The sequence below is a fragment of the Flavobacterium sp. 22659 genome, assembly GCF_052044235.1.
In the GTDB taxonomy this organism is placed as follows: domain Bacteria; phylum Bacteroidota; class Bacteroidia; order Flavobacteriales; family Flavobacteriaceae; genus Flavobacterium; species Flavobacterium johnsoniae.
In genome coordinates this window covers 193,383-308,725 of sequence record NZ_JBQEMU010000002.1, presented here as the reverse complement: position 1 = coordinate 308,725, position 115,343 = coordinate 193,383, and the positions used below count along the sequence as shown (strand labels likewise).

Genomic DNA, 115,343 nt, shown 5'->3' with positions numbered 1-115,343 from the left:
TAGACGAAAGAATCGTTAGAACTGTAAAAACTGGAGTTCCGGAATACGCAAAAGGATTAGAGAAAAAAGAATTCTACCAATTCGAACACAGACGTTTACCGATGGATTCTTATAAAAAAGGTATCATCACTGATATTTCTCAAGTTGGAGGATATCCGGAATACAAAGGGAAACCTTATTTAGATACAGACAAAGACGGAATGCCAGATGCATGGGAGAAAAAATACGGTTTAAACCCGAACGATCCATCTGATGCACAAGGAGATTTAAACGGAGACGGATACACTAATATTGAAGATTACATCAACGGTGTAAATCCTGCAATAAAAGTAGACTGGAAAGATTTGGCTAATAACAAAGAAACATTAGTTAGACCTTTATTAGATTTAAAATAAGAAAGACAGAAAAAATTATTTAACACATAGAAACATAGGTTTTTGTATGTGCAAAAGAATATAAAAAAGAAACATGTTTCTAACACATAGCTATGTTTGTTAATACAAGTGAAACGCCTTTAAACGTTACGAAAAACTATGTTTCTATGTGTTTAAAATAATTATACTAAAAAGGAAAAAATCATGGCACTAAATAAAATAAATGCTGGTTTATTATCGCTGGTTTTTGCATTTTCAACTTTAAATGCGCAGCAGCATTTAGATCCTGAATATGTAAAGGTTACCAACGAAAGAGCTGCGAAAATCGTTACCAAATTAGATTTGAAAAACGAAGCAAAAGAAAAAGCAGTTTCAAATATAATAGCGCAGCAATTCAGAGATTTAACTGAAATCCAAGATGGAAGAGATGCTGAAATCAAAAAAGTAAAAGAAGATACTTCTTTAGCTAAAGAAAAGCAAAACGAGAAAATTGATAAACTGAAAGCAAAAGCAGACGAATCAATTGCAAAACTGCATAAATCTTACATCAAAAAATTAGGTAAAGAATTATCAGAAGATAAAATCACTGAAGTGAAAGACGGAATGACTTATGGCGTGCTTCCAATTACAGTTGCTGGTTACAACGACATGCTTCCAAACTTAACAGCAGAACAAAAAGATTATATCTACAAAGCTTTAGTTGAAGCGAGAGAACATGCAATGGACGCAGGTTCTTCTAAAGAAAAACACGGCTGGTTTGGTAAATACAAAGGAAGAATCAACAACTATTTATCAAAACAAGGTTACGATTTAAACAAAGAAAGTGCAGACTGGCATAAACGTATTGAAGAGAGAGAAAAAGCTAAGAATTAGTACTTAGTGCCTAGTAATTAGTGATTAGTCCTTAGTAGCTAGTGCCTAGAGATTTAGTTATTTAAGAATTAAAATAATATGAGAACGCTAATTGCTAAGAACTAATGGATTAACAATCAATACAAAAGCTAATCACTAATTACTAAGAGCTAATCTCTAAAGAAAACTAAGGACTAGTCACTAATCACTAAGAACTAAAAAATGCAAAAGATTTTTCCAAACCATACTTTAAAAAGAACATTTATGGCGTTGTCATTTTGTTCTCTTGTATCATCAGCATATGCTCAATATCCTGTAATTCCAAAACCTGTTCAGGAAAAAGCTGATGCTATTTTGGCTGATGAAGAAAAAAGGCTGAGCGAAATTTGGAATGCTAATATTCAGATTATCAAAGAAGAAGCAAAACAAGGAAAACCTTATTTACCTTGGGCTTCGTATCCAAAAGATTTTGTGCAGGCAGATATTCCTGCTTTTCCAGGTGCTGAAGGTGGAGGCGCATACACACAAGGCGGACGTGGCGGAAAAATATTTGTAGTTACGAGTTTAGAAGATAGCGGAAAAGGAACTTTTCGTGAAGCCTGCGAAGCTGTTGGGGCAAGAACTATTGTGTTTAATGTTTCAGGAATCATTCAATTGAAAAAAAGAATCAGCATGCGTGCGCCTTATGTAACTATTGCTGGACAAACCGCTCCGGGTGACGGAATCTGTATTGCAGGAGAAACTTTAGAAATAGATACACACGATGTTATTATTCGCCATATGCGTTTCCGTCGTGGAGCAACCGAAGTTACTAGAAGAGACGATGCGCTTGGAGGAAATCCGATGGGAAATATCATTGTAGATCACTGCTCTGTAAGTTGGGGATTAGACGAAAATATTTCTTTGTACAGACATCAGTTTGCAGCTAATGCAAAATCAAAATTGGAGAAATTGCCTGCTTGTAATATCACAATTCAGAACACTATTTCATCAGAGGGTTTAGATACTTACAATCATGCTTTCGGAAGTACAATCGGCGGATTAAATAGTACTTTTATGCGCAACTTATGGGCAGACAACATTTCTAGAAATGCTTCTATCGGAATGTATGGCGACTTTAATTTTGTGAATAACGTAGTATTCAATTGGTGGAATCGTACACTTGACGGAGGTGATTATCGTTCAATGTTGAATATTATCAACAATTATTTCAAACCAGGACCAATAACGCCACAAAACGAACCTATTGCACACAGAATCGTAAAACCTGAATCTGGATATATTGAACCAAAACAATACGGAAGAGCGTATGTTTCAGGAAATTTTATTGTTGGTTCTCCTGAAGTTACGGCAGACAACTGGAATGGCGGTGTGCAATTGGAAAACCTTCCAGAAGCAGAAACGGCAGCATTTTTAGCAGCAATTAAACAGCCAAAACCTTTTTCAATGCCAAAATTCAATATCATGTCGGCAGAAGAAGCTTATGATTTTGTTTTGACGAATGTTGGGGCAACAATTCCGAAAAGAGATGCTGTTGACGAAAGAGTGATTAAACAAGTTCGCACAGGAAAAATTGAAGTAAAAGACGGTTTAGAAAATTCAATCGGAAAAGAATATATCAAAAGAAGATTACCAGGTGATTCTTATAAAAAAGGAATCATTACACACCCAGATCAAGTTGGCGGATATCCAACTTATAAAGGAAAAGCTTATAAAGATTCAGATAATGATGGAATTCCAGATGCTTGGGAGAAAAAATATGGTTTAAATCCAAATGATGCTTCAGACGCTAATAAAGATGCAAACGGAGACGGTTATACCAATATCGAAAAATATTTTAACGGAATCGATCCAAACAGTAAAGTTGATTGGACGAAAACGGAAAATAATACGGATACTTTAGCGAAGCTAAAATCATTGTTGCAATAATTAAAGTTAAAGTATTTTCAACGCAAACCTGACAGGTTTTTAAAACCTGTCAGGTTTATGTACACAAAGAATATCCAGCTAGTTTGTCATTTCGACGAAGGAGGCTCGAGCGATAGCGAATATTCGAAGCAAATGACAATTGAAATTTTTATAGTTAAGTAAGTATACGCAAAGTTTGTCATTTCGACGAAGGAGAAATCTTCGCAAGAAACTCCGCAAAGTATATCAATTTTTGTCGATTTAGCAACGAAGATTTCTCCTTCGTCGAAATGACAAGATTGTGGAAAAAGACAAACCTAAAAATTATATGAGTTATATTACTTATATGGTTTAATTTTAAAGTCTAAAAAAATAATAAGGTGAATTTTATCCAGTTAAAAAATACAATCTCTCTTCAAAAAGATAAAATAGTTTTATCTGGTTTGGCGATGCTTTTCAGTATAAACATCACAGCCCAAAACAATTTCCCAGATATCGTTAAAACCAAAGAAGGAAAACTTTCTTTCACAAGAGATAATCAAGGAAATCAAATTCCAGATTTTTCTTTTGCAGGATATAGAAACTCAGAAGTTGCCATTCCGAATTTGGATAACAAAATTTTTGTTTCCCAGCAAGAAGAAGATGCAACACAGAAAATCCAAAATGCAATTGATTATGTAAGTTCTCTTAAACCAGATAAATTAGGTTTTCGTGGAGCAGTTTTGTTAGACAAAGGAACTTTCAAAATCAGTGGAACATTATATATCAGAAAATCGGGAGTTGTTTTAAGAGGAAGCGACAATACCGAAAACGGAACTGTACTTTTAGGAACCGGATTAGAAAGAGAAGCTCTAATTAGAATTTTGGGTGAAAATGATAAAGTGTACAAAGATTCATTTGAATTCACAAACGCTTACACGCCACTTGGAACGCCAAAAATCCAATTAAAAAATACATCAAAATTAAAAGTTGGCGACGAAATCGAAATCAGCAAACCTTTAACGGATAATTTCATTAAAGAAGTAAACATGCAGGATTTCGGCGGAGAAACTTCTTGGATTGGCTGGAAAAAAGGAGATTGGACTACAACTTGGAATCGTGTTGTAATCAAAATCAACGGAAACGAAGTAACGGTAAATGCTCCAATCACAATGTCTTTAGATGATGTTTTCGGAACTTCAAAAGTAACTGTTTATTCTTGGCAGGGAAGAATTGAAAATAACGGAATTGAAAACATATTAATAAAGTCAACCTACAATCCTTCAAACTTAAAAGACGAAGAACACAGATGGCAGGCAATCAGCATTGAAAACGCTAGAAATGCGTGGGTAAAACAAGTTAATTTTAAACACTTTGCAGGCGGAGCTGTTACGATTTTAAAAACAAGTCAGCAAATTACAGTTGAAGATTGTATTGCTACAGAACCAATTTCAGAAATCGCTTCATTCAGAAGGCATACTTTTTATACCGAAGGTCAGCAGACTTTATTTCAGCGTTGTTACTCCGAATTTGGATATCATGATTTCGCTGTGGGCGGATTTGGAACAACTGGACCAAATGTCTTTGTACAATGCGAATCACATTTACCATTTGAAAATAGCGGTGCAATAGGAAGCTGGGCGACAGGAGTTTTATTTGATATCGCTAATATCGACGGAAAAGCTTTAAGCTATAATAACAGAGAACAAGGCGGAAGAGGCGCTGGATGGACAGCAGCTAATTCTGTAATTTGGGAATCATCAGCATCAAAAGTAGAATGTTATAGTCCGCCAATAGCACAAAACTGGGCTTTTGGAGTATGGGGACAATTTGCAGGAAACGGACATTGGAAAAACGTAAACGAACATATCAGTCCAAGAAGTTTATTCTACACACAACTAGAATCCAGATTAGGAAAACTTCCAGTTCAGCCTTTTATCTATGACTTAGGTTCAGAAGCTTCTTCAAGCCCGAGTGTAGAAGTTGCTGCAGAATTGACTAAAAACTCTGCTACAACGGCAAAAAGTTTACAAGAATTGATTGCAGAAGCTTCAAAAGCAAATCCGATTAATACAGACAGTAAAGGTTTAAAAAATGCAAACGATTTAAAAGTTGCATCAAATAAAACAGAAAAATCAACTTCTAAAGTAACTACAGAAAATGGCTGGTTAACTTTTGAAGGAAAAGTAATTGCAGGAAAACAAACCAATGTAGCTTGGTGGAGAGGTGATTTAAGCGATGATTTCGTTAATAAATCAACACCGCACATCACTCGTTTTGTACCTGGAAGAACAGGAAACGGATTGACGGATAAAGTGCAAGAAACGGTAGATTATTTAACAAAAAACAATATCGTTGCTTTAGAACACAATTACGGTTTATGGTACGACAGAAGGATGGACGATCACGAACGCGTACGCCGAATTGATGATGATGTTTGGCCCCCGTTTTATGAACAGCCTTTCGCAAGAAGCGGGCAAGATCTAGCTTGGGATCATTTAAGTAAATATGATTTGACAAAGTTCAACGATTGGTACTGGAGCCGTTTAGCGCAGTTTGCAACGCTTGCAGAACCAAACGGACAATTGTTAATCAATCAGCAATATTTTCAGCACAATATTTTAGAGGCAGGAGCGCATTGGGCAAGTTCACCTTGGCGTTCAGCAAACAATATCAACAGCACTGGATTTCCTGAACCACCGCCTTACGCAGGAGACAAACGTATTTTCATGGCAGAGCAGTTTTATGATATTACAAATGCACAAAGAAGAAAATTACACGAAGGTTTCATCAGAAAATCATTTGAGAACTTTCAGGAAAACAGCAACGTAATTCAGTTAACAAGTGCAGAATATACTGGCCCGCTTCATTTTATGGAGTTTTGGTTAGACCAAGCTCAAAAATGGAAAGACGAAACAGGCAAAAAAGGTTTAATTGGATTAAGTGCTACAAAAGACGTTCAGGATGCTATTTTAAATGATGCTAAAAGAGTAAAAACCGTTGATGTAATCGATATTCGCTATTGGTATTACAAAGAAGACGGTTCAGCTTATGCACCGCAGGGAGGCGTAAATTTAGCACCAAGACAGCACGCCAGAAAACTAAAAACAGGAAAAGAAACCGACAATCAGGTATATCGCGCCGTTCGTGAATACAGAGAAAAATATCCTGAAAAAGTCATTTTATATTCAACAGATGGTTCGTCAAGATTCGGATGGCCAGCATTAATGGCTGGAGCTTCATTGCCAAATATTCCGAAAATCGAATTGCCTCAGTTTTATGCCGCTTTAAGCGAAATGAAATTAGTTGACGGAAATACGTTTTCAGACAATCTTTGGAAATTGGAAAACAAAGGAAAAAGCTATCTTTTTTATTTGAAAAACAACCAAGATATTACAATCGATTTATCAAACGAAAAAGGAACATTTGAAGTATTTGCAATTAATGCAACAACAGGAAATATAACGAAAAAAGCAAATGTCAGCGGAGGAAAACAAGTGACAATTCCACAAGCTGAAATAAAAGAAAAAGTGCTTTTTGTAGTGAAAAAGTAAAAGAAGGATTTGCCACGAATTACACGAATTAGCACGAATTTAATTTTGAATTAAATCTGCTCAATCTGAAAGATCTGCGAGAGTAAATTTTTCACGCTCCCGATAGTTATCGGGATAAAAAGATAAAAGCAGATTCAACAGATTTTTAAATTTTGATCTGCGAAAATCTGCGAAATCTGCGTGAAACAATAAACACAAGCAGAATAAAAATTAGTGAAAATTCGTGTAATTCGTGGCAAACAAACCAAGAAACATAAATTCAAAAATAAACCAAAATGAATCTGAAAATTAAATCTTTATACGCTCTTTGTATAAGCTTTATGTTGACAGCACAAAGCGGATTTTCGCAATCTGCCAAAACAAAAGCATCTCTACCTGAAATCAAAGTATCTAAAAATCAGCATTATTTTGTTACCGAAAACGAAAAACCATTTTTCTGGTTAGGCGACACGGGCTGGCTGGCATTCGGGAAACTGGATAGAGCAGGAATTGAGAAATATTTTAAAGACAGAAAAGAGAAAGGATTTAATGTCGTTCAGGTAATGGTTTTGCACAACATCAATGCCGTTAACGTTTATGGCGATCCGGCTTTGATAAACGAAGACGTTTCAAAGCCTTTAATCACGGCAGGAAATGATTTCAAAGATGCAAAGCAATACGATTACTGGGATCATGTAGATTACACTTTAGACGTGGCTCAGAAAAACGGAATTTACGTTGCAATGGTTCCGGTTTGGGGAACAAATGTTTCAAAAGGAAATAAAGTAAGCAAAGAGCAAGCAATTGAATATGCTAAGTTCTTGGCTAAGCGATATAAAAACAGAACTAATGTAATTTGGTTAAACGGTGGAGACACACACGGAAATGAATTCCAAGATATCTGGAATGCCATCGGAAATACTTTAAAAACCAATAATCCAAACCAGTTAGTGACTTTCCACCCGTTTGGAAGAACTGATTCTTCAGAGAATTTTCACAATGAAAAATGGCTGGATTTCAATATGTTCCAATCAGGACACAGAAGATACGATCAGGATTCATCAAAAACGAATTTCAAAGAAGACAATTACAAATTTGTGCTTAGAGATTTCGAATTAAAACCAACAAAACCGACACTTGACGGAGAACCATCTTACGAAGGAATTCCACACGGTTTGCATGACACTTTACAACCAAAATGGACGGCAAACGATGTTCGCCGTTACGGATATTGGTCAGTTTTATCGGGCGGAGCAGGATACACATACGGACACAATGCTGTAATGCAAATGTTCAGAAAAGGTGACAAACCAGCGTACGGAAACAAAGAATTATGGACATCAGCCATTAATGCGCCTGGTGCAAAACAAATGGTTTATATTAAGAAATTAATGGAAGAAGTACCATTTTTAGAAGGAGTTCCAGATGTTTCATTAGTAGTTAACCAAGGCGAGAAATACAATTATATTCCAGCTATAAGAGGAGAAAAATACGCTTTATTATACACGTACAACGGGAGAATAATAGAAGTAAAACTAGGAAAAATCGCTGGTGATAAATTTGAAGCGACTTGGTATAATCCAAGAAATGGGAAGAAAACTAAAATCGGAACATTTGATAATAAAGGAACTCAAAATTTTCAGCCAGAAGGTAAAAAAGAAGATGGTAATGACTGGGTTTTGATTTTAAAGTCAAAGTAACCATATAGTTTGTCATTCCGAGGAACGAGGAATCACACTCGGGAATCGTCAAAGATTGGAGAATTACTTTACGGAATTTCTAGTGTGATTCCTCGTTCCTCGGAATGACAACAATACGATTATCAAAAAAACACAACTATGAAAAATATACTAATAATACTCTGCTTCATAACCGGATTAAACACCACTTTCGCAAACGATGGCTGGCTAAACATCTTAAACGAAGGCGGAAACAATAAAGGAATAAAATGCACCCAAGCCATTCAGAATGCTATCGAAAAAGCATCTAAAAACGGCGGAGGAACCATTTTTTTTCCAGCAGGAGAATATTTAACGGGAGCCTTAACATTAAGAAGCAACATTACGATTCATTTAGATTCTGGAGCGCTTTTAAAGTTCTCAGAGAACTTTGATGATTTTCTTCCTTATGTAGAAATGCGTTACGAAGGAATTGTTATGAAAAGCTTCCAACCATTATTTTATGCGAAAGATGTAGAAAATATCACAATCACAGGAAGAGGAGTAATCGACGGACAAGGAAAAGCATGGTGGAATGAGGTATACAGAATTGAAACTGCCAAAGAACCGCTTCCTCCAACCAAGTATCAAACTATGTGGGAAGAACAAAACAAAGGCCTTTACACAGAACCATATTATAAAAGAACAGTTGATAAAAAGTTTTTCAGACCATCTTTCTTTCAGGCTTACAATTGCAAAAATATTTTAATTGAAGGTGTAACTTTTAAAAACTCGCCTTTTTGGACAATCAACCCAGAATTTTGTGATAATGTAACCGTTACCGGAATTTCGATTTTCAATCCACATTCGCCAAATACAGACGGAATCAATCCTTCTTCTTGTACCAATGTTCACATTTCAAACTGCCATATCAGCGTTGGCGACGATTGTATCACAATCAAATCAGGAAGAGACGGAGACGGACGTAAATATGGGAAAGCGACAGAAAACGTTACCATCACAAACTGCACCATGTTAAGTGGTCACGGTGGAGTGGTTATTGGAAGTGAAATGTCAGGAGGAATAAAAAAAATCACAATATCCAACTGTGTTTTCGACGGAACAGATCGCGGAATCCGTATCAAATCGGCTCGCGGAAGAGGCGGAGTTGTAGAAGATATTCGCGTCGATAATATCGTCATGAAAAACATAAAAGAAGAAGCGATCGTTTTGAGCCTTTTCTACGATAAAGGAACTACAGTTGAACCTGTCACAGAGAAAACACCAATTTTCAGAAACATTCACATAAGTAATATCACGGCTTCAAACGTAAACAAAGCTGGGCAAATTCTTGGAATTACTGAAATGCCAATTCAAAACATCACTTTTTCTAACATCAATATGGACGGAAAAGAAGGTTTTACAGTAAGTACAGCCACAGATGTTGAATTTCATGATGTAAAAGTAAACGCAACTATAGGTTCGTCTTTCAAAATTTCAGATTCAAAAAATATTATTTTAGACAATGTTGGATCATCAACAGCAATAAAAGGAGTTCCGGTTATCAAATTAGATAATGTTTCGAATGCGTTGATCAACAATAATTTTCCATTCAATCCAACCGATATTTTTATCGAGGCCGATGGAAAAGACACTAAAAACATTTTCTTGAAAAACAATGTTTTAAATAACGTAACAACGAAAATCAAAAAAGGAGCTTCTTTAGATAAAAAAGCAATTACAGAATAAAAACTGGTGAGCCAACTTTGTCAAAGTTTGAAACTTTGACAAAGTTTAAACACAATGAAACATGAAAAAAATATTCATCATAGTAACCCTTTCACTTTTTGCGATTAGTTATTCGCAGAAAAAGAAAGATTTATATCTTTTTACGTCGTTTAGAGAACCTGCAACAGAAGGTTTATATTTGGCCTATAGCGAAGTCGGTTACAACTGGAAAGGACTAGAAGGATCGTTTTTAAAACCAGAAATCGGAGCTAGTAAAATAATGCGTGATCCGTCAATCACAAAAGGAGCAGACGGAACCTATCACATGGTTTGGACAACCGATTGGAAAGGAGGAAACGGTTTTGGGTACGCAAGTTCAAAAGATTTGATTCATTGGTCAGAACAGCAGTATATTCCCGTAATGAAAAACGAACCAGAAGTGGTAAACGTTTGGGCGCCCGAAATTTTTTATGATGATGTAAAAAAAGAATACATTATTATTTGGGCATCAACAATTCCATTTAGATACCCAAAAGGAGTGGAAGAAGAGAAAAACAACCACAGAATGTATTATGTAACAACTAAGGATTTCAAAACGTTTTCAGATACAAAATTATATTATGATCCAGGTTTCAGTGTAATTGATTGTGTGATTGTCAAAAAAAGTAAAAAGGATTATGTTTTAGTTTTAAAAGACAATACAAGACCAATGCGAAATATAAAAGTAGCTTTCGGAAAATCGCCTTTGGGACCATTTCAAAAAAGTTCAGAGCCTTTAACTGAATATTTATCAGAAGGTCCGGCAGTTGTGAAAGTCGGTAAAAACTGGCTGTTGTATTATGATAATTACGGTTCAAAAAATTATAAAGCGTTAAGCACAACAGATTTTGTTCATTTTGAAGATGTATCTTCCAAAATAAGTCTTCCCGAAGGACACAAACATGGAACGATTACAACAATCTCCGAAGATGTTTTAAAAGGATTAATTGAAAAGAAATAGATAGAAAAATTTCACGCAGATTTAAAATGATTTAAGCAGATCAAGCAGATTTTTTAATCTGTATAAAATCAGAAAGATTAAAATTAAATCAGCTAAAATCTGCCTAATCTGCGTGAAACAAAAAAAATATAAAATGATTACTTTCCAAAATATAAAAACCAACATCATCACAACAGCTACAATCCTTTTGGGTTGCACCGTTGTAAATGCACAAAACGACACTGTGCGTTATGTTGGCAAAACACTTTCAAATATCGATTACCATCACGGACAGTTAAGTCCAGCAGTTGGAGTTCACGCTACACAAATTATGCGTGCAAGCCGTGAACATCCTGAAAAAGCGGATGGTTTTGGATGGACATACAATCACCAGCCGATGATGGCATATTGGAATAATACCTTTTATCTTCATTACTTAAGCGATCCATCAGGCGAACATATTCCGCCAAGCCAGACTTTATTAATGACTTCTAAAGACGGCGTAACGTGGACAAAACCAGAAGTGATTTTTCCAATTTATAGAATTCCTGACGGATGGAAAAAAGAAGGCGTTGAAGGTGTTGCCAAAAATCTCGATGCCATTATGCACCAAAGAATGGGCTTTTATACATCAAAGGACAACCGACTTTTTGCTTTAGCGTATTACGGAATCGCAATGGATGAAAAAGACGACCCAAATGACGGAAAAGGAATTGGACGTGTTATTCGTGAAATCAAGAAAGACGGAAGTTTTGGCGAAATCTATTTCATTAGATACAACAAAACTTGGGATAAATCGAAATCGAAATTTCCATTTTATACCGCATCAAAAGATAAAGGTTTGAAAAAAGCCTGCGAAGAAATCTTATCAGAACCATTGGTTTTACAGCAATGGGTAGAAGAAGCCGATCGTGACGATGAATTAATTCCGTTACAGAAACCTTATAAAGCCTTCAGTTATTACCATTTGCCAAACGGAAATGTTGTCGGTTTATGGAAACATGCTTTAACTTCTATTAGTAAGGACGGAGGAAAATCTTGGGATTATATGCCATTGCGTGCTCCTGGATTTGTGAACAGCAATGCTAAAATCTGGGGACAAAAAACGTCAGACAATCGTTATGCAACGCTTTATAATCCGTCGGAATATCGCTGGCCTTTGGCAATTTCAACAAGCGATGACGGATTAAATTTTAAAGATTTATTATTGGTTCACGGAGAAGTAAGTCCGATGCGTTATGGCGGAAACTACAAATCGGCAGGTCCTCAATATGTTCGCGGAATTACAGAGAAAAATGGAACTCCGCCAGACGGAAAAATCTGGGTAGGATACAGCATGAATAAAGAAGATATTTGGGTGGCTTCGATTCCTGTTCCTGTAACTTCGGTGGTTACCGAAAATGTAAATGACGTTTTCAATAATCTTCCAGACGGACAAGAATTAAAATTGTGGAACACATATGATCTTTCTTGGGCATCAACAAAAATCGAAAAGAAAACCGATGGTAAAAAATGGCTGACTTTAAGAGATCAGGATTATTTTGACTATTCTCGTGCTGAAAGAGTTATTCCTTTTGCATCAAAAATGGAAGTCATTTTCACAGTTAAACCAGAGCAAAATAATCATGGTTTATTGCAGGTTGAATTCCAAAATAAACAAGGTTTACCATCGGTAAGATTGATTTTTGATTCGGATGGAGAATTAAAAGTAAAAAATGGTGCACGTTTGAGTTCGGTTACAAAGTACGAAGCAAACAAAGCATATACAATCACAGTTAAATTAGATGCTAAAAACCGTCAGTACACTATAAAAGTAAACGATGGAAAAGAATCAACAAAGATATTTTATGCGCCAACAGACGGTTTCGAGCGAATCATGTTCCGAACAGGAGAACAGAGACATTCGCCAGATCCAGACACAGCGCCAGACACAGACGATTACGATGACCTGCCTCAAACCGGAAAATTAATCCCAGAAGCAGTATTTAATATCGAATCGTTGATTACTAAAAAGTTATAATTATTTTACCATTAAGAGATTAAGTAAATTAAGCTGAATGTTTTAGTTTAGTTATTACCATAAAGATATTAAGAGAATTAAGCGGAGTGCTTAATGAAACTTATTTTTAAGATTATAAAGTAGCCAAAGCTTAATTTACTTAATCTCTTAATGGTTTAAAAAAAATAACTTAATGGTTCAATTAAAAATTTATAAAGTGAATATTTCAAAATCCATATTAACTTTCATTTTTGTTTTTTTCTTTTTCATTTCAAATGGACAAATTCTGCCTGTACATTTAACAACAGAAATGGCTGAAAACCCATTAGCAGTTGTCGAGAATCAGCCGAAATTAAGCTGGCAATTGATTTCAAAAGAATCCGATGCATCGCAAGTCGCTTATTTGATTTTGGTAGCTTCTTCTGAAGAAAAACTAAACAATGACGATGGAGATATCTGGAATACTGGAAGAGTAAATACAGACAAAAACCTGCATATTGTTTATAGCGGAAAACCATTAAAAAGTGAAACCAAATATTTCTGGAAAGTTAAGGTTTGGAATCAATCAGGGAAAGTTTCAAAATGGAGTAGAAATGCTTCCTTCAGAACGGCGCCGATAGAATCAGATTTAAACGCAACTTGGATTGGTGCAATTACCAAAGCCGACAGTCATTTGCCGGAAGGTAGAAACTACCACACAGCCACTTTCAACAGAGAAAAAAAGATGTCCTTTATCAATGCTTCCGATTCGTTGGCGCGCAGAAGTGTCATGTTACGTAAACCTTTTGAAATAGAAAAAGCAGTCAAAGAAGCTGTAGTTTATATTTCAGGTCTAGGACATTATGAATTGACTATCAACGGGAAAAAAGTGGGTAACAGTCAATTTGCGCCTTTGTGGACCGATTATGACAAAACAGTCAATTACAATGTTTATGAGGTAAGCGCAAAAGAATTTCAAAAAGGTGATAACGTAATTGGTGTTTTGTTAGGAAACGGAATGTACAATACGCTTGCCGAAAGATATACCAAATTCTTTGTGAGTTTTGGTCCGCCGACTTTATTCTTTAAAATGAAAATTAAGTATAATGATGGTTCAGAAGAAATTATAAAGTCAGACAGAACTTGGAAATACAGCAAAAGTCCGATTACGTATAATAGTATTTTTGGAGGAGAAGATTACAATGCTAATTTAGAACAAAAAGGTTGGAATCGTAAAGGTTTAAAAGATAGAGATTGGAAAAAAGTCGTGATTCAAGAAGCGCCAAAAGGAGTTCTTAGACCACAGACTGCTCCGCCAGTTACCATTCAGAAACAATACGAAGTGAAAACCGTAAAAGAGCTGAAACCGAATTTCTATGTTTTTGATATGGGACAGAATCTTTCAGGATTTCCAACTATCAAAGTAAAAGGAAAAAGAGGACAAACGATTCGTGTTTGGGTGGCTGAAGGTTTAAATGAAGATGGCACAATAGCGCAGGGAAGATCTGGAAAGCCATACTATTACGATTACACTTTAAAAGGAGACGGAACAGAAGAATGGACGCCAAAATTTAGTTTCTACGGTTATCAATATGTTCAGATTGAAAACATTAACTATAAAGAAGATAAAAATAAAGAGCTTCCAACTTTAGTTGATTTAAAATCGAATTTCATTTACAATTCGGCTGGGGAAGCAGGAAGTTTTGCTTGCTCGAATGAGATTTTCAATAAAACACACGAACTGATAAACAACTCTATAAAAAGTAATTTCCAAAGTGTTTTTACCGATTGTCCGCAACGTGAAAAGTTAGGCTGGCTAGAAGAAATTCAGTTAAATGGCCCAGGTTTAATGTTCAATTATAATCTTCAGACTTTCCTTCCTGCAACGATGCAGAATATTTCTGATTCGCAACGTGATAACGGTTTAATTCCGACAATTGTTCCTGAATATGTAATCTTTGGAGGCGATTTTACCGATTCGCCAGAATGGGGTGTTACGGGCGTAATTCTGCCTTGGATGTATTATGAATATTACGGAGATGCTTCATTATTAGAGAAATATTTTCCTGTAATGAAAAACTATGTGGATTATTTGGGAACGAAAGCAACAAATCATATCGTTTCACACGGATTAGGCGATTGGTACGATTACGGAACGCATCCAGCAGGATATTCTAAAAATAGTCCGATTGCACTTTCTGCTACTTCTCATTACTATTATGGCGCTTATTTAGTGGCAAAAGCATCAAAATTATTAGGAAAAACGGAAGATTTCGAGAAATATAATACGTTGGCTTCTGAGATTAAAACGGCTTTCAATGCGGCATTTTTTAACGAAGAAACCAAACAGTACGGAACAAACAGTCAGTTTAGCAATGCTGTTCCGATTTTTATGGATATTGTGGAGCCTCAGTATAAAGAAGCTGTAATGCAGAATTTATTAGCAGATATCAAAGAAAAAGGAGATCGCTTGACAACAGGAGATGTTGGAAATCGCTATTTATTCCAGACTTTGGCAAGAAATGGCGAAAACGAAACCATGTACAGAATGCACAATCATTACGATGCGCCAGGTTATGGTTTTCAGATTAAATTTGGCTTGACCACTTTAACGGAACAATGGGATCCAAGAAAAGGAAATTCGTGGAATCATTTTATGTTAGGACAAATCGAAGAATGGTTTTATCAAAGTTTAGCCGGAATTATGTCCGATCCTGAAAAACCGGGATTCAAACATTTCTTTATTCAGCCAGAAGTAGTTGGCGATATGACTTTCGCGAAAGCGGATTATCAATCAGTTTATGGAAAAATTGCTTCTTCTTGGGAAAAGAAAGAGGGCAAATTTATTTTGACAGTTCAGATTCCGGTGAATACAACAGCGACAGTAAAATTGCCGGTTGCTAAAAATTCAGAAATAAAAATTGACAATAAAAAGGTTAGGGTAAGTTTTGATGAAAAAGCTCAAAAGCCTGTTTTGGAATTAGGATCTGGAATTTATACAATAGAATGTCAATTGTAGTTATGAGTTATGAATTGTAATTAAACTCGAAAAAACAGAAAAAATTAATTGCCTCCTGCTTTAGCTGGAGGTTCAAAATAAGACAAGTCACAGGGCTTTAGCCAAATAATTAAGTTCGGCTAAAGCCAATTAAAAAAACAATTTGTTTTCCTCCAGCTAAAGCAGGAGGCAATTCAAAAAAATGTAATAATGAAAAAAATAAAATACATCTTCTTAGTTTCCATTTTTGCTTTGACATTTGCCAATGCGCAAAGTACTTCTGACACTAATTTTAGAAAGCCAGTATCAGAAACTTTAAAGAAAATAGAAACTCTTTTTAACGTCACAATCAACGACGACAGAGGTTTATTAAAAGGAAAAGAACTGGATTATGCCGATTGGAGAATTGAACCTGGAAATCTGCCACTTTCGCTGACTAATATTCTAGCGCCGTTTGAATTGATGTATTTTAAACAACCCGATGGAACCTACATCATACGCAAGTATGAAAACCATAAAGTTTCAGTAGATAAAGGAAAGGAACGCTTGTTTTACTTAGAAAGCCTTTATTCGACAAAAGAACAATGGGAGAAACGCAAAACGGAGTTAAAAGCTTGTATGATTGCATCATTTGGTTTGGATAAGGCGCCCCCTACACCGAAGTCTAAACCACTTTTAACTCCAAAGAGAATTTACAAAGATTACAGTGTCGAAAATATTGCATTAGAAATTTTGCCTGGTGTTTATGCGACAGGATCGATTTACAAACCATATCCGTTAAATAAAAAAGCAGCAGTTATTTTAACTCCTGACGGACATTTTGGTGATGGAAGATACAGAAAAGACGAGCAGTACAGATGTGCCATGATGGCAAAAATGGGAGCAATTGTGGTAGGTTACGATTTATTTGCTTGGGGAGAATCGTTACTACAATTTCCAGAAGAAACACACAGAAACAGTATTGCATCGACGGTTCAGGTTTTAACTGGAATTCGTTTCTTGGATTATTTAGCAACGGTTAAGAATGCTGATATGACAAGAGTTGGAGTTACAGGTGGTTCTGGAGGAGGATCTCACACGATGTTTTTAGCCGCAATTGATGATAGAGTTAAAGTTTCAGCTCCAGTCGTAATGGTTTCTTCTCATTTCTCAGGCGGTTGTCCATGCGAAAGTGGTCGTGGAATTCACCTTTGTGGAAATGGAACCAATAACGCTGAAATCTCTGCAATGATGGCGCCAAAACCACAATTGATTGTTTCTGATGGAAAAGACTGGACTTTAGCAGTTCCAGAATTGGAATTTCCTTTTATCCAAAGAACGTACGAATTGTATGGAAAGAAAGATTTAGTCGAAAATGCTCATTTTGCAAAAGAGGGACACGATTTCGGAATCTCGAAACGTATGGCTTTGTATCCGTTTATGGCGAAATATTTAAATCTTGATTTGAATAAAGTAAAGAACGAAAAAGGCGAAATCGACGAATCGACTTGTGTAATTGAGCCGAAAGAGAAGTTGTTTGTTTTTGGAGATAAAGGAGAAAAACTGCCGAAAAATGCATTGAAAGACATCAACAAATTATATGAAATGTTCGGAGAAAAAAATCTGAAAGTTTACGAGGTTAAGAAGTAATAGAGTTTGCCACTAATTTCACGAATTGGCACGAATTATTTTTTTTGCCACAGATTAAAAAGATTAAAAGGATTTTTTTATCTCCTTAATCTGCAAAATCTGCGAGTAAAATTTTTTCACGAAGATTTGCTTCGCCAGTTCGCTATCGCTCGAGTTGCAGATCTAGCAGATTTTTAATCAGTGGAAATCCTTTTAATCTGTGGCAAAATAAATTAGAGAAAAAGAAATAAAAATTAAAAAAGAAATTAGTGCAATTCGTGTAATTCGTGGCTGAAAAAAAATATACTATGAAGTTAAAATTTAAAATAACGGCAATCTGTTTTGGAATTTTTTCTTTGACAGCAACAGCACAAAGTGACCTAAAATTATGGTACGATAAACCCGCATCCATCTGGAATGAAGCTCTACCTTTAGGTAACGGACGTTTAGGCGCAATGGTTTTTGGCGATCCAGCTGTAGAACGTTTACAATTGAACGAAGAAACGATTTGGGCAGGTTCTCCAAACAGCAATGCGCATAATAAGTCTATTAAAGCATTACCAATTGTTCGTCAGTTAATTTTTGACGGAAAATTTGATGAAGCGCAGGATTTGGCGACGCAGGATATTATGTCGCAGACGAATGACGGAATGCCGTATCAGACTTTTGGAAGCGTTTATATTTCATTTGCAGGACATCAAAAATATACGGATTATTATCGTGATTTAGACATCAGCAATGCTACGGCGAAAGTAAAATACAAAGTAAATGGTGTTGAATTTACAAGAGAAATTCTAACCGCATTTTCAGATCAGGTCATTGTGGTGAAACTTACTGCGAGTCAGCCGGGACAGATTACTTGTAATGTTTTCATGAACAGTCCGATTGATAAAACGGTAGCTTCGACAGAAGGAAACCAGATTATACTTTCAGGAGTTGGAACTAACTTTGAAGGCGTAAAAGGGAAAGTAAAATTTCAAGGCCGATTAACGGCTAAAAACAAAGGCGGTGAAATCGATGCCAGCAACGGCGTTTTAAGTATCAACAAAGCCGATGAAGTGACTTTGTACATTTCGATTGCAACCAATTTCAAAAATTATCAGGATATTTCAGGAGATGAAATTGCGAAAAGCAAAGATTATTTAGCTAAAGCCGAAGTAAAAGATTTTGAAACGATTAAAAAAGCGCATGTTGATTATTACCAAAAATTATTCAACAGAGTTGCTTTAGATTTAGGTTCAAACGAATTGACAAAGAAACCAACAAATGAAAGAATCAGGGATTTCTCAAAACAATTTGATCCGCAATTAGCTTCGTTATATTTCCAATTCGGACGTTATCTTTTAATTTCAAGTTCACAGCCAGGTGGACAGCCTGCCAATTTACAAGGAATTTGGAACGATATGGTCACTCCGCCTTGGGACAGTAAATACACCACAAACATAAATGCCGAAATGAATTATTGGCCGGCACAAGTAACCAATTTGCAAGAAATGCATGAACCTTTTGTGCAAATGGCAAAAGAGTTGGCTGTAACAGGCGCAGAAACGGCAAAAACAATGTACAATGCCAGCGGTTGGGTTTTACATCATAATACTGATATTTGGCGTGTAACTGCTCCGGTAGATTCAGCTGCGTCGGGAATGTGGCCGACTGGTGGGGCTTGGGTTAGTCAGGATTTATGGGAAAGATATTTATATACAGGAGATAAAAAATATTTAGCAGAAATTTATCCAATCATTAAAGGTGCTGCTGATTTCTTTTTGGATTTTATGGTGATAGATCCAAATACAAAATATTTAGTTGTTGTTCCTTCAAGTTCGCCTGAAAACACACACGCAGGCGGAACAGGAAAAGCAACAATTGCTTCTGGAACTACGATGGACAATCAGTTGGTTTTTGATTTGTTTACGCACGTAATCGAAGCTTCGGCTTTGGTTGCTCCAGATGCTGTTTATGTGAAAAAGGTAAGCGATGCTTTGGCAAAAATGTCTCCAATGAAAGTGGGAAAACACAATCAGTTGCAGGAATGGCAGGACGATTGGGATAATCCGAAAGACAATCACAGACACGTTTCACATTTGTACGGATTGTATCCGAGTAATCAGATCTCGGCAATTAAAACGCCTGAATTATTTGAAGCCGCTAAACAATCTTTAATTTACAGAACAGACGAATCTACAGGCTGGTCGATGGGATGGAAAGTGAATTTATGGGCGAGATTATTAGACGGAAATCATGCTTATAAATTAATTCAGGATCAATTGCATTTGGTAACGGCAGATCAAAGAAAAGGAGGCGGAACGTATCCGAATATGTTAGACGCGCATCAGCCTTTTCAAATCGATGGAAATTTTGGATGCACAGCCGGTTTTGCCGAAATGTTAATGCAGAGTCAGGAAAATGCGATTCATTTACTGCCTGCTTTACCAACGGTTTGGAAAGACGGAAGCATCAAAGGTCTGGTTGCCAGAGGCGGATTTGTAATTGATATGACTTGGAAAAATAATAAAGTTTCGGAGCTGAAAATCTATTCGAAAATTGGAGGAAACTGTAGATTAAAAGTAGAAAATACGTTGAAAGGTTCTTCGCTTAAAAAAGCAAAAGGAAAGAATCTGAATCCGTTGTTTTACGATGTGGAAGTCAAGAAACCGATTATTTCTAATGAAGCAAAATTGCCTAAAGTACAATTGCCAAATTACAATATTTACGATGTGAATATGAAAGCAGGGCAGACTTATACTTTTTCGGGGAATTAAAATAATGAATTAAACCCGACAGGTTTGTAAAACCTGTTAGGTATTTACAGTTTTACGCACAGTTTGTCATTTCGACGAAGGAGAAATCTTCGTTAGAAGCTCGACAAAGATTGGTGACTTGCTTTGCGGAGTTACTTGCGAAGATTTCTCCTTCGTCGAAATGGCAAGATTGAGTAAAAAGAATAAAATAAAAACAGAATATGTTACAACATTTCAAACATAAAATAATTACGCTTTCAGTTGTCGTTGCTTGTATAAACAGCAGTTGCAAATCGACTGCGGAACATTCACAAAAAGGAAAATCGGTTATTTTAAAAGAAAAAAACTTCAAACATTATGTTGATTATTTCAACACGATGGAAGATGAGAATTTAAAATTTGCGATTCCGAATGACAGTGCTTGGGCTTGGATGGAAAAGAATATTCCGTTGTTTGAATGTCCACAGCAGAATTTTGAGGAAATCTATTATTTCCGTTGGTGGAGTGTTCGAAAACATATTAAAAATACACCACAAGGGTTTGCAATTACAGAGTTTTTGGTAGATCGTTCGTATGCCGACAAATACAATATGATCAGTTGTGCTTTGGGACATCATATCAATGAATTCAGATGGGTTCATGACACAAAATACATCGAGCAGGATGTCAAACTTTGGTATAGAGGAAATGATGGAAAACCAATGAACAAATTGTATAAATTCAGCAGTTGGACAGCCGATGCTTTATATAATCGTTATTTGGTGAATAAAGATGAAAAATTCTTGTTAGATTTATATCCAGACATGGTTACTGATTATGCTGTTTGGGAAAAAGACCGTCAGCGTAAAGATGGTTTGTTTTGGCAACATGATGTGAAAGATGGAATGGAAGAATCTTTAAGCGGAGGACGAAAAGTACAAAATGCTAGACCCACGATTAACAGTTATATGTACGGGAATGCTGTAGCAATTTCTAAAATGGCTGAATTGAAAGGTGATAAAGAAACAGAAACCAAATTCAAAGCGAAAGCTGATGTTCTGCAAAAATTAGTAGAAACAAAATTATGGAATCAGAAAAGCGATTTTTTTGAAACTTTAACAGAAAAAGATACTTTAGCAAAAGTTCGAGAAGCAATCGGATTTATTCCGTGGTATTTTAATCTTCCAGAGCAAAACAAAGGATTTGAAAAAGCCTGGGAACAGATTAAGGATGAAAAAGGATTTTCGGCGCCGTTTGGTTTGACAACGGCTGAAAGAAGAAGTCCAAGATTTAGAACACACGGAACAGGAACCTGCGAATGGGACGGCGCGATTTGGCCATTTGCAAGTTCGCAGACGTTAACGGCTTTAGGTAATGTTTTGAATAATTACAATCAGAACTTTGTAGCCAAACCCGATTATTTCAAACAAATGGAATTATATGTTCAGTCGCAATATTACAGAGGGAAACCTTATCTTGGCGAGTATTTGGATGAAACAACAGGCTATTGGTTAATGGGCGACAGAGAAAGAAGCCGTTATTATAATCATTCGACTTTTAATGATTTGGTGATTACAGGATTGATTGGTTTACGTCCAAGAGCTGATGAAAAGATTGAAGTAAATCCGTTGATTCCACAAGAAAAATGGGATTGGTTTTGTTTAGATAATGTTCTGTATCACGGCAATATTATTACCATTCTTTGGGATAAAACAGGAGAAAAATATAAAAAAGGAAAAGGTTTTAGAATCTTTAAAAACGGAAAAGAAATTGCTTTTTCTGAGAAATTGGAGCGTGTGATTTCAAATTAGTTATAAACCCGACAGGTTTTAAAACCTGTCGGGTTTGATACGCTAATAAGTTGATTTAGTTAAGAATAAAATTTGGAGAAAACAGTATTAAATTATTCAATCAAAGGAGGTTTATTTCATATTGCATGGAATATGGTATTTGTGGTTTTAGGGATTTACTTTTTATCACTTATAAATGTTGAAAAATTTACATTTAAATTTAGCAATTTAATATTACCAATTGTTGCTGTTTTGTTTATCATCGTTTATGGGAAAAAAGCGGTAATGACGCTCTTTAATTTTCATAAAAAAATAATATTCTCAAAAGAAGGATTAGAACTTAATGAGATTTTTTATGAATGGAAAGATATTATATTTCCGAGAGTTATTGTCAAAACAGAACACACGGCAAAGTACAATTTGTCATACAAGGAGTTTTATCTCACTTTTGTTTATAAACAGAAAACGATCGAAATAAAAATAGATGATTACGATGTATCTGAAAATGAAATTAAGGAACTTCTAAAAAAATATACTCCAAAGTTTACACCAAGCACTATGAGCGAAAATAAAGTAGTTTACCAACCTATACATGATTTTGACCAGATCATCACTTTAGATGAATATTATGATCTTGAATATGAGGATTCAGAAGAAGCCATTAAAGACATTCAGAAATTGGCGGTAAAAGATCTAGAGTCAGTAAAGCGCTTTTGTGAAAACAATATTTATGCACAGCCTGATAAAGTTAGGTTTGTCTATTATGCATTAAGTGAGGATGAGGATCTTGATAAATGGGCAGATTTTCTTTCAGATGAATTCAGAAGGGTTTACCAAATAGGATTAGAGCAAAATAAAGTTAAGGAACTTTCTTCTGTTATTAATGAGATTATAGTCGAGACAATAGATTCCTATCCTGCAGAAAGGGTTAGAGAAATACTGTTAAAGGGTTTAGATCATAAAGAATTTGAAACTCGTTTGAATGCTTTGGAATTTCTTCCTGATTGGATTGATGAACAGGTTTTAAAGGCTAATCCATCTATAGTGTCGAAGCTGAGACAAAAGCTGAAAGACCCAGAGTGGAAAATACGCTGGGAAACAAGTAAGTTATTAGAACGGAATAAAATAGCTTTTGAGAGTTTAAGTACATTGGATAAACTAAGACGATTTATAAATCCTTAACAATCTAGTTGCGAGCTTCGGAGAAGCTTAATATTTACAGCAAGATAAACATCCAAATGATGAAAAGCTCCAGCGGAGCGATATCTATAAAAAATTATGTCACCCCGTTGGGGCTTATCGAACTAACTATTATAAAATCTATAAATATATCGTCCCTCTGGGACTGAAAATAAAATCATGAAAAAGTTTTTTTTACATCTTACCTTAATCATTTCACTTTTCACAATTTCGGCGAAAGCCCAAACCAAAATAATTGTGACTGATTTAAAATGCGAAATGCTAACGAATCCAGAAGGAATTGATGTTTTACAGCCAAGATTAAGCTGGAAAATTAAAGCAGATATTAATGATGTAAAACAAACTCATTATCAAGTTTTAGCATCATCATCTTTAGAAAAATTAAATGCAGGAAACGCAGATTTATGGGACAGCGGAAAGCTACAAAGCGAGGAATCTGTAAATGTAATTTATAATGGAAAAAAGCTAAAAGACCGACAAGATGTTTATTGGAAAGTAACGGTTTTTACCAATAAAGGAGAAGTTCAATCAAAAGAAACAGCACATTTCAGCATCGGAATTTTGACTTATGCTGATTGGAAATCAACACGATGGATTGGTTATGAAAAAACTTCTCCAGGAGATAGTATTTCGCAGTATTCACGATTATCAGCGAGATATTTAAGAAAAGAAATTGACTTGAAAAAGAAAGTCAAAAGTGCCAAGGTTTATATCATGGGAATGGGCTTGTACGAGTTATACATTAACGGAAATAAAATTGGAGATCAGGTTTTAGCACCAGTTCCTACGGATTATACTAAGAACGTGAAATACAATGTTTTTGATGTGACTTCGCAATTGCAGGAAGGTAAAAATGCGTTGGGAACGATTCTAGGGAACGGACGTTTTTTTACGATGCGTCAAGATTACAAACCTTATAAAATCAAAACTTTTGGATATCCTAAAATGGCTTTGCAGTTGTTTGTAGAATATACAGATGGAAGTAAAGATGTGATCAGAACCGACGATACTTGGAAAATCACAACTGACGGTCCGATTTTATCGAACAACGAATACGATGGTGAAGAATATGATGCCCGTAAAGAAATGAAAGGCTGGAATACCATTAATTTCAATGATAAAAAATGGCTTTCGGCAGAATATGTTCAGGAACCAGGCGGATTCTATGAAGGACAGATGTCGGCGAATATGAAGGTAAAACGTGAAGTAAAACCTATTTCGATCAAACAGACACCAAAAGGAACTTATATCTTAGATATGGGGCAAAATATGGTGGGCTGGTTACAATTGAAAGTAAAAGGAAATGCGGGCGATAAAATTACTATGAAATTTGCTGAATCTTTACAGCCAGATGGTTCGTTATACATTGCGAACCTTCGTGATGCGAAAACGACCGATATTTATACGTTAAAAGGTGAAGGCGAAGAAGTTTGGGAACCGCGTTTTATTTTTCACGGATTTCGATTTGTGGAAATTTCGGGTTTCAAAACCAAACCGACATTAGACAATTTCGTTGGAAAAGTCGTTTATGATGACATTGCCACAACAGGAACTTTCGATTCTTCAAACCCAATTATGAATCAGATTTTTAAGAATGCTTGGTGGGGAATTAGTGGAAATTATAAAGGAATGCCAATTGATTGTCCTCAAAGAAACGAGCGTCAGCCTTGGTTGGGAGACAGAACAACGGGAGCTTACGGAGAAAGTTTCTTATTCGACAATCAGACTTTGTACGCAAAATGGTTAGATGATATTAAATATTCGCAAACTCAGGACGGAGGATTGCCTGATGTAGCACCTGCTTTCTGGCGTTATTATGGCGATAATGTGACTTGGCCGGGAACTTATATTACAGTTGCCGATATGCTGTATCAACAGTTTGGAGATAAAAAAGTGGTTGAAAAACAATATCCGTCTATGAAAAAATGGATGGATTATATGGAAGAAAACTATTTGGTTGATGATATTATGACCAAAGACAAATATGGCGATTGGTGTGTTCCGCCTGAATCTTTGGAATTAATCCGTTCGAAAGATCCTGCGCGTTTAACGGACGGCGAATTGATTTCGAGTGCGTTTTATTATCAGCTTTTAAATATCATGAAGAAATTTGCTGTAATCGCCAATGCTGAAAATGATATTAAACATTATGATGAATTAGCTTCGAAAATCAAAAAAGCATTCAACGCTAAATATTTTAATGCAGCCAAAAACAATTACGCCAACAATACCGTAACAGCCAATTTACTGCCTTTGACTTTCGGAATAGTTCCGAAGGAATTAGAGCAAAAAGTTTTCGAAAATCTGGTACACGAAGTGGAAGTGACTAAAAACGGTCATGTAAGCACTGGGGTTATTGGAACCCAGTTTTTAATGCGAACATTAACCAATTTTGGTCGTGGCGATTTGGCTTTCAAATTGGCCTCAAACAAAACCTATCCAAGCTGGGGTTATATGGTCGAAAATGGCGCAACAACTATTTGGGAACTTTGGAACGGAAATACTGCCGATCCGGCAATGAATTCACAAAACCATGTGATGCTTTTAGGCGATTTACTGATTTGGTATTACGAAAATATGGCAGGAATAAAGAGCAATCCTGAAACTCCAGGCTTCAAACAAATTATTATGAAACCAGATTTTAATGCCGGATTAACTTATGTAAATGCTTCATACGAATCGATTTACGGGACAATCAAAAGTGACTGGAAAAAAGATAAAAAAGCTTTAGTTTGGAATATTACTATTCCTGCAAATACTTCTGCGGTTGTTTATTTACCAACTCATAATGCTTCATCAGTTACTGTAAACAAACAAAAGTTAGCTCAATTTTCAGGAACTTATAAAATAGAAGATAATAGCACAGTTTTAACTTTACCTTCTGGTACTTACGTTTTGAATATGAAATGAAGTAATGTAACGAATTGATCTTAAAATCAATTAGTTACAGGTGTACAGTCAAAATTTATTCCTCCTCTTTCTGTTTGGGTTAATACTTGCCTATTCATATAAGAAGGTATACGTTTTATGATTTGTTTATATCCAGTGCTGTCAAAGCTTATAAAATTATCTCCAACAAGTTCTATTTGCCAGTGCCAGCTTTTATACCCATTTTCATAGATTTTTTCTTTGCGTGAAATATTACTTATTTCAAGTTCAGGTAAAAAACTAGTTCCAGAAGCATACTGAAATTTTAAATCGGTAACTTCTGTAAAAATCAGGGTACTTGGTGCGACCCAAAAGCAGTAACGAGACTTGTCTTCAGTTAAGACCCATTTAAAAATATAGTCGATATCAAATAGTAAATCACATTTTACAAAGTCATCATATGCATCTGAATCAATAGCAAATGCATGTATTGAACAATCATGCCACCCCATTTGTTCAAAGTCATTCTCTGTCCAGATATTTTTTTCTAATTCAAATTGTTCCATTTTTATTTGACTAATTATAAAATATATAATGTTTGTTTTTAATACAAATTTAAAAGAATAATACTCAAAACTGTAATTATATGTAAGAAATTACATTAATATTATGTATTGGTTATTTCAATCAACAACAAAGGGGCATAAGACTTCTTATACTCATTCAACAGAGAAAAATCAAATAGTTGTGACACTTTCGTCAGGAAATTTTGCTATTAACGTTAAATAATCTACATTTTTAATATTTCGGGACAGTACAGGATGCATTGTTAATTTTTTCGTGTTATTTTTACACTTATTAAATATTTTTACCTAAAAAAATGTTAGGTATGTATTTATAGTCAGAAAAAATAATTCATAATTTAATTAAGAATGAAGTTAGCAAAATTAGCATTTGTCTTGTTTGGACTTTTCCTTTTAGGAAGTTGTAAATCGGCTTTAGAGAAAAAGACTTGGAAAGAAGGAATTTTAGTAGATGAATTTATTTATGATAAAGCGCCTTATCCGTCTTGCCACGCCGTTACAATTGTCGAAGCTACAAATGGTGATTTAGTTGCCTCATGGTTTGGTGGAACTCACGAAAGACATCCAGATGTTTGCATTTATGTGGCCATTAAACCAAAAGGAAGTGATAAATGGGGAGAAGGTGTAAAAGTTGCTGATGGTGTGATGAAAGAAGGGCCGAGATTACCAACTTGGAATCCGGTTTTATATCAAATTCCAGGAGGCGATTTAATGTTATTCTACAAAATAGGACCAAAACCATCGGAATGGTGGGGCGTAATCAGAACTTCATCTGATGGTGGAAAAACGTGGTCTGAGGCTCAAAAAATGCCAGACGGTTTCTTAGGGCCAATCAAAAATAAACCAGTTTTATTAAGCAACGGAACTTTATTATGTCCGTCAAGCATTGAAGGCGATGGATGGAGACTTCGTATGGAATCTACTCCAGATTTCGGAAAAACTTGGGTAATGGGCGATACGCTTCCAAGAGGAAAACAAAAAATAAATGCTATTCAGCCAAGTATTTTGTTTCATAAAGATGGAAGTATTCAAGCCATTGGAAGAACCAGAAATAGAGCTATTTTCAGCACATTCTCAAAAGACAACGGAAAAACTTGGTCGGACGTAGAGTTAATCGGACTTCCAAACAATAACTCAGGAACAGATGCTGTAACTTTAAAAGACGGTAGACATTTGTTAGTTTATAATCATGTTTTACCTCCAGGAAAAGAAGCGAAAGGACCAAGAACGCCTTTGAATGTTTCGGTTTCTAAAGATGGAATCAATTGGAACGCTGCTTTGGTTTTAGAAGATTCAAAAATCAGCCAATATTCTTATCCTTCAATGATTCAAAGTTCAGATGGAATGGTGCATATCGTTTATACTTGGAGAAGAGAAAAACTGAAATACGTAAAAGTGGACCCAAGTAAACTGGTTGCACTTCCAATCAAAAACGGAATCTGGCCAGGCGAAGAAGGGAAAGTGGTAACAGCAGTAAAAGCCGAAGAAGAGTAAAATAAATTAAACCATTAAGAGATTAAGAAAGCTAAGTTGCTGTATCTATTTATTCTTTTAAAAAGAACATTAAGCTTAATTCTCTTCATCTTCTAATGATAATTATAAAAAGTATTGAAGCTTAATTTTCTTAATGCCTTAATGGTAAAACCAATTAACATGAAGCTAAATAAAAATTTAATTGTTGCGCTACTTGTTGTTTTATCAACAACATTCAACAGCTGTGCAACGGCTCAGTCTTCCAAAAAACAAAAATATAAAGTTGCAGTTTGCGACTGGATGATTTTAAAAAGACAAAAATTAGGCGCTTTTGGTTTGGCTTCTGAAATAAAAGCTGACGGAATCGAACTAGATATGGGAGGTTTAGGAAACCGACCAACTTTTGACAGCAAATTAGGCGACCCAGTAGAAAGACAAAAATTCTTAGATAAATCGAAAGAAACCGGAGTTGGAATCAGCTCGATTGCAATGTCTGGATTTTATGCACAGCCTTTTGCTACAAGAGAAATCACGCCAATGATTGCGGATTGTATCAAGGCGATGAAAGACATGAAAGTAAAAGTAGCCTATCTTCCGTTAGGAACGCAGACAGATTTGGTTAAAAATCCAGAATTACGTCCAGAAGTAATCAAAAGACTGCAATGGGCAGGAAAAGAAGTGGGTAAAATTGGTGGCGTTATCGCAATTGAAACTTCTTTAAGTGCTACTGAAGAGAAAAAACTTTTAGACGAAGTAGGTTCAAAATATATCAAGAGCTCATTCAATTTTGCGAATGCTTTAGATAATAAAAGAGATATTTCATCAGAATTGAAAATATTAGGAAAGAAATATTTAGCTCAGATTCACGCTTCAAATACAGATCAGTTTTGGTTAGAAAATGATCCAGCGATCGACATGCCAAAAATCAAACAAACTTTGGACGAAATGAAATGGAGCGGATGGCTTATTGTCGAGCGTTCTCGTGATGTAACACAAGTGCATAATGTAAAAGCCAATTACGGCGCTAATGTGGCGTATTTAAAACGAATCTTTCAAAATTAATTTATAACCACAGATTAAAGGATTAAAATGATTTTTTAAATCTGTGGAAATCTTTTAATCTGTGGCAAAAAATATCAAAGAAAATCTGCTTAAACCTGCCTAATCTGCGTGCAAAAAATTTCACGCAGATTTTATAGATATTAGTAGATCGAGCAGATTATTTTTAAAAGAATACCAAAAAAATAGCATACCATGAAATATTTACAATTACTTTTTTTATGTCTTTACGTCTCTTTCGCGACAGCGCAGAACATCACAGTTGTGAGTGATCCGAGTTCGCCGAGAGCAAAATTTGGAGCAGAGAAATTATCAGAAACCCTTTCAGTAAAAGGATTCAGCGTAACGTCTTCTGATAAATTCAAAAAATCAAAAGATAAAGTAATTGTAATTGGAGAAAAAGGAACCGATTTCTGGAAGAAAAATGCTAAAAGCGCTAAAATCGACGATAGCAAATTAACCAAGAAAGAAGGTTTTCAGATTCGCACTCAAAATAACGTAATTTATATCGAAGGAACAGATGCTTCAGGAGCTTTGTATGGCGCTTTAGAATTAACAGATAAAATTAGAGCTTCAGGAAAACTTCCTTCAGAAATTAATATTGACGACAGTCCGGAAATGGTTTTGCGTGGAGCTTGTATCGGAATGCAGAAACCAGTTTACCTTCCAGGACGTGATGTTTACGAATATCCGTACACGCCAGAAACTTTCCCGTGGTTTTATGATAAAGCTTTATGGATAAGGTATTTAGATATGCTGGTAGAAAACCGAATGAACTCGTTGTATTTATGGAACGGTCATCCTTTTGCATCTTTGGTGAAATTAAAAGAATATCCATTTGCTGTAGAAGTTAGCGACGAAGATTTCAAAAAAAATGAAGAAATCTATAAATTCTTAACCGTTGAAGCCAACAAAAGAGGAATCTGGGTAATTCAGATGTTCTATAATATTATTGTTTCTAAGCCTTTTGCAGAGCATTACAACATTAAAACTCAGGATCGTTCAAGACCGATAACGCCGTTATTGTCTGATTACACCAGAAAATCTATTGCAGCTTTTATCGAAAAATATCCAAATGTTGGATTAATGGTTTGTTTGGGAGAAGCCATCAATACAGTTGATGATGATGTAGAATGGTTTACCAAAACGATTATTCCGGGTGTTCGCGATGGTTTACAAGCATTAGGAAAAACAGAAGAACCGCCGATTATACTTCGTTCGCATGATACAGATGGGCCTTTGGTAATGGAAAAATCACTGCCATTATACAAAAACCTTTACACAGAAAGTAAATATACAGGAGAATCTTTAACGACTTATACGCCGGGCGGACCTTGGGGAGAAACGCACAAACAATTGAGTTCTCTTAAATCAATTCATATTGAGAACGTTCATATTTTGGCCAATTTAGAACCTTTTAGATATGGTTCGCCAGATTTTATCCAAAAAACAGTAAAAGCGATGCACAGCGTTCACGGAGCAAATGCATTGCACTTATATCCGCAAGCATCGTATTGGGATTGGCCGTATTCGGCAGATAAAACGAAATCAGGTGAACGTTTATTAGAAATGGATCGTGACTGGATTTGGTACAAAGCATGGGCAAGATATGCTTGGGACAGTAAAAGAGATCGAAACGAAGAAGTTAAATTTTGGGATAATGATTTAGCTGCGAAATTCGGAACGACTCAGGAAGCAGCAAATAATATTTTAAAAGCTTACGAAGAAACGGGAGAAATTGCTCCAAAAACATTGAGACGTTTTGGAATTACCGAAGGAAACCGTCAAACCTTATTGCTAGGAATGTTCGAAAGTCAATTGGTTAATCCGTCAAAATGGAGAGTTTATCCTGGTTTCCACGAATCTTGTGGGCCTCCGGGAGAATTGCTTTTAGAATATGCTAAAAAAGAATGGAACAAAGAACCGCATTCGGGTGAACTTCCAACACAGATTATTACTGAAATTACAGAACACGGAAGATTGGCCGTTGAAGCAATCGACAAAGCCGAGGCCAGCGTAACCAAAGAGAAAGAAGAGTTTAAACGTCTTAAAAATGATATTCATGCGTATAAAGCGTTCGCCGATTTCTTCTCAGAAAAAGTAAAAGCCGCGTTATTGGTTTTAAGATACAGTTATTCAAACGATATTGCCGATTTAGACAAAGCAATGCCTCATTTAGAAAAAAGCATTGAGCATTATGAATTATTGGTAAAACTGACAAAAGATACCTACTACTACGCTAACAGCATGCAGACCGCTCAACGTAGAATTCCGATTGGAGGAGACGACGGGAACAACAAAACTTGGGCAGAATTGTTACCGCATTATGAACGTGAATTGGCTAATTTCAAAAGAAATCTGGAGAAATTAAAATCTTCAAAAGATGGTAAGATCGAAACTAAAGAAGGAAAACCTTGGAAAACAGCCGTAGTAACTTTTATCGATGAAAAACCGGGAACATATCTAGTTAAACCAGGAACAAAAGTCTACGGAACAGATATTTCTGAATTAACTAAAATTGCTCCGGAACTTCAAAACTTAAGAGGATATTCATTCGTAGAAAACGATCAAAACGAAAAAGGAACACATTTGAAGTTTAGAAACACAAAAGCGGTTAAATTAGTGGTTGGTTATTTCAATTCAGATCAAAAGAGATTTTTATTACCGCCAAGTTTGGAAACCGATGCTGCAGGAAATGCGCATGGTCAAGCCGAAGTAATTCTGGCAAGTGCAATGAATTTAAAAGATTTACCTCGTGTAAACATTCATACGTATACGTTCCAGCCGGGTGAGAATAAATTAGATTTAGGTAAAGGAAAAGTATTGATTTTAGGTTTTATCGACGCAGATCAAAACATAACGCCACGAGATGTTGGATATATCGATGCAGGAGAAAAAGCAGCTATTGACTGGTTGTTTTATTAATAATTTGGACGTGTCCCTCCGGGTCGGGCTTTCGGCTATATCTTTTGTTCCGTTTCACTTCACAAAAGGATACCGCCTCAATCCCTCACGCGAGTCAACGTTGAGTTAAACCTGACGGGTTTTTAAAACCCGTCAGGTTTGCTCGAAGTAAACGTGATTAGACCTAACAGGTTTTAAAAACCTGTTAGGTCTGTTATCAAGATAACTTAAAACAACCTTATAATCACTTATATGGTTTAGAAAATATGAATAGAATAGTTTTTTTTATTTTTTGTTTTTTTTCAAGTACATGCTTTGTTTGGAGTCAAAGCACAAAAGGTTCAGCGAAATTCCGAAAGGAAGTTTCGCTGAACTCGTCTTGGGAAACCATTATTTTGGATAATCCGCAAGAGGAAAAATCTTTTGTTGACAATCCAAAATCAGATCAATGGCTGAATGTGAATGTGCCTCACAATTGGGATCAGTATTATGGTTTTAGAAGAACAAAACATGGAAATTTACATGGTACTGCCTGGTACAAAAAAACGCTGAAACTTGATAAAAAAGAGAGTTTAAAACAACATTTTCTCTATTTCGAAGGCGTTAGTTCATACGCAACAGTTTGGGTAAACGGTAAAAAAGTGGGCGAACACAAAGGCGGGAGAACTACTTTTACTTTAGACATAACGAAATCCATTTTTTTCGACAAAGAAAATATCATTTTAGTAAAAGCTTCACATCCCTCTTTTATAGCAGATCTTCCTTGGGTTTGCGGTGGCTGTTCAGGAGAATGGGGATTTTCTGAAGGTTCTCAGCCAATGGGAATTTTTAGGCCAGTTTCTTTGGTAATTACAAACGATGTGAGAATTCAGCCGTTTGGGGTTCATATCTGGAACGATAAATCGGTTTCTAAACAAAAAGCAATTCTGCATACCACTACAGAAATCAAGAATTACAGCACTTCACAACGAAACTTAACTGTCGAAAATATCCTTTTGGATGCTTCAGGAAAGAAAGTTGCTATCAATAAAAGCGATAACAAAATCAATTCGGGAGAAACAAAGGAAATAGCACTGACACTTCCTGAGATTCAGAATCCGAAATTATGGTCGCCATCCAATCCGTACTTGTATAAATTGGTGACTTCGGTTTATGAAAATGGAAAAATAATCGATCAGTTAACAACGTCTTACGGAATCCGCTGGGTGAGCTGGCCGGTAAGCCGTGACGGAAAAGACAATCGTTTTTTCATTAATGACGAACCTGTTTTTATAAATGGCGTTTGCGAATACGAACATTTAATTGGAAAAAGTCATTCGTTTTCAGACGAAATGATTCATTCCAGAATCGAACAAATCAAAGCAGGCGGATTTAATGCTTTTAGAGAAGCACATCAGCCTCATAATTTATTATATCAAAAAGAATTAGACGAAAACGGAATCCTGTTTTGGAGTCAGTTTTCAGCACATATTTGGTACGATACGCCTGAATTTAAAGAAAACTTCAAAACCTTATTGCGAGAATGGATAAAGGAACGCAGAAACAGTCCGTCTGTCGTAATGTGGGGATTGCAGAATGAAAGCACAATTCCGAAGGAATTTGCCGAAGAATGCACGCAGATTATCCGCGAAATGGATCCGTTATCAGCTTCTCAAAGAATCGTAACAACTTGTAACGGTGGAGAAGGAACAGATTGGAATGTAGTTCAGAACTGGTCAGGAACGTATGGCGGAGATCCGTTAAAATACCATTTGGAAATGAGCACTCAGCTTTTAAACGGAGAATATGGCGCTTGGCGTTCTGCCGATTTACATACAGAAGGTGAATTTGACCAAAAAGGAATTTTAAGCGAAAATCGTTTTTCTCAATTAATGGAAATTAAAGCCCGTGAAGCCGAATCGGTAAAAGATAAAATCGCGGGACAATTCAACTGGCTTTTCGCTTCGCATGAAAATCCAGGAAGAGTACAGAACGGAGAAGGTTTTAGAGATATTGATAAAGTTGGGCCAGTCAATTATAAAGGACTTTTTACGATTTGGGGCGAACCTCTGGATGCTTTTTATATGTACCGCGCAAACTATGTTTCAAACAAAACCAATCCGATGGTGTATATCGTTTCGCATACTTGGCCAAGTCGTTGGGAAACAACTGGAATTAAAAACGGAATCGATATTTACTCCAATTGCGATGAAGTAGAATTGTTCAACGATGTGAATAAATCTTCTTTAGGAAAATTAAAAAATCCGGGAATAGGACAGCATTTTCAGTTTAATAATGTAAATATTCAATACAATGTTTTATATGCTGTTGGATATGTAAACGGAAAAGCTGTCGCAATAGATTATATCGTTTTAAATGCACTTCCGAAAGCGCCAAATTTTGATACTTTAATAACGGATAAAGCCGATATTACAAGAGCCAAAAGTGGTTACAATTACATCTACAGAGTAAATTGCGGCGGTTCTGAACTGACAGATTCTGCTGGAAATACCTGGTTTACGGATACACATAAAAACGGACAAAATACTTGGGGATCGTTATCTTGGACGGATAATTTTGAGAAACTGCCTGATTTTTTTGCCAGTCAAAGAACGACTTTCGACCCCATAAACGGAACAAAAGATCCTGAATTATTTCAGAGTTTTAGATACGGCGTTGATAAACTGCGTTATGAATTTCCTGCACCTGACGGGGAATATTTAATAGAATTATATTTCACCGAACCATGGTACGGAACAGGAAGCGGATTGGACTGCAAAGGCTGGCGTTTGTTTGATGTTGCCATTAACGATAATATTGTTTTAAAAGATTTTGATATCTGGGCAGAAGCCGGACATGATAATGCGCTGAAGAAAACATTCAAAGTAAAAAGTACAAACGGAAAAATTGTGATTTCGTTTCCAAATGTAAAGGCTTCTCAGGCGATTATTTCGGCAATTGCTATTGCGACAAAAGACATTTACGCAAGACCAGCGACCGAATCTTCAAAAAACATTCAGAATTTGGTTTTAGATTCTTATGATAAAACTAACAGAGTAGTTTCATGGCTGGATATTAATTCAAAACAATATTCAGATTCTGATATTGTTTTTACTGAATTGCCTTCGGAAATTTTTGGAGCAGATTATTTGCAGTTTTCAATTAATTCTAAAAATAAAGGATCATTTACAGATAAAGAAGAATCGACTGTTTATATTTTAGTTGATGATAAAATAAAGACATTAAAAAGGCTTTCAGATTATAAAAAAATAGAAGAAAAAGCGAAAAACAGCAACGGAATTTCGTTTGATGTTTTCACTAAAAAAGTGAAGAAAGGCGAGAAAATTCTGTTTGATAATTCTGAAACCATTTCTACAATTGCAGTCGTTCCAACTTACGATATGGGCGAAAAAGATGATTCAAGACCTGTTGTAATTATAGAAGCCGAAAAGACAAAAATAACAGGAACTGGAATCGAAAAAGGAAATTTCAAAAAAGCCGATTATATTGAATTCACTAAAAAGACCAATAATAGTATTGAGTTTGAAGTGAAACCCGGAGTTGCAGGAATTTATTTAATGCGTTTCCGTTTTATGAATAGGAATGAAACGCCTTTAAAAGTGAAATTTAAAATGGAAGATGCGTACGGAATTTTAATGCGAAATGATACGATTGAATTTTTCCCATCGCCTGAAAAATGGAAGATTTTGAATACAACTTCTGGTGGTTATATTAATGCTGGAACGTATAAAATAACATTGGAAGGAGATGATTTGAAGGGATTGATGTTGGATAATTTTGAATTTCAATAGTTTTTTTTGAGGTTCAAAGGTTCAGAGGAATAAAGGTGCATAGGTGAAAAAAGGACAAAGGGACAAAGGTTTATCTGGTTTGTCAGGCTGAGCGAAGTCGAAGCCCGCGCAAAGTATTTGACCCAACGTTTATCACATTCAGTTTGTCATCCTGAGGAACGAAGGATCGCACTAGTTGCTCTACAAAGATTGATGACTTAGTTTGCGTGGGCTTCGACTCCGCTCAGCCTGACAAAACCGAAGTAGAATTTAAGAGTAGAATAAAAAAACTATTTATGATAAAACATAAAAACATATTTCAAAAAATTACAATTGCCTTATTGTTTTCGGTATCAATTTTTGCACAAAAACAAGCCAGAATTGTCGAAGACTTTAACAAAAACTGGAACTTCAAATTAGGAGATTATCCAGAAGCAATTCAATCTAATTTCAATGTGTCAGATTGGAGAACGCTTCAATTACCGCATGACTGGAGTATTGAAGGCACTTTTGACAAAGACAGTAAAACTAAACAAGCACAAGGATTTTTACCTGCTGGAAAAGGCTGGTATCGCAAAGTTTTTACTGTTCCTGCGAACTGGAAAAACAAAACAGTTTCAATTGAATTTGACGGTGTTTTTAAGAACAGTGAAGTTTTCATAAATGGAAAATCTTTAGGAATTCGTCCAAACGGATATATTTCTTTTGGTTATGATTTAACGCAGTATTTAAACTTTGGAAAACAGAATTTGGTTGCTGTAAAAGTAGATAACGACTCACAACCCAATTCGAGATGGTATACAGGTTCTGGAATTTATCGAAATGTACGTTTGGTTGCAAGCGAAAAACTGCATGTGGGGAAGTGGGGAACTTATATAACGACTCCAGAAGTTTCCGCAGAAAAATCAAAAATACATTTAGAAGTTACCATTGATAATGATAATGCTACTGCTAAAGAATTTAAACTGGTTACTTCGATTGTAAATGCAGAAAATAAAGAAGTTGCCAATTATACTTCAACAGAAAAAATTGGTGCTAAAACATCAGAAAAAAAGATTCATGATTTGGTTTTAAATCAACCGAAATTGTGGAGTACAGAGAATCCGTATTTGTATAAAGTTATTACAAAAGTGTATGAGAAATCGAAATTGGTAGACAATTATGAAACGCGACTTGGATTTAGATATTTTAATTTTGATTCGGAGAAAGGTTTTTCATTAAATGGCGTTCCAACGAAAATTTACGGAGTTTGTCTGCATCATGATAATGGTGCTTTGGGTGCGGTAGAAAACATTCATGCCGTTAGAAGAAAGCTGGTTTTAATGAAAGAAATGGGAGCAAACGCTATTAGAATGTCTCATAACCCGCATTCGTTGGAAATGATGCAATTGTGCGACGAAATGGGATTCATCGTTCAGGACGAAGCCTTTGATGTTTGGAAAAAGAAAAAAGTAACCAATGATTACCATAAAGATTGGGATGCCTGGCACAAACAGGATTTGGAAGATTTTATCAAAAGAGACCGTAATCATCCATCGGTAATGATGTGGAGTATTGGTAACGAAATCAGAGAACAATTTGATTCGACTGGAATTGCAATTACGAGAGAATTAGCTAAAATTGTAAAATCCTTAGACACAACACGTCCTGTAACTTCGGCTTTGACCGAAAATGTAATTGAGAAAAACTTCATTTACCAATCCGGAGCCTTGGATCTTTTGGGATTCAATTACAAACATGAAGATTATAAAGATTTTCCAACGAAATTTAAAGGACAAAAAATATTGGCTTCAGAAAGTGTTTCGGCTTTAGAAACACGTGGTCATTATGATTTTCCTGACGGAATTAAAGCGTGGCCAACCAAACATGGAGCTCCGTTTGACGGAAATGCCGATTGGACGGTTTCGGCTTACGATCAGGTAAAGTCGTATTGGGGAGCAACGCATGAAGAAAACTGGAAAACGATTAAAAGTCAGGATTTTATGGCAGGAACTTTTATCTGGACAGGATTCGATTATATCGGAGAACCAGATCCGTATCCATTTCCTGCAAGAAGTTCGTATTTCGGGATTGTTGATTTAGCTGGTCTTCCAAAAGATGTGTATTATATGTACCAAAGCGAATGGTCAAACAAAACCGTTCTGCATATTTTACCGCATTGGAACTGGAAAAAAGATCAAGAAGTAGAAGTTTGGGCTTATTACAATAATGCAGATGAAGTGGAATTGTTCTTAAACGGAAAATCTTTAGGAAAAAAAGCAAAACAAAATGATGATTTACATATCTCTTGGCGTGTAAAATTTGAACCTGGAACATTAAAAGCGGTTTCTAGAAAGAACGGAAAAGTAGTTTTAGAGAGGGAAATCCGCACAGCAGGAGAAGCTTCAAAACTAGACTTGCAAGCCGATAAAACTTCAATCAAAAACGATACTTATGAGTTGGTTTACGTAACAGTTTCTATGACTGATAAAGATGGAAATTTAGTGCCAAACGCAATGGATTTAGTCAATTTTGAAGTTTCTGGCGGTGGAAAATTAGTTGGAGTTGATAATGGTTATCAGGCTAATTTAGATTCTTTTAAAGCCAATTCTTGTAAGTTGTTTAATGGAAAATGTGTTGCGATTATTCAGTCGAATGGGAAGAAAGAAAATATTCAGGTGAAAGCGATGGCTGGAAATGGAATTCCGGTTTCAGCGATTCAGATAAATGTTAATTAATTTTATATGTCGCCCCGCTGGGGCTTTGATTCTCTAATCTATTATTTTTCTTCTTCTTCTATAAATATTAAGCTCCGCTGGAGCTTTCAAATTACAATTTAGAAAATCTTTCCAGCTCTGGAAGAGCGAAACATAAAAAAAATCCGCTTCAAAATTTGAAAGCGGATTTTTTTTATCTTAGTAATCAGACTTTGAGTAAAATATGGAAATAGAAAATACCACAAATACAAAAGGAAAAGTTTTTCCTGCTATTATTTTTGCTTTAGAATTGTATGCCCTGCCCATACAGTTTTATTTATTATTAGAAGGATCTGAATTTACATTCTTTAGTGCCGCGGTGCGTTTTTTTAGCTTTTTTACAATTCTGACCAATACTATAGTTTTTCTTTGCTGTACAACACTTTTGTTTTTTGGAAAATCTAAAATTCATTCTTTTTTTTCAAAGTACTCAACTATTACTGCTGTAACCGTATATATTTTGATTGTAGGGATTGTTTTTAATTTACTTCTTCGTTCTATAGTTAATTTAGAAGGGCAGCATTGTATTGTAAGCGAAATTTTTCATACTGTTGTACCGGTTCTATTTTTCGTTTACTGGCTGTTTTTTATCAGTACGGAGAAAATCTCTTATAAAGCTATTTTGTTTTGGCTGCTTTATCCGGTTATTTATATGATCTATACGCTTTTTCATGGCGTTATGACCAGTTTTTATCCATATCCTTTTATTGATGTCACAAAATTAGGTTTCAAAACAGCTATTAGAAACGGACTGTTTGTACTCGTATCATTTATAATTTTATCTATTATTCTGATTTTTATTTATAAAATAAGAAGTAAAAAAACGAATTAAACATTCTTAAGATAATTCAGTTTTAAATAAAAACTATTCATAAAAAAACATTCCGCTCCAAAAACTGAAGCGGAATGTCACCATTAAAAAAAAATCAAGAATTATCGCTATAACTCAAGTTATCGTTTTTAGAAAACACCAATGTAGTGGTTTCCTGGTTTGTTAACCAATTTTGCACCTTTTGTAACAGCACCTGTTACAGCATCAATAATATAGATATTTCCATCTTTACCTACTGGAGTTACTGCAATGTAAATTTCGTTTCCATCAACTACAAAACCTTGGTATTGACCAAAATCTAAATCTGCATCGTAAGGAATTCCATCTACTAATTTTGCTGTTTTTGCGTTTAGGTCAAGTCTTGCAACATATCCCTGGTCATTTGCATTATGGTGGTAAACTGCATATGCAATTCCGTTTCCTACATATCTCCAGGCATCGATATAAGAACCTGTAACTCCAAGAGCAGCATCTAAACTAAAAGAATACGAGTTATCATATTCATTACTTTGGTTAATTTTCAGGATATAAGAACCTTTTTTAGTATCTCTTTGAGTTGCCTGATAGATATTTCCATCATTTGCTACAAAGCTGTTAAAACTTCTGTATCCGCTTGTATCACCAAAACCAACTGTAGAAGTAATTACTTTAGGATTTTTTAATGAAGGATAATCTACTACAACTGATTTAGATCCTAAACGATCAAATGTGCTTTCGTTTGTTCCTGTAGCCGGATTTGTTTTACGCATCCATGTTCCAATAATCAATTTGTCTCCTGCTTTGTTTAAGGTTGGAGCATCTAAACGGAAAATATGGTGTCCTAAAGCTTCTTCTGCAGCAGATAAAGCAATTTCATACTGCTCGTAAGTAGAAATATTAATTTTTTGGAAGTCTAAACTTAATACCGTTGCAGAACCTCTTGTGTATTTATATGTTGTTCCGTCCTCTTCTGTTTTTACAACAGGAGCGGTTACGTTTACAGCTACACCAGTTTTATCACCGTCAAAAAGTTTTACCCATCTTGGTGATGCTCCTGCATATTGTGCAATGCTTACCGTTTGTCCAGACTGTACGAAGTTTTTACCTCCATTTACATTATAAGTCATAAACTGACCTCCGTTTGCACCTGTGTAAGTAATATTAAAAAGTGTTTTTCCATCTACAGATGATTGTAAACGTGCTGTTCTGCTTGACTGAACAGGTTCTCCGTTTTCGTAAACATCAATAGATACATTTGGATTTTTTGCATCTGTTTTGCTGACAGAAAATACTTTAGTTCCGCCGTCTCCGTCTCCGGGATTAGTCTGCATTAAAGCACCTGCAACAGTTATCCATCTTTCTTCGGTTGGAGTAGGATCTACAGGAGTTTCTTCATTTTTATTATCGTCACTGCTGCAGCTTGTCAGCGCAAATGTGGTAAAAAACAATCCACATGCCAGTAGTTTAAATGTACTTTTTTTCATATTTATTACATTAAAAGTTATTAATTAGTTACTAAAATTTATTGAGTATGTAGTTTACTTTTAAATAAAAAGCTCTTCCGGGTTTTTGAACCGCAAAATTGTCATAAACCTCTTCGTTGGTTATGTTTTTAGCATCAAAGCTTACAATATATCTTTTGCCTCGAAATATGTAACTTAAACCCAGATCATGAGGAAACTGCGATGGAGTTTTGTCCATTTCTGTTTGAAGCCATGTTGTATAAAATTCACCTACATAACTAAAATTGTAATACAGATTCAATTCTGATTTTTCCTGTAATACATTTTTAAAGTTGTATTGTGCATTAGTATTTATAATGAAGTAAGGTTCATTTGGATACTGCTTATTATAATTGTCATAAATTTTGCCGTTTGGATCGTATTTAAGTTTGAACAATGAATTAAATCGTGACATATTCATTGATACAAACAATTTGTTTTTATTCGAATATTCTAATGAAGCTTCATAGCCAAGAGATTGTGCAGTTCCCATATTTACAGATGGGGTTGCCTGCAGAGCCTCATTGACTCTGGTGCTGAACTGGCGCACAATTTTGTCTTTAGAATTTCTCCAGAATCCTGAACCCGAAAAACTGAATTTGTGTTCATTAATTTTAAAAGGACCAAATCGAAGACCAACATTTAGGTTATTACTCTGTTCAGGTTTTAATGAACTATTTGATGTTTGATTTTCACCCGGATTACCAAAAATTTCATTTTCAGAAGGAAGTCTTATTGCCTTTTCTGCAGATGTAGATAACATTAATTTAGGCAGAACAAAATAAGATGCTGCAAATCCGTATCCGTAGAAAGTCGTATTGTTATTTTCCAGATTTTCGGTAATTGTAGTCTGCCCGTTTGTTGTAGTCAAAACAGGAGTTCTCTGTTCTGTTTTTTGGTTGTATCTTTTACCAAATACATTTGTTCTTAAGCGGGAACCAAGACCTTCAAATTCGTAGGCAAATGATAAAATGTTTTTTTGCAGGTCGCGTTTCTGCTGAAAATTTCTTTCCAGTTCAGATTTCATTTCATCGTAATCATCTCTCATAAATGAGTAAAGCATTGTACTGAATACAAATCTGTGATTTTCATTTACAGAATAATTTAAACCGCCCCTTGTACTGAAAATTTTATTATTAAGATGAAGAATTGTCGGCGCTCCCTGCTGTGCTCCATTTGGTGTTAAAATAGGAAGGCCTTTAAGACCAATTGCTTTTTCGTTAAACCAGTTGTAATTCCATTTTACTGTATCGTTTAAAACTTCATTTCTCTGGCTGAAAACCGAATTAATATTAAATTCAAGACCTTTTATTATAAAATCTTTTTTAGCGTAATTAATGCTTATTACTTTGGCATCTGCTTCTGTAAACCTTCCTTTATATGGAGTAGACATTGCCTGACCATGCTGGATTTCATTATAATCATCAGACATGTTTATGCCCACTAAAAAAGTATCAGCCCACTCAACATCTGTAAAACCAAGTTCAAAACGGCCTCCATAAGAACGATAAGCATCATTAAAACGTTTAGCGCGTATTTGTTTCATTACACCATCTGCCTGCACGTCACGGGCAAATTTCCCCCATATTTCATAATTATTGTCAGAGTAATTATAAAATCCCGATCCTTTTAAAGTAAAACCAGATTTGTCGCGGTATGTCGTATTAAAATTTGATTGAATGGTATTAAATGAACCATAAGATACAGAAGCATTCAACGAATTTTTAGCTCCTTTTTTCAGGATTACATTAATAGCACCGCCCAAAGCATCATCGGCTAAATGTGCCGGAATTACGCCTTTGTAAACTTCAATTCTTTCAATTAAAGCAGGAGGAATACTGTTTAAGTTAAAAGACGAACCGTAAGTAGAAATAGGAATTCCGTCGATAAATATTCGGATGGCATTGCCAGACATTCCGTTTAGGTTGTAATTTACGCTGGAACCTAAACCTCCGTTTTGTCTGATTCTGACTCCCGCAGACTGTCCTAATAAATCATTAGTTTGGATATTTCTTTTGGCTGCTTCCTGAGTTTCGATAACATTTACAGAAAAGCCTTTTTCGATGATTTCTTTTTTGGCAGTTTTTTTCTGAATCAATACTTCGTTTAATGCTTTTGGATCCGTTATTTTTTCCAGAGAAATCGTAATTTGCTGTGAAGGACGGTTTAAAACAAAATTTACACTTTTGTTTTGGGCTTCCATTGAAGAAATTTCCAATGTGTAATTTCCGTATGAAAGGTTTCTAAATTCAAATTGACCATCGTTATCTACAACGGCAAATTTTTTTGTACCGCTGATTTGTACTGAAGCACCTGTGGCGATTTCGTTATTGGTAAAGGTTACTTTTCCTGTAATTTTTCCAGTTTGAGACCAGCCAGAAAGGGTTATCATGAAAAGGAGAAAGTAAAAAATTCTCATATTTTAAGTTGTACTGATTTTATATGGCAGCAAACTTATAGTATTATTTAAATTTGATCTAAATAAACCTGTTAGAAGATTATTAGATTTACATTAGAGATTTTAATGTTGGAAATAAGTAGTAATTGTTAATGTAAAACCGTGCTGAAAACTTAGATTCTCAGCACCTTAGAATCTTAGTATCATAAATTTACAATTTTGCTTTGAATTTTTTAATTGAGAAATTTTTAGACTTAATAACTTTTCCATTATCAGTAATCATTACACAGCTGTAATCTGGAAATTTTTGAAGTAAAAGCAAGCCTTCAGTCTGTCCCAGAACCATCATTGAAGTGCTTAATCCGTTTGCGGTTTCGGCATTTGGACCAAAGACAGTCACGCTGCACAAGCCCGTTGCAGGATATCCGGTTGCAGGATTTATAATGTGAGAATATCGTTTTCCGTTAAAAATAACGAACTTTTCATAACTCCCGGATGTAGTTACCGCACCTTGATTTAAGGGAACGACTGCCAGAAGTTTTTCAGGTTTAAAAGGGTTTGTGATTCCAATTTTCCAAGGCTGTCCGTTAGGCTGTTTCCCCCAGGTGCTCATATCGCCGGAACCGTTTACAATTCCGGCTTCAATGCCTTTTGCCATCATCATTGTACGGCATTTATCGGTTGCGTAACCTTCACCTAAAGCGCCAAAGCCAATCTTCATTCCTTTTAGTTTTAAGAAAATTGTAGATTGAACAGAATCTAAAATAATGTTTTTATAACCCACTTTCTCAACCGACTTTTTTATGGCTTCCGCCGAAGGCATTTCGGTCATCGAACCGTCAAATTTCCAGATTCGGTCCATTGCGGCAAAACTAACATCAAATCCGCCGTTGGTTATTTCTGATAATTTTAAAGCTCTTTGTGCAAGTTCAAATACTTCGCGATCAACTTTTATAGGTTTAATTCCGGCATTTTGATTTACCTGAGAAACCTGAGAATCCGGTTTCCAGTCAGAAATTAGGTTTTCAATTCGCGTAATTTCGGCAATTACTTCGTTTATATTTTGTTCTGCAGTTAGAGAATCCTTTGCCACAATACTAATGTCAAAACGTCCGCCCATAAGCAGAGTGGTTCTTTTTCGTAAAACCTGCGAATGTGCTGAAAAACAACAGGAAATTACAAACAGGATTAATAATTTATGTGACAATAATTTGTGCATATTTTTAAAGAATTTGAAGAGTCATATGTGTCGCCCCGCTGGGGCTTTGGTTTGGTATGAATTAAATTAATCTATAAATATATCGCCCCGCTGGGGCTAATTTTTTTTAGATGTGCTAATTTAATCTATAAATATATCATCCCTTCGGGATTTGTACTCCTAAAAATCAAAATAGCTCTAGCGGAGCAAAATATTTATAGATAATAATTGATTTATCGTTAATAAAGCTCCAGCGGAGCGATATTATATTACCTCGCTGGTGTTATTTTTTTAGATCTGCCAATTAATCTATAAATATGTCATCTCTCCGGGATTTGTTTTCCTAAAATCAATATAGCTCCAGCGGAGCAAAATATTTATAGATAATTTTTGATCCATCGTTAATAAAGCTCCAGCGGAGCGATATATTACCTCGCTGGTGTTATTTTTTTAGATCTGCCAATTAATCTATATGTCATCCCTCTGTGATTGGTAGTATCTATTTGTAATATCAATAATCAACAATCTAAAATCTAAAATTGCACTCCTAATAACAATCGGTTAAAATTTGTCCTTTTTCCTTGTAATCATCGAGATTTAGCATTTTGTTATCACGACACAATTCACCCAGAATCACTTCTACATCTTTCTGCATTGCAAGCGAACCGCAAATCATGATTACACCGCCGTATTTCAATAAATTAACAAAAAATGCGGTATCCCTTTTTATCAAATCCATTACATAAATTTGTTCGGCTTCTCGCGATAAAGCGACATGAAAATTATCCAGATATTCTTTTTGGATCATTATATTGGCAAACTTTTTATAAGCCAGCAGTGTCGGCGTTTCCATTCTAAATCCGCTGTAAAGCTGTATTTCTTTCTTAGCTTTATTTTGTTCAATCATTCCAAGAAAAGGAGCGATTCCTGTTCCGTTAGAAATAAAAGCCACTTTTGACGCTTTCTTTGGGAAATGGAAAGCATGATTATTAATAATTCTGGCTTTAATAGTATCGCCGGGCTCCAGATTGTTTAAATATCCAGAACCTAATCCGTTTGGATGCAGTTTTACAACCAATTGTACATTTCCGGAATGATTTCCAATAGAGTAGAGGCGTTCTCTCGAATCATTGGCAGGATAAACTGCCAGTAAATCGCCAGAAGCAAATTTCGTTCGGCTATTGGCACGCAGTGTTAAAATAAAAGTATGTTCAGTATCTGAAATTGGCGTTTTATCTAAAACCATTAATTTCTGTAAACCTTTTGGAACATGGTTATACAGAGATGGAGTAGAGGCAAGCGGAATTTCGGTTTTCCTGCTCCACAGTTTTACCCATTCTGTAAACTCAACTGCCGATTTATCATTAACGGTTTGTAAATCTAAAAAGCGTTCTGACCAATTTTGATTTTCCAGAAGCTGATCGATTTCAACAGCAAACTGACAGAAATCAGGATAAGATTTTGATCCAAAACCAACAACCGAAAATTTAATTTTTTGTTCCTGATTTTGTTTTTGTAAAAGGGTTTTGAATTTTCTGGCGTTTGAAGGCGGATCACCTAAACCATGAGTAGACGAAAAAACAATAATATGCTCAGCTTTTGGGTAAACCGAAAAACTATTTAATTCGGCCGTAAAAACTTTTTTTCCATGGCTGATTAACTGCTTCGCAATAGCATTGGCAAATCGAAAAGAGCTTCCGTTTTCAGAACCAACCAGCAAAATATAATTGCTTTCATTGGCTTTGAATTTATTTTTAATTCGGCTTGATCTTCGTTTTAGAGTAATAGCAAAACCAGAATAAATAAAGAAAAGAATATTAAGACACGCAATGGCTAAAATTACAGCCCAGACAGCATTAATTCTTCCTGTATGCAGGTCAAGGCTTAAAGCTGATAACTGAACAGTAAACGGCGAACGTTTTTCTGAAAGTAAAGTGCCGTCAACCTGATTGACTTCAATTTCGCGGTCTTTTAGTTCAATGATATAATATTCTTCAGGATCATCTGTAAAAGGAAATTCGATTTTCTTTACATCAGACAGGAGTGTGGTTTTAAATACCGAAGTTTTTTTGGCTTCCGCCGAAAGTTCTGTTTTTACCGGTTTTGCTTTTTCTTCACCCATAAAAAAGTTAAATCTTTCCAGCGATAAATAAGTTCCGGTAAGCGCGATAATCAAAATTGGGATCAAAGCCAGACGGCCTAAAACAACATGATAATATTGTGCAAAATATTCTTTAATTACTTTCGAAAAGAAATTACGGATGCCTCTTTGTCTTTTTAAAACCAGTACAAATCCCGAAATTGAAATTAACAGTAAACAAAAAGAAATTACGCCAACAAAGAATCGGCCGGTTTCATGAAGAAACAGCGAACGATGAAAACTTGTAACCCATTTAATAAATTCACTCTTTTTTGCAGGCGTTCCTAATGCTTTTCCGGTTTTAGGATTAATATAAGCATTCACATCATTTCCATCTTTATCAATGGCCTGAAGTGTTACAAACTGATTGTAATCGACACTCAATTCGGTGATTTCTGAGTATTCTTTTTTTAATACCGGCAGTGTTTCTCCCAAAGTAATTTTATCAAAATCAGCAGCTTTGTACGGAAGTGTTTTTTCCTGTACTGCATCGACTGCGAGAATGATTCCGGTAACAGAAGCTAAAAGCAGAAATATCGAAGAAAATAAGGCCAGAGCCAAATGTGCGTAGCGCCAGAAAGAAAGAGTCATTTAGTGTATTCTAGAAATGTAATAAAATATTTAAAGCTTTGTCAAGGTTTTACAACTTTGACAAAGCTCGGATTTTAAGTTTAAGCAGAAAAATATTTCATGCTTATCTAAGTTAAAATAAGATTATATTTTGTTCAGTCTTACATATTTAATGTAACCTTTACCGTCTGTTTTGTCAGCAAGACCTTCTGTTGTAAGCGGAATTTCAAGATCGCTTACATAATATTTCTGATCTTCAACTGCTGACTCAAAACGCAGTTTGTAACCTTTATTGATTTTAGAATCTTCAATTTCGATTGTTGTAACACTGCGGTCTCCTCCGGTAACAGATGCACCGGTTTTTGCGCTGATGTCTTCACTTTTCTGAGCGTGGAATTTATTCCATTCTTTCAATGATTTGTACCATTTTTTGTCGTCGCCCATTACATAAAGTGTTTTTTCGTATGCACCGCTTGGGTTAATAAGCGAAACAACAATATAAGCACCTTCTCCCATATAATTTGTCATTTGCAGCATGCATTTGTATTTGCTTGATTGTGCATTTGCCTGTAAAGCAACAAAGAATATAAGAACGATTTTAAGTATAGATTTCATTTTAATTAATTGTGAATTATGAGTTGTGAGTTATGAATTATTAGTTGTGAGTTATGAATTATGAATTATGAGTTATGAGTTATGAGTTATGAATTATAATGTATAGTCTACAACTCATAACTTATAATTCAAAACTCATAACTTTTAAAGATTATTTTAAAAAGTCAATTGATACATTATTTTTTGTAAGTAACTCATTTTCTTTAGCCAGAGCATAAGGAGTTTCGTCAAATTCAGTATTGATGTCTTTTTTAGCTCCTGCAGAAATAAGATACTTTAATATAGAATCATCTTTAGATGTCATAGCAGCTCTGTGCAAAGCGGTTAAACCATCTTTGTTTTTTACATTTACGTCTACTTTTAAATCTGTAATTTTTTTAAGAAGCGAAACGTCATTTTTTGTAATAGCTAAATGATACAATGTATTTCCGTCTTTTTGAGCCGCTGCTAAGTTTAAACCTTTATCCTGCAGTAATTTCGCTTTAGCATCAAATGGATCTGCAGCATTGTCTTTTCCTGCCGGACGGTAAGATTGTACTAAATACACACCTAGATTGTTTCCGTCTTTGTCTTTTACATTTACATCAGCACCTTTGCTTAAAAGTACATTTACAGCTTCTGGCGTTCCATATCTAACCGCATTTGTCAAAGCTGATTCTCCTTTTAAGTTCTGAGCATTAATATTTTTAGCCACAGGAAGTAAAATCTCTAAAACAGCAGTTTCTCTTGCCGATGCTGCAGCCATTAAAGGCGTGTTTCCTTCTTTATCTGCTTTATTAGCATCAGTACCTTTGCTTAAAAAGTATTTTACAATTTCTGCCTGATTTGGTTTTCCGGCTAAAATATGCAATACATTTTGTCCTGCTTTGTTTTGTGCAGTTGGTTTCAGCTTTATTTCTTCAACTAAATATTTATAAGTTTCGATTGTATTGGTTTCTCTTCGGCTTCCCTGAGCAGCTGTAAACAATGCATTATCATTTGGTTTTACTCCTTTTGCTAAAAGTTTTTTCAAAAGATCAATATTACCAGATCTTGCTGCATAAACAAAAGCAGTATTTCCGTCATTATCCACATCTTTAAGAGACATTCCTTTTGTTGCAAAATAATCAGCAGCTTTTAAATCTTTATCAGAAGAAATTGCTAAAAGCAATAAGTTGGCGCCATTTGCATATTTTTTCTTCGGATCGATTCCGGCTTTAAAGAAAGTATCATATAAAGCAGGATTTGATTGTCCGTTTGAAGCAGCAAAATCTATAGGAGTAGTTCCGTGGCTGTCTTCAAATTTAACGTCAGAGCCTTTTGCTATTAAATATTCAACTAATTCTGTATTTCCTCTGTACGCCGCCCAGTGTAAATAAATACGGTTATCGTGGGTTAATTTTGTAATTGAATTTCCAGGCAGATCGACTAAGTATTTGATCACAGCAATTGGTGCATCATTATTAATTGCCAGTGTAGTTACATCAAAAGCATTTATGTTTGCTTCGGCAGGATTGTTACCTTTTGCAATTTCAGCTTTAACCGTTTCAACAGTTGGAGAAGTTTTCCAGAAAGACTGTTCTAATAAGGTGTTTTTTTGCTGTGCATTAACAAAGAACACTGCCGTTAATGCTAAAGAAATAAAAAGATTCTTTTTCATATTTTGTTATGTTGTTTATTGGAGTATGACGTCCAAAAATTATAGATGAAACAAATGTCTATTTAGAATAAATCAAAATAATCGCAAATGTAAAGATTAATATTTTTAAATCAAGTTTTATTGCCTTCAAAAGTTTAATTCTAATAATTTTTTAATTTATTTCTGCACTTCTGGTTTTTTGTTTTCAACTATATCGATTTTTTAAAATTGTAAGACAAGAATTTTATATTTTAGTTTAAAAGTGTTTAATATTTTTTTTATTCTTATTGATTTAAAATATTGGTAATTAATATTTTAACTTTTTAATAAGTAGAACATTTTAACTATTGGCAGTTTTTCTTTCTTACTTAAAAAAATACCTTTTCATGACGAAATCTGCCTTTCAAAGTTTATCAGATTTTACCTAAAAATGACCAAAATTGAAATTTATCTGTTGATAACTGTTTTTTTGTTGGATGTAATATTTCTGTTTTTTTTGTTGACAACTCTATTTAGATTTAGTATAAATAACTGATAATTCGGTAACTACGGAAAATTATGCAGCTGTTAATAAATAGTTTTTTTAGTGGTTTTTAACATTGTTCTTTCCTGTTGATAATTGCTCGGATTTTTAACATCAAAACTTAGACAATAGAAAATTGAGGGGTTAATTTTGTATGTATAGAAAACACAGTTACCCACCCCAAAATCCTGTTCGTTTTCTAATCTGAATTAGTCACCGATAAATACTATATATATGTCTATATTTGATAAAAGAGTCAATTATAAACCTTTTGAATACCCGGAGGTTTTACAATTTACAGAAGCGATAAATAAAGCGTATTGGGTTCATACAGAAGTTGATTTTACTGCTGATACTCAGGATTTTCACGCTCACTTATCTCTGGCAGAGAAAACAGCGGTAAAAAACAGTCTGCTGGCAATTGCACAGATTGAGGTAGCCGTAAAAAGTTTTTGGGGAAACATTTACGAGCATTTTCCAAAACCAGAATTTAATGGTTTAGGAAGTACTTTTGCTGAGTGTGAATTCAGACATTCTGAAGCGTATTCTCGTCTTTTGGAAGTGTTAGGTTATAATGATGAATTTGAAAAACTTCTGGATGTACCGGTTATTCGTCGTCGTGTAGATTACCTTTCAAATGTACTTAAAGACACCAAATCTCAGGACAACAGAAAATATATGGTTTCGCTGATCTTATTCAGTATTCTGATCGAAAATGTTTCGCTTTTCAGTCAGTTTGCCATCTTGCTTTCTTTTACAAGATTTAAGGGGTACATGAAAAATGTGAGCAACATTATCGCCTGGACCTCTATTGATGAGCAGATTCATGCAAATGGAGGAATTTATATTATCAATAAAATCAGAGAAGAATTCCCGGATTATTTTGATGAAGAGACATTGGCTTTGGTGAGAGAAACAGTTAAAGATTCTATTGCAGTCGAATCAGACATATTAGACTGGATATTTGAAGAAGGTGAAATTGAAAGTATTAAAAAAGGTGATTTAGTGAATTTTATGAAATTTAGAATTGACGAAAGCCTGAAACAAATTAATATTCCGGTAATTTTTGATGTAAAGGTTGAAGATTACAAAGCTCTGGCTTGGTTTGAAGAAGAAGTTTTTGCCAACAGTCTGGACGATTTCTTTGCAAAACGCCCTGTAGAATATACTAAACACGATAAAAGCATCACGGCAAACGACCTTTTCTAAAAGCAGCACAATATGAATACAATAGATCCAAATGAAGTAAATAGTCTTCCGCATAATGAAGCAGGAACCAAAATGTGGTGGAAGAACTCTGAAAGTGAACAAATTTTAAATCGCGGTTATCTTTTAAAAGGAGAAACAGTAGAAGGTGCAATTGACAGAATTTGTACAGCTGCTGCCAGAAGATTATACAAACCAGAATTAAAAGAGTCTTTTGTAGAAATGATCGAACGCGGCTGGATGAGTATCAGTTCGCCGGTCTGGGCTAATATGGGAACCGAAAGAGGTCTGCCTATTTCTTGTTTTAACGTTCACGTTCCAGATAAAATTGAAGGAATTACACATAAATTAGGCGAAGTAATCATGCAGACTAAAATAGGCGGTGGAACATCTGGTTATTTTGGAGAATTGCGTGAGCGCGGAAGTGCCGTAACCGATAACGGAAAAAGCAGCGGTGCCGTAAGTTTTATGAAACTTTTTGATACGGCTATGGATACGATTTCGCAAGGCGGAGTGCGCCGCGGTGCATTTGCAGCGTATTTGGATATCGATCATCCGGATATAGAGGAGTTTTTAAAAATTAAAAGTATTGGAAATCCAATCCAGAATTTATTTACCGGAATCTGTGTGCCGGATTACTGGATGCAGGAAATGATTGATGGAGATGCTGATAAAAGACAAATTTGGGCAAAAGTATTAGAAAGCCGTCAGCAGAAAGGACTGCCGTATATCTTTTTCAGCGATAACGTAAATAAAAACAAACCACAGGTTTATAAAGATCAAAACCTAAGAATCAACGCTAGTAATTTATGCAGTGAGATTATGCTTCCGTCAACTCATGACGAATCATTTATCTGCTGTCTTTCTTCTATGAACTTAGAATTGTATGAAGAATGGAAAGATACTGAAGCGGTAAAACTGGCGATCTTTTTCTTAGATGCAGTTTTACAGGAATTCATCGAAAAAACAGAAGGCAACTATTATCTTTCTGCAGCAAATAAATTTGCTAAAAGACACCGTGCGCTTGGATTAGGTGTTTTAGGATGGCATTCTTATCTGCAAAAAAATATGATTCCGTTTGAAGGAATGGAAGCTAAAATGAAAACAACAGAGATTTTCAAACATATAAGCGACAAAGCAGATAAAGCAAGTCAGGAACTGGCTAGAATTTATGGTGAACCTGAATTGTTAAAAGGTTATGGAAGACGTAATACCACTACAATGGCAATTGCTCCAACGACTTCATCTTCGGCAATTTTAGGACAGACTTCGCCGGGAATCGAACCTTTCAGCAGTAATTATTATAAAGCTGGATTAAGCAAAGGTAATTTCATGCGTAAGAACAAATACCTTAAAAAGTTATTAGAAGAAAAAGGTTTAGACAATGAAGAAGTCTGGAGAGAAATTATGCTAAACGGAGGAAGTGTTCAGCATATGTCACAGCTTTCTCAAAATGAAAAAGATGTTTTTAAAACATTTAAAGAAATCAGCCAGTTAGAAATTGTACAGCAGGCAGGAATTCGTCAGAAATTTGTAGATCAGGGACAAAGTTTAAATCTTAATATTCCGGCAGAATTAGCGATTAAAGATGTAAACCGTTTAATGATCGAAGCCTGGCAGCAAGGAGTTAAAAGTTTGTACTACCAAAGAAGCCAGAGTGTTTCTAAAGAATTAGTAACGAGTCTTGTTTCTTGCAGCAGCTGCGAATCATAAATATTAAAAAGCCGAATCTTATTTAGATTCGGCTTTTTTATTCATATTGTCATGTCGACGAAGGAGACATCTCCGCAAGTAACTCTGTAATGATTGTCCTTTTAAACACATAGAAGCATAAGTATTGCTAAAAGAATTCGGAAAGCCTGCTTTCCAAACAGAGTTACTATGATTGTTAATGCAAGTGAAACGCCTTTTTTCAAGTTAAAAAGTTATGTTTCTATGTGTTAAAGAAAAACCTCAAACTTTAGACTTCAACCTGCTCAGCGTTTCCTGAGAAATGTTGATATATGAAGCCACAATTTTATTTGGCAGTCTTTTTACAATAGCCGGATTAATTTTGAGTAATTGATTGTAACGTTCCAAAGCATCCATAGTGGTAAACGACATTAACCGATTGGCATTATTTACATAAGCTTTCTCTAAATAATTGCTGTAAAACTCTCGCCATTGCGGAATAATCTTCATTAAATGATTAAAATCCTCGTGTGTGATGGCGAGTAATTCAGATTTCTCGATTACCTGAATATTTTCCTGAGCAGGCATTTTGGTTATAAAACTGACTAAAGCTGTGGCAAACTGATTTTCAAAAGCAATATATCGGGTAACGTCTTTTCCTTCTTCATTAATAAAAAAGATTCTTATACAGCCTTTTCCAATAAAAAAAGTCTGCTGGCTGGTTTGTCCCTGTTCCAGCAGTAACTCATTTTTACTTTTTTTCAAAGGTTTGAAATAGGAGAGAATGGTATTTAAATCTTCATCCGAAACTTCAATGCTTTTTCTAATATAATTACCAAGCTGTTCGTATATCATTTTTAGTTATAATCACGCACAAATTTACGGTAGTGTAGAATATCTTCGATAGATAAAACTACTAAGTCGTGCTGTTGTGCAAAGCTAATGATTTTGTCGAGTTTAGCCATGCTGCCGTCTTCATTCATTAATTCGCAAAGAACGGCTTCGGGCTGTAAACCTGCCAGTTTCATTAAATCGACACTTCCTTCTGTATGGCCGTTTCGTTCTAAAACACCATTATCTCTCGCACGAAGCGGAAAAATATGTCCGGGCCTTGCCAGATCTTCCGGTTTTGCATTTTGTGCAATAGCGGCTTTAATGGTTGTAATTCTGTCAGCAGCAGAAACTCCGGTTGTAACGCCTTTTTTAGCTTCAATCGTAACGGTAAAAGGAGTCTGGAAACTGCTTGTATTTTCTTTTACCATATAAGGAAGGTCGAGCTGGTCTGCTTTTTCATTTGGAAGGCAGAGACAGACAATACCGCTGCATTCACGAATCATTAAAGCCATATCTGCAGTATTCATGTGGTGTGCAGAAAAAATCAGATCGCCTTCATTTTCGCGGTCTTCATCATCGGTTACGATAATTCCTTTTCCGTTTTTAAGCTGTTCGAGGGCGTTTTCAACCCGTTCTTTACTGGTTATCCCAAATTGTACTAACGGACTTATTTCTGTACTTATCATTGTATTGTGTTTTGAAACTTTTTAAAATAATTGGATTTCAAATGTACAGTTGTCTGGAATGTAAAAGTTTGATATAAGTCAATAAATTGGATATACTTTTTTAGTGTTATTCTAATTTAATTATCATAAAATCTTAATTTAGTACCCAGAAATTATAATCCTAAACAATAAAATACCCGCAGTAAAAAATGGAAAATATCACAGTAATTATAATGTTACTCTTTGGCGTAGCTTTTCTTAGTTTAATAAGTAAAAGATATAATTTTCCAATTCCTATTGTTTTGGTAATGTGCGGTGTAATTATCAGCGTTATTCCGGGGCTTCCAGTAATAGCACTGAGCCCGGAAATTGTTTTTATTATCTTTTTGCCGCCTCTTTTATATCATGCAGCGTGGCATACAAGCTGGTCAGATTTTAAACAAACCATACGTCCCATAACGTTAGCGGCTGTTGGTTTGGTTTTTTTTACTACAGGTTTGGTCGCTGTTGTGGCGCACTGGCTTATAGATGATATTTCCTGGCCGTTAGCTTTTTTACTTGGTGCTATTGTTTCGCCTCCAGATGCGGTTTCGGCAACAGCCATTACTAAAGGTTTAGGGCTGCATCCCAGATTAATTGCCATTCTAGAAGGAGAAAGTCTTGTAAATGACGCCAGTGGTCTTGTTGCTTACAAATATGCACTTACGGCTATTACAGCAGGGAATTTCGTTTTATGGCAGGCTGGATTAAACTTTGTTTTAATGTCGGTTCTGGGTATAGCAGTAGGTTTGGCAGTTGGTTTTATCATGTATTACATTCATAAAAAATTTGTCTGCGACGACATTATAGAGGTAACTCTTACTTTGCTGACACCTTTTGCATCGTATTTAATTGCAGAACATTTTCATGGTTCAGGAGTTTTAGCGGTAGTTGCAACGGGTCTTTTTTTAGCAGCAAGAACAGGAGCGATTTTTTCTCATGAAAGCCGAATCATGACCAATACTATATGGGATGTTTTAAATAACATTCTCAACGGATTAATTTTTATTTTAATTGGTCTTCAGCTGCGCCAGATTATGGATGGAATCAGCAATTACTCAGGGAATGCTTTATTTATCTGGGGATCAGTAATTAGTATTGTAGTTATTGTTGTTCGTTTTTTATGGGTGATTCCTGCTACTGTGATTCCTAGAATGTTAAGTAAAAGAATCCGGGAAAAAGAAGAATTTGATTATCGAAACATGATTGTTTTTGGCTGGTCTGGTATGCGTGGTGTGGTTTCCATGGCTGCTGCTCTGGCACTTCCGTTAATGTTGAATAAAACAGAAGAATTTCCGCTTCGTAATTTAATTATATATTTGGTTTTCTGTGTAATATTGTCAACATTGGTTATTCAGGGACTTACACTTCCGTGGCTTATTAAAAAACTCAAAATAGAACGCTATTCTATTTTAGCAGAAGAATATAATGTCCGCAACGTAATCGTTTCTGAAACCATTTCGCATATTGAAGATAATTTCTCTTTATTAGATGATGAATTACTGCATAACATTAAGAGCAAATACGAAGTAAAATTTAACCGTTTGCAAAAAACAGAACTTCCGGCTAACTTTTTTGGAAACGGAAAAGTATTAGACGGCCAGATTTTTAATGAGTTTACGAGAGTTCAAATCGATCTTTTGAATGTTGAGCGCAGTAAACTTGAGAGCATGCACAAAAAAGGTTCTGTAAACGAAGAAATTTTCCGCAAAATAGAAAAAGAACTGGATCTGGAAGAAACGCGTCTTTGGATGGAAATGTACGAAGAGTAACATTTCTTGGATTCTTATAAATGATAGTAATAATTATGTAATTGTATTGACTGCCAGTTTTTTAAATTTGGAATATTAAGTTGAATACAAACAGTAAAAAAATATAATTATGAAAACGATATTAAAAACTAAAATTGCATTATTGATCCTGCTGACAGGATTGGCATTTTCATGTAAGAAGAACGAGACAACGGTTGAACCTGTAACAACAGATTCTACAGAAACTATAATAGACACTGTAGGGCCTGAAGTAGATACAACTTCTACAGATACTGTTAGAACAATGCCGGCAGATTCTATTAAGAAATAGAAAATTTTAAATTAAAAAGTAAAACCTGCAATGAGAAATCATTTGCAGGTTTTTTTATTTCCTGTCTTTTTCTTGTTTTTAAAACTCTATTTTTGACTAAAAAATAACTAAATGAAAAAAGCTGATTTAATTAAAATTCTATCTTTTGTGTTAATAGCATTATTTATTGCAGGATGCAGTACACATAGTTCATCTTCATCTCCTAATTCGGGAAAAATTCCTCCGGGACAGGCGAAGAAAATGTCTGGCAGTAAAAGTGCTAAGCCTTATGCACCGGGACAGCAGAAAAAGAGAAATTAACAAACAGAGATAAACCGTAAAATTATTTGCGGTTTTTTTTGTGAATTTATATGCCGCCGTATCTCAAAGTCGATCCTAAAATAAGCATTGTAACTCCAATTAAAGTAACGGAAATAATTAACACCGCCATTTTCTTTATATTGAATTCGTTTAGGTTTGGAATGATCCTGAATTGGGCAATAAGAGCGCAGATTATAGTAAGAAAGAGAAGTAACAGCTTAGCAGAAACTACTTTTTCAAAACTGCCGGAAAATGTAAACCAGGTATCGATTGTAACGCCAAAATCGTATGCCATCCAGATTCCGGTAATAACAAGTGTAATAAGCGATGACATGCCGAGAGTTTCGAACTTTCGTTCAAAATTTAAAATAATATTGGGGTCTTTTTTCCTTAAAGCCGAAGGCAGAAAAACAATACTAAGCGTAAGATGTCCGCCAACCCAGATTGTGGCTGCCAGAAGGTGAATTATTAAAATAAAATGGTGAAGTGTCATAATACAATATTTTAGAAGAAAGCGTTAAAAAACAGTAGTGTATTATTCCCTAAAAATGACGTTTATTTTTGAGGCTGAGCAATTCTCAGATTTCAACAGTCTTTTAGAATGTCCTAAACCGCCAATCGTGGGAACATTATTCATAAAATACTGCACATAATAATTTCCTTTGTAATTCAGGTTTTCGAGATATTCGGTCATTTTTAAAAACTGTGTTGGGGTTATAAGTGCTGAATGAAGCGTAGTCCGAATTTCAAACGGAATGGAGGAATTCATTAAAAGTTTCAGACTTTCTTCAAATTCAGCAAATAGGTTAGATTGAGTTATGGTTTTAAAAGTTAAAGGCAGGGATTTAAAATCTAAAGCAGCGTAATCGATTAGCTTTTGATCGATCAGTTTTTTTAAAACAGCTGGTTTAGAGCCGTTAGTGTCAATTTTTACAATAAATCCTAAAGCTTTTATTTCTTCAATAAACGGAATAATATTTTTATGAATAGTACATTCACCGCCGCTTAAAACGACTCCGTCTAATAATCCAATTCGGGATTTTAGAAAATTAAGAATGTTTTCAAAGTCCAGTTTTCCTTTCCCCAAAACAATATCCGGATTGTAACAATACGAACACCGCATATTACAGCCCGCAAACCACACAATGCAGGCTGCTCTATCCGGGTAGTCTAATAAGGTAAAAGGGGTTATGCTGTAAACAGCTTTATTAGACCATAATTTCTTTGAAATGTGTTCGCTGCTGATGTTCGCCTTTTTTTCCAATGTTAAAACTTTCTACAGGCCTGTGATAGCCCATTACTCTTGTGTACACTAAACATTTGCTTCTTTTAGCATTTAGTTTTTCAGGAATTTCATGAGACAGTGTTTTCATATAGTATAGCTTTTTGGTTATTTTCATTTAACAATATTTCATCGCATTTAGGGCAGTATTCATGCTCGCCGTCCAGATATCCATGAATTGGGCATATACTGAAAACGGGCGTTACTGTTATATAAGGCAGTTTAAAATTGGTCAGTACTTTTTTTACGAAGTTTTTACACGCAGCAGGACTGCTTATTTTTTCTCTCATATACAAATGCAGAACGGTACCGCCGGTATATTTACATTGTAAAGCGTCCTGAAGCAGTAAAGCTTCAAACGGATCATCTGTATAATCTACCGGAATCTGCGAACTGTTTGTGTAATAAATATTTTCTCCATGTCCGGCCTGCAGGATTTCTGGAAAACGTTTTTTATCTTCTTTGGCAAAACGATAGGTAGTTCCTTCTGCGGGTGTAGCTTCCAGATTGTATAAATTTCCGGTTTCTGCCTGAAATTCTTTCATTCTCGAACGGATATAGTCTAAAATTTCTTCAGCAAAATGAATTCCTGAACTTGTTGTAATATCTTGTTTCCCATCAGTAAAATTGAGTACCATTTCGTTCATTCCGTTTACACCAATGGTCGAAAAGTGGTTTCTGAAATGTGACAAATAACGCTGCGTATAAGGATACAAACCACGGTCGTACATTTTTTGAATAAAGATTCTCTTTTTCTCCAAAGTCGATTTGGCAATTTGAAGCAGATCGTTTAAATGATCGAATAAGTTTATAATATTTCCTTTATACAAATATCCCAAACGGGCCATATTAATGGTTACAACACCAATACTGCCTGTCATTTCTGCACTTCCAAAAAGACCATTTCCTCGTTTTAATAATTCGCGCAGATCAAGCTGTAAACGACAGCACATACTTCTGACAGCGTTGGGTTTGTAAGCTTCGGGATTTTCGATTTTATTTCCATTTTCATCTAAAATATACTGGCTTCCAATAAAATTCTGAAAATAAGAAGACCCTATCTTGGCTGTGTTTTCAAACAATAAATCAACATTTTCGCCTTCCCAGTCAAAATCCTCCGTGATGTTTACAGTTGGAATAGGGAAAGTGAAGGGCTGTCCATTGGTGTCGCCTTCTGTCATGATGGTATAATATGCCTTATTGATTAGGTTCATTTCGTTTTGGAAATCGGCATATTTTAAATCAGTCAGTTTAGTGACACCTCTTTTTTTAGCTTTATAAACCAGTTCGGGATCATCTGAATATAGAAACAAATGTTCGTCATTTCTTGTCGGAATCTGTTCTTTAAGATCGTTTGGCACATTCCAGTCTAAGGTTATATTCGTAAAAGGAGATTGTCCCCATCTTGCCGGAACATTGAGGTTGTAAACAAAACTTCTAATGCCTTTTAAAACCTGATCGTAAGAAAGCTGGTCTTTGAAAACATAAGGCGCAAGATATGTATCAAAAGAACTGAAAGCCTGAGCGCCCGCCCATTCGCTTTGCAGAATTCCCAGAAAATTAGCCATCTGCCCCAAAGCTTCCCTAAAATGCGAAGGAGGTCTGCTTTCTACACGGCCGCGAACGCCGTTGAAACCTTCGTTTAAAAGAACACGTAAGCTCCATCCGGCACAATATCCCGTAAGGCAGTCCAGATCATGAATGTGAATATCTCCGTTTCGGTGTGCGGCGCCTTCTTCTTTAGTATAAATTTTATCGAGCCAGTAATTGGCAATAATTTTACCGGCAGTATTGCTTACTAAACCGGCATTTGAGTACGATGTATTAGCATTGGCATTAATACGCCAGTCAGATTGATTGATGTATTCTTCAACCGTTTGTGTGCTGTCTACATACGTTGTATCGTCGTTTAGGCCGTTAATATGTTCTCTCTGGAGTTTTCGGGTATGTCGATAGATAATAAAGGAACGCATGGTTTGAAAATAACCGTTTTCAAAAAGCACACGTTCTATACTATCCTGAATCTCCTCAACAGGCCACGAATATTTTGATTCGAGTCCGTTTAGAACGATTTTCAGAATTTTTTTATCCATCGGCAGATTGACGCTTTTAAAAGCTTTCTGGATGGCATCCTGAATTTTATAAGCTTCAAAAGGTTTATAATCTCCGTTTCGTTTGATCACATATTTTTCCATGATATTTATAATTTAAGGCACTTGCTCAAAGTTTTTTTCAAGCATAATTGCTTTAGGAAACAGTATATTGTTTTCCATGTGAATATGCTTGTGCAGATTCATTTCAAAATCTTCCAGCATAGAAAATGCTGCTTTGTAAGTATTGCAGGCTTCTGCCGGCGGAACATAATTATTGGTCAATGCTGCAATTTTTCTAAAACGCTGTCCTTCTGCGGCATGTTCTTCTTTCATCATGATGACCTGATTTTCAATGCTTCCAAACGGAGTAGTTTCAACAGAAAATCCTTTGCTCTGCGCTCTTTTCATTTGAATGATGAAAGGGAACATTACGCGTTCTTCTTTTTCCATGTGTTCTTCAAGATCTAAAGATGATGCTTTGAAAATTTTATATATTTCGAACAATTCAGGAAACGTTTCGCCATATACATTGCATAATTTATGTAAATACTGAAGCAGTACAGGCGTTTTCTCTTTTATGTATCGATGATGGGTTTTTATAATATAATCGGTTAAAAGGTCTAACGGCCAGGATTTATAGTCGAAGGATTGATTAGCGGCCTGAGTTTTGGCTTCTTCAAGTTTTTCAATTAAAACAGCTTCGGGAATGTCTCTTTTTTTGCAGACTTCTTCTATAGTGCGGTGGCCTTTGCAGCAAAAATCGATATTGTATTTTGTAAAAATTGCTGCTGTTCTAAAATCATTTGCTGCGATCTCGCCAATTGTAGTTTTACTGGTTATTTTCATAATATTGGTTTTTAGTTTAAAGACAAAATATATGGGGCTTTTCTTTTTTTGCAGTGTTTAATAATAATTAAGGCCACGGTAAGCATATTAGAAAATTCTATAAACGGAATTGTAATTTCCTGACCGTGTATAAGGGTTTCGGCTGCATTTTTAATCAATTTTATTTTTTGAATTGCATAATCGGTATTGCGTTCTTCGCTGGAATAAAAATTGGTTATAAGAGCCTGTATTTCTTTTTTTAAAATTAAAAAGGCAACATAATCTGTTTTGATTTCCGAATCGGTAAATTTTGGAATAAGCAGTTTTGATGAAAACTGAAACGAATCTATTGTTTTGTCTATATTCTCTGATGCCTGATGTGCAAATACCAAAGCTTCGAGCAGTGAATTAGAAGCGAGACGGTTTTTTCCGTGAAGTCCCGTTCTGGCGCATTCGCCAACAGCATATAAATTAGGAATTATTGTTGCTCCATTGCGGTCTACCTTTATGCCGCCGCATTGATAATGGGCTGCAGGAACTATAGGAATCAAATCTTTTTCAGGAAACAATCCCAGTTCATTGCAATGTGCTGTTATAGCGGGAAACTTTTTGTAGAAAGCTTTTTTATCTAAATGCCTGCAATCGAGATAAACATGTTTTTTTTGTGTTTCATGCATTTCTTTATGAATGGCGTGAGAAACTATATCACGTGTAGCGAGTTCGCCTCTTGAATCGTATTTAAACAAAAACCTTTTTTTATCTTCATTTACTACATAAGCACCAAAACCTCTAACAGCTTCTGAAATTAAAAAGAGTTGACTTTTTTTGCCAGTGTACAAAGCCGTAGGATGAAACTGAATGTACTGCATATCTTCAATTTCTACGCCTGCACGCGCTGCAATGGCAATTCCGTCTCCGGTTGCAATTTCAGGATTGGTTGTGTTTTCAAAAAGAGTTCCGCATCCTCCTGTACTTAGTATTATTGATCTGGCGGGGATATATTTTATTTTGTTTTCGTTTTTATCATAAAAAAAAGCGCCTGTACAATGTGTCTCATTTTCTTTTGTTTCGGTATTTAAATCAACAACCTGATAATTTTCGAATAATTTTATGTTAGGCAATTCTGCTATAATGTGGAGCAGTTTTTTTTCTATTTCTAAACCAGATCTGTCTTTATGGTGCAGAATTCTATGCTGAGAATGTCCGCCTTCTAGCCCCAAATCCCATTGACCGTTTTGATTTTTATCAAAAGAAGTTCCAATCTCAATTAATTCTTTTAACCTTTCCGGTGCCTGCTGCACTACCATTTTTACAATTTCCTCATCGCAATGTCCGCCTCCTGATTTCAGTGTATCTTTTATATGCTGCTCAAAACTATCCTGTAAATGATTGGTTACAACAGCAATTCCACCTTGTGCAAGCTGTGTATTAGTGTTTCCTGCCGTTTTCTTTGTCATAATCACAATCGATAAATCAGGACGTTTTTTTGCTGTTTTCATGGCAAGAAATAATCCCGAAATACCAGAACCTACTATAAGTATATCTGTTTTAAGCATTTTCTTTGGTTTTAAGTTTAAGACAATTCAAGCATTCTTTGTATAGGTTTCAGTGCTTCGATCCTTAAGGGTTCGTTTATCAGGATTTCCGGGCTTTCGTTTTTCAGACACCAATACAATTTTTCAAGAGTATTGACTTTCATGTAAGCACACTCGCTGCAGGCGCAAGTGTTATCTTCTGTGGAAGGAGCCGGAATGAGCGTTTTTTCGGGTACCGCTTTTGAAAGCTCATGCAGGATACCGGCTTCTGTAGCCACAATGAAAACGGCAGCAGGATCCGTTTTAATAAAATTAATAATGCCGGAAGTAGAGCCAATGTAATGTGCTGCTTTTAAGATATGACTTTCAGATTCCGGATGTGCCGCAATTTTTGCGTTTGGATTTTTATTGTAAATTTCGACTAGTTTATCCAGCGAAAAGGCTTCGTGAACTACACAAGATCCATCCCAGAGGATGAGTTCGCGTTGTGTTTCTTTTTTTAAATAACTGCCTAAATTTTTATCGGGTGCAAAAATGATTTGTTTATCAGAAGGAATAGAACCAATAATTTTTGCTGCGTTTGACGAAGTGCAGACCAAATCGCTCATAGCCTTTATTTCGGCAGAACAGTTGATGTAAGTTACGACAACATGATCAGGATATTTTTTTTTAAATAATTTAAAATCTTTAGGATCGCAGCCGTCAGCGAGAGAACATCCTGCGTTAAAATCCGGAAGTACGACTTTTTTGTCCGGATTTAATATTTTGGCTGTTTCTGCCATAAAATGAACTCCGGCAAAAACAATAATATCGGCATTTGTATTTTGTGCTTTTTTTGATAATTCAAGACTGTCTCCAATAAAATCTGCTATTTCCTGAATTTCCTCATTTTGATAATAATGAGCCAGAATTACTGCATTTTTTTCTTGTTTTAAGCGGATGATTTCCTGTGTCAAAAAATTTTTGTCCATTATTAAAGTCTTGTTTTTTCAACAGCTAAGCCCATTTTCAGGAATACTGCTGTTGAGAAAGTTTGTGGTTTTTATTGAATTTGTTTTTCGAAATGCTGTTAAGCTAATTTTGATATGGTAAATGTAGTATCATCAAATTTTTCAAATTATGATTCCAGTCATACTGTTTTACATTTATTTTTTTATTGTAGAAGTAAACCTTTTGAAATCAATGTTTTTTAAAAGGATATGATTACAATCATACTTTATGATCTATTAGTTTTGGATTTTTGATCTAAAGTTTTCTATAGTTTGGAAATAGAAAGAAATTAAAAACAAGGATATGAAAACCGATATTAGAAATAAGGAGGATATCAAGGTATTGGTAGATGCTTTTTATCACAAAATTCAAACTGACGAAACGATTGGTTATTTGTTTACCAAAATAGCTGTTGTGAATTGGGAAAAACACCTCCCGATTATGTATGATTTTTGGGATAATATTCTTTTTCATACCGGAAATTTTGATGGAAACCCAATGATGAAACACAGAATATTGAATGAAAAGAGTACTTTGTATGAAGCTCACTTTAAGCACTGGACTACATTATGGAGTACAACGGTAGATGATTTATTTGAAGGAGAGAAGGCCGATGAGGTAAAAATAAGAGCCAAAAATATTGCAAAAGCAATGATGAATAAAGTGATTAATTAAAGAAAACGGGATTCCTAAAGGTTCCCGTTTTTCATTTGAATGTTATTAAGCTGAATTAATAATTTTCTTTAACCTTTGCAAAGAAAGAAAAACCAATTTTTTAGAAATATGATTTGAATCATACTTTGTTATTTTGAAATGGTTGTAAAGGGAATATGCTTTAATAAAATAATTTATGATTAATTATTTCTATTTTTTTGTTTTTATTCATTATTGAAATAGTTCTAATAACGGTTTCTACACGCAGTCCGGTAAAATCTGCAATCTCCTGTCTTGTATAAGGAATTTTCATTTTCTGAGAAGGTTTGCTGTTGTGCTGTCTTTTTAAATTATCCAGAAAATATTGAATGCGGTATTCTGGTTTGTGATTTATTATATTTTTTGAGAAAACAATTTTATTGTAAATTTTCCATGCAAAGAGTTTTAAAACCCTTGATTGTATTTCAGGATTTTCTTCAAGCAGCGAAAAGAAATTGGTTTTTGATAGTTTTAAAATTACACAATCGGTTTGAGCTTCTGCAGAAGCAGGGTAGGGCTGCTCAATAAATAAGGGCGGTTCTCCAAAACTATTTCCTTCATTAAAAATACCAATTGTAAGATCTTTGCCGTCTTCATTGGTATAACTCATTTTAACGGTTCCCTCTAAAATTTGATAATAGGAAAGGGGCGGGTCATTCTCGAAAAAGATGACAGCATGTTTTGGGACTTTTTTTGCAACAGCTCCCCAGGTGTAAAGTAAATCAGTATCAATATGCATTTGTCAACAATTGCTGCAATTAAAATGATTAAGGATCATTCTTTTTTAAACTCCAATATATTTTGTAGTGTTACAGCAAAGAAAAGTATTCACCAAAAATTAAAATATGATAAATGTTAGGTTTTGAGAACTTTAAATTTTGAAACCGGCTTATAAAAAAAAAAGCTGCTCAAAATTAACTGAGCAGCTTTTTATTAATCAGCAGTAATTAACGAATTGCAAATCTTAATTTTAAACCGTAAGAAACCAATCTCATGTTTCTTGCAATACCAGAATCAAATACGCTGTTGTATTGTAAATCTACAGGTAATTCTGCATTGTATTGAACAAGATTTTTGCTGTCTTTTTTGTCGTAAATATCATTTAAGCCATAGTCCAGATAAGCTCCAATATAGATTGAATTTCTGTTTCCTAATTCTTGTTTTAAACCTGTCTCAAAAGTTGCTGAATACGAAACTTTTGTGTCAAGGTCTCTTTCAGAAGTTTTTAGGTCATTTACGTTGGCAAATCCGGCAAATGCAGGACTAAATAGTTCTACATTATACTGTGGATAATAACCGCTTGTAGTACTGTTTCCTATAGTTGACTGATAAGTACCGCTTGAAGCAAATCCTATTTTAGCTCCGGCAGAAACATAAAGCTTAGAGGTTCCCGGAGTTTCAAACTGAATGTTGATAGGAACATTAATATAAGTCAGTTTTTGTTCTTCCCTGTAATTACTAAGCCTGTATCTAAACTGGAAAGTTTCATTTTCTGCATCGACAGTGTTGTACTGCCCGTAAATAAAGTTAGACTTTGAGTCAGATGTATAGGTTTGGTATTCAACCCCAACACCTAAACTCAAACCTTCATTTAAATAGTAAGAATAACGAAGACCTGCATTGATACCGTTTCCGGGAACGTATTCTACTCCGGCAGATTTTATAAATGAAAACGGACCGCCCAATGAAATCGAAAACTCCTGTTTTTTATCCTGACCATAACTTTGAGATGCTGCAAAAAATGCGGTTATAATGGCGAGTGATTTGATATATTTTTTCATCTTAAATTTTATTATGCCGGCACTGCTTTTAGAGTGCCGGCAGGTTTATCTATTTTACAATTACTTTGAAAGATTTTTTTACATTAGGAGTTTCAAGAACTACCATAAGTATATTACTCTCGATTGTTTGAGGTAATTGTATCTCAGTTAATGCTGATGAAGATTGAACAGTTTTAATCAATTGGCCAGAAACTGAGTAAAGGCTGATCTGCATGTTATTTAATTCTTCCTGAGGGAAATCAGCTTCAACAGTGATTGCTTTTCCAGTTTGAATTGGGTTTGGATACAGCTTAGCCTGAAGTGAGTTGGTAAGTGTAATTCTGCCAGAACAAGTCTGTAATACTTTACCATCTTTTGTTGTCATTTTTACGCTGTAATCAGCTGTAGGGTCTAAGGTTGTACTCAGACTTTCGCTTACAGAGTAATATTGACCAGTTCCTATCAATTGTCCGTTTTTAAACCATTGGTAAGCTACAAATTCGTAACCTCCGTTTGTTGCCGGATTATTGTTTACAAGAAGTACATTGTTAAATTTCTGACGAACGATATCGAAGAATCCGAATGGTTTTTCAACAGTAATTGCATACGTTGCAGATAAACTTCCGTCTTCTGATTTAATGGTCACGTTTTGAGTATAAATTCCAGGTTTTGGAGTTTGAATCGTGAAATTAGCAGAAGGAGAAATTACAGCATTTGACTCGTTTACAATTGAAACAGCCGGATTGTTCTCAGCACATGACATTACGTGTGTAATGGCTTTTCCAGGGTTTTCGAATACTTTTGTTCCTATTGTAATTCTCTTAACATCAATATTGTTGTTAAGGATTACCAATAATTGTGAAACATCTGCAGCAGGAAGATAATTAGCATCTCCAGCCTGATGTGCTGTGATGGTTACTTCTCCAGATCGCAGCATATTTACAACACCAGCTGCAGAAACATTTGCAGGAGGCAGAGCAGAAGTATAATTAAAAGTATAATCTACTGGTAAATTTGAACTTGCTGCTGCAGTCAAATTAAAAGTATTATTTGCTCCTAGTGTTTTAACCGGAATAGCACTAAACGTAATTGTTTGTGGTGCTTTATTAATAGTCAGGTTCGCAGTTAATGTTATTTGAGAACAGTTAGGCGAACTGGCAGCAGGAGTTATTACAGCTGTTACTGTGTAAGTTCCCGCATTTACAGATGTGTTATTTGCAGAGTAAGCTACAGCCGCTCCAGTTGGAAGATTTGCAACCTGTAGAGGATGAGCATTTCCATCGTAAGTCACTGATGCATTACTGAAAGTAACTAAATCAAGAGGTGAAGCTAATACTTTTACAGTTTGAGTCTGAGTAGTAACGTTTCCGTTTCCATCATTGTATGCCCATGTAATAGTATAAGTTCCTGTTGCATTATAAGTTAAAGGATCAGTTGTAGTTGCGTTTATTGTTCCTGCACAATTATCTGTTGCAGTTGGAATCGCAATTTCTGATGCTAAAACTGAGCAGTAATTTGTAATCTCAGGTAAAACAGCCACATTAGGTACAGGTGCTGTTACATCTGGAGTTGTACCAATAGTAACTGATTGAGTTGTAAAACATCCGTTTGCATCTGTCACGGTAACTGTATACGTATTTGGACTTAATCCTGAAGCTGTTGCCGCAGTTCCTCCTGATGGAGACCATGAATAAGTATAAGAAGAAGTTCCTCCAGAAGCTGTTACAGCAGCCGTTCCGTCGCTTGCACCGTTACATGAAACATCAGTTTTAGATATTGATGCTGTTAAAGGAGCAGGTTGTGCAATAGTTACAGATGCTGTTGTTTGACATGCATTAGCATCAGTAATTGTTACGGTATAAGTTCCGGCAGCAAGACCTGTTGCAGTTGCCGCAGTTCCTCCAGAAGGAGCCCATGAATAAGTGTATGTTCCTGTTCCTCCAGTTACATTTACTGTTGCTGATCCGTTTGAACCACCGTTACAAGAAACATCAGTTTTAGATGTTGTTGAACTAAGTGCAGCTGGTTGTGTTATAGTAAAGTTTTGTGTTGTAGTACATAAATTACTATCTGTAACTGTTACAGTATAGTTTCCGGCAGCAAGACCACTCGCTGTTGCTCCAGTTCCGCCAGAAGGTGACCAAGAATAAGTATATCCTCCTGTTCCTCCTGAAGCCGTAACACTTGCAGTTCCGTTAGCACCCCCATTACAAGAAACATTGGTCTGTGTATTTGAAGTTATAGCAAGAGCAGCCGGCTGTGTTATGGTAAAGTTTTTAACAATAGAACAACCATTTGAAGCAGTAATCGTTACTGAATAATTACCGGCAGTTAGATTAGTTGCTGTATCAACAGAACCTCCAGAAGGAGCCCAAACATAAGTAAATGGTCCAGGTGCACCGCTAGGAATTACGCCGGCAGATCCAGTATTTGTTCCATTACATAAAACATTAGTTTGAAATGTTGAAGCAACAAGTGTATTAGTTGTAGTAATAGTAAAGTTTTTTGTTAAAGTACATCCGTTAGCGTCTGTAATTACTACACTATGGTTTCCTGCTGGCAACCCTGTTACAACTGATGTAGTTGCTCCTGATGGTGACCATAAATAACTATAAGAAGGAGTACCTCCAGATACATTTACTGCTGCCTGACCACCTGTTGAACAAGTTGCATTGATCTGGCTTTGTGTTGCGCTTAATGCAGAAGGCTGCATAATTGTGAAGCTTTTTGTAACTGAACATCCATTAGCATCTGTTATTGTGCAAGTGTAAACCCCTACAGTTAATCCTGTGGCAGTTGCAGCAGTTCCTCCAGAAGGAGACCATGAGTAAGTATAGTTTGGTGTTCCGCCTGTTGGAATAACTGTTGCTGTACCTGTAGCACCGCCGTTGCAAAGTACGTCAGTTTGTGATTGAGTTGCCGTAAGAGCCGCAGGCTGTGTAATAGTAAAACTTTGTGTAGCTTGACAATTGTTTGCGTCTGTAACTGTTACTGTGTAAGTTCCAACTGCTAAACCTGATGCTGTAGCTGCAGTTCCTCCCGTAGGAGACCAAGAATAAGTGCGTGCACCTGTTCCTCCTGTAACGGCTACAGTTGCTGAACCGTTTGTACCTCCATTACAAGAAACATTGTTTTGAGAACCAACACTTGCAACTAGAGCTGCAGGTTGTGTAATTGTAAAGCTTTGTGTAGTCTGACATGCATTAGCATCAGTAACTGTTACTGTATATGTTCCTGCAGAAAGACCAGTTGCTGTAGCATTTGTACCTCCAGATGGAGCCCAAGAATAGGTGTATCCTGGAGTTCCTCCAGTTACTGTTACAGTTGCAGTTCCGTTAGCGCCTCCATTACAAGAAACATTATTTTGTGAACCAAAAGCTGCTGTAAGTACTGCAGCTGGCTGTGTAATTGTAAAGCTTTGCGTTACCTGACAATTGTTAGCATCCGTAACTGTTACGGTATATGTTCCAGCAGAAAGACCTGTAGCTGTAGCCGCAGTTCCTCCAGATGGAGCCCAAGAATAAGTATATCCACCAGTACCTCCTGCAGCAGTTACAGTTGCAGATCCTGTAGCTCCGCCACGACAAGCTATGTTAGTTTGTGCTAATGGAGTCGCTGTTAAAGATGCAGCTGGTTCTGTAATTGTAAAAGATTGTGTAGTCTGACATGCATTAGCATCTGTAACTGTTACTGTATAAGTTCCTGCAGTAAGTCCTGTAGCTGTAGCCGCAGTTCCTCCAGAAGGAGACCAAGAGTAAGTGTAACTTGGTGTTCCGCCTGTCACTGCAACAGTTGCAGATCCGGTTGCAGTTCCACGACATAAGATATTATTTTGTAACCCTGCAGTTGCACTTAAAGCGGCCGCAGGCTCAGTTATGGTAACTGTTGCCGTAGTCTGACAATTGTTAGCATCCGTAACAGTTACTGTATAAGTTCCGGCTGCAAGTCCTGAAGCTGTAGCTGCAGTACCGCCAGAAGGAGCCCATGAATAGGTATAACCCGGAGTTCCTCCTGATACAGTTACTGTACCACTACCGTTTGAACCTCCATGACAGCTAACATTGTTAACTGTGCCTTGAGCAGCAACTAAAACTGGTGGTTGAGTTACTGTAAAGTTTAATTCTTTTTCGCATAAAACAGCATCTTTAATACTCACACTGTAGTTACCAGCTGTTAAATTGCTGATTGAAGAACTAGTTGCTCCATTTGACCATAGATAAGTATAAGTTCCTATGCCTCCAGTTGGAGTAACAGATATAGAACCAGTATTACCTCCATTACAAGCAACACTAGTTAAAACTGAAGTAGCCTGAATATTAGATACTTTTAATGTACCAGAGTTTGAAGTGGCAGCTGGAGTACAACCTCCTGAAGCAACTAAACGGTATTGGTAATTATTAAGTGCTGCAGTTGCTCCTGTTATTGTAAGCGTTGCTGTAGTTGCTCCAGAATATGGGGCACCATTAGTAATGTTATTAAAACCAGAACCTGTATTTACCTGCCATTGATAACCAGTGGCATTCGAAGCAGTCACGCTGAAAGTAGTGTTTGAGCCAACACAAATAGAACTATCTGCCGGCTGTGCTGTTATAGCTGGTGCTACATTAATTGTTAAAGCAGCATCGTTTGAAGTAGCATCTGGTGTACATGAACCTATAGCATTAACTCTGTAAAGATAGCCGTTCATTCCTGCAGTTGCTCCTGTTATTGTAAGCGTTGCTGTAGTTGCTCCAGAATATGGGGCACCATTCGTAATGTTATTAAAACCAGAACCTGTGTTTACCTGCCACTGATATGATGCAGCATTTGAAGCTGCAACAGCAAAAGTAGTATTAGCTCCAGCACAAATCGTACTTGAAGAGGGCTGAGCTGTAATAGACGGAGCAACATTAATGTTTAGTGCTGCATTGCTTGAATTTACTGTAGGACAAGTTCCTGATGCCGCTAATCTATAAAGGAATCCGTTCATTCCCGCAGTAGCTCCTGTAATAGTAAGAGTTGAGGTAGCTGCACCAGAATAAACACCTCCATCTGTAATGTTAACAAAACCAGAACCGGTATTTTCCTGCCATTGATATCCTGTTGCGTTTGAGACTGCAGCAGTAAAAGTTACATTACCTCCTGCACAGGTTCCTGCTGCAACAGGCTGTGTTCCAAAACTTATAGTATTCATGCTTCCTGTTACGGCAACATCTTTAGTTGTTATTCCTGTAGAAGAAATAGTAACATTGCCAGAAGGTGTTCCTGTGGCTGAAGCCGCTAAACGAACATAAATTGTTTTAGTAGTGACAACTCCTGATGAAGGAACATACGATATATTATTAGTATAAATTCCTCCTGCCGATGTTGATATTTCAAAACCGGTTGGGGCTGCAAGATCAAGATTAGCTGTTAAGCCTCCGGCTTGTACAGTAAAACTCTGTTCTGTAGATGCACCGCCGCAGCTTGAAAAAGCACTTAAAGAGGTTACAGATACAACAGAGCCTCCTGGCTGTACTATATTTACGGTTTGAGTTGTACTACAGCCGCCTAATCCATTTGGAGTGCTGTCTGTAATAGTTACTGTATAAGTTCCTGCACTAAGCCCTGATGCAGTTGCACCAGTTCCCCCAGAAGGAGACCATGAATAGAAATAAGGAGCAGTACCTCCTGAAACACTAAGAGTAGCTGAACCATTATTACCTCCATAAACACTTACATTACTTTGTGATTGTATAGAAGGTGCTAAGGCAGTTGGCACAGTTAAAGTTGCTTCATTCGAAGTTGCTGTTCCAGTTCCTGTAGCAACACATCGATATTTGTAGTTGTTCATTCCTGCAGTTGCTCCTGTAATAGTAAGAGTTGCAGTAGTTGCTCCAGAATAAACACCCCCATTTGTAATATTTGCAAAACCAGCACCTGTATTTAACTGCCATTGATAACCAGTGGCATTCGTAGCAGTAACAGTAAAACTTGTATTAGCTCCCGGACATATAAGTTTGTCAAGAGGATTAAGTGTAATAGTCGTAGGTGTGCTTAAAAATGGTTTACCAGAAGGCAGTGTTAGAGTAGTTGCTGAAAGATTCCAGTTTGCCTGATTCATTACAGCAGTTCTAATTTCTGCTATTGTACTTAGCGGAGAACTTAGTGTATTGTCAAATCTTCCAACACCAGCTACTACATTACCAGGGAGAGTTCCTGTATAGAAAGCACTTGTACCTCCAATAAGACCACCAGTGCCTGTTTTTAAAGTAGAGCTATTTGAACCGTTTGCACATCCGGTATCCCATGCTGCTGTTGTAGTTCCTGATGGACAATAGTAAAAATGTATTCCGGCAACAAGTACAACACCAGCGTCAGAAGGATTTCCAGAACCTCCCTGAAAAGCATAAATCTGATCTCCGGCAGCAGTCAAAACAAGTCCATTTGGCATGGTTCCGTTATTTAGTGCTAAAAAACCGTTTGCGGTTAAAGTACCATTAGACTGATTGTAGGTAAAGGCACTTAATCCTTTTATATGCACCTCTGTTCCTGCTAGAATTGTACTGCCCACTGTCCATGTAACAGTACCTTCTAAACTACTGGCTGGCCACCAGGTTGTGTCTGAAAAGTATCCTCTGTCCGTAAAACGAATTACCGTATTAGCATCGAGAGTTTTAAGGCAGACAAAACTAAATTCATCGCCTAATGCATTGGCATAAGTACCATCATATCCGGTAAAAAGGATATCACCGGCAGCCAGTGTGGTCTGTGAGTTACTTAAATAACTCTGCAAAAATATCCCTAAAAATAGGGCAATATTTAAGCATTTTTTAATTTGAGAGTAAAAATGTTTCATAATAAAGTTAGTTAAATTATAAAGAGGCAAATTGTTCGCCATTTTTTATACCAAAAGCGAGCAATTTGTGCCCACTCATAAAGCCTTCTTCTGTATAAACAGTATTTATACGAAGTTGTGTATTATTATAACATTGTATTATTAAGCCTTTGTTTTCATCTATTTCTAAAATAGTTCCCGGAGCTTTTGTGCTGCTTAAAGGTGAATTGGTTTGAGAAACTTCCAGTAAGCGTATATTCAGACCATTCCATTGTGTATAAGCACCTTTATTCCACGGATTACAGGCGTTAACTAATGCCTGGATTGATTTTGAGTCCTGTTTTTCCCATTGAATGCTCACATCAGAGATAGTTGGTTTTTTATAATATGCAGCTAAGTTTTCATCCTGAAGAACACCTTTATCATTCATAGATAATAAGGTTAATAATTCAGGCAGAATATAAGAAGCCAGATATGATAAACTAGTGCAAAGCATTCCATGTGTCAAATCAGTATGCAGGGGCATTGTTTTTTTTAGGATTATTTTTCCTTTATCTATTTCCTTTTCTATAACATGTACAGATATTCCGGTTTCTTGTTTTTGTTTTCTAATCGATTCAAAAACAGGATCAGCACCACGCATTTCTGGTAAAAGTCCATAATGAAAATTATAGAACATATTAGGATGTTTTTCAATAATTTCTCCGGGAATCTTCCAAGGGAAAGTCATTGTAAAAACATATTTTAAAGAACTGATTCGCAAAATTTCCTGAAGCTGGATGTTGAGTTTTGCTTTCTCCATCCATATTAAATTTACGCCGGCTTTTGTTGCAAAAACAGAACAAAATGCTTTAACGTCTTCATTTTCGGCGGGTACAGCTATTGTATGCAGTCTTCCAAGACTATGTAAAGTTTGTATAGCTGGAAAAGCCATACGGTTATTACATAAAATTACTATGTCGCGTATCGGATTCATGAGTCTAAACAGGCATAAGAGTTTAACCAGGAATTAGAAGGCGTATTTTGAACTGCCAGAATATGTTGATATAAACGGATGCGTTCTTCTTCTAAATCAGTAATTTCAGTTATGTTTTCTAAAATGCAGTTTCCGTTTTCTTCATTTTTTGCAACAGTTGCATAATATAAAGGTGCTTCAGAAAAACCAGTATTGGGATTAATATGTACTTTTCCTCTAGGAGAATCAATTGTGATGTTGTCTAATGACTGACCATTTGAACTACTGATAAACAAACCAGCTTCCCAACCTAAAAGAGAAAAAACATTCGCTTTTTGTTCGCGAATATTTCGCATCACAGCTACAAATTCTTCGTTTTCTTTATTTTTTAAATTGGCAGACCATGGAACAGCGCAGCTCCAATTATACCCAGGATATGAAATTTTATTCAGCCAGGATTCTTCAGCAGTAAAGCCGCTTCCGTAAGTTTTGCGTGAAGCTATATTTTTAATTTTTGCTGATTCACGAAAAAAATCTTCGGCCATATCGCCGCAAAAAGAAGTTAATACAGAAATATTATCATTTTGTTCCAGAAATTCCTCTAAAGGGCCTAAATTAAAATCGGCCTTTTTTAAAGGTGTAACATGATTATAATGTATTGATCCTCCTTTATCTTCAAGAGCAGTAGCAAAAGTATAAGGCGGGCGATAACCGGCATCATAAAATGAGCAGGTAAAGGCAAAATTCTGCTGGCCTTCTTCGATGGCTTTGCGTACAATTAAACGTGAACAAAGACTGTTTTCTAAGGAAATAAAATAAACATTGGATATTTTTTTCTCAAAATTTTGAAAATGATAACCACTATCCAGCACGATAAGCAATTTACCCGAACTTTCAAAAAGAGGCTGAATAAATTCTGCAGCTTCAGGGTTAATATAAGCAACAACAATATCCGTATTACTAAACAGTAATTGCTCACAGCAGGAATATATTTCTTTATGGTCAGCTCCAAGTCCTATACTTGCTGTTACAATTTCATGTTTTTCATCAATTCCCATTTTTTTTAGGGAAGATTTTAAACCATCCATTATATCAAAAGAAATAGAAGGGTAAATGACAGATCGGGGCAAGAGTAAAGCTATTTTCATAAATAATTTTATAGATAATTTTTAAAAACAAACTACCCATTAGAAACTCTAATGGGTGTAGATTGTTAATTCCTTGAAGGAAAAATTCCCTGAAGGCATATTATATAATTAATACCTAAATAAGGCTGCTGAATTGAAATTGGCTGGCTGCTTCCAGTTGTTCCTACAGTTACTGTTGGTGTAATTGGTTTTAAAGCACCATCTGCGTTTTGGCTGGTGTAAAGATTTGAAACCGAAGCCAGATAAGCATTTTGCGGTGCGGCAGTATCTCCTGTATCAGCATATGCTTTTAGTGCAAATGTTCCTGTGGCTGCATGAGTGTGTGCCGGAAGATTTCCAAGCAGTGCAGTTACTGTATTAGTTCCGCTTACCTGTCCCAGTACAAATTGAGCTACTCCTTGAGGAGTACCAGTTCCAACGGCAGTTCTTCCCCTAAAATCAGGTAATGCAAAATTAGTAGTACCATTACCGCCGTATGTAGTGCCTAAAAGACTAAATAAGGCTTGGTTTGTATTTATACTTAGTAGTTGACCCGCACAGTAAGCCCAATATTTTGGAGCAAAGTTAGGTGCATATAATCGAATTTCGGATATTGTTCCTTCCATGGTTAGTTTTGGTTTAGTTTCTAGTTGGGAAAATTCCTTCTACACAAATAATATAATTAGTAGATAGTGAAGGCTGAATGATATCGAAAGGCTGACTTGCCCCCGCAACACCAACAGTGATTGATGTAATTTCAGGTTTTAAATTACCATCTGGAGCTTCAGCTGTGTAAGCTTTATCTGAACCAGCTAAAATATTGTTTGTTGGTGATGCTGTGTTACCTGTTGTGCTGCAAGTTGGAATTGTAAGTGTTCCTACACCTGCCACATGAGTATGGCCAGGCATTTGTGCAGTACTCATGGTAACTGATTCTGTTCCGCCTATCTGTCCAAGTACGACGTTTGGTAATCCTGGACCCTGACCTGTACCTACAGGAATACGTCCCTGAAGATCAGGCAGCTTAAAAGTAGTCTGGCCGTCACCGCCGTATATTGTACCAAGTAATACATAAACAGCCTCATAATTGGCAATACTTAATGTTGCTCCATTGCAAAACATCCACCCTCTTGGTGCAAAATTCCCGCCAAATAAACGGATTTCTCCTAAATATCCTTCCATAAATTAGTTTCTTTAAATTGTTAGTTAAACTGTTTTTTCTGAATAAATATTAATTACGGGCAGGGAATATTCCTGTCAAACAAATAATAAAATTCATTCCAGTTGCAGGCTGCATAATACTAAGAGGCTGATTTGAACCTGCTGGCGCAAGTGTAACACTAAGAGTCGATGGTTTCATAGCGTCTGTTCCTGCTTCTGTACTGTACATATTAGTTTTAGAAGCCAAAGTATTACCATTAGGCGTGTTAAGATCTCCAAAATCCGGGTAAACTGGAATTGAAATTGATGCTGTAGCCGCATGGGTGTGAATAGGAAGGTTTAAAGATGTTAATGTTACAGTATTTGTTCCAAGTATTTCTCCTGGCACATACGATGACAAACCAGGACCATTACCAGCTCCTATTGCCGTTCTGCCGGCAAAGTTGGGTAAGCCAAAAGTAGTGGTGCCATTACCACCATAAGTAGTCCCTAGAATAGAAAATAATGCTGTATTACTGCGTATTGCAACGAGCTGGCCCATACAAAATGCCCAGGTCATTGGAGCAAAAGTGGCGGCAAAGAGGCGAATTTCTCCAATTGTTCCTTCCATAAATTTTTAGATTTTATAGGTTAATGTTAGTTAATAGTTTGTCAGATTTGGTTACTGATAAAAATTTTTCTGACAGTTTTTTGTTTTAATACTAAGTTACTGTATATAAGTGTTTTAAAAAACAAGTATTTATACGTGTTTTTCATTAAGTAAGAAATGCCTCTTTTTTTTATTATTTAGCAGCTATTATTACTTACGATTTATAAACAGTATTAAAATAATTTATGACCTAAAATTAGACGGCTAATACATTAAGGAGGAAAAATATGTCACGAAAAAGGGATTTCATGTCATGAAATCCCTTTTTTGATGTAGATAAAAATTACGTGCCGCTTTGCGATGTAGAAAATAGCTTATGTTTGATATTCAAAAACTTTTTGTTTGATAAAATTTAAACTGCCTACGGCTAGTTCTTCGGCATTATGTGGTGAAGTCTGCCATAAAGAAACCGCTTGCTGCATTCCGGGAATTGATGAAGAAAAGTTTTCTAATACCAGATTTCCTTCAAAATTTATGGCTTTTAAACCTTTAAAAAGTTCATCCCAATTTACGGTTCCCTCGCCGGGCATGCCGCGGTTACTTTCGGTAATATGTAAATGTTTTAGTTTTTTACCAGCTTCAATTATAGGATCATAAAAGTTGTTTTCTTCTACATTCATATGAAAAGTATCCAAATGAACAGCAAGATTATCAGCATTAATTCTATTGATAATTTCCAATACATTTGATGCTGTATTGCACACATAGCTTTCATAACGGTTTATTGGTTCAATTCCAATTGTAATGCCAAGTTTAGCAGCATAAAAAGCGGCTTCCCCCAAAACATTTATAATAATTTCCTTTTCCTGATGTGTAACAGGATTTCCCGTAAAAACACCAATTCCGCTGTGCAGAACACCTCCTAAAAAAGTGGTTTCTAATTGAGCAGTTTTATCCAAAGCTTTGAAGATAAGTGTCAAAGCTTCCTTAGGATAAAATGGAATATGCGCTTCTTTAGGAAGATTTAACGAGCATACAACATCAAGATTATTTTCCTGAAGCTGTTTTTTTACCGTTGCGGCATCAAATTCCATATTAGAAGGCAGAAGAATTTCAATCAGGTTAAAGCCATTTTTTGCAGTTTGCTTTATGGCATAATGTCCTGATTCCGGAGTCCAGTTTGGAGTTGTCCAGGATAGGAGTGAAGCGCCTATTTTTATTTTCATTGTGTATTTTTTGAAGAAGAATGTTTTATTTTGAAAGTTTAACGCACAATGTCTCTTTTAGAAAGCACATAAGGCTGTCCAAGTGTTTGTGGTTTGTAATATTTAATGGCAAATAAAAGAATTACCAAATAACATATTATAGGTAAAAGATAGGCGTAAGCCACATTTGTATTTGCCACAAAACCCATAATTGGAGGGAAAACAGCACCGCCAAACATTGCCATAACTAAAAAAGAGGAAGCCTGTTCTGTTTTGTTTCCGAGTTTTTTTAATCCGAGGCTGAAAATAGTTGGGTACATTACACTTAAGAAAAAATTCAGCATAATTAAGGCAATAAACGAAACCCAGCCAAAACTTTGAGAAATAACCAGACAAAGCCCAATATTACACATACAATAAATTGCTAATAATTTATTTGGAGCAATATAGCGCAATAAAAATGTTCCAATAAAACGGCCAATCATCATCATAGCCATACTGAAAGAGAAATAATAAGCAACCTGATTATCAGCCAAACCTGTTTTTTCGACACCATAATTTATAAAATAAGCCCACGTACCGCCCTGCGCTCCAATATTAAAAAACTGAGCAATTACAGCCCATATAAAATGTCTTTGCATGTACAAAGGCGAATCAGGAACTACGTTTGTATTTTCATCGTCTGTACTTTGTTCTTCGTGACTATGAGAGCCTTTAAGCGATGGTACTTTTACAAACCAAAACAAAATGGCAATTAAAAGTATAAAACTGCCAATAATCATATATAAGGTTTTAACAGATTCTAGACCTTCGGCGCCTTTTGAATCGAGAATAAAGAAACCACCAAGAAGCGGACCTATTATAGCGCCCAAACCATTAAAAGACTGTGCAAAATTTATTCTCTGGTCGCTTGTGCGTTCATCCCCCAGTAAAGCAACAAAAGGATGCGCAACAGTTTCCAGCGTTGCAAGACCTGCAGCCAAAATAAATAATGCAATTCTGAAATAAGAGAAAGATTCATTTTGAGCTGCGGGAATAAAAAGAAAAGCACCAAATGCATAAAGAATCAACCCTAAAATTACTCCGTTTTTATAACCATATTTTTTCATGAATAAACCTGCCGGAATACCCATTACGGCATAAGCACCAAAAATGGATAGCTGCACCAAACCTGATTCTGATTTACTGATGTGCAGTACGTTTTGAAAATGTTTATTAAGAACATCGCCCATCGTGATTGCAATTGCCCAAAAAAGAAAAAGCGAGATTACGAAAGTAAGCGTTAGAATATATTTTTTTTCTGTGAATTTAGCCTGAGACATTTTTACAAATCATTATTATTGTTATACATTTTATTTTGCCTCATTTTCTTTTCTAAAAAGTTTAAAGTCATTTAAATCATAACTTGGACAGGCTCCTTTTTGTGAGGTAATAAAAGCGCCCAAAGCTGTTGCCTGTTTCATAACCTCGACAGGATTTTCATTCATAATTCTTTTCGATAAAAATCCGGCTAAAAAAGCATCACCGCTTCCTACCGTATCCTGAATAGTAACAGGTACAGCAGGAGCATCATATTTAGAATCTCCGTCATAATACAAAGCGCCTTTACTACCTTTACTTACCAGTACTTCTTTTATATCAAATTTGTCCTGAATAAAATGCACGGCATCATCTTCGCTGACATAACTTTTTTCAAAAAAATCAAGAACCAATCGCAATTCGGCTTTGTTCATTTTTACCAGATCTGCTTTATGAAGAAGTTCGTTTATAACCGGAACAGAATAGTGGGGAGGGCGAATGTTGATATCAAAAACTTTAAATTTTGCGATTTCTAAAAGTTCAAAAAGAGTATTTTTGGAAGTTTCGCTTCTGGTAATTAAACTTCCAAAAACAAAAGCCGAAGCATTTGATATTTTTTCGATATAATCTTTTCTAAATTCAATAAAATCCCAGGCAACAGGTTTTATAATATCATAATGAGCTTCGTTATGCTCATCGATGTGCGCAATTACAGTTCCGGTTGGGTGCAGGTTGTCAATCTGGCTGTCTTCGGTCGAAATGTTCCAGTTTTTTAACTGAGCCATAAGATCGGTTCCCAGTTTGTCATTTCCAACACGGCTTATCATGTGCGAATCAATTCCCATTCGCATTAAATTATAAGCTACATTAAACGGCGCACCGCCCGCACGCGCACCTTCAGGAAAAATATCCCAAAGTACTTCTCCATAACAATAGATTGATTTTGTATTTATTTCTTCTCTCATGATTTTCTTTTTTTTTTTTTGATTAAACGTTTAAGCAAAGTGGTAAATAAAAAAGTTTAGATGTTTTTAGATTTTGTAGACTGACCTATATGAAGCTCAGCATGTAAAGTTACATTCTGCAAAGGCAGATTTTTGATATTAATTTTTTCGTTAAGCATTTTTACAGCAGTTGTTCCAATAGCCGAAAGCGGCTGTTTTACATACGTTAGCGGAACCGGGAAAAGCTCATAAGCTTCAGTTTCATCAAAAGCGGCAACTGCAATATCCTGTGGAATATTTATTCCAAGTTGTGTAAGTTTTTTGAGTCCGGAAACCGCCAGTTTATTACTCGTAAAAAAGATGGCATCAGGTTTTACTGTATTTTGCAGCATATTTTCTAAGCCGGTATTAATGTCTCTATCAATATAGTCTTTGTCTGTTAAAAGCACTTGGCTGTTTTGTATTTGATGTTTTTCGAGCGTATTTAAAAATGCGTGAGTTCGCTGTAATAAATGCTGTAACTGTGTTTTATAAGCAACAAGAAGAATGTTTTTATAACCGCCGTTTATAAGGTGTTCTGTAACTTTTTGACTTATATCGTAGTTATTAATTTGTATGCTGTCTGCTTCAACACCAGATAAATAACGGTCAATTAATACAAAAGGAATCTTTTGCTTTTGCAGTTTTAACAAACATTTTTCACTGTTTTCAACAGGAGCAATAATTAATCCATCGGCCTGGCGGTCGGCAAACATATTGATAAGCGCTTCAAATTTTTCGGCATTTTCATCAGAGCTTCCAATCAAAAGGGTATAACCCAGTTTGTTGGCTTCATCTTCAATAATTCGGGCTAACTGAGAAAAGTAAGGATTTGCAATATCAGCCACAACAAGACCAATTATATGGGTTCGCTGTGTTTTTAAGCTTTTTGCAATATTGTTAGGACGGTAATTTAATTCTTCGGCAGCGTGTTTTACCTTGTCAATTGTTTCCTGCGGAATACGGCTGTCAATCTTATTGTTAAGTACATAAGAAACTGAGGCGATAGATACGCCTGCTTTTAATGCCACATCTTTAATTGAAATTCTTTTCACGATAACGATTTCAGAAAGGCAAATATAATCAACTTAAACGTTTAAGCAAGTATTTATTTTAAAATTTGTAATTAAGTGAGTTAAAAAAATCATTTTAGCAGAGAATTTCTATTCAGAATGATCGTCTATAATGTTTTTTACACTGCGAATAAAGGTTTCAGTGTTTTTCATTTCATTCTTAATATAAATATCATAATCAGCTAAACTAAACTGCTCAAGCATATCTTTTTTTAGATATTTAATCATCGATTCAATGCTGCGGGTGTCGGTTTCGTATTGTCTTTTTAATTCACGTTGTTTACTTTCTAAATAGGCTAAGGTTTTTTTTAATCTTTGAATACTTACTTTATCCACGCTGAATCTTTTAAATTTATATAACTTTTCTGCTACATACGTTTAAAGTGACAATTCAGTTTGCCATCTTTTCAAAAAAAAATTAAATACTATAGTCAAATATAATTAACTATTTGTATAACTAACTGAATTGTCATTAGTTATACAAATAGAGAAATACCGTTTATTTTTTGCTTTTTTTTCTTCCAAGCCAAATCAAAAGGCCGGTAACAGGCAGTGTTACGGCAAAAAGGCAGACTAAAAAAGCCAGGATTTTTGTTGGATATCCGTAAATGCTTCCAGTATGAATAGGATAAATCAAACGTCGGATTTTATCGCCTCTGCTTAGTTTTTCATAAGGTCTGGCTTCTAAAATTTTACCTGTGTATTTATCAAAATAGGCAGTACTCGAAATATTTGGAATCGATTCTTCTAAGTTCAGTTTAATAACTGTAATGCTGTTTATGGTATCAGATGGAATTCTAATTTGTGTATCGCCTTTGTATGGAAAAACGCTGTCCGTTTTAGAAAAAATGTTCTGATAGAAATAGGTTTTATCTACTTTAGGATCAATCTTGGTTGGATTTTCAACTTTAGCCGACGGTTTTTTAGTTGTTCCGTCTGCCAGTAAATAAATACCGCTTTCAAACCATTTAAAAGACCAGGTTAAACCCGTTAAGGAAATTATAAGAAGAACAAGAAAACTATAAAAACCAAAAACAGAATGAAAATCCCAGTTTACTCTTTTAAATGAAGCATTCCATTTTACAGTTAATCGCTGTTTTAAGTTTTTGACTTTTTTCGGCCACCATAAAATCATCCCAGAAATGAGCATGAATACAAATATCAGACAGCTGCATCCTGTAATAAAAGCTCCAATATCACCTAAAACCAAATGACGATGTATATCTAAAACAACCGAAAAGAATCGGCTTCTTTCAGGAATTTGTCCTAATGTTTTACCAGTATAAGGATCAACAGAAAAGATTTGATTTTTTTTATCGCTGTCTTTTCCTGTAACAATCATAGTTCTTTCAGGATCGTTATAAGCATAAACACGATTAATTTTTTTAAGAGCATATTTCAGTTCAATATCTCTTATCAAAACATCGGTTGGTATTTTTTTTGCTCCAATTTCAGAAACTTTATAAAACTCAGGATTTACAAATTCGTCGATTTCGTCCTCAAAAACAAGAATGCTTCCGGTAAGTGCTACAATAAAAACAATGAGCCCGGACGCAAGTCCGAGCCAAAGATGTAATAAGCCAATATTTTTCTTAAACGTTTTATTCATAATAGATAGTCCAAAAATGTTTTCAAATATAAATAAAGCATTTATTAAAATGAGTATCCAAGTGTTAACAGCCAGTTGGAAGGAGCACCAGGAAATAAACGAATATAATCGTAACCTCCAACCCAATACGTTTTATTGGTTATGTTGTTAGCATTCAGCTGAATTTTAAATTTATTAATGTTGTAATACAAAGCAGCATTAAATAAAGTATAACCCGGAATGGTCTGTGTTACTGTCTGGCTTAAGTTACGGGTAGTTACAAAATTACTTCCAAAAGCAACGCCAAAATCTTTTAAAGCACCGTCTGTAAAGTTATAACGTGTCCAGACATTTCCCTGCTGTTTTGGTGTATTTGGTTTTTGTCTTCCAATTTCAGAATCTACTGGGCTTTCTGTAATGGCAGCTTCATTGTATGAATACGCCGCCGAAATACTCCAGTTGCGTGTTATGCTTCCGTTTACATCAATTTCAATACCTTTTGATTCTTCCTGACCAATTGATCTCATTAAATCTGGATTTGTTGGATCGTTGGCAGGGTATAAAGTGTTTTTCTGCTGGATTTTAAACAAAGCTACAGTCACAAAAAGTTTTTCTTTAAACCACGAAGATTTTCCTCCAAACTCGACCATATTACTTTCTAACGGATCAAACGGTCCTCCTGCATTTGGGTTTGATAATGAAGAAGCGGTCTGCGGGTTGTATCCTTTTACATAAGTTCCGTACAAGTTTATGTTCGGGTTAAGTGTATAAGTTAATCCAAAACGAGGAAGGAATGAATGCTGTTTTACTTTCTTTTCAGTTGCTTTTTTATAGTTTTCTTTATCGCTGTATTCATCATAACGAACACCAATTAAAGCCTGAAATGCACCAAATTTAATATGATCCTGAAGATAAACTCCATACAACGAATAATAGGTTGGATCAAACGGACGGGCAACATAGAAATATTTACTCATGTCTTTTAACTGCTGTGAAGCCATTGGATTTGTTAAATCGAAATGCGCCACGTTTGGTACAGGATTTCCTTTAGAATCTAACAAATACAGATTCTTTTTTGCCGGATCATACGTTGCAATAGAACCATTGTTTGCTGCATTTCTATATCCGGTTGCCTGTAACTGCGAGCCTCCAGACGGAACTTGTTCCTGAGCATAATCGTAACCTGCAATTAGATTGTGGTCTAAAGCTCCAGTTTTTGCCTGATATTTAAAGAAAGCAGAAAGATTGTCAATATAACGCTTACGTTTACGCTGAAAAACCTGCATTTCGATTGCCGTAGGAATTGTAGATCCGTCTCCGGCAGAAGCATATTTATTAGCACCGCGGTGTTCCAAAAGATCTTCTGTGTAACCTGTACGAATGTACGAAGCCGAAAATGACAAACGATCTGTAAACTGATGATTTAATGACGTTGTAACGATATACGTTTCTTCATTTAAATAATCATTTGTAGAGTTTAAAGAGTTTGAAATTTTAGTCGAATACAAATTATTTTCATAAGTCGACTGTCCGCGGTCTAAGTTACTTTTTGAACCCGTGTAAATTAAGTCAAAGTTAACGCTTGTTTTATCATTTGGAAGGAATGAAAGAGAAGGAGCAATTACAATATTTTTATCGAATTGTAAATCTCTAAAAGAATTGGCATTTTCGTAACCCAGGTTCAAACGGTACAAAAGTGATTTATCTTCGGTTAACGGACCTGTAAAATCGGCTAAAGCTCTTAAAGTATTAAAACTTCCTGTAGAAAAGCTTACGCTGTTTGCAGCCTGATCTAATGGTTTTTTTGTAACACGGTTTAAAACTCCTCCAGGAGAAGCATTTCCAAATAGAGCAGAAGAAGGACCTTTTAAAACCTCTACACGCTCGAGATAGTTGGCAAGAGGCTGTTTCCAGAAACCAGTCGAAGTTCTCATTCCGTTAAGCAATTGCGTGTTGCTTCCTCCGTTAATTCTAAAACCTCTTATCGAAATATCATCATAAAAAGTAAACTGGCTTACACCGCTGAAATTTTTGACAACTTCGCCTACGCGAATGGATCCCTGATCTGCAATTAATTCTTTTGTAGCATACGAAACTGCCTGTGGAAGATCTTTTAAAGCAATTTCGGTTTTAGCTCCAATAAACGATTTTGTGTTTTTATATGATTTTTCTTTTCGTCCTGTAATTTCTACAGTCTGCAGTGTATTAATGTTTTCCTGTAAAGAGATAGAAAGTTCAAGGTTTTCATTTTCATGTAATTCTATGGTTTTTTCCTGAACAGAAAACCCCATTGCCGAAAAGTAAATAGTATAATTTCCCGGTGTTAGATTACTGATTTCAAAATTTCCTTTATCATCAGAGGTTGTGTTCTTTTTTGGACTTTTGATTGAGACAGAAGCATAAGAAACAGCTTCATTGTTTTCGGAAGTTATCCTTCCGGTAATTTTAGCATTTTGAGCCTGGCCTATGGTAAAAAAGGCAAGCATCAAAAATAAATAAGTAAACTTCATGGCGGGCGATTATTTTAATTTTAGACCGCAAATCTATGTTTATTTAGAATAAATACAAATAAATAATTATCACAATTCACATTAATTTTAAGAAATCGATATAGTGAAGTTTGAATTGAAATAAGCCTCTTACAAAAATGCAAGAGGCTTATAGTTTTTTTTATTTTCGAATAGAAATTATCGTTTGTGATATTACCGAAGCGATAACAAAAAGCAGTCCTATGTAAAAGAAGATATTGACTTCTTTACTTTCATTAAAAAACAAAAAAGCCATTACAATAGCATAAACCGGTTCTAGGTTAAAAGTAAGGTTTACAGTAAATGCAGCAATCTTTTTTAATGATTCTGCAAACAAAACATACAAACCAACGGTGCAGAATACTGCCAAAATAATGAGGTAGAAAATATCTTTTACACTTGGCAAAATACTTTCAACAGGAAAAAAATAAAGGTATAAAGGCATAAGCAGACCAAGCCCGATCGTGCCGCCATTCATTTGATAATAGTTGATAAGCCTGCTGTCGTAAATAGTTACCAATCGTTCGTTAAAAATGGTATAAAGCGCCGCAAAAGCAGATGAAATTATACCCAGAATAATGCCTAATTGATAAGAAGAATCAAAGTGGAATATAAGAGCAATTCCGGCCAGAGTCAGCATGCTAAGCAGTAATTCTGTAATATTAAATTTCTTTCTGTTAATCAGCGGAGCGAACAAGGCAGTAAATAAACTCGTTAAACAATAACATACCACCCCCACAGAAATGTTCGAATATTTAATACTGGCATAAAAGAAAATCCAGTGTATCGTGATCAAAAGACCAATTTTGGCAATATTGAATTTTTCTCTTAAAGAAATATCCTTTGAAACCTTAAATAATTTCAGGATAACCAATAAAACCAAGGAAGAAAATAAAACCCGGTACCAGACTAAAAGTCCTTCGTTTAACGAAATAAGTTTACCAAAAACACCAGTAAAACCGGCAAGTATTACAGCGATGTGTAATAAAATATATGATTTTTTCATAAGATTGTCTAAAAGCCTAAAAAAGACTGAATTATAAATTAATTTAAAATTTGACTTGTAAGCATAGCAGAATGTGCCGAAAAAAATATCGGTATGAAACGCTGCATAAAGTCGAACGATTAATTTATAATCAAGGAGGAGGAAGACAACCTTTTTGGCTCATAATTTTTTGGAATTTGACCAAAAATATTTAAAAAGCTTAAACCTCACAAATATGTTAACAGTATTTTGGAAAGATAAATCTGCCGGATGAACTCTACATCAATTTCCTGCATCAATTGTTTTACTTTATAATCTTCATTTTCCTAAAAACCGATAATTTTTTTAAGTGTATTTTGTAGGTTTTATAAGGGTTAAAGTGTATTTCGTCGATTAAATTTGCTTTTTGTCGATATTTTTAAGCTTGTTTATTAAAATTAATACATATATTCGCAAAAAAAATAAAGTTCATATTGTTTTTAAAATACGGTGAGAAGGGTTTCAGTTTTAAATGAAATTCTTTAATGAAGAGGTTTGTTAAAATTTAGGCAAGAATTAGGTTTAAGAATAAAATAAGATCAAATCCCAAATCACTTATACATGAAAACACTTTTACTACAAGCCGTCCTTTTTCTTTGCAGTTGTTTTGCAATGGGGCAGAAAACACTTTTTATACCTACAGAATGGAGCAATCCAAACAATGAATTTTACAATAAAATATCGGATTCAAGAAAGTATGAATCAACAAACTTCGTTCTTTATTGGGGCGATAAAGTAGGAACTAATCCTGCAGCTTACTCTGATGCCACATTGCGATTTACACCAAAATCTGTTGCTGATACATTAGAACACAGTTTTAAACGTTTTGTAACCGATTTAAAATTTGTGAGCAATGCGCCTACTACAAACGTGGGGAAATACAAAATCATCATTATGGTGATGAATACCTGGAACTCAACCGACACGAGATTAGAAGCTTTTGCACACGCAAGTTCTTTTAGTAACGTTATTGGGGCTATGTTTGTGCATCCTCAGGCAACACGAGATGGCGGAGCTTTATCGCACGAATTCGCTCATACGCTTCAAATGATGATGCGTATTCAGGAAAATCCCGGAAATGGGACTGCATTTGCGGGTTACGATTGGGCTGGTCCGTTTTTTGAAGGCCACGCTAATTTTATGCGGGCACAAGCTTATCCGCAATGGGCAGAAATTGACGGTACTTTAACAAGATGGATACAAACAAGACATTTTATGTGGTCATCAAACCGTCATCATTACACCAATTTTCATTTGATGTATTACGTTCAGGAAAAAGATGGTTTTGATTTTACCCGACGAATGTGGGCTGAATCTAAAAATCAGGAACATCCGCTTGAAACAATCAAAAGATTAAAAGGTTTTACACAGGAACAGCTTAACGATTATTTATGGGGATATGCCCAGAGACAGCCTGCATTTGATTATCCTATTCAATGGACTTCTCAGATTAACAACACCAGCAATTTTGGAAAAAAAATCCGCGAAGTATACAAACTTATCGAAACCAGAATGCCGCGTTATACAAGCAGACAATACACGCTTTTAACAAAAGTAAATGGTACAACAGATCAATATTATACGAATAATGACTGGGCGCCTCAGGATTACGGAATGAATATTATTCCTTTATATCCAACTTGTTCTGAAACGCAAAAAAAAGTTACTATTAAATTTAAAGGACATTCTGAAGTTAATCCGGCTCAGGCAGGATGGCGATACGGATTTGTAACGACAAAAACCGACGGATCAATTTCACGTTACAGCCCTATGTACAATTCAGATGGAGAAGCTTCTTTTACACTAGATTCTTCAACAGAAGCGAATATGTTTCTGGTGGTATTTGCCGCTCCAAAAAGCCATGTTAATTACAATATGGATGTAGGTTATCCTAAACAAAGAAGATATCCGTATGAATTAAAAATCGCCAATGCAAATCCTGAAGGATTTCAGCCGGCGGCTAATTTTAGAAAATTTCTTAAAACTAACGGACGCATTCATGCCAACGGAGGCGGATGGGTTTCAAACAGTGCTAATGTTGCTTCAACGGTATATGTTGGACCTTATGCTATTGTTAGAAGCGGTACAATTTCCGGTAATGCCAGAATTGATGGATATGCAATGGTCGAAGGTGGTAATATAAGCGGTAATGCAATAGTAAGAGACAATGCATGTGTGTATAATGCGACTTTATCAGGAAATGCAATTGTTGAAGGAAACGGATGGATGGAAGGCGGTTCTGTTACCAATTCTGCCAATATAAAAGGAAATGCCATGCTGTTTGCAGGCAATTTTGGAAATTCAGTTGTAGTAGGAGGAGATGCCGAAATAGGAAGCTGTTCGACAAACGGAGTATATCTGCAGTTTCCATATTGGAGAAATGGAAGAACAGAATGTGACGGAAAAGGAGAAAGCGATGCTTCGAATATTGATATAAATACTGCCTTTACCAATTTTTCTGCAGCATCTATGGCTTTTAGTGTAACGCCAGTTTGTGCAAATCCAACTCTTGGAATCAGTAATCCAATTTTGGATACTGCAAATTATGGTTTGAGTATTTTCCCAAATCCAACGGCAGGAAATCTTACGATTTCATTTAACCAAAAAGAACAGGAAAAAGTTACGATTTCTGTATTTGATGCAAACGGAAGAAAATTAGATGTTGTAACCAGTCAAAACTATGAAGCAGGACAATATGAAATACAATACAACTGCAGTAAATTGAATCAGGGAGTTTATATACTTCGCATTCAAACAGGAAAAAACATTGTAAACAAATCGTTTATCAAACAATAAATTAGTTTTTTAGTTCCATTTTTTTTTGCCCTGTCGATTGGTTAGGTTCGGCAGGGTTTTTTGTTTCAGGTTTAAAAAGAAAGCACCATATCATGCCAGACTTCTCCGCCATGAACAGAAGCTGAAATGCCCAAATTTTCAAATCCAAATTTTTGATAAAATGAAATGAGATAATCTTTGCACGTAAGCGTGATTCCGGCTCGGTTTTGTTCTTTAGATTTTGAAATTAAATGATGAATTAATTTTCCCGCACAGCCATTTTTTTGATATTCAGGCGAAACAGCTAAACCAAATACAGCCTGCCATTTTTCATTTTCATCGTGCAGTCCTGCATTGTTAAACATTTCATCAATCAGCCTTTTATTAGGAGTAATCATTCCATTTATAAAGCCAAGGATTTTTCCGTTCTCTTCCAAAAGCCAAAAATGCTGTGGAAAAACCTCCAGTCTATTTGATATACGTTCTAAGCCTGCTGCTTCGTTTGGCGGAAAACAAGCATTTTCTATTTCGTTTATTACTGCTAAGTCAGCAATAACGGCGTTTCTAAAATTCATATACTATATTTTAAATTTTTTCCTGCTGTTTTTTAATATGATTTCGATGTGAAATTCCCCATTTGATCATTTCAGAAATGATAGGCCCAAAAGATTGACAATAAGACGTTGACTCATAAAGAATGGGCACTTTGGCATCGCGGTCTTCTGTTCTTTTTACCAGATTATTGAGCTCCATATCTTTTAATTCCTTCGATAACATCCGCGCAGTAATACCCGGAATACTGTCTTTTATTTCCTTAAAACGACTATTTCCGTTACAAATAGAATTAATGATAGGCAGTTTCCATTTACCGCCCAAAACATATAAAGTATCCTGAAGCGCCTGAAATTCTTCTTTTTGATTTCGTTCCATATTTTCTAAACCCTAAAAGTTATATAAGAAATTTTAATTTTTTTGACTGCCCATAAATCTTGTAAAATCATTTAAAATGCAGTATTAAAAAACTTCGCTTTTCATGATTATCGATATACGCTTTAATAGCACAATCCAAACAAAAGTATTAAAAGAAATCATAAAATTAAATAAATGTTTTTATTTATGTATTTAACTACGTAGTTTTGTAAAGTAAATTTTTTTAATATTATGAAACTTATAATTAAACCTGTCGATAACCAGTATTCAAATGCAATTGTTGATCTTGTATTAACTATTCAACAAAAAGAATTTAATGTACCTATTACTATTGAAGACCAGCCGGATTTGTTTAACATTCCCAACTTTTATTATGCAGACGGAGGCGGATTTTGGGGAGCTTTTATTGATGACCAATTAGTGGGAACAATTGCACTGGTAAAATTTGCAGACAATGCGGCAGCAATTAGAAAAATGTTTGTAAAAAAAGAATTTCGAGGAAAAGAATATGCAATTGCTCAAAAATTATTAGAGACTTTAATTGCTTACAGCAAAAAAAACGGAATTGATGATTTATATTTGGGAACCATTACCATACTCGAAGCAGCATTGCGTTTTTATGAAAAGAATAATTTTGTGCGAATCCAGAAAGAAAAACTTCCAGAAGGATTTCCTTTAATGGCGCCAGACAATGTGTTCTGCCATTTAAATTTAAAAAAATAAAGATGAATATAATAGACGAATCAGGAATATTAGCCATCTCAACACGATTGCAGCGCTTAAGCGAACAATTGAGAAAAGACGGTGCTTTGTTTTATAAATCATACGGAATTGATTTTGAGCCTAAATGGTTTCCGGTTATTTATACTTTATATCATAAAGAAACTTTGAGTGTTGTTGAAATTGCTAACGAAATTGGCTATACACATCCATCGACCATAAGTCTGCTCAAAGAACTCGAAAAACAAAAACTGATTCGTTCTAAAAAAGATAAAATCGACGAACGCAAAAGACTCATTCAGCTTACAGCAAAAGGACAAGAACTAATCGAACAAATGAAACCCGTTTGGGATGTTATGAAACAAGCCTTAAGTGATATAGCCGATAATCAAAACAATCTGCTTCAGGCAATTAATGAAGCCGAAAATAAAATTGTACACCAAAGTTTTTTACAGCGTGCTTTACAGTTGAAAAGCGAAGAGGAGAAGCAATATTTAAAATGTAAAAATATTACTACTTTTTAATTGCTGTTTTACTTTAGCTTTAGTAATATTGCAGCAAAAAAATTGATCAATATTGATATTTATTATACTGCATTTTCAATAGAAAATTCAATCATCCAATATTTTTTTGAAACAAGAGGTAAAAGAAAAATTCTCAAAGCTGTGCAGTATTCAAAAATGAAAACCAAAAACAATGAAACGTTTTACAATTTAGGTTTTGGAGATTGCAATTTAGAAAATAAAAGTATTTCTGATGAAGAGAATAGTAATAATGGAGATGTAAGAATAGTATTTAATACGGTATTAAGTACAATACCAAAATTTTTTCAAGATAATCCAGATTTTCCCATCTATTTTCAAGGAAGCGATAGCAAAGCTTCATTTGAAAAAGAGTGTAGAAATACATGTTCTAAAAATTGTAATCAAATCTGTAAGAATAAAAATAGACGTATTAGAATTTATACTTATTTTTTAGACAAGAACTTCAAACACTTTTTAAAAGATTATGTGTTTTATGGATTTGATGATGAATTGAAAATATTTGTTGAGTATGTGCCTAAAAATAACTACACTGCAATACTAATTTATAAGAAAAAATAGATAATTTTGTATGAAGCAAGATTGATTATCATGAAAAAAGAAGCGAAAAAAATAAATGTGATTCCTATATCTAAAGAATCAAAAAATAGGCTTATTCAAATTTTGGATCAAGTGAAAGGAAAAGATTTATTTCCTGAGAAAACGGCACTTGCACAGAAGACTTTGGAAAATGTTAAATTACCAATTTTATTTTAATTAAAAAAAAATATAAAAGCGATCTCAAAAGGATCGCTTTTTTGTTGAAATTTGAATATTATAAAAACACCACAACCATTGAAAAAAATACCAATATATAATCAAAGTCCGGATGCAGTAGGCGGTATTTTTATTGCCTATCATTCTCCCGATGATCTGGCTGATTTTGAAATCAGATTAGAGGCGCATCGTGATGATTTCTTTATATTTTTTGTACTTACAAACGGTCATGCCGTGCTTAAATGTGATATGATCGATATCGAAATAAATGCTGACAATATATTGATGATTAAACCGCTTCAAATTCATCACGGGCAGGATGGAACACCAGATGCGGCAGGATATTATATTGGCGTTGCACCTTTTCTTATTCCCAATAATTGTCTGGAAGTTTTTCAAAGTCTGACAGTTTCAGAACAGCTCAATGTAATTGATCCGGTAAAACAAGAAGAACTGTTAGATATCATTCAACTGCTGCACCGCTCTTTTACAAGCAGTAATTCAAATAAAACACAAATTATTAACGGACTTTTTAATGCCCTGATTTATCATTTTGCCAATTTATATGCAGAATCAAAAAGCCCTGTAAAAGAATTTAAAAACCAGTCGGCTGTTATTTATGCTAATTTTAAAAAGCTTATTACAGATCGTACTTTTCTCGAAAGTCCGTCTTATTTTGCAAAGAAATTAAATATTACTACCTCACATTTAAATGATTGTGTCAATGCTTCTTCTGGTAAATCTGTTACCTATTGGCTTCAAAATGCGATGATTATCGAAGCACAAAGATTATTGTATTATACAGAAAGTGAAGTAAAAGAAATTGCCTTTGCACTCGGTTTTCAGGATCATACCTATTTTTCGCGTCTATTCAAAAAAATTACAAAAGAAACCCCGCTTGCTTTTCGCAAAAAATTCCGCGAATAGTCCAATCATTGCCTTTTATTATTCAATGTCTTTTCAGGCTTTTATCTTCAATTTTGAATTGAATTTTAAAACCTGAAAATTATGAGTTCAATGCCCAAAATTATTGGTGATTTTATAGAAATGACTTTTACGAACAAAATTTCTAAAGTAAATGTTACGACAATAGAAACACCAAGTCCAAATATCAAAATAATCAATTTTAAAGGAAATTTTCCGCATATTAAATTTAAACTCGGACAAGCAGTTGTTATACGAATTGACGACACTAATTACCGAAATTACACTCCCAGTAAATGGGACAGCGAAAACGGAACATTTGAAATCATTTTTCATATTCACCATAACGGACCAGGAAGTGCCTTTATCAATAATCTAAAGCCCAGCGACCAGATTACCGTTGGGATGCCAAGAGGATTTAAGATTTTTAATAATGAAGCCCAATACCATTTCTTTTTTGGAGATGAAACCTGCATCAGCGTTTTTAAGAGCATGAAAGACGAAATTAACCGAACCGAAAATAACTATTTAGGGATTCTGGAATTAGACGAACTTTCGGCAGATATTCCTAAAAAGCTTGGACTCATTGTAGACATTGTTCCAAAATCTGTCAATAAAGCAGAATGGGCAATAAAATCACTTCATAATCTGGATACCGAAATTTGGGAATTGTGGAAAAAAGGCTATTTCTATTTAATGGGAAATGCAAAATCAATTCAGGCCTTTCGAAAAGCACTGCGGGAAAAAGGTGTTTCTAATAAAAATATTCACACCCAGCCTTATTGGGCAGAAGGCAAAGTCGGACTTTGATTTATAAAAAATAAAAAGCGATCTATTAGGATCGCTTTTTTGTTGAAGTTATTTGATTTGATAATGATAATTCAGGAATGATAAACCCAACATGCTCCAAAAACTACTCCATTTGAATTTACCCCATTCCCAAACCTCATTTTATATATGTACGATAAAAGCTATAATACGGATTTGAGAATAATGTTAAAGTTTTACAAATTTTCCTAAAGAGATAAAAATGATTTGTACCCCAAAAAAGAAAACCGCCGGTAAAAAGAAAAAAATCTTAGTACCTTAGCATCTCAGCATCTTAGAAACTTAGAAACAATGACCATTCAACAGTTAAAATATATTGTAGCTTTAGATGAAGAGCGCCATTTTGCAAGAGCAGCCGAAGTCTGTATGGTTACACAGCCAGGATTAACAATTCAGTTAAAAAATCTTGAAGAAGAAATAGGAATCAAGATTTTCGACCGAAACAAAGTGCCTTTAACGCCTACAATTCTCGGTACAGAAATTATCAATAAAGCCCGAAAAATTCTTCGTGAAGCTGATGAAATCAGGGATTTTGTGGTAAACGAAAAAAATCTTCTCGAAGGAGAATTAAAACTGGGTATTATTTCGACTTTATCTCCGTACCTGATTCCGTTGTTTATTAAGGCAATGAAAGAAGCTGCGCCAAAAGTACATTTCATCATTAAGGAAGGATATACGGGACATTTAATGAGAGATTTAGAAATAGGTGCGATTGATGCTGCTATTATGGCGACACCAACAGGAAATCCCAATTTGATTGAACATGTTATTTTTAAAGAGCCTTTTGTAGCTTATTTGAATGAATCGCACCCAATGGCAAAAGAAGATTTTTATGAACTTCAGCCGGGAGACAAAACCGAACTGCTGCTGCTGCATCATGAATATTGTTACAATGCACAGCTTCTGGATATCTGCGGATTAAAATCATCAGATAAAATCAAAGAACAGTTTACGTATGATATCAATTCAATAGAAACCCTAAAAAATCTTGTTCGCGCACATTTAGGATTTGCGATTATACCGCAGCTTTCTATTTTAAACGAAGCAAAATCGGAGCTTTTTAAACCTTTTAAAGAACCTATTCCGGTAAGAGAAATAAGTTTAGTAGTTTCAGATTCTTTTTCGAAGAAACTCTTACTCGAAAAAATGAACGAAGCCATCTGGAACTGTCTTCCCGAATCACTCAAAAAAGACTTTGCCTACAGAAAAATCCGCTGGAACGATTCGCCGTATTTTGTAAAAGCGATTAGTAAAGTTTCTTAAATATCTATTACAATTATCAAGTTTTTTAAACACATAGGAACATAGCTTTTCTTTGTATGTAAAGGCGTTTCACTTGTTTTAGCACACATAGCTATGTGCATTTATACAAGTGAAACGCCTTTTTTTAAGTATAAAAAGCTATGTTTCTATGTGTTTAAATATCAACTCAAAGTAAATCAATTATTACTTTTTCGAAGCCGCAATAATTACATCAGCAACTTTAGCCGGCTGAGAAATAAAAACCACGTGGCTTCCTTTTATTTCAGTGATTTTGGTATTAGAACGTTTGTACATTGCATGTTGAATACTGGGAACGATACTTTTATCTTCAGTTGCTACAATTCCGTAAGAAGGTTTAGTTCTCCATGCTGCTTTAGTAATTGGTGTTCCAAAACCGTTTGCATGAAAAGCACCCTGCGAAGCAAACATAAAATCAGCATCTTCTTTGCTTAAATCACCTGCAAAACCAGCGTGAAATTTAGCTTTGTCATAATAAGCAATTCCTTTATCATCTGGAGGCAGTACACCATTTTCAGGAGCTGGAGGCGCTGTTTGTAACCATTGAATTGAGTTTTCGCCATTATCAGGCTGTAAAGCCGCCACATAAACCAAAGCCGCCACTTTTGGGTGATTTCCTGCTTCAGTAATTACAGTACCGCCCCATGAATGCCCAACTAAAATTGTTGGTCCGTCTTGTTTGTCAAGAGCTAAATTTGTTGCTTTAACATCATCTTCTAAAGAACTTAACGGATTTTGAACGATCGTTACATTATATCCTTTTTTAGTTAAAATCTGGTACAAACCTTTCCATCCTGAACCGTCTGCGAAAGCACCGTGTACCAATACTACGTTTTTAATTTGTGGAGCAGTCTGCGCGTTTACATTTGCTGTTGTAAATACCAGACTAAAAATTATTGCTGCGAATGCTAAATAGCTTTTAATTGTTTTCATTTTTAAAATTTTAGATTGTTGATTTTAGATTTTAGATTGTTGTGTTGTTTTATTTTAAATTAGTTCAACGTTACCGCCAAAGTAATTTCAGTGTTCAATAATTTCGAAATTGGACAAATTTCTTTTGCTTTTTGAGCTGTTTTTTGAAAATCTTCTTCAGAGATTCCGGGAACTTTTCCAGTTAATTCTAATTGAATTAAAGTAATGGTTCCATCTTCAAAAGTTACTTTAGCCGTTGTGTCTAAATCTTTGGGTACAAATCCGGCTTCAGATAATAAAAAGCTTAACTGCATTGTAAAACATCCAGAATGGGCCGCTGCGATTAATTCTTCAGGATTTGTTCCAACACCTTGTTCGAAACGGGTTTTAAAAGATAATTGTGCATTATCTAAAGTTGTACTTTGAGTGCTAATGGTTCCTTTTCCTTCCATTCCAGTACCTTTCCAGTTTGCGTTTGCTCTTCTTGTAAATTTCATGATTTCTATTTTTAAAGTTATTTTTTAAGATGATCAAATCATTTCTTTGATTTTGATGAGACAAAGGTATAGTGAAGGTTGTTATTAATCAAATTAATAATTTTTAGTATTTATAAAAATAAATTATAATGTTAGGTTTTAAAGGACATAACAAAATTTTTACTGATAAAATTTTTGTTATGGTAAATTGTAAATATTTAGAAAAAGAAGGATCATTTATATAATATTTGGTTTCAAGTTAGAATTTGAAACCAACTAAACGATTGATTTTTAGTTTTATATCTACTGTAAATTTAATTTTATTCAAAACAATTTTGAAGGAATACCCCTTGAGAATAAATTTTTAATGAATAATCTAACTTTTAAATTTATGAAAAAAGCTTTTCTAATACTTGTAGTTTGTTTGAGTTCAGTTTTGTTTTCCTGCAAAAAAGATAAAACTACTGATCAGCCCAATACAGACAATGGAAAGTCAGATACCGCTGATACTACATTAATTGCAGATAACGGCTGGCCTCGTGAAGCCGAAAATAACGGTACAAAACTCGTTTATTATCAGCCTCAGGTCGATGACTGGAAAGATTATAAAGAAATTACAGCCCGTGTTGCTTTTTCTTTAACCCCAAAAGACGGCAAACAGGTTTTGGGTGTAGCTTCTTTACAAGCCGAAACACTGGTAGATAAAGACAACCGAAGTGCTTTTATTAAAAACCTTCAGGTAACCGATGTCCGATTTCCCGCTCTGGATAAAAAGAAAGTTCCCGAAATGGAAAAACTCTTTAAAGAAACACTGCCCGTAAGCGGTGATCCTATTTCGGTAGATCGTATTCTGGCAGATTTAAGCGCAACCAAAAGTCCGGCGAAAGGAATTACAGCTAAAAATGATCCTCCGGCAATTTTTTACAGCACAAATCCGGCAGTTTTGTTGATCGTGCAGGGAGAACCCGTTTTAGTGCCTGTAGAAAAAACAGATATACAATATGTAGTAAATACAAACTGGGATTTGTTTTTTGATAAGACTTCTAAAGATTATTATCTGTTAGCAGAAAATGTCTGGCTGACTTCAAAAAAGTTAGAAGGTAAATGGGTTAAAACCGCCAAACTGCCTGCAGGACTCATAAATCTGCCAGCCGGACAAAATTTTGATGATGTAAAAAAAATGATTCCGCCTCCGTCGACCGGAACAGCACCAGAAGTTTTCTACAGCAATAAACCTGCTGAATTAATTGCCGTAAACGGAAATCCAAAATTCATTAAAATCGATGGAACGAAATTGATGTACATAGACAATACCGAAAATGATGTTTTTGCCGACGAAGCCAATGGACAGTATTATGTATTATTATCCGGAAGGTGGTTTAGTTCTAAAGAATTAACAGGACCGTGGAAGTATGCCGGAAACAGCCTTCCTGCTGATTTTGCCAAAATTCCTAAAAATTCACCGCGTGCTAATGTATTGTCGTCTGTTCCCGGAACACAGGAAGCCAAAGATGCCGTAATGTTATCGCAGGTTCCTACAACGGCCATTTTAAAAAAATCTGATGCCGAAGCCAAAGTAAAAGTAAACTACGACGGAGCGCCTCAGTTTAAACCAATTGAAGGAACAAAAATGCAGTATGCAAGCAATACCCAGGAGAAAATTATAAAAGTAGGCGATTTGTATTATTTATGTTTCCAGGCCGTTTGGTTTATGTCGACAAGTCCTAACGGACCTTGGAAAACCTGCGATTCTGTTCCGAAAGAAATTTATACCATTCCGCCGAGTTCACCTGTGTATAATGTGACATACGTTACACAAACTACAACCGATACCACTGTAGAAAGCAGTACAACAGCCGGTTATTTTGGAGCTTTTATTATTGGTGCAGCGGTAGGCGCAATATTAACGTATGGTACAGGATGGTATTATCCTCCTTATGTGTATTATGGCGGCATGTATCCAATTTATCGTCCGTGGCCGTATGCGTATGGAGGAGGAGCAGTTTACAATCCGTGGACGGGTGGTTATGCTGTTGGAAGACGTGTTTACGGACCTTATGGCGCAGCAGGAACTTCGGCTTGGTACAATCCCGCAACAGGAAGATACGGACGCTCTGCAAGTGTTCAGGGATGGTATGGCGGTAGAACTGCTGCAAGTACCTACAATCCGTGGACGGGAAATTATGCCAGAACCAATCAGGGACATAATGCGTATGCACAATGGGGACATTCAGCCGCCACAAATGGCAATCAATGGGCGCAGACAGGACATATTACAACCAGACGCGGTACAGCAATTGGCTATGAAACTTCTGGCGGAAATAAAGGCGTAATTACAAATCGTAGAGGCGGAGGAACGACAATTCATACCAACAATAATGTATATGCAGGTCACGACGGACATGTGTATAAAAGAGATGCGAACGGAAACTGGAGTCATTATAACAATGGAAACGGCGGCTGGACTCAAGCAGGAACTTTAGGGTCGTCGAAAAAATCAGGTGAAGCCATTCAGCGTAATAAACCGAATCAGGGATTGGGTGCGAATGGAGCAGGAGAGAGGATTCAGCGTGATAACTTACCGAAACCGGAACAAAACCTGGGAGGCGAAACCCGATTAGCAGACAGAACCCAGCGCGATAATTTCCCTAAAGTTAATCAAACCCTCGGACAACCGAATAAACCTCTTGGCGAAGCCGGACGTCCAGACATTACAAAAGATCTTGACCGCTCAGCTTTTTCAAGAGACCGCGGAGAATCGCAAACCCGAAATTTCCAAAACTTCCAGCATCAAGGTGGTTTTGGCGGAGGAGGTTTTAGAGGCGGCGGCGGTTTTAGAGGCAGAAGATAAATAAAAGTAAAAGGTTAATTACAATAGGAAAATCAGGAATGGTTGTTAATGCCAGACCTGATTTTTTTGTTTTGATTGTTTCAAGTTTGAAGTTTCAGGTTTCGCCAAAGTTTGTCATTTCGACGGAGGAGAAATCGCACTAGAAATTCCGCAAAGTATGTCGCCAATCTTTGTCAATATGCGCGTGCGATTTCTCCTCCGTCGAAATGACAGATTATGAAAATTTGAAACTTAAAACATGAAACAAAACAAATTCCCTATATTTAACATTCAAAAAATCAGACAAATGAACTATAACAAACTTTTACTTTGTCTTTTATTTACAATGCAGACAGCATTAGGACAAACCAGCCCCGACATTAGTTTAAAAGAATTAAGCAAACAGCATCAGTATGCTAAAATGGATAGTTTGAACAATAAGGAAAAAGGCAAAGATTATTATTTCTATAAAGGATTATATGCCAATGTCTGTAATAAACCCAAGTTGTCAAACCAGTATTTAGACAGTTTGAAAAACAACGAACTTACCAATAGTTATGAATTTGCGAAACTGAAAAATGATAACTATATCAAACTCTTTAATTACAATTTAGCATATACGGCTTCTAAAGTTTTAACTCTTAAATTTCAAAAACAGTATACCGAAAATGAACTTCAGGACGAATTAAACACACAGCGAATCTGGCAGACTTTACGCAATACGCGCTCGCAGACAATCGATAAATTTTCTACAATTTCAATTGCTGCGGTAAAAGACAAAGCAGGTTTAATTACAACCGAAGTTAAAGCAAACGATACGCTGTCCAGTTTTGTTTTTGATACCGGAGCAGGAATCAGCTGTATTACCGAAAGTGTGGCGAAGAAAATGGGAGTTAAAATTCTGCCCGATAATAACATTTCAGTGGCGAGTTTTACGGGACAAAAAAACAAAGTTCGAATAGGCGTTGCACCCGAAATTAATCTAGGAGAATTGAAAATTCATAATGCCGTGTTTTTAGTATATCCAGATAAGGCTTTTACATTTGCAGATGGCGCTTATATCATTAACGGAATTATTGGTTTTCCTATAGTAAAAGAGTTAGGAACGATTACAATTGAAAAAGATAAACTTACCTTTTCTAAAGAATTAGAGGCCAATACAACCGAAAAAAACTTATTTGTAGACGAACTCAGAGCGATTGTAATGCTTACGTATAAAAGCAAAACCCTGCCGTTTAATTTTGACAGCGGAGCAAAAGAAAGTCTTTTCAACAAGGCATTTTATGAAACCTTTAAAACCGATCTTGACCGCATGGGTATTGTAGAAACGTCTAAATCCTCCAGCGCTGGCGCAGAAGTAGTTTCTACAGAAGTTTTGGTTTTAAAAGACCAGCAACTCTATCTTGGAAAAAAACTAATTCAACTCCCAAAAATAGAAATTGACCAAAAGAATTATGGCGTTTATGGCGAAGTTAATTTTGGAAATATTGGGCAGGATGTATTGGGACAGTTTGAAAAGGTGGTGATTAGTTTTGATGGTAGTTATTTGAGGTTGGAGGATTGAGTAAACAATAGATTGGAAATTATTAGTAGCAATCCTTTTTTTTGCAAATTAATTTATTACCATTTCGTAACTACAAAGACTCATATTGTAGAGGAAATTGTTTATGAATTCTTTTTCATTTATGATAAAAAATTAGGTTAAAAATTTAAAAAATGATTAGAAAATGTAAAAGTTCAAATACCGGAGGGGTTACAAAAACACTCATAAGTATTTGTTAGTTAATGAGTTTTAAAATTAGTGGGAAGTTTTTCCCATCATATCCCCACATTTTAGTTTTTTTTAAAAGGCAAAATAATGACGTGTCATTTCTTAAGAATGAGTATATTCCTAAAATAGTGCCTAGAAAACCTATGAAATTAATTGCGTCCACAAAGTAAATATAATCAATGTTTTTTCATTTTGAATAAGAAAAAGCAGTATATATACTTGGGATTATTTTTTTATTTATAACTACACTTGTCAAAATAATTTGATGTTTTACGGTTTGCCGTAATGATTAGATTTTTTTTAAATTAATCTTTGTGACTAATTCAGTTATTAGATTATAGAAATGTTGTGAATTAATAAAAAAATAAAAATGAGTAAATTAATTGTAAATAGAATTAAAAATTATCTGGATAAAACTTTTAATGGCAAAATTGATATTTCTGATCTAGAAAAAAGACCTTCTGATGAACAACAAAAAAGTTTTCTTTCTAGAGCTTTATCCGCATATGCCTTAACAATTGAAGCTGTGGCTAGTGTTGATTTAGCAAGTATTTCAATTACTGATGGATTTGATGATAATGGAATTGATGCTATTTATTATGATAGGGTTGCACGAACTCTTTGGTTAGTTCAATCTAAGTTTATCGAAAATGGTACAGGAGGTATTGATAATGGTGATGTGGAAAAATTTGCAAAAGGTGTAAAAAAGCTCATAGACGGTAATTTTACTAGATTTAATGGAAAAGTGAATGACAGAAAAGATGAAATACTAGAAGCGTTAGATGATTCAGCAGTTAAGATTCAAATTTTATTTGCCTATACAGGTAAAAAACTTTCAAGTCATAATTGGGATTCAATAAATGATTTATTAGAAGAACAGAACGATACTGAGGAAGTTTTATTTTTTACAGATTTTAATATTGATAAAGTTTATAAAGGGCTAGAAACGGGAGTTGGAAGAGCACCAATAATTGAAGATATTACAATTTCAAATTGGGGGCATATTGATGAACCATTTAAATCTTATTATGGACAAATTACAGGTGTTGATTTGGGACTTTTATGGGAAAAATACGGAAGAAGACTTTTTACAGAAAATATTAGAAATTTTTTAGGAACTTCTACAGTTAACGATGAGATAATAAAAACCATTAAGACTGAACCTGATAATTTTATCTATTTTAACAATGGTATAACTATTTTATGTGACAGTATTAAGAAAAAGCTTATCGGTGGTGCAGATAAAGCAATCGGAGCATTTACTTGTAATGGTATTGCAGTTGTTAATGGTGCACAAACTCTTGGTTCAATTGGATCACTTCATGAAAGTAATCCAGAAGAACTGAGTAAAGTAAAAGTAATAGTTAAATTCATTTCACTTGAAGATAGCCCAATAGGTTTTGGTCCAAGAATTACTGTTGCAACTAATACTCAGAATAAGGTAGAGAAAAAAGATTTCGTTTCTTTGGATACTGAGCAAGCAAGAATTAAGATAGAATTGAAGCTGGAAAATATCGAATATCACTATAAAAGAACAGATGAAAAGTTTGTAAATGATGAAAGTAATTTTTCTCTTGAAGAAGTTGCGTTTAGTCTTGCATCACTTTTTGATAATGTAGACTATTCTACGATGGTTAAAAAAGAATCTGGAAAACTTTGGGAAGATGTTACTAAAACACCATATACAGATCTTTTTAATCAGAATACATCAGCCCAAAAAATAATAAAAGCTTTAAAAATATACAGATATGTTTCTAATACGATGAATAAAATGGCTTTAACAGCAACTGAAGGTAGGGAAAGAAGTATTTATCGTTATGGGAATGCATTTGTGTCTCATATTATTTTTCAAAAAATTAATAAGGGAATTTTAGCAGATAGTTATCCAAATTTTGATAATTTTTTAGAGAATGATTTACCCGTAATTGTTGAGAAATATGTTAATGAATTGAAAGATGTAATTGAAAAGGAATATCCAGATGCAATGATAGTATATACATTGAGAAATTATACAAAATGTAGGCAAATGAAATCATTAATGAAATAATTAAAACAAAAAAATGGGATTTTATAATCCCATTTTTTTGTTTTAATTTAGTTATAATAATATTAATTAATACTTTGTTGCTGTCTTTCTAATATTTGATAGTAGTAACTAAAAGGTTTATTATATTTTATCGTTTCTCTACTTTTTCCCTTTTTTTTAATTAATTCGGGATGTTCTATTTCTTTTAACAGCTTATAATATTGTTTACTACGATTTCTGTCCAACTGCTTTATCTGTCTTAAAGAATGCTTGTTAAAATTTAATACTTTAAAGCCATTTTTCCAACACATGTCAGTTGAAACTTCATCAAAATTATTAATTCCTATACGGCCTACTGACATCCCAATAAGTCTGCTAATAGCAGATTCTGTAGCACTTCCCTTTGATTTTCGCATTCCAAATTTAACAGCATCTCTTATTTCTTGAACTATCGTTTTTTGTTTTTTCAATTCTTTGTGTAAAGATCTTTTCCTAACTCTTATTTCATTTAAATAATTAATTTCATAACCGACAAAACCAATCCACGGAAAAGATTTCTCGCTTGCTTCTCCCCATTTATATGGCCCCTTAGATTTTCCATCCCAAAAGTTTTTATAATTTATGCCTTTAGTATTCACTGTTATTAAATTATTTTCATCTTTAAATGGATGTGGAAAGAGTTTCAAATTATGTAAGGCATTCTCATAAATCTTCTTTGCATTTGTACAATCTTCTAAGCTATCCGAAATTATAATCATGTCATCACAAAACCTTTGGTATAAGAATTTATTTCCACTTAATGCAATATCAGCTTCATTAAGATAAATATTAGCAATCAGACCAGAAAGTGCACCTCCTTGCGGGACACCAATTCTTTCAAGAGCGATATCTAAATAATGAACTGAAATAACATTATTTACCCAGGAGAAATCACCTTTAGGAATTCTATATGATAACCAATATTCCGTATCAGAAGATTTTGGTATGTCTATATTAAAGGCAAAACAATCCAGATAATTTTCAAAAATATTTATAGGAATACTAAGATCTAATTCACTATGAATTAATTGTGACTTTTCGATTAATTCATAAAAGAGCTTTTTTGCAATTGAATGATTAACCGTGTCATAAAATTTTTTCATATCACATTCAGTAACATATAAATCTGATTCACTGTTTTCATTTTTGTATTTTAGTATGTCATTTATACAATCATGATGTGATAATATAGTGCCTATATCATTTTTTTTAGACCTAAAAGCATAGGAACTATCTTGAAAATGTTGATCGAATAATTGCGTTAAAAATTTATTTGTAGCACTTAGAATAATTCTGTCTTTTAGGCTAAATATGCATATTGGTCTGCATTCATTAAATTCATCTTCCTTTAAAACTTTCTTTAATTTATCTTTTAATTTTGGGAAAATTATTGGTTTCCCTATAGAATATGATGGATTCTTTGAGAGCTGGGTAACCTCAATTATAAAATCCTGTAAATTTAAATACCATTGTTCTTTTTTTTCTTTTCTGCTTTGTAACTTAATAGTCTTGAGTAAAGAATAAAAGTTTTTATCATTCGATGTTAAAAATTCATTTTTGCAATTTTGTTTCTTTCTAGAATTTTCACCTAGTTTTACCCATCTTTTTCTTGGTGGTAGTATTGTTCTGAGGAATATTGTTAAATCATGTTGGTATTGCTCAAATTCATTGCTAGGTGTCTTATTAGACTTTAAATGATAATTGTATTTAGAATTTAATGTTAATAGATGTAGTAAATGCTTTTTAGATTTACTTTTAGCAAGTTTAACACGAATTTTACAGATTTGTCGTAAAATTTCGTTTTCGGTAAAAAAATCTTCAAACTGTTTCATAAATTAAAGAAAGGGTTTCCTGTAACGTGAATACTCACGTGTGACTATTGATACTGATGCGATACATATTATGTCTAGAGCCTTTTAAGTTCTCGGGCACTGCAATTCCGTTGATGAGAATGATACTTGCGATGGAAATTAATCCTCCGCCTTCGGCACCGCATTTCTTTGATTTTTTGTTTGATAGCCTTTTTGATTTGCTAAATAAACTATACTGTTAAAATTTATATCTCCTTTTTTTGTCTCATAGCAATTATTTAAAAAATTTGTAGAATTAGTTTCATTGTATTTAGTTGTGTCTAGTGAGCTTAATTTTAAAAAATAATTTAAGCCAACATCATAAGTAAATGAATTAGCAATTGCCATTGCTACTTTACACCATTCATCATAAGAATAAGTTATACTGGCTTTTTTATTTTTTAAATGCCTTATAATGTCAGACATTATTTTTCTATTCGATTGATCATTTCTTTCATATGGGTTATATAGTTTATCTTTTGTAGTTAAATAGTTTAATTCTGTTTTTAGATTACCTTTGGATTTTGTTAATACTATTAAATCCTCATCGGTAATATTAAATTTGTTGAATTTTGATTTGAAAATCAATTCCATGTCATACGAAAGAAAGCAAAGTCTGGTAATATCACTACCGCTTTTATCCAGTTCTATATTATATTTATCTAAAAAGTACTCTGATAACTTTTTAAATGCACTTTTATGTAACTTATCTAAATCAGATTCATTGGAATCAATGATATATTCAATAGAAACTAAGCCTTTAAAACCTTTATTAGAAGGTGATTTCCAAAAAGAAATAACGTGATCATCATTTAATAAACAATTATAGCTTTCAATTATTTGCTCAGATTCGAGTTTGTCAATATCTATTACTATTAGTGAGTTATATATTTTTAATCTTTCATTTGTTCTTTTCGAATCAAAAGTTGCACTAAATGTTACTGCCGGTAAATGTTTTTTATAATTGTCATAGTATTCTTTATTACCTTCTTCTAGTTTTTTTCTTAGTGTAGTAATTTGCGTCTTATGTTTTTCAGACTTTATTTCTTGTAAAATAGTTTGAATTGTTTGTTCATCAGAAATTTCAGACCAAGTATTTATTTGGTATGATGCATTCAAGTTTAAAATTTCATTTATGACATTCATAATTTATGATGTTTATGAATTAAATAACAAATTTTATATTCAACAAATATTATATTTTAATTTTTTATCTTTTACGATAAACCGTAATTTATTAAAAAATATTCTTAACAAGTGTAACAATAATCCAAATCCAAAACAACGCGTACTTATACGGTATTTTCCAAACCCAATAAAAAGCAAAACTCTCAATCAAAAAAACGATCAAGTGTTTTAATCTCAAAAGAAGAAATTCGTTACTCCACATCCAAATAAGGATTCAAAATCACAGAATTTTCTCAGCCTCGAAAAAAGTCTCGATATTTTTTAACTTCCATTGGTAATTTTGATTCCAATATTTTTTGGTTTATAGTTTTTCCTTTTGAATCTATTTTAAAGCAAAAATTAATATATCCATTTCCAACAGTTGAATATGAAAAGTTGTATGTTTCAAAAATCAAAACTTTAAAATTGCCTTTTTCAATAAGACTTATTTTGTTGGGGATTAAATTGCTAAAATTTGAATTTCTTAAATCTTTAATAATTTTATCATTTATCTTAAATATTGTATTCTGATTAGTATTTATCGCATTCTTAATTTCATTTCCTATTTTTTGATCTAAGCATTTTTGGGTAACTATATTTTCAGTCTTAATAAGAACATCGAAATCAATATTTTTTAGCTTTTCATGTACCTTAAAAATACTTACCGAATCATTGATCGAAATTCTGCAAGGCTCAATCTTCTTTTGAGTTAAAGTATAATTTTCAGCTTTATTTTGGGAATGAATTAAGTTCACAAAAAAGCTGAATAATAATATTAATGTTTTTTTCATAAGTAAACTGTAAATCTTTTTTAGATTAAATATGTAAATTTTTTTTAGGATGAGACAAGCAATATCGCATGAGCGGGACGCTAGCTTCAGCAGGGGATCTATTAGCTAAATTATTACTTGCAATTGCAATTTTTAATAAGAATTGTATCTTTATCGAAGATTATTCCTATGTCATTTTCAATCACTTTTTTAATTTGTTCATGAGTCCATTTGTTTTTTTTTCTTACTCCATCAATATAAATATTTGGACGAAAATATGGTGTTAAAACTGAAATTGTAATGATGCCATTATTTATTTGAAATGATTTAATTTGCGGTGTTACTAAATGAAACTGGTTTCTGTCCTTTTCTTTTACAGAATAAAAAAGTATTTTTTTTGCGGTCTCTAAGTTTACTCTTTTTTGCAATACACTATCTTTATCTTGGATATATAATTTAATTGCTGATTCAGGTACTAACATTTTTGATAGTGGGAAATATTCTGCCTTTTTTAAGCAATAATTTTCTTTTACATTACACGATATGAAAAGAAAAATTAATAAATATAAGAGGTGTTTAATTTGTAATTGTTTCATTTTTTGGAGATTTAAAATTAAACTATTTTATAATTATCTTTTAAATTGAGGCCATATTCTGATGGATGCACATAACTTGATATTACTGACTAAATTTTTAAATTCATGACTAGTTTTTATCTAAGTTTTATGCTTCCCTGCTAGCGCGAGCATACTGCTCGTGAACTTATAAGCATTTCAATTCAAAAGGAATATTGCATTGGACCAGCAGACAATCAATTATTGTTGCTCCTTCATCTCTATATTTTTGTTTAATATGTTCATCCTTATTTTTTTAGTTTCTTTTACTTTTCCTGCCAATAATCTAATTCTGGAAATACAATAGGTTCTCTGCCTTCCCATTTAGGGAATACGAAATCTTTTGGGAGTATATATTCTGGAGCTAATAAAGTACTTTTTTTATAATCATATCTACCTAATTTAAAATTCATTACTTTTTCTTTTTTTCTCTTTCCAATTAAATATATATAACCAAAGACAGAGTCTTGATCTGTGTCTTTTTGTATTGAAACTAAAAATCTATTGAAATTGTTAGTTGCTAATTTTGATTCTAGATTTACTGGCAATACTATATTTCCAAAGAAAACTCTTCTTTCTTTGTAGTTATCTTCGTTAGAGTTCCACTGTAGATTTAATTGAACTGGGCATTTATAGTGTTTTCTATTATAAGTTGTATTTGTAGTTTTTATACTCTCGGTATTCCACGGTATATACGAATTAAAATAATCTAAACTGTACCATGAACAATCTTTAGTAAAAACTAACATATTATAAGCATAATTTTCCTCGCTGCTAAATCCTATATCATAATTATATTCTTTTTCTCCTTTCTCCCAAGCAGAATAGGGAATACCGTGAATTTTCAAATAAGTGCGAGATTCCTTAAATCCTTCAGATAAACTTTCATGCTCTTTTGTGTATTTATCATAATCAGGATCATCTTCTTTCCATATTCCTTTGTTGTTTGCTTTAAACCTGCATATTTCTGTGCTTGCACTTCCTCCTCGTATCCATACAGTCACATTGCCACCAGGAGCCATTCCGACAACAATTAAATTATAATCGTTTTGGTCGCCGTAAGAATCAATCGCTTTTGTCCTGAATAATTCGAGCATTTTTTCTCTAGGCAACTTGTAACTTCCTTTATATAAAATTTTATCAGTATTACAAACCCATTTTGTAGTAATACTATCAGGCACAGACAAAAGATAATCGCTACCCATTATCATACCGTTAATTTCCTCCCAGCCATTATTTCCTCCTGGCCAAGTAATGCGCCACTAATCCATTCGTTATTATAAAAGAAATCAACTTGTGCTTGATTCACCATGAAATTTTTTGGATTTGAACCTCCTATTCTCCAATTGAAATCATTAATTCGCTTATAATGAATTGATCTGAAACCAATTGTAATTAACAATAAAACCATTAACAAAAAATAATTTAGATAATTAGTCTTCATATATTAAAAATTATGTTCTGCCACTAAAAATAACTCCAATGAATAAAAATAACATTGCGCATAGCAATAATGATAATAAGATATACGTCATTACATAAAAGAAACCTTTTTTTTCTTTTATATAAAAACCTATTGCAAAATTTATTAAGGTTAATGGAACTAGAAGATACCATAGATGAAAATAGAAATCATTAGGATTAAACTGTTCATGTATATCATAATACAAAGAATAGGATGAAACGATAACAATGATCTAAAATTACACAAATGCTTGAAGAATTAATAAAATCCCAATACAACTCTTTTATAATATTGTTTCTCATAACTTTACTTCTCCTGCCAATAATCTAATTCTGGAAACTCAATAGGTTCTCTGCCTTCCCATTTAGGGAATATGAAATCTTTAGGTAAAGAATACTTTGAAACTTCATATTTCTTTTTTCTTGTCTTTTCTACATTTAATTTTGCTGCTCTGAATTTCATTATTTCAATTTTTTCTTTAAAATTTTCAAGCCATATCCTTCCAAATGTGTACGGTTTATTTTCCAAAACTTTATCCATTCCTACATTAAGAAATACATTATTGCCATGTTTTTTTTGAAATTCAATAAATTGTCTCTCTAAGTCGTTTGGTAGTACAATTTGAGCTTCGTACCATTGTTGATCATCTTGTGATATCCATTGAATATAAAATTCTACAGGAAGCTTTTTATCTTTTGCAACTTTTAGCTTTACATTCTCATTCCATTTTAAGTATGGAATCGGATCTTCATTTGAATATATTATACTACCATCTTTTGTGTAGCCAGCAATAGCTATACTATAATCTTTTTTATCTTCTTCTTCTGTCGTGAAACCAATATCATAAGGATATTCTTTTTCTCCTTTTTCCCAAACAGTATAGGGAATGCCATGCAAATAGCGAAAAATATTCATCTCACTGTTTATATATGTTTCTGAATGACGGGCTTTATATTCAAAGTTATTATAATCAATGTCATTTTCTCTCCATATCTTTTTATTAGTAGTTTTAAATTTGCATATTTCTGTACTGCCAGTTCCTCCCTGCATCCAAATAGTTACATTTCCTCCGGGAGCCATTCCTACTACAATCAGACTGTATTCTTGTTGAACACCATAAGAATCTATTACCTTTTTTTGAAAAAATTCGAGCATTTTTTCTCGTGGTAATCTAAAACTAGCTTTATAATAATATCTATCAGCCTCACATAGCCAATTTATAGCAATACTATCGGGAACAGGCTTATATTTTTCGCCACCAATATAACCTCCACTGGTAATGCCCCAGCCAGGATCGTTACCAATATTTGCAGATACGCCTGCAATGCTTTTTCCTTGATAAAAATATTCGACAGTAGGAGAACAAGCAAAGTATTTTGGTGCTGACCAAGCAGCATTCCAGTCAAATGTATCTTTAGGCTGACAACTTGCAAGTAAACCGATAATTAAAAAACAGCATAAAAAAAATCTAACTTTTTGGTACATATATTTCTCGTTTATAAATTACTTTATCCTCTTTTATAATCGGTTCAACAGGCTCATTGATAAAAACATAATCTGATAAAAAATGATGGTCTCCAGTTTTTACTGTTAAAAAATCATTTTCAAAACCGCCATAATGTGCTGATAAGTGAACATATTTATTATGTATGTGCTTAAAGATCTCGTAATCTATCTCGTAGGTTGAATTTTTGTCTTTGTTTTCTTCTTTTGAAGCGGCACGCATAATTTCTAAGTACTGTCTTAATATTTCAAAATGCCTGCAATATTATTTTTTATCTTTTTTTATAATTTTACCAAGTTTTGTTATGATAGTAATATTATTCATAGATTCATTATTATATTGATGACCATTAATAATCATTGAATATATTATATTATCAATGTAATATTTTCTCCCTAATGTAAATACATATTTTGTTGTGTCTTTTCTGGTTTTGACATCTGTTATGTTATATTCTAAACTGTCATCTATAACTATCCTAATATCATAATTTATTTTTCCTTTGTATAAGCTGTCTGGAGTGAATAACCTTTGGTTGTATTTTTGCATTTCATTTTCGCAATCTCGTATCTCAAAATTAGAATGGCTATCTAATATTTTTTGAAAATTTGTATTTTTTTCATATTCCTCATAAACTATTTTTTTTGGACATATAGAGGAGTTCCATTCTTTTAAATAAATCCCTTGGAATGAATAATCGTTATCAATGTATTCATTACAACTTATTAGTAATTGAAAAATTAATATTAAACTAAAATACCTCAATGTAATCATAATGTTTTGTATAAATAATTGATAAAATAGTTCATTTTATTTTTCTTCCTAACGATGAAGGAATTTCCAAACTTCTAGAATCATTATTCATTTTATGGCCATTTACCGTGATTGATTTTATTGTGTTAGAAATAAAATATTTACGAGCTAATGTGAAAGTTTTAACAATCGTATCTTTAATATTTTCAATGTTTGTTATCTTGTATTCAAGACTATCATCAATAATGAGTTTTACATCATAATTAATTTTATCATTGTTCTTAAAATTGGGAATAAATTCTCTGAGTTTAGTAGAATTAGGAGTTGTGATTTTGTTATTAAATTTATCATATTGAGTATAACATTGAATTTCAAAATCTGTACTCGTTTCGATCAAAGTTTTAAAATTGGAATTTTTATTATATTTTTTAAAAATTATTTTTTTTGGACATATTGAGGAGTTCCATTCCCGAAGATAAATAGAATGAAAAGCATTATTATCATTGTAATATTCATTATTATTACATCCAATAAATAAAAAACTTATAAATAGTATACAAATAAACTTCAATGTATCCATAACAATTAAATTTAAATGATTTAGCAGGAAGGTTATTATCTTTTTTTTCTACCCAGTGATGTTTCTAAAGATATTACATGAAAAAATAAAGAAAAGAAAAACACAATATTTAAGACATTTCAACATAACCTTAATATTTATTTTTATCTTTTTTTATAACTTTTCCCAGATTTGTTGGAATAAAAATATTAAGAGGGGTATTTGAATTATCTAATTTATAACCATTTACAACTAATGATCTAATATTATTCATTATTGTTAAATCCCCAGGATGTCCGCCATAGAAAACGGTATCAATTTTATTATCAATAGAGGTTATCTTATACTCAATCCTATCATCAATAACGAGTCTAATATCATAATCAATTTGTCCTGTAAACTTTACACTCGGTATAAAAACTCTTTGATTACTAGGTTTATACAAACTATCACAATCTCTAACCTCAAAATTTGAATCAGTTTTTATTTTTTTTAAAAAATTTGATTTTTTTTGATAACGCTCATAGATAACTTTTTTAGGACAGATTGATGAATTCCATTCTTTTAGATGAATTCCATAAAAAGAATCCTCCTTTTTTGTATATGTAATCCTTTTACAGCTAAAAAAAAACAAGAGTAATAATACACTAATAAATTTCAATATATCCATAATAATTACTTTTAAAAGATTCAATATAAATTTTTTCTTTGTTATAAATTAATGTATTAATTGGATCAACTGGAGCATGAAGTTCGTTTTCCTGAGTAATTGGATCATAACCTCAAGTATAAATACTAAAAAAGACTTTTTTAGCTTGTTCTACTTTAGTTGTAATATTTCCGTGAACATCAAAAAATGTTAATCCCCCTTCATACACAACATAATGCGAATTTGTAGTTAGATTTTTAGGATTTTAACTTAAAACATCTTCAATCATGTTCAAAATCAATCATCAATACTGCTGCTTTTTTATAATTTTCCCAAGATTTGTTGGAACATTAAAACTAAGAGGTTTTTTTGTATTGTCAAGTTTTTTTCCATTTATAACCAATGACTTTATATTGTTCATAATTATCCATTTGCCTGGACCAGAACTCCCTGAAATTGTATCTAATTTATCTTGAATATCAGTTATTCTATATTCTAAGCTATCATCAATTATAATTTTTATATCATAATTGATGGAACCTACATAATTAAGTTTAGAAGTAAATACTCGTTGATTAAATTTATAATAAATAGAATCACAACCTTTTATATCAAATTTTTTATTACTGTCAATTAGTGTTGTAAATGATGTATTTTTTTTATATCTCTCGAAAATAATTTTTCTAGGACATGTTGACGAATTCCATTCTTTCAAATGGATATCGGTAAAAGAATTATCAATTTTTGTATACTCGGTTTTTACACAGCTTGATAGTATTAGTAAAAAAAAAATCTTAAAATGCTTCAATGTATCCATAATAATTGCTTTTAAATGATTTAGTAGAAATGCTTTGTTTTTTATATATTAGAGGTCTTTTATATTTATTATCATCATTTCCAAATTCATCAATCTGAGTTACAGGGTCAAATCCCCACGTGTAGATACTAAAAAAAACTTTCTCCACTTCATTTACTTTAGTTGTAATATTTCCGTGAACATCAAAAAATGTTAATCCCCCTTCATAAACAACCCAATGCGAATTTGTCGTTAGATTTTTAGGATCATAACTTGAAACATCTTCAATCATATCAGAATCTATCATCATTAAAATAGTATGTCCTGCATTGTATTTTTTATTAATTGTTTGAAGCTCTAATAAATCAGAATTAGACACATAATCATGAGCTTTTGCTCCAATTCCTTTTTTATCCTTAATAGATAATAAATTTAACCCAAATGATTCTGCATTTGCATAGCCTGCTACTTCTTTGCACATTCTAGTAAGCATATCAGGCCAGTTAACAGCTTTTATCATATCCATATCACTATTTTCAAAACCGTTATAAACAAACTGGTCATTTAAGCTTTCTCCGCTTCGGGTGGTTGCCAATACTATCCAGTCAATTTCGTGCATTTCCATAGATTTGTAATTAGCATCTGTAGTTTTGGTTTCATACATGCTTAAAGCTTTTTCATGAGGCTTTATAATGTAAGTATCTATTTTGTATTGTCCTGTTCTAAACAATTGCTTTGCCAGCTTTTCATAAGCTTTTGGATCACGTTTTATCATGATATAGAACAAAGCTGCCATTCCACAAAGTGAACTATATTCTTGGCTTATTTTCCAAGGATCTTTAACGCGATCTTTTATTTGCTGATGTATTTTTAATCTATTAAACCATCTAAAGCGATTATGCATCCATTCTTTATATTCAGCTTCAGTTTCTGGATTACTTACATAGGCACGAACATAAATATAGCGTCCACACATATCTTCGTCATTCAGTGTGATTTTTACAGAATCTCCTTTTGCAGAAAGAGGTATTTCGAGCCACTTGTTTTGAGAAAGGCTGTGATATTTTAGCATCCATTTAATATCTGACAGATTTACGGGAGGATTTTTTATATAACTTTTCACTTTGAAATGATAGGTATTGCCAAAAATCATTCCGGGCTGAGATTTATCTGATTTAGCATTATCAGATCCCTGATCTAAAGCTGTTAAAAGCTCAATTTCTTTAACAGCTCCTTCTATTATTTTTATTGGCGGATCTTCAGGTTCGCCATAACTGTATTCAGGTGCATAATAATTAATGCTTCCTTTTGAATTTATTTCAACTCCTTCTTTGGCATACATTCTTGTCGTACCGCCTACTTTGGTTGTAACATTTCCTTTTACTCTTAAATTAAATGACATAGTATTTATTTTTCTTCGGTTATGATAAAAGTTAAAAAGTCGATAACATGAAACTGATCATCTGCATAAAAAGTTTTATTGGCGATTTCCTGAATATCTTTTTTAGGCATCATTAACATTCTTGTTCCGTCTGATCTTCTTATTCCGTCTCCATAGTTTTTTAATACAAAATGTTCAAAATTAATTCTAATCTGCTGAGGCGAACTTGTCATGTAATTACCAAAAGGATCGTCATAACTAACTTCTCCATTATCGTTTACCATAAAAGACGCTTTATTTTTTGTATTGCGATAAATCCAAACACTTCCGTCAGGTTTAAGTGTTAAGTCTATTCCGCCAACTGTTTTTATCATAACAAATTAATTTTGGGTAGTATTTTCACTGCTGTTATTTTTAATGTTCTTTTTTGAATGTATTTCGTGAGATTCTTCACTGCTGGAAGTTATTGTTCCATTACTGGCAGTATTATAATCTTTTTTAATATCAGAGTTATGATCTCCTTCAACATTAGCATTGTAATCTCCTATAACATTTAAGATTTTATTACCTCCAACACTCGTATCTAAAATCCCTCCAACCTGTAAAGTTTTGTTTATACCCGCAGTTTCGAGAATATTAGTTCCCGCTTTTA

The 115,343-nt window shown here is 34.5% G+C and carries 86 protein-coding genes and 1 pseudogene (1 of these 87 only partly in view); 37 read left to right on the top strand and 50 right to left on the bottom strand.

Annotation, left to right across the window (positions count from 1 at the left end):
- The 14 genes from ACTJIW_RS03390 to ACTJIW_RS03325 all read left to right on the top strand — a co-directional run.
- A protein-coding gene (locus ACTJIW_RS03390) for a polysaccharide lyase (protein WP_440715518.1) crosses the window boundary here: on the top strand, positions 1-395 show its 3' portion. 1,318 nt of this gene lie to the left of the window's left edge; 395 of the gene's 1,713 nt are visible here — the last part of the coding sequence; its start codon lies off the left edge, out of view; the stop codon is at positions 393-395.
- A gap of 183 nt (positions 396-578) precedes the next feature.
- Positions 579-1,247 (top strand): DUF3826 domain-containing protein, encoded by a 669-nt coding sequence (locus tag ACTJIW_RS03385; protein ID WP_440715519.1) that lies wholly within the window; start codon positions 579-581, stop codon positions 1,245-1,247.
- Positions 1,248-1,448: 201 nt separating this feature from the next.
- Positions 1,449-3,155 (top strand): polysaccharide lyase, encoded by a 1,707-nt coding sequence (locus tag ACTJIW_RS03380; RefSeq protein ID WP_440715520.1) that lies wholly within the window; start codon positions 1,449-1,451, stop codon positions 3,153-3,155.
- A gap of 359 nt (positions 3,156-3,514) precedes the next feature.
- Positions 3,515-6,667 (top strand): DUF6298 domain-containing protein, encoded by a 3,153-nt coding sequence (locus ACTJIW_RS03375; RefSeq protein WP_440715521.1) that lies wholly within the window; start codon positions 3,515-3,517, stop codon positions 6,665-6,667.
- Between the two features lie 275 nt (positions 6,668-6,942).
- Positions 6,943-8,346, top strand: coding sequence for a glycoside hydrolase family 140 protein (locus ACTJIW_RS03370; RefSeq protein ID WP_440715522.1), 1,404 nt, complete (start codon positions 6,943-6,945; stop codon positions 8,344-8,346).
- Positions 8,347-8,484: 138 nt separating this feature from the next.
- Complete coding sequence (locus ACTJIW_RS03365) at positions 8,485-10,053, top strand: glycoside hydrolase family 28 protein (protein WP_440715523.1); 1,569 nt, start codon at positions 8,485-8,487, stop codon at positions 10,051-10,053.
- Between the two features lie 61 nt (positions 10,054-10,114).
- Positions 10,115-11,032: a glycoside hydrolase family 43 protein gene (locus tag ACTJIW_RS03360; RefSeq protein WP_440715524.1), complete on the top strand. Its 918-nt coding sequence runs from the start codon at positions 10,115-10,117 to the stop codon at positions 11,030-11,032.
- 133 nt (positions 11,033-11,165) lie between these two features.
- Positions 11,166-13,031, top strand: coding sequence for a six-hairpin glycosidase (locus ACTJIW_RS03355; protein WP_440715525.1), 1,866 nt, complete (start codon positions 11,166-11,168; stop codon positions 13,029-13,031).
- Positions 13,032-13,203: 172 nt separating this feature from the next.
- Positions 13,204-16,008 carry a glycoside hydrolase family 78 protein gene (locus ACTJIW_RS03350; RefSeq protein ID WP_440715526.1) on the top strand — a complete coding sequence of 935 codons (2,805 nt, stop codon included), beginning with the start codon at positions 13,204-13,206 and terminating at the stop codon, positions 16,006-16,008.
- A 189-nt stretch (positions 16,009-16,197) separates the two neighbouring features.
- On the top strand, positions 16,198-17,616 hold the full coding sequence (locus ACTJIW_RS03345) for an acetylxylan esterase (RefSeq protein ID WP_440715527.1): 1,419 nt from the start codon (positions 16,198-16,200) through the stop codon (positions 17,614-17,616).
- 287 nt (positions 17,617-17,903) lie between these two features.
- The gene (locus ACTJIW_RS03340) at positions 17,904-20,354 is read left to right on the top strand and encodes a glycoside hydrolase family 95 protein (protein WP_440715528.1); all 2,451 of its coding nucleotides are present in this window, start codon (positions 17,904-17,906) and stop codon (positions 20,352-20,354) included.
- A 200-nt stretch (positions 20,355-20,554) separates the two neighbouring features.
- Positions 20,555-22,123, top strand: coding sequence for an MGH1-like glycoside hydrolase domain-containing protein (locus tag ACTJIW_RS03335; RefSeq protein WP_440715529.1), 1,569 nt, complete (start codon positions 20,555-20,557; stop codon positions 22,121-22,123).
- Between the two features lie 72 nt (positions 22,124-22,195).
- Positions 22,196-23,284, top strand: coding sequence for a hypothetical protein (locus ACTJIW_RS03330; protein WP_440715530.1), 1,089 nt, complete (start codon positions 22,196-22,198; stop codon positions 23,282-23,284).
- A 177-nt stretch (positions 23,285-23,461) separates the two neighbouring features.
- Positions 23,462-26,212: a glycoside hydrolase family 78 protein gene (locus ACTJIW_RS03325; protein ID WP_440715531.1), complete on the top strand. Its 2,751-nt coding sequence runs from the start codon at positions 23,462-23,464 to the stop codon at positions 26,210-26,212.
- A 26-nt stretch (positions 26,213-26,238) separates the two neighbouring features.
- Here ACTJIW_RS03325 and ACTJIW_RS03320 read toward each other — a convergent pair whose 3' ends face one another.
- Positions 26,239-26,736: a hypothetical protein gene (locus ACTJIW_RS03320; protein ID WP_440715532.1), complete on the bottom strand. Its 498-nt coding sequence runs from the start codon at positions 26,734-26,736 to the stop codon at positions 26,239-26,241.
- A gap of 366 nt (positions 26,737-27,102) precedes the next feature.
- Here ACTJIW_RS03320 and ACTJIW_RS03315 point away from each other — a divergent pair, with 366 nt between their 5' ends.
- From ACTJIW_RS03315 to ACTJIW_RS03290, 6 genes are all read left to right on the top strand, one after another.
- Positions 27,103-28,248, top strand: a complete 1,146-nt coding sequence (locus tag ACTJIW_RS03315; RefSeq protein WP_440715533.1) for a sialidase family protein — start codon at positions 27,103-27,105, stop codon at positions 28,246-28,248.
- A gap of 159 nt (positions 28,249-28,407) precedes the next feature.
- Positions 28,408-29,289, top strand: coding sequence for a sugar phosphate isomerase/epimerase family protein (locus ACTJIW_RS03310; RefSeq protein WP_440715534.1), 882 nt, complete (start codon positions 28,408-28,410; stop codon positions 29,287-29,289).
- A gap of 192 nt (positions 29,290-29,481) precedes the next feature.
- Positions 29,482-32,211, top strand: coding sequence for an alpha-d-galacturonidase (locus ACTJIW_RS03305; protein WP_440715535.1), 2,730 nt, complete (start codon positions 29,482-29,484; stop codon positions 32,209-32,211).
- A gap of 245 nt (positions 32,212-32,456) precedes the next feature.
- Positions 32,457-35,981 (top strand): malectin domain-containing carbohydrate-binding protein, encoded by a 3,525-nt coding sequence (locus tag ACTJIW_RS03300; protein ID WP_440715536.1) that lies wholly within the window; start codon positions 32,457-32,459, stop codon positions 35,979-35,981.
- Between the two features lie 275 nt (positions 35,982-36,256).
- The gene (locus ACTJIW_RS03295; RefSeq protein WP_440715537.1) at positions 36,257-38,677 is read left to right on the top strand and encodes a sugar-binding domain-containing protein; all 2,421 of its coding nucleotides are present in this window, start codon (positions 36,257-36,259) and stop codon (positions 38,675-38,677) included.
- Between the two features lie 202 nt (positions 38,678-38,879).
- The gene (locus tag ACTJIW_RS03290) at positions 38,880-39,527 is read left to right on the top strand and encodes a Pr6Pr family membrane protein (protein ID WP_440715538.1); all 648 of its coding nucleotides are present in this window, start codon (positions 38,880-38,882) and stop codon (positions 39,525-39,527) included.
- Positions 39,528-39,655: 128 nt separating this feature from the next.
- Here ACTJIW_RS03290 and ACTJIW_RS03285 read toward each other — a convergent pair whose 3' ends face one another.
- From ACTJIW_RS03285 to ACTJIW_RS03260, 6 genes are all read right to left on the bottom strand, one after another.
- The gene (locus ACTJIW_RS03285; RefSeq protein WP_440715539.1) at positions 39,656-40,990 is read right to left on the bottom strand and encodes a hypothetical protein; all 1,335 of its coding nucleotides are present in this window, start codon (positions 40,988-40,990) and stop codon (positions 39,656-39,658) included.
- 31 nt (positions 40,991-41,021) lie between these two features.
- The gene (locus tag ACTJIW_RS03280) at positions 41,022-43,400 is read right to left on the bottom strand and encodes a TonB-dependent receptor (protein ID WP_440718437.1); all 2,379 of its coding nucleotides are present in this window, start codon (positions 43,398-43,400) and stop codon (positions 41,022-41,024) included.
- A gap of 217 nt (positions 43,401-43,617) precedes the next feature.
- Positions 43,618-44,625 (bottom strand): FAD:protein FMN transferase, encoded by a 1,008-nt coding sequence (locus ACTJIW_RS03275; protein ID WP_440715541.1) that lies wholly within the window; start codon positions 44,623-44,625, stop codon positions 43,618-43,620.
- A 526-nt stretch (positions 44,626-45,151) separates the two neighbouring features.
- Positions 45,152-47,335, bottom strand: coding sequence for a PepSY domain-containing protein (locus ACTJIW_RS03270; protein ID WP_440715542.1), 2,184 nt, complete (start codon positions 47,333-47,335; stop codon positions 45,152-45,154).
- 123 nt (positions 47,336-47,458) lie between these two features.
- A complete protein-coding gene (locus ACTJIW_RS03265) occupies positions 47,459-47,929 on the bottom strand; it encodes a DUF2271 domain-containing protein (RefSeq protein ID WP_012026042.1) in 471 nt (156 codons plus the stop codon).
- A gap of 151 nt (positions 47,930-48,080) precedes the next feature.
- Positions 48,081-49,568: an ankyrin repeat domain-containing protein gene (locus ACTJIW_RS03260; protein ID WP_440715543.1), complete on the bottom strand. Its 1,488-nt coding sequence runs from the start codon at positions 49,566-49,568 to the stop codon at positions 48,081-48,083.
- A gap of 736 nt (positions 49,569-50,304) precedes the next feature.
- On the opposite strand from ACTJIW_RS03260, the gene ACTJIW_RS03255 reads away from it, so the two are divergent.
- Positions 50,305-51,279: a ribonucleotide-diphosphate reductase subunit beta gene (locus tag ACTJIW_RS03255; protein WP_012026040.1), complete on the top strand. Its 975-nt coding sequence runs from the start codon at positions 50,305-50,307 to the stop codon at positions 51,277-51,279.
- A 12-nt stretch (positions 51,280-51,291) separates the two neighbouring features.
- Positions 51,292-52,989, top strand: a complete 1,698-nt coding sequence (locus tag ACTJIW_RS03250; protein ID WP_274250403.1) for a ribonucleoside-diphosphate reductase subunit alpha — start codon at positions 51,292-51,294, stop codon at positions 52,987-52,989.
- A gap of 240 nt (positions 52,990-53,229) precedes the next feature.
- Here the strand turns inward: ACTJIW_RS03250 and ACTJIW_RS03245 are convergent, their stop codons facing one another.
- On the bottom strand, positions 53,230-53,802 hold the full coding sequence (locus ACTJIW_RS03245; protein WP_440715544.1) for a Crp/Fnr family transcriptional regulator: 573 nt from the start codon (positions 53,800-53,802) through the stop codon (positions 53,230-53,232).
- Positions 53,803-53,804: 2 nt separating this feature from the next.
- Positions 53,805-54,467, bottom strand: coding sequence for a 3,4-dihydroxy-2-butanone-4-phosphate synthase (gene ribB / locus ACTJIW_RS03240; RefSeq protein WP_012026037.1), 663 nt, complete (start codon positions 54,465-54,467; stop codon positions 53,805-53,807).
- A gap of 188 nt (positions 54,468-54,655) precedes the next feature.
- On the opposite strand from ribB, the gene ACTJIW_RS03235 reads away from it, so the two are divergent.
- The 3 genes from ACTJIW_RS03235 (at position 54,656) to ACTJIW_RS03225 (ending at position 56,867) form a co-directional block, all read left to right on the top strand.
- On the top strand, positions 54,656-56,257 hold the full coding sequence (locus tag ACTJIW_RS03235) for a Na+/H+ antiporter (RefSeq protein WP_012026036.1): 1,602 nt from the start codon (positions 54,656-54,658) through the stop codon (positions 56,255-56,257).
- 109 nt (positions 56,258-56,366) lie between these two features.
- On the top strand, positions 56,367-56,567 hold the full coding sequence (locus ACTJIW_RS03230) for a hypothetical protein (RefSeq protein WP_044047972.1): 201 nt from the start codon (positions 56,367-56,369) through the stop codon (positions 56,565-56,567).
- Positions 56,568-56,678: 111 nt separating this feature from the next.
- Positions 56,679-56,867, top strand: a complete 189-nt coding sequence (locus ACTJIW_RS03225; protein ID WP_044047970.1) for a hypothetical protein — start codon at positions 56,679-56,681, stop codon at positions 56,865-56,867.
- Positions 56,868-56,913: 46 nt separating this feature from the next.
- Here the strand turns inward: ACTJIW_RS03225 and ACTJIW_RS03220 are convergent, their stop codons facing one another.
- Genes ACTJIW_RS03220 through nadA form a run of 7 tightly spaced genes read right to left on the bottom strand, consistent with a single transcriptional unit; the run spans position 56,914 to position 63,573 of the window.
- Positions 56,914-57,360, bottom strand: coding sequence for a copper resistance protein CopD (locus ACTJIW_RS03220; RefSeq protein WP_440715545.1), 447 nt, complete (start codon positions 57,358-57,360; stop codon positions 56,914-56,916).
- Between the two features lie 42 nt (positions 57,361-57,402).
- Positions 57,403-58,131, bottom strand: coding sequence for an anaerobic ribonucleoside-triphosphate reductase activating protein (locus ACTJIW_RS03215; protein WP_440715546.1), 729 nt, complete (start codon positions 58,129-58,131; stop codon positions 57,403-57,405).
- Positions 58,076-58,240 (bottom strand): anaerobic ribonucleoside-triphosphate reductase, encoded by a 165-nt coding sequence (gene nrdD / locus ACTJIW_RS03210; RefSeq protein WP_149206919.1) that lies wholly within the window; start codon positions 58,238-58,240, stop codon positions 58,076-58,078. The genes ACTJIW_RS03215 and nrdD overlap by 56 nt, the downstream gene beginning before the upstream one ends.
- Positions 58,221-60,344 (bottom strand): ribonucleoside triphosphate reductase, encoded by a 2,124-nt coding sequence (locus ACTJIW_RS03205; RefSeq protein WP_440715547.1) that lies wholly within the window; start codon positions 60,342-60,344, stop codon positions 58,221-58,223. Before ACTJIW_RS03205 ends, nrdD begins: the two co-directional genes overlap by 20 nt.
- Positions 60,345-60,356: 12 nt before the next feature.
- Positions 60,357-61,088: an iron-sulfur cluster repair di-iron protein gene (gene ric / locus ACTJIW_RS03200; RefSeq protein ID WP_012026031.1), complete on the bottom strand. Its 732-nt coding sequence runs from the start codon at positions 61,086-61,088 to the stop codon at positions 60,357-60,359.
- An 11-nt stretch (positions 61,089-61,099) separates the two neighbouring features.
- The gene (gene nadB, locus ACTJIW_RS03195; protein WP_440715548.1) at positions 61,100-62,623 is read right to left on the bottom strand and encodes an L-aspartate oxidase; all 1,524 of its coding nucleotides are present in this window, start codon (positions 62,621-62,623) and stop codon (positions 61,100-61,102) included.
- 17 nt (positions 62,624-62,640) lie between these two features.
- A complete protein-coding gene (nadA, locus tag ACTJIW_RS03190; RefSeq protein ID WP_440715549.1) occupies positions 62,641-63,573 on the bottom strand; it encodes a quinolinate synthase NadA in 933 nt (310 codons plus the stop codon).
- Positions 63,574-63,895: 322 nt separating this feature from the next.
- Here nadA and ACTJIW_RS03185 point away from each other — a divergent pair, with 322 nt between their 5' ends.
- A complete protein-coding gene (locus tag ACTJIW_RS03185) occupies positions 63,896-64,267 on the top strand; it encodes a group III truncated hemoglobin (RefSeq protein WP_440715550.1) in 372 nt (123 codons plus the stop codon).
- A gap of 160 nt (positions 64,268-64,427) precedes the next feature.
- Here the strand turns inward: ACTJIW_RS03185 and ACTJIW_RS03180 are convergent, their stop codons facing one another.
- The 16 genes from ACTJIW_RS03180 to ACTJIW_RS03105 all read right to left on the bottom strand — a co-directional run bounded on the left by ACTJIW_RS03180 (position 64,428) and on the right by ACTJIW_RS03105 (position 86,355).
- On the bottom strand, positions 64,428-65,024 hold the full coding sequence (locus tag ACTJIW_RS03180) for a Crp/Fnr family transcriptional regulator (RefSeq protein ID WP_440715551.1): 597 nt from the start codon (positions 65,022-65,024) through the stop codon (positions 64,428-64,430).
- A gap of 208 nt (positions 65,025-65,232) precedes the next feature.
- Complete coding sequence (locus ACTJIW_RS03175; RefSeq protein WP_440715552.1) at positions 65,233-66,066, bottom strand: outer membrane beta-barrel protein; 834 nt, start codon at positions 66,064-66,066, stop codon at positions 65,233-65,235.
- Positions 66,067-66,115: 49 nt separating this feature from the next.
- A complete protein-coding gene (locus ACTJIW_RS03170; RefSeq protein ID WP_440715553.1) occupies positions 66,116-72,862 on the bottom strand; it encodes a T9SS type A sorting domain-containing protein in 6,747 nt (2,248 codons plus the stop codon).
- A 16-nt stretch (positions 72,863-72,878) separates the two neighbouring features.
- Complete coding sequence (locus ACTJIW_RS03165) at positions 72,879-73,817, bottom strand: formyltransferase family protein (RefSeq protein WP_440715554.1); 939 nt, start codon at positions 73,815-73,817, stop codon at positions 72,879-72,881.
- On the bottom strand, positions 73,814-74,944 hold the full coding sequence (locus ACTJIW_RS03160; RefSeq protein ID WP_433812130.1) for a hypothetical protein: 1,131 nt from the start codon (positions 74,942-74,944) through the stop codon (positions 73,814-73,816). Before ACTJIW_RS03160 ends, ACTJIW_RS03165 begins: the two co-directional genes overlap by 4 nt.
- Before the next feature lie 65 nt (positions 74,945-75,009).
- Positions 75,010-75,549 carry a phage tail protein gene (locus tag ACTJIW_RS03155; RefSeq protein WP_012026022.1) on the bottom strand — a complete coding sequence of 180 codons (540 nt, stop codon included), beginning with the start codon at positions 75,547-75,549 and terminating at the stop codon, positions 75,010-75,012.
- A gap of 13 nt (positions 75,550-75,562) precedes the next feature.
- On the bottom strand, positions 75,563-76,105 hold the full coding sequence (locus tag ACTJIW_RS03150) for a phage tail protein (RefSeq protein ID WP_012026021.1): 543 nt from the start codon (positions 76,103-76,105) through the stop codon (positions 75,563-75,565).
- Positions 76,106-76,154: 49 nt separating this feature from the next.
- The gene (locus tag ACTJIW_RS03145; RefSeq protein ID WP_440715555.1) at positions 76,155-76,694 is read right to left on the bottom strand and encodes a phage tail protein; all 540 of its coding nucleotides are present in this window, start codon (positions 76,692-76,694) and stop codon (positions 76,155-76,157) included.
- 353 nt (positions 76,695-77,047) lie between these two features.
- Entirely contained in the window at positions 77,048-77,899 is an 852-nt protein-coding gene (locus tag ACTJIW_RS03140; protein WP_440715556.1) for a sugar phosphate isomerase/epimerase family protein, read from the bottom strand.
- A gap of 38 nt (positions 77,900-77,937) precedes the next feature.
- On the bottom strand, positions 77,938-79,200 hold the full coding sequence (locus tag ACTJIW_RS03135; RefSeq protein WP_073410690.1) for a sugar MFS transporter: 1,263 nt from the start codon (positions 79,198-79,200) through the stop codon (positions 77,938-77,940).
- 30 nt (positions 79,201-79,230) lie between these two features.
- Positions 79,231-80,142 carry a carbohydrate kinase family protein gene (locus ACTJIW_RS03130; protein ID WP_440715557.1) on the bottom strand — a complete coding sequence of 304 codons (912 nt, stop codon included), beginning with the start codon at positions 80,140-80,142 and terminating at the stop codon, positions 79,231-79,233.
- Between the two features lie 56 nt (positions 80,143-80,198).
- Positions 80,199-81,215, bottom strand: a complete 1,017-nt coding sequence (locus ACTJIW_RS03125; RefSeq protein WP_440715558.1) for a LacI family DNA-binding transcriptional regulator — start codon at positions 81,213-81,215, stop codon at positions 80,199-80,201.
- 108 nt (positions 81,216-81,323) lie between these two features.
- Positions 81,324-81,569, bottom strand: coding sequence for a hypothetical protein (locus ACTJIW_RS03120; RefSeq protein WP_274250375.1), 246 nt, complete (start codon positions 81,567-81,569; stop codon positions 81,324-81,326).
- Positions 81,570-81,732: 163 nt separating this feature from the next.
- On the bottom strand, positions 81,733-82,842 hold the full coding sequence (locus tag ACTJIW_RS03115; RefSeq protein ID WP_433812120.1) for a PepSY-associated TM helix domain-containing protein: 1,110 nt from the start codon (positions 82,840-82,842) through the stop codon (positions 81,733-81,735).
- A 44-nt stretch (positions 82,843-82,886) separates the two neighbouring features.
- Positions 82,887-85,331, bottom strand: coding sequence for a TonB-dependent siderophore receptor (locus ACTJIW_RS03110; protein ID WP_440715559.1), 2,445 nt, complete (start codon positions 85,329-85,331; stop codon positions 82,887-82,889).
- 160 nt (positions 85,332-85,491) lie between these two features.
- Complete coding sequence (locus ACTJIW_RS03105) at positions 85,492-86,355, bottom strand: DMT family transporter (protein ID WP_440715560.1); 864 nt, start codon at positions 86,353-86,355, stop codon at positions 85,492-85,494.
- 579 nt (positions 86,356-86,934) lie between these two features.
- Here ACTJIW_RS03105 and ACTJIW_RS03100 point away from each other — a divergent pair.
- Complete coding sequence (locus tag ACTJIW_RS03100; protein ID WP_440715561.1) at positions 86,935-89,169, top strand: DUF6055 domain-containing protein; 2,235 nt, start codon at positions 86,935-86,937, stop codon at positions 89,167-89,169.
- 71 nt (positions 89,170-89,240) lie between these two features.
- Here ACTJIW_RS03100 and ACTJIW_RS03095 read toward each other — a convergent pair whose 3' ends face one another.
- Positions 89,241-89,723: a GNAT family N-acetyltransferase gene (locus ACTJIW_RS03095; RefSeq protein WP_440715562.1), complete on the bottom strand. Its 483-nt coding sequence runs from the start codon at positions 89,721-89,723 to the stop codon at positions 89,241-89,243.
- Between the two features lie 10 nt (positions 89,724-89,733).
- Positions 89,734-90,078, bottom strand: coding sequence for a winged helix-turn-helix transcriptional regulator (locus ACTJIW_RS03090; protein WP_012026010.1), 345 nt, complete (start codon positions 90,076-90,078; stop codon positions 89,734-89,736).
- A gap of 231 nt (positions 90,079-90,309) precedes the next feature.
- On the opposite strand from ACTJIW_RS03090, the gene ACTJIW_RS03085 reads away from it, so the two are divergent.
- The 7 genes from ACTJIW_RS03085 (at position 90,310) to ACTJIW_RS03055 (ending at position 95,111) form a co-directional block, all read left to right on the top strand.
- Positions 90,310-90,801, top strand: a complete 492-nt coding sequence (locus ACTJIW_RS03085) for a GNAT family N-acetyltransferase (RefSeq protein ID WP_440715563.1) — start codon at positions 90,310-90,312, stop codon at positions 90,799-90,801.
- 2 nt (positions 90,802-90,803) lie between these two features.
- Entirely contained in the window at positions 90,804-91,322 is a 519-nt protein-coding gene (locus ACTJIW_RS03080) for a MarR family winged helix-turn-helix transcriptional regulator (protein ID WP_440715564.1), read from the top strand.
- 42 nt (positions 91,323-91,364) lie between these two features.
- Positions 91,365-91,901 carry a DUF6934 family protein gene (locus tag ACTJIW_RS03075; RefSeq protein ID WP_440715565.1) on the top strand — a complete coding sequence of 179 codons (537 nt, stop codon included), beginning with the start codon at positions 91,365-91,367 and terminating at the stop codon, positions 91,899-91,901.
- Between the two features lie 30 nt (positions 91,902-91,931).
- On the top strand, positions 91,932-92,096 hold the full coding sequence (locus ACTJIW_RS03070; protein ID WP_440715566.1) for a hypothetical protein: 165 nt from the start codon (positions 91,932-91,934) through the stop codon (positions 92,094-92,096).
- Between the two features lie 78 nt (positions 92,097-92,174).
- Positions 92,175-93,023, top strand: coding sequence for a helix-turn-helix domain-containing protein (locus ACTJIW_RS03065; protein WP_440715567.1), 849 nt, complete (start codon positions 92,175-92,177; stop codon positions 93,021-93,023).
- A gap of 81 nt (positions 93,024-93,104) precedes the next feature.
- Complete coding sequence (locus tag ACTJIW_RS03060) at positions 93,105-93,830, top strand: siderophore-interacting protein (RefSeq protein WP_274250367.1); 726 nt, start codon at positions 93,105-93,107, stop codon at positions 93,828-93,830.
- Positions 93,831-94,139: 309 nt separating this feature from the next.
- Entirely contained in the window at positions 94,140-95,111 is a 972-nt protein-coding gene (locus ACTJIW_RS03055; RefSeq protein ID WP_012026004.1) for a hydrogen peroxide-inducible genes activator, read from the top strand.
- Between the two features lie 183 nt (positions 95,112-95,294).
- Here ACTJIW_RS03055 and ACTJIW_RS03050 read toward each other — a convergent pair whose 3' ends face one another.
- Positions 95,295-96,062: an alpha/beta hydrolase gene (locus ACTJIW_RS03050; RefSeq protein ID WP_433812103.1), complete on the bottom strand. Its 768-nt coding sequence runs from the start codon at positions 96,060-96,062 to the stop codon at positions 95,295-95,297.
- A gap of 59 nt (positions 96,063-96,121) precedes the next feature.
- Positions 96,122-96,538 carry an OsmC family protein gene (locus tag ACTJIW_RS03045; protein ID WP_440715568.1) on the bottom strand — a complete coding sequence of 139 codons (417 nt, stop codon included), beginning with the start codon at positions 96,536-96,538 and terminating at the stop codon, positions 96,122-96,124.
- A 370-nt stretch (positions 96,539-96,908) separates the two neighbouring features.
- Here ACTJIW_RS03045 and ACTJIW_RS03040 point away from each other — a divergent pair, with 370 nt between their 5' ends.
- The 3 genes from ACTJIW_RS03040 (at position 96,909) to ACTJIW_RS03030 (ending at position 103,165) form a co-directional block, all read left to right on the top strand.
- Positions 96,909-99,368, top strand: a complete 2,460-nt coding sequence (locus ACTJIW_RS03040; RefSeq protein ID WP_440715569.1) for a hypothetical protein — start codon at positions 96,909-96,911, stop codon at positions 99,366-99,368.
- Between the two features lie 286 nt (positions 99,369-99,654).
- Entirely contained in the window at positions 99,655-100,911 is a 1,257-nt protein-coding gene (locus ACTJIW_RS03035) for a retropepsin-like aspartic protease family protein (RefSeq protein ID WP_440715570.1), read from the top strand.
- 577 nt (positions 100,912-101,488) lie between these two features.
- Positions 101,489-103,165: an AIPR family protein gene (locus ACTJIW_RS03030; RefSeq protein ID WP_440715571.1), complete on the top strand. Its 1,677-nt coding sequence runs from the start codon at positions 101,489-101,491 to the stop codon at positions 103,163-103,165.
- 62 nt (positions 103,166-103,227) lie between these two features.
- Here ACTJIW_RS03030 and ACTJIW_RS03025 read toward each other — a convergent pair whose 3' ends face one another.
- The 14 genes and pseudogenes from ACTJIW_RS03025 to ACTJIW_RS02960 form a co-directional block, all read right to left on the bottom strand.
- Positions 103,228-105,015 (bottom strand): reverse transcriptase domain-containing protein, encoded by a 1,788-nt coding sequence (locus ACTJIW_RS03025; RefSeq protein WP_440715572.1) that lies wholly within the window; start codon positions 105,013-105,015, stop codon positions 103,228-103,230.
- 138 nt (positions 105,016-105,153) lie between these two features.
- Positions 105,154-106,179 carry a BT4734/BF3469 family protein gene (locus tag ACTJIW_RS03020; RefSeq protein WP_440715573.1) on the bottom strand — a complete coding sequence of 342 codons (1,026 nt, stop codon included), beginning with the start codon at positions 106,177-106,179 and terminating at the stop codon, positions 105,154-105,156.
- 275 nt (positions 106,180-106,454) lie between these two features.
- Positions 106,455-106,991, bottom strand: a complete 537-nt coding sequence (locus ACTJIW_RS03015; RefSeq protein WP_440715574.1) for a hypothetical protein — start codon at positions 106,989-106,991, stop codon at positions 106,455-106,457.
- Between the two features lie 113 nt (positions 106,992-107,104).
- Positions 107,105-107,566 carry a hypothetical protein gene (locus ACTJIW_RS03010; protein WP_440715575.1) on the bottom strand — a complete coding sequence of 154 codons (462 nt, stop codon included), beginning with the start codon at positions 107,564-107,566 and terminating at the stop codon, positions 107,105-107,107.
- 284 nt (positions 107,567-107,850) lie between these two features.
- Positions 107,851-108,840, bottom strand: coding sequence for a DUF2931 family protein (locus tag ACTJIW_RS03005; RefSeq protein WP_440715684.1), 990 nt, complete (start codon positions 108,838-108,840; stop codon positions 107,851-107,853).
- A 515-nt stretch (positions 108,841-109,355) separates the two neighbouring features.
- Positions 109,356-110,534, bottom strand: a complete 1,179-nt coding sequence (locus ACTJIW_RS03000) for a DUF2931 family protein (RefSeq protein ID WP_440715576.1) — start codon at positions 110,532-110,534, stop codon at positions 109,356-109,358.
- On the bottom strand, positions 110,518-110,775 hold the full coding sequence (locus ACTJIW_RS02995) for a hypothetical protein (protein ID WP_440715577.1): 258 nt from the start codon (positions 110,773-110,775) through the stop codon (positions 110,518-110,520). The genes ACTJIW_RS03000 and ACTJIW_RS02995 overlap by 17 nt, the downstream gene beginning before the upstream one ends.
- Positions 110,776-110,817: 42 nt before the next feature.
- Complete coding sequence (locus ACTJIW_RS02990) at positions 110,818-111,327, bottom strand: hypothetical protein (RefSeq protein WP_440715578.1); 510 nt, start codon at positions 111,325-111,327, stop codon at positions 110,818-110,820.
- A 31-nt stretch (positions 111,328-111,358) separates the two neighbouring features.
- Positions 111,359-111,886, bottom strand: a complete 528-nt coding sequence (locus ACTJIW_RS02985; RefSeq protein WP_440715579.1) for a hypothetical protein — start codon at positions 111,884-111,886, stop codon at positions 111,359-111,361.
- Positions 111,887-112,016: 130 nt separating this feature from the next.
- Positions 112,017-112,535 (bottom strand): hypothetical protein, encoded by a 519-nt coding sequence (locus ACTJIW_RS02980; protein WP_440715580.1) that lies wholly within the window; start codon positions 112,533-112,535, stop codon positions 112,017-112,019.
- 283 nt (positions 112,536-112,818) lie between these two features.
- Positions 112,819-113,331, bottom strand: coding sequence for a hypothetical protein (locus ACTJIW_RS02975; RefSeq protein ID WP_440715581.1), 513 nt, complete (start codon positions 113,329-113,331; stop codon positions 112,819-112,821).
- The gene (locus tag ACTJIW_RS02970; RefSeq protein ID WP_440715582.1) at positions 113,309-114,712 is read right to left on the bottom strand and encodes a hypothetical protein; all 1,404 of its coding nucleotides are present in this window, start codon (positions 114,710-114,712) and stop codon (positions 113,309-113,311) included. Before ACTJIW_RS02970 ends, ACTJIW_RS02975 begins: the two co-directional genes overlap by 23 nt.
- A 5-nt stretch (positions 114,713-114,717) precedes the next feature.
- Entirely contained in the window at positions 114,718-115,065 is a 348-nt protein-coding gene (locus tag ACTJIW_RS02965) for a hypothetical protein (RefSeq protein WP_149206955.1), read from the bottom strand.
- A gap of 6 nt (positions 115,066-115,071) precedes the next feature.
- Positions 115,072-115,343, bottom strand: a pseudogene (locus tag ACTJIW_RS02960) (type VI secretion system Vgr family protein); the annotation flags it as partial.

Bases quoted from the DNA above. Each gene is read 5' to 3' on its own strand.
- ribB (WP_012026037.1), bottom strand. From the start codon at position 54,467: ATGATAAGTACAGAAATAAGTCCGTTAGTACAATTTGGGATAACCAGT.
- ACTJIW_RS03335 (WP_440715529.1), top strand. From the start codon at position 20,555: ATGTTACAACATTTCAAACATAAAATAATTACGCTTTCAGTTGTCGTT.
- ACTJIW_RS03110 (WP_440715559.1), bottom strand. From the start codon at position 85,331: ATGAAGTTTACTTATTTATTTTTGATGCTTGCCTTTTTTACCATAGGC.
- ACTJIW_RS02995 (WP_440715577.1), bottom strand. From the start codon at position 110,775: ATGCGTGCCGCTTCAAAAGAAGAAAACAAAGACAAAAATTCAACCTAC.
- ACTJIW_RS03310 (WP_440715534.1), top strand. From the start codon at position 28,408: ATGAAGCTAAATAAAAATTTAATTGTTGCGCTACTTGTTGTTTTATCA.
- ACTJIW_RS03315 (WP_440715533.1), top strand. From the start codon at position 27,103: ATGAAGTTAGCAAAATTAGCATTTGTCTTGTTTGGACTTTTCCTTTTA.
- ACTJIW_RS03170 (WP_440715553.1), bottom strand. From the start codon at position 72,862: ATGAAACATTTTTACTCTCAAATTAAAAAATGCTTAAATATTGCCCTA.
- ACTJIW_RS03380 (WP_440715520.1), top strand. From the start codon at position 1,449: ATGCAAAAGATTTTTCCAAACCATACTTTAAAAAGAACATTTATGGCG.
- ACTJIW_RS03245 (WP_440715544.1), bottom strand. From the start codon at position 53,802: ATGATATACGAACAGCTTGGTAATTATATTAGAAAAAGCATTGAAGTT.
- ACTJIW_RS03350 (WP_440715526.1), top strand. From the start codon at position 13,204: ATGGTTCAATTAAAAATTTATAAAGTGAATATTTCAAAATCCATATTA.
- nadB (WP_440715548.1), bottom strand. From the start codon at position 62,623: ATGCTTAAAACAGATATACTTATAGTAGGTTCTGGTATTTCGGGATTA.
- ACTJIW_RS03230 (WP_044047972.1), top strand. From the start codon at position 56,367: ATGAAAACGATATTAAAAACTAAAATTGCATTATTGATCCTGCTGACA.
- ACTJIW_RS03115 (WP_433812120.1), bottom strand. From the start codon at position 82,842: ATGAATAAAACGTTTAAGAAAAATATTGGCTTATTACATCTTTGGCTC.
- ACTJIW_RS03160 (WP_433812130.1), bottom strand. From the start codon at position 74,944: ATGAAAATAGCTTTACTCTTGCCCCGATCTGTCATTTACCCTTCTATT.
- ACTJIW_RS03095 (WP_440715562.1), bottom strand. From the start codon at position 89,723: ATGAATTTTAGAAACGCCGTTATTGCTGACTTAGCAGTAATAAACGAA.
- ACTJIW_RS02975 (WP_440715581.1), bottom strand. From the start codon at position 113,331: ATGGATACATTGAAGCATTTTAAGATTTTTTTTTTACTAATACTATCA.
- ACTJIW_RS03185 (WP_440715550.1), top strand. From the start codon at position 63,896: ATGAAAACCGATATTAGAAATAAGGAGGATATCAAGGTATTGGTAGAT.
- ACTJIW_RS03100 (WP_440715561.1), top strand. From the start codon at position 86,935: ATGAAAACACTTTTACTACAAGCCGTCCTTTTTCTTTGCAGTTGTTTT.
- ACTJIW_RS03340 (WP_440715528.1), top strand. From the start codon at position 17,904: ATGAAGTTAAAATTTAAAATAACGGCAATCTGTTTTGGAATTTTTTCT.
- ACTJIW_RS03090 (WP_012026010.1), bottom strand. From the start codon at position 90,078: ATGGAACGAAATCAAAAAGAAGAATTTCAGGCGCTTCAGGATACTTTA.
- ACTJIW_RS03040 (WP_440715569.1), top strand. From the start codon at position 96,909: ATGAAAAAAGCTTTTCTAATACTTGTAGTTTGTTTGAGTTCAGTTTTG.
- ACTJIW_RS03085 (WP_440715563.1), top strand. From the start codon at position 90,310: ATGAAACTTATAATTAAACCTGTCGATAACCAGTATTCAAATGCAATT.
- nadA (WP_440715549.1), bottom strand. From the start codon at position 63,573: ATGGACAAAAATTTTTTGACACAGGAAATCATCCGCTTAAAACAAGAA.
- ACTJIW_RS03235 (WP_012026036.1), top strand. From the start codon at position 54,656: ATGGAAAATATCACAGTAATTATAATGTTACTCTTTGGCGTAGCTTTT.
- ACTJIW_RS03150 (WP_012026021.1), bottom strand. From the start codon at position 76,105: ATGGAAGGATATTTAGGAGAAATCCGTTTATTTGGCGGGAATTTTGCA.
- ACTJIW_RS03285 (WP_440715539.1), bottom strand. From the start codon at position 40,990: ATGAAAAAAAGTACATTTAAACTACTGGCATGTGGATTGTTTTTTACC.
- ACTJIW_RS03320 (WP_440715532.1), bottom strand. From the start codon at position 26,736: ATGGAACAATTTGAATTAGAAAAAAATATCTGGACAGAGAATGACTTT.
- ACTJIW_RS02990 (WP_440715578.1), bottom strand. From the start codon at position 111,327: ATGATTACATTGAGGTATTTTAGTTTAATATTAATTTTTCAATTACTA.
- ACTJIW_RS03025 (WP_440715572.1), bottom strand. From the start codon at position 105,015: ATGAAACAGTTTGAAGATTTTTTTACCGAAAACGAAATTTTACGACAA.
- ACTJIW_RS03295 (WP_440715537.1), top strand. From the start codon at position 36,257: ATGATAAAACATAAAAACATATTTCAAAAAATTACAATTGCCTTATTG.
- ACTJIW_RS03225 (WP_044047970.1), top strand. From the start codon at position 56,679: ATGAAAAAAGCTGATTTAATTAAAATTCTATCTTTTGTGTTAATAGCA.
- ACTJIW_RS03305 (WP_440715535.1), top strand. From the start codon at position 29,482: ATGAAATATTTACAATTACTTTTTTTATGTCTTTACGTCTCTTTCGCG.
- ACTJIW_RS02965 (WP_149206955.1), bottom strand. From the start codon at position 115,065: ATGATAAAAACAGTTGGCGGAATAGACTTAACACTTAAACCTGACGGA.
- ACTJIW_RS03105 (WP_440715560.1), bottom strand. From the start codon at position 86,355: ATGAAAAAATCATATATTTTATTACACATCGCTGTAATACTTGCCGGT.
- ACTJIW_RS03015 (WP_440715574.1), bottom strand. From the start codon at position 106,991: ATGAAAAAAACATTAATATTATTATTCAGCTTTTTTGTGAACTTAATT.
- ACTJIW_RS03180 (WP_440715551.1), bottom strand. From the start codon at position 65,024: ATGCATATTGATACTGATTTACTTTACACCTGGGGAGCTGTTGCAAAA.
- ACTJIW_RS03155 (WP_012026022.1), bottom strand. From the start codon at position 75,549: ATGGAAGGAACAATATCCGAAATTCGATTATATGCACCTAACTTTGCT.
- ACTJIW_RS03345 (WP_440715527.1), top strand. From the start codon at position 16,198: ATGAAAAAAATAAAATACATCTTCTTAGTTTCCATTTTTGCTTTGACA.
- ACTJIW_RS03080 (WP_440715564.1), top strand. From the start codon at position 90,804: ATGAATATAATAGACGAATCAGGAATATTAGCCATCTCAACACGATTG.
- ACTJIW_RS03140 (WP_440715556.1), bottom strand. From the start codon at position 77,899: ATGAAAATAAAAATAGGCGCTTCACTCCTATCCTGGACAACTCCAAAC.
- nrdD (WP_149206919.1), bottom strand. From the start codon at position 58,240: ATGAAAACACTGTCTCATGAAATTCCTGAAAAACTAAATGCTAAAAGA.
- ACTJIW_RS03205 (WP_440715547.1), bottom strand. From the start codon at position 60,344: ATGGAAAAATATGTGATCAAACGAAACGGAGATTATAAACCTTTTGAA.
- ACTJIW_RS03050 (WP_433812103.1), bottom strand. From the start codon at position 96,062: ATGAAAACAATTAAAAGCTATTTAGCATTCGCAGCAATAATTTTTAGT.
- ric (WP_012026031.1), bottom strand. From the start codon at position 61,088: ATGAAAATAACCAGTAAAACTACAATTGGCGAGATCGCAGCAAATGAT.
- ACTJIW_RS03280 (WP_440718437.1), bottom strand. From the start codon at position 43,400: ATGATAACCCTTTCTGGCTGGTCTCAAACTGGAAAAATTACAGGAAAA.
- ACTJIW_RS03145 (WP_440715555.1), bottom strand. From the start codon at position 76,694: ATGGAAGGAACAATTGGAGAAATTCGCCTCTTTGCCGCCACTTTTGCT.
- ACTJIW_RS03030 (WP_440715571.1), top strand. From the start codon at position 101,489: ATGAGTAAATTAATTGTAAATAGAATTAAAAATTATCTGGATAAAACT.
- ACTJIW_RS03365 (WP_440715523.1), top strand. From the start codon at position 8,485: ATGAAAAATATACTAATAATACTCTGCTTCATAACCGGATTAAACACC.
- ACTJIW_RS03255 (WP_012026040.1), top strand. From the start codon at position 50,305: ATGTCTATATTTGATAAAAGAGTCAATTATAAACCTTTTGAATACCCG.
- ACTJIW_RS03355 (WP_440715525.1), top strand. From the start codon at position 11,166: ATGATTACTTTCCAAAATATAAAAACCAACATCATCACAACAGCTACA.
- ACTJIW_RS03300 (WP_440715536.1), top strand. From the start codon at position 32,457: ATGAATAGAATAGTTTTTTTTATTTTTTGTTTTTTTTCAAGTACATGC.
- ACTJIW_RS03175 (WP_440715552.1), bottom strand. From the start codon at position 66,066: ATGAAAAAATATATCAAATCACTCGCCATTATAACCGCATTTTTTGCA.
- ACTJIW_RS03250 (WP_274250403.1), top strand. From the start codon at position 51,292: ATGAATACAATAGATCCAAATGAAGTAAATAGTCTTCCGCATAATGAA.
- ACTJIW_RS03165 (WP_440715554.1), bottom strand. From the start codon at position 73,817: ATGAATCCGATACGCGACATAGTAATTTTATGTAATAACCGTATGGCT.
- ACTJIW_RS03135 (WP_073410690.1), bottom strand. From the start codon at position 79,200: ATGTCTCAGGCTAAATTCACAGAAAAAAAATATATTCTAACGCTTACT.
- ACTJIW_RS03360 (WP_440715524.1), top strand. From the start codon at position 10,115: ATGAAAAAAATATTCATCATAGTAACCCTTTCACTTTTTGCGATTAGT.
- ACTJIW_RS02980 (WP_440715580.1), bottom strand. From the start codon at position 112,535: ATGGATATATTGAAATTTATTAGTGTATTATTACTCTTGTTTTTTTTT.
- ACTJIW_RS03385 (WP_440715519.1), top strand. From the start codon at position 579: ATGGCACTAAATAAAATAAATGCTGGTTTATTATCGCTGGTTTTTGCA.
- ACTJIW_RS03010 (WP_440715575.1), bottom strand. From the start codon at position 107,566: ATGAAACAATTACAAATTAAACACCTCTTATATTTATTAATTTTTCTT.
- ACTJIW_RS03270 (WP_440715542.1), bottom strand. From the start codon at position 47,335: ATGACTCTTTCTTTCTGGCGCTACGCACATTTGGCTCTGGCCTTATTT.
- ACTJIW_RS03260 (WP_440715543.1), bottom strand. From the start codon at position 49,568: ATGAAAAAGAATCTTTTTATTTCTTTAGCATTAACGGCAGTGTTCTTT.
- ACTJIW_RS03035 (WP_440715570.1), top strand. From the start codon at position 99,655: ATGAACTATAACAAACTTTTACTTTGTCTTTTATTTACAATGCAGACA.
- ACTJIW_RS02985 (WP_440715579.1), bottom strand. From the start codon at position 111,886: ATGGATACATTGAAGTTTATTTGTATACTATTTATAAGTTTTTTATTT.
- ACTJIW_RS03000 (WP_440715576.1), bottom strand. From the start codon at position 110,534: ATGTACCAAAAAGTTAGATTTTTTTTATGCTGTTTTTTAATTATCGGT.
- ACTJIW_RS02970 (WP_440715582.1), bottom strand. From the start codon at position 114,712: ATGTCATTTAATTTAAGAGTAAAAGGAAATGTTACAACCAAAGTAGGC.
- ACTJIW_RS03265 (WP_012026042.1), bottom strand. From the start codon at position 47,929: ATGAAATCTATACTTAAAATCGTTCTTATATTCTTTGTTGCTTTACAG.
- ACTJIW_RS03055 (WP_012026004.1), top strand. From the start codon at position 94,140: ATGACCATTCAACAGTTAAAATATATTGTAGCTTTAGATGAAGAGCGC.
- ACTJIW_RS03020 (WP_440715573.1), bottom strand. From the start codon at position 106,179: ATGAATGTCATAAATGAAATTTTAAACTTGAATGCATCATACCAAATA.
- ACTJIW_RS03370 (WP_440715522.1), top strand. From the start codon at position 6,943: ATGAATCTGAAAATTAAATCTTTATACGCTCTTTGTATAAGCTTTATG.
- ACTJIW_RS03045 (WP_440715568.1), bottom strand. From the start codon at position 96,538: ATGAAATTTACAAGAAGAGCAAACGCAAACTGGAAAGGTACTGGAATG.
- ACTJIW_RS03290 (WP_440715538.1), top strand. From the start codon at position 38,880: ATGGAAATAGAAAATACCACAAATACAAAAGGAAAAGTTTTTCCTGCT.
- ACTJIW_RS03070 (WP_440715566.1), top strand. From the start codon at position 91,932: ATGAAAAAAGAAGCGAAAAAAATAAATGTGATTCCTATATCTAAAGAA.
- ACTJIW_RS03275 (WP_440715541.1), bottom strand. From the start codon at position 44,625: ATGCACAAATTATTGTCACATAAATTATTAATCCTGTTTGTAATTTCC.
- ACTJIW_RS03130 (WP_440715557.1), bottom strand. From the start codon at position 80,142: ATGAGAGAAGAAATAAATACAAAATCAATCTATTGTTATGGAGAAGTA.
- ACTJIW_RS03325 (WP_440715531.1), top strand. From the start codon at position 23,462: ATGAAAAAGTTTTTTTTACATCTTACCTTAATCATTTCACTTTTCACA.
- ACTJIW_RS03220 (WP_440715545.1), bottom strand. From the start codon at position 57,360: ATGACACTTCACCATTTTATTTTAATAATTCACCTTCTGGCAGCCACA.
- ACTJIW_RS03060 (WP_274250367.1), top strand. From the start codon at position 93,105: ATGAGTTCAATGCCCAAAATTATTGGTGATTTTATAGAAATGACTTTT.